Source organism: Devosia sp. (assembly GCF_017744655.1).
In the GTDB taxonomy this organism is placed as follows: domain Bacteria; phylum Pseudomonadota; class Alphaproteobacteria; order Rhizobiales; family Devosiaceae; genus Devosia.
On the sequence record NZ_JAGIAW010000001.1, the window covers coordinates 1,069,438 to 1,177,914 of the forward strand.

Sequence of the window (108,477 nt, forward strand, 5' to 3'; positions counted from 1 at the left end):
AGGACCATGTGCTCGATGCCGACCTGCCGTTGACGGTGCCGGTGCCGGCTCTGGCCGAAGTGCAGGTGGCGCTGGAGCAGGCGGTGGAGGAGATCACCCAGACCGAGGGGATCGAGACCAAGAAGATCATGCGCACGGGGACCGTGGCGACATTTGACAATCGCAACTGGGAATTGCGGGACCAGACGGAGATCGTGCGGCAGTTGAGCCAGTCGAGGGCGGTGGCGCTCGATATGGAGAGCGCGACGATTGCGGCGAACGGGTTCCGGTTCAGGGTGCCCTATGGGACGCTGCTGTGTGTTTCGGACAAGCCGCTGCATGGGGAATTGAAACTGCCTGGCATGGCTTCGGATTTTTATCGCACACAGGTCAATCGGCATTTGCAGATCGGACTGAGGGCGATGGAAATCTTGAGAGACCAGCCGGCGGAGCGGTTGCACTCGCGAAAACTGCGGAGCTTTGCGGAGACGGCGTTTCAGTAAACTTCAAGTGACGCATCGGCGCGCGGGAACGCGTGGCGGGGCGATGCCGTTCTTGCTGCTACAGGGCTTTCAAAGGAGCTGAAAATGCACAAGGATGAAGTCAAAGGCGCGGGCAAACAGGTCAAGGGCGCCATCAAGGATGCCGCCGGCGGCTTGACCGGCAATGAACGTCTGCAGGCTGAAGGCAAGGCCGACAAGGTCGCCGGCAAGGTTCAGCAGAAGGCCGGCGAACTGAAGGACAAGGCGCGGGATGCGCTGAAGCATTAAGATACGAGGCCAGCGGCCGCCACGATGCGGCCCCCTCGTTGGGGCGCGACGCCCCCAGAAGAAGGCCCGGTGTTTTCACCGGGCCTTTCCGTTTGCTCAGTGGCGCTCGAGCAGCGCTTTCCAGAGGATGGCGCCGAGGGCGGCGCCGACCAGCGGAGCGACGATGAAAAGCCAAACCTGACCAAGGGCGCCGTTTTGCGCGAAGATAGCGGCGGCGATCGAGCGAGCCGGGTTCACCGAGGTATTGCTGACCGGGATCGAGATCAGGTGGATCAGGGTCAGGCCAAGGCCGATGGCGATGGGCGCGAAGCCGACGGGTGCATTGCCGTGGGTCGAGCCCAGGATGATGATCAGGAAGAAGGCGGTGAGCACGACTTCGGCGATCAGCACGGAGACGAGGCCATAGCCATGGGGCGAAAGGGCATCGTAGCCGTTGGAGGCGAAGCCGCCTGCGGTGAAGCCGGCAGTGCCCGAGGCGATGACGAAAAGGACGGCGGCGCCCAGAATGCCGCCGACGAGTTGGGCGACCCAATAGGGCACGACGTCCTTGTATTCAATGCGGCCAGCGATGGCGAGGCCAAGGGACACGGCGGGATTGAAGTGACCGCCGGAAATGTGGCCCACGGCATAGGCCATGGTCAGCACGGTAAGGCCGAAGGCTAAAGCAACGCCGGCGTAACCGATGCCCAATTCAGGAATACCGGCAGCAAGAACGGCCGAGCCACAGCCGCCGAATACTAGCCAGAATGTACCAAATGCTTCGGCAGATAGACGCTTTATCATACCAAAAACTCCCCAAGCGCAGATGATTCTACACTTGCCATCTTATGCCTAGTTTTTGGGCAGTACAGGGGGAGTAAAGAGCTAGACGAGCGAGACGACAACTTTGCCTATCGCGAGACCGCTGCCGAGGCGGCGGATGGCTTTTGGGGCGTCTTCGAGGGGGAAGGCGCTGTCGATGATCGGGTGGAGTTTGCCGGCGCTGCAGAGTTCGGCGAGGGCCAGGTTGTCTGTGGGGGAGACCTTGTAGACGAGGGCGCCGAGGGATTTGTCGCGGCGGAAAAGGCCGGAGAGGGCAACGCGCAGCAGGCTGTTGAAGGTGCCGCCGACGAAGAAGAAGCGGCCGCCGGGTTTTAGACAGCGGGCATAGTGGGCGGCGGGGCGGTTGGCGACGACGTCGATGATGAGGTCGTAGCTTTCGGGTGCGGCGGTGTAGTCGTCGGAGCGGTAGTCGATGAAACCGTCGGCGCCGAGGGCGAGGACGGCTTCGCGCTTTTCGGCGCGGTCGACGGCGATGATTTTTGCGCCTTTAGCCTTGGCGAGCTGAATGCCCAATGTGCCGACGCCGCCACCGGCGCCGTTGAAAAGGACGGTATGGCCGGGGCCGAGATCTTCGAATTTGTGCAGGGCTTGCAGGGCGAGGCTGCCAGCTTGCGGGAGCGCGGCGGCGTCGGTGAATGAGACGCCGTCGGGAATTTTGGCGAGGGTTTTGGCGGGGGCGCAGACATAGTCGGCAAAGCCGCCCCATTTGCCTTCGCTGAGATCGCCGAAGACGGGATCGCCGGGTTGGAAGGCGGTGACGCCCTGCCCTATGGCTTCGACCGTGCCGGCGATATCGGCGCCGAGGATCTTGTGGGGTGGTTTGAGGGGGCCAGAGATGCGGCCCATGGGGGTGCCGATGATCAGGTCCCAGTCCCAGGAATTGACCGAAGCAGCTTTTACGCGGACGAGGACTTCGCCCGGTTGGGGCTGCGGCCGGGGCACTTGCTCTAGCCGCAGAACCTGTTCTGGCGGGCCATACCTGTCATAGACGAGGGCCCGCATGGTAGTCATGGCGCTTAGCGGCCCTTGACGACCGAGTAGCCGGCATACTTGGCCGAGGAGCCGAGCTGCTCTTCGATGCGGATCAGCTGGTTGTACTTGGCCAGACGATCGGAGCGGCTGAGCGAGCCGGTCTTGATCTGACCGCAGTTGAGCGCGACGGCGAGGTCGGCAATGGTCGAATCCTCGGTTTCGCCCGAACGGTGCGACATGACCGAGGTGTAGCCGGCGCGGTGGGCGGTATCGACGGCGTTCAGGGTTTCCGACAGCGAACCGATCTGGTTGACCTTGACGAGGATCGAGTTGGCAGTGCCCATCTTGATGCCCGAAACGAGGCGCGCGGTATTGGTGACGAAGAGATCGTCGCCGACGAGCTGCACCTTCTTGCCGATGGCGTCGGTGAGGGCCTTCCAGCCGTCCCAATCGTCTTCGGCCATGCCGTCTTCGATGGTGATGATCGGGTAACGGGCAGCGAGATCGGCGAGGAACTTTACGTTCTCTTCCGAAGTGAGCGACTTGCCCTCGCCCTTCATCTCGTACTTGCCGTTCTTGTAGTATTCGGTGGCGGCGCAATCGAGGCCGAGGAAGATGTCCTCGCCTGGCTTGTAACCGGCCTTTTCGATCGAACGCATGATGAAGCCGAGGGCTTCATCGGCCGAACCGAGGTTCGGGGCGAAACCGCCTTCGTCGCCCACATTGGTGTTGTGGCCTTCGGCGGAGAGACCCTTCTTCAGGGTGTGGAAGATTTCCGAACCGATGCGGACGGCATCGGCGAGGTTTTCGGCACCGGCGGGCAGGATCATGAATTCCTGCATGTCGATCGGGTTATCGGCATGCTCGCCGCCATTGATGATGTTCATCATCGGGACGGGCAGAACGTGGGCGTTGGGGCCGCCGATATAGCGGTAGAGCGGCAGTTCGCTCGATTCAGCGGCGGCCTTGGCGACGGCCAGCGAAACCCCGAGGATGGCGTTGGCGCCGAGACGACCCTTGTTGGCGGTGCCATCGAGATCGATCATGGCCTGATCGACGGCCAGCTGATCGAGGGCATCCATGCCCTGGATTTCTTCGAAAATGGCGGTGTTGACGTTTTCGACGGCCTGGGTGACGCCCTTGCCGTTGTACTTCTTGCCGCCATCGCGCAGTTCGACGGCTTCGTGGGCGCCGGTGGAGGCGCCCGAGGGAACAGCGGCGCGGCCAAAGCTGCCGTCATCCAGGACCACATCGACTTCGACGGTGGGATTGCCGCGGCTATCGTAAACCTGGCGACCCTGGACGTGGATAATTGAAGACATTTTCGGCCTTTCCCTGCGGTGTTTCGAGGCTATTCGGCTTCTCCTAGACTGCACTTGTGACAAGGGAAAGAGGGGGGCGCAAAAATACTGCGCTGGCGCCCACCCCTGCCCCGCTATTTGCCGATGCGGCCATTGGCGATCAGCCAGCCAACGGACTCTTCGACGGCGGCCAGCGAGGAATAGCGCGGGGCATAGCCGAGGAGGCGTCGACCCTTTTCGATCGAGCAATTGGGGCTGCGGGAAATGTGCTCCCAGGTCGCGGTGGCGTTGTCCTCGGTCTGGCGCGATTTCCACTCGTCCCAGGAGGCGAAGGCCAGGTTGGGCTCTTGGCCGAAGTAGCGGTAAATAGCGCGGGCGTAGTGACGGAGGGTGACAGCGCCGGGGGAGACGGCGTGGAAGGCTTCGCCGACGGAAGCCCTCCAATTGGTCATGGCGAGGATCAGCAGCGACGCTATGTCGTCGGCGTGGATGTGATGCACGGTCTCCATGCCGAAATTGGGCAGTTCGAGCGTGTCCCCTCGGGCGATGGTTTCGAAGGCCGCGAGGTCGAAATGGCCAGCGGGATTCAGCGGCGCCCAGCCTTGGCCGACGATGTGGCCGGGATGGATGACGGTGGCCGGGAAATTTTCGCGGCGGGCCAGATCGAGCAGATGGGATTCGATAGCGGCTTTCTGGATGCCGTATTCGCCGAAGGGACGCTTGGTGACATCCTCGGGCGTGGGGACGACTTCGGAAATGCCGTGGGTCCAGATGGTGCCGATATGGAGGAAATGCTGGACGTTACCCTTCAACGCCTCGATGAGCTGGCGGGCGCTATCGAGGGTGAAGCAGATATTGTCGATGACGACGTCGCCCTGCAGATTGGCAATGGTGGTGCCGAAGCTGCCCTGCTTTTCGAGGGCCGCCCTATCGAGCGTGATGTTTTCGACCTGCGACCAGGCGGGGTCAGGCAGATAGGGCTTTGAGGTTCCGCGGGTGACAGCGACGACTTCGTGGCCGAGCCGAACGAGGCGCGGCACAAGATAGGTTCCGATATGGCCCGTGGCCCCGATAACGACAACACGTGCCATGATTTTCGCTCCCGCCGCTGGTTCATGCCAGCGCCCTGTCCTAACATGTCAGGGAAGGCTGTCCAGCCTATCGATTCCGGAGGAACCATGACCAAACCCCTCGTCAAGCAGGTGGCGCATACCTGTGTTTTTGCTCGCGATCTCGACGCCGTGGAGGCGTTTTACCGCGATGTCATTGGCATCAAACCGAAATTCGACTTCAAACGGGGCGAGGATCGGATCGGGTTTTATCTCGATTTTGGCAATCGGACGTTTGTGGAGGTGTTTCTCAAGGGCGAGTCGCGGTTCGAAGAGAGCAACCAGATCAATCACATCTGTTTTGAGACGGATGATCTTGATGGGTTCATCGCCAATGCCAAGGCGCATGGGGTGGCGATTACCGAGAAGAAGCTGGGGGTGGATCACACCTGGCAGAGCTGGCTGGCGGATCCGAGCGGGGTGAAGCTGGAGATTTTCCAGTATACGCCGGACAGCATGCAGTTTGGGCCTGATGGGGTGGTTTGCCAGGTGGACTGGTAACAGATCGCTGACGTATTATTCCACCGCGAAAGCCAGGAGAATAACGCGCATTGCGATTTCTCAATTGTCGTCACCACCGGGCTTGTCCCGGTGGTCCATGCGGAGGCGAGATGGATTGCCGGGACAAGCCCGGCAATGACGATGGGAGAAGATAGGCGCGTTCAGGCCGCCACTTCCTCGATCACTTCCAATTCAAATCCTTCGTCGATCCAGCCGGTGATGCCGCCGGCCATGATCTTTACGGGACGGCCCAATTCAGCCAGGCGCAGGGCGCCGCGGGCGGCGCCGTTGCAGTGGGGGCCGGCGCAATAGGTCACGAAGAGGGTGTCGGCCGGGTAGTTTTCCATCCTGGAGCGGATGATCTTGCCGTGCGGCAGGTTGATGGCGCCGGGGACGTGGCCGCGGGCGAACATGGCGGGACTGCGGACGTCGAGGAGGACGAAGTCGGGCCCCTTCGAGAGGGCGTCGTGAACGTCCCAACAATCGGTTTCGAAAGCGAACTGGGCGGCAAAGTGTTCACGGGCGAGGACGCTGGGGGCGGCGGGGGTGGCGGCGACGGAAGTGGGCATGTGGTTCTCCTTCGTCGTCATGGATAGGTGCGCCCTGCCCGATTGAAAATTGGCGCGAATGACAATATGCGTAGATATCATGCCAAACTTGACCGGTCCCCTTGTTGTCGCCCTGCTCTACGATGGGCTTTGCACGTTTGAATTCGGCATCGTGGCCGAGATCTTTGGGCTGTCGCGGCCGGAAATGGGAACCGGGTGGTATCGGTTTGCCAGTTGTGCCGTGGACGAAGGGCCGATGCGGGCGCATGGCGGGCTGACAGTGGTCGCCGATCATGGGCCGGAGATTTTGGCTAAGGCGGATGTCATTGTGGTGCCGGGGTGGAAGGGTGCGGATGCGCCGGTTCCTGAGGCGCTTGCTGAGCAGTTGCGGGCGGCGCATGCGCGGGGGGCGCGGCTGGCTTCGATCTGTTCGGGGGCGTTTGTGCTGGCGGCGACGGGGCTGCTGTCAGGCGGGACGGCGACGACGCATTGGCGCTATGCCGAGAAGCTGCGGGAGCGGTATCCGGATATTTTGGTGGATGATGCTTCGCTCTATCGCATTCATGATCGCATCCATACCTCCGCGGGGAGCGCGGCGGGGATTGATCTGCTCATCGAAGTGGTGCGGCAGGACTTTGGGGCCGCTGCGGCCAATTCGGTGGCGCGGCGGCTGGTGATGCCGGCGCACCGGGCCGGTGGGCAGGCGCAGTTTCTGGAGCGACCGGTGGGCGTGCGGGAGGGCACGGAGATCGGGCCGCTCCTGGAGGAGGTTCGTGGGAGCCTTGAGGCCGACTGGACCGTCAAGCGGATGGCCGACGAGATGGGGATGAGCCTGCGTACTTTCCTGCGGCGGTTTGCCGAGGCGACGGGGCAATCGCCGGGGGATTGGCTGGCCGATGAGCGGGTTGGCGAGGCGAAGCGGCTTCTTACCCAGGGTAATCCGGGGATGGAGGATGTGGCGGCGGCAGTGGGCTTTGGAAGCGCGCACACGCTGCGGCATCATTTTCGGCAGAAGGTTGGGATCAGTCCGAGTGAGTATCGGGCGCGGTTTTTGGAGGATGTGGCGGGATAGCGCCACCCTCCACGATGTCACCCCGGCGCAGGCCGGGGCCCATCTTGAGATATCTCAGTTTATCCAACGAACGAGGCTCTCACACTGCGGGGGCTGGGCCCCGGCCTGCGCCGGGGTGACAGCCTGTGGGTGGGAGAGCCCCGAACTTACTCCGCAGTCTGGCGGATGAAGCCGAAGGCGATCAGGGTGATCACGGCAGCGATGATCATGTAGTAGCCGACGGTGTGGAGGCCGTAGGTCGAGGCCAGCCAGGTGGCGATGTAGGGCGCAAACGAAGCGCCGAAGATGCCGCCCAGATTAAAAGTCAGCGAGGCGCCGGTGTAGCGGACGGCGGTGGGGAATGGCGCGGCGAGTGCGGTGCCGAGGGGACCATAGGTCATACCCATGAGGGCGAAGCCGATGCAGAGGAAGCCGAGGACGCCGACGACATTGCCCGAGCCCAGGAGCGGGGCGAGGATGAGGCCGAAAAGGGCGATACCGATGGAGACGCCGATCATCACGCGGCGCATGCCAAAGCGGTCGGCGAGGACGGCGGCGACGGGGATGAAAAGGCCGAAGGCGAGGACGCCGACCATCTGCAGGATGAGGAATTCTTCGCGGCTATAGCCGAGGGTGCCCGTGCCGTAGCTCAGCGAAAAGACCGTCATGATGTAGAAGAGCACGAAGGTGGCGAGGGCAGCCATGGTGCCCAAAAGCAGGCTCAGCTTGTGGCTCTTGAAGACGTCGAAGAACGGGACTTCGACGCGTTCGGCCTTTTCGATGGCTTTGGCGAATTCCGGGGTTTCGGTGATTTTCAGGCGGATGAAGAGGCCGAAGATGACCAGCACGGCGCTGGCAAGGAACGGCACGCGCCAGCCCCAGGACATGAACGCTTCATCGCCAAGGAAATGGGCGAGGACCAGGAAAATGGTGGTGGCGAAGAAGAAGCCGACCGGGGCGCCGAGCTGGGGGAACATGCCGTACCAGGCGCGCTTGCCTTCAGGGGCGTTTTCGGTGGCGAGGAGGACAGCACCGCCCCATTCGCCGCCCAGACCAAGGCCCTGCCCCAGACGGCAGAGCGCGAGGAGAAGCGGCGCGAAAATGCCGATCTGCTCGTAGGTCGGGAGCGCACCGATGAGGACGGTAGAAATGCCCATGGTGAGGAGCGCAGCGACGAGGGTCGCCTTGCGGCCGACCTTGTCGCCGAAATGGCCGAAGAAGGCGGCACCGATTGGGCGCGCGAGGAAGGCGATGGCGAAGGTGGCGAGCGAGGAGAGCAGCGCCGAATTTTCGTCGGTCGAGGGGAAGAAGAGATGCGGGAAGACGATCACCGCGGCCGTGGCATAGATGTAGAAGTCGAAGAATTCGATCGTGGTGCCGATCATGCTCGCGGCGAGAACGCGGCGGGCGGAATTCCTCGGCGCGGTGGCCGGGGACGAGATGCTTGCGGTGGTCATGGTAGTCCGGGATGGTTCTTTTGCAATTTAGGCGCGGAGATAGCGCGCCTCCATCCCGATAGTCCGCGCCATAGCCAACGATTGGGTTGGGGAGTACCGTAGAGTACGGTTAAGGGCAAGGGGTACTTGCAGGGGATTTGGTGATTGCCGTCACCCCCTCCTAGCCTCCCCCATCAAGGGGGAGGTACCGGCCGGTGGTGGAGACAACATCGCGCCAAAAGAGTGGAGCGGCACCTCCCCCTTGATGGGGGAGGCTAGGAGGGGGTGACCAGGCGACACCCTTCAATCTTCGAGTTTGTGCCCGTCGAGGTGTTTTTCGGCGCTGGATTTCTCGGCGGCGTCCTTGAGCTTTTCGCCTTTGGTGCGGCCGAATTTCAGGCGGTTGGCTTCGGCCGCGGCTTCCTTTTCGGTGCGGGCCTTGGCCTTGCGGACTTTCGACAGGGAGATGATTTCTGCCATTTGACGCTCCTAGGCGGTCTCGTCGACTCCGGCATCATACTTCGCCTGGGCCGAGAGTACGCTATCGATATTGTCCTGCGCCCAGAGGGAAACGGCGGCCATTTTTTCGGCGAGGCTGTGGCCCAGGGGCGTGACGGAATATTCTACCGTAACCGGCACTGTGGCGAAGGCACGGCGGGAGACGAGGCCATCGCGCTCGAGTTGTTTCAGGGTCTGGGAGAGCATCTTTTGCGAGATGCCTTCGACGATGCGGCGGATCTGGTTGAAACGCAGCGGGCCGTCGACGAGTTTCCAGAGGATCAGGGCCGTCCACTTGTCGGCGATGTGGTCGAGGACAAGCCGCGTGGGGCAGTCTTTTTCGTAGACGTTTGGAATTCTCATGGCGGGGCCCGGTTTCTGCGGGGTGACCTTATCACCCGGTAGTGCCTTCTTACTAGCTTTCCAGAATTGGTTTAAGTGCAATTTCACTCGCTAGTTTCGTTTGGGTACTAGCTACAATGTGGAGAGCACAAATGAGCAAAGAGATTTTGGTGATCGGTGGGACCGGCAATGTCGGCGCGGCGCTGGTGCAGGAACTGGTGGCGAAGGGAGAGACGGTGCGTGTGGGGACGCGGCGGCCGGAGAAGGTTTCGGTTGCAGGGGCCAAGGCGGTGCTCGTCGATCTCGACAGGCCGGAGACGCTGGGACCGGCGCTGGAGGGCGTCAATCGGCTGTTCGTGCTGGCGCCCGCTGGTGAGGCGGATCATGTGCGGCTGCTGGCGCCGGTGGTGGATGCGGCGGCGGAGCGCGGCGTGAAGGTCGTGTTGCAGACGGCGATCGGCGTTGAAGCGGATGACAATATTCCGTTCCGGCAGGTGGAGCTGCGGCTCGAAAAGTCGGGGGTGCCCTATGTGATCCTGCGGCCGAACTGGTTCTCGGACAATTTCGAGAGCTATTGGGGGCACGATGTGCTGGCGGGCGAAATCCGCGTGCCGGCGGGGGAAGGTAAGTCGAGCTTTATCGATAGCCGGGATATTGCTGCGGCGGCCGCGGCGGCGTTGACGACGGACAAGTTCGATGGTCAGGCATTTGCGCTGACGGGACCAGAGGCGCTGAGCTATGGCGAGGCGGCGGAACTGATTTCAAAGGCGGCAGGGCGGACTGTCGGATACCGGTCGGTGTATGATGCGGTGTTCGTCCCTGCCCTCGTTTCGGCGGGGCTGACGCAGGACTATGCTCAGATGCTGGCGGCGATTTTCTATCCGGTGCGCGAGGGCTGGACGGCGCCGACCACTGACGCCGTGGAAAAGCTGACGGGGAAGAAGCCGCGGACGCTGGCGGCTTATATCAGTGAGAATGCTGCGAAGTTCATTCCGGCGTGATGAAGGGCTCCCGCGGGAGCCCTTTTGCTTTTCAGGGCTCGGCTTCGATCTTGGTGCGGTTTTCGGCGAGGAAGGGCGAGGAGGAGTCGATGATCATCTCGAACCAGATGGGCAGGTGGTCGGAGAGCTGGTTCTGCTGCCAGTAGCTATCGAAGTATTTTTTCATGGCAGTTGCGTCGTTGGCGAGGTCGGCGGCACCGCCGTAAACGCCGAGCATTTCGGGCAAGTAGGTCGCGGCATCGTCAAGACGCAGGACGTGGTCGAAAGGATTGAAGACGCCGCCGCTTTCCTGACCATTGGCAGAAAGGGCGAGGCGGAAGAACTTGTTCTTGCGGATGAAGAAGCGGTCGTAGACCTCAGTCAGCGCTGCATTGGTGTGCTTGTCGGCGAGACTGTTGACCTCGACGAAGCCGGCGGCGCCGAGGAGGTCGATCGATTGCTGGTCGACGGTGCGGAAGAAGTTGAAGTCGCCGGTGAGGATGAGGTTTTCGCCCCAGAGTTCGTCTGATTTTTCCTTGAGGGCTTTTACCAGCAGTTCGACCTCGGCCTTGCGGGCGGCGGCCTTGTTGCCGGTCTTGTCGGGCGAAAGGTGCAGGTTGATGAGAACGAAGCTTTTCCAGCCGGCGCGGAAGCCGGTCATATAGGGCGTGCGGGCGATCTGGGAGATCATGGCGCCATCGCTGACGGCGGGCCAGAGGACGAGTTCACCGACAAGGCCCGAGAGGTTCACCCGCTTGTTGTTGTAGAGGTAGCAGGAGCGCTCGCGATTGCCGCTGCTGCCATCGGTGATGTCATTGACCAGATAGGACCAATCGGAGCCCAGGATGCGCATCAGGATGCTGATGTCCTTCAGGGTTGATTTGACTTCCTGGATGGCGACGAGATCGAAGCGGGCGACGATCTCGGCGATGTAATAGTAGGATTCCGGCAGGCGCTGGGTGGTGTGGCCGAATTCCTTGATGTTCCAACTGGCGACGAGAAGGTTTTCCTCGGCGCGACGGGACGGGATGGCTTTGTCTAGGGCCTCGCGCAGGCGCAGGAGGCCGTCGATGGTCCGGATCTTCGCCGGCTTGGTCATATCGGGAAAGACGCGGATGAAGTCGCGCTTGGCGAAATCAGCTTCGGGACGAAGGTCGTTGTAGAACGGCATGTCCGGCCCCCATTTGGGATGGGGAAGCTTAGCGCAGGGGCGTGACAGGCGGAAGTACGCAGGATTGCTGGCCACCCTGCCCCTGCGGTGCCAGAAAAAGAAATCCCCGCTTTCGCGGGGATGGCGTTGTGCGTGCCTACACCTCGCCTTAGACGAGGCGGCTCTGATCCATGGCTGCTGCGATGAAGCTCGTGAACAGCGGGTGGGGTTCGAAGGGCTTGGATTTCAGTTCTGGGTGGAACTGGACGCCGATGAACCACGGGTGGTCGGTGCGTTCGACGATTTCAGGCAGCTTGCCGTCGGGCGAGACGCCGGAGAACAGAAGGCCGTTCTTTTCGAGGAGTTTTCGGTAGTCCATGTTCACTTCGTAGCGGTGACGATGGCGCTCGGAGATGCGGGTCGAGCCGTAGATGTCGGCGACGCGCGAGCCGCGGGTGAGCTGGGCGGGGTAAGCGCCGAGGCGCAGGGTGCCGCCGAGATTGCCCGACACGTCGCGGGTCTCGGTTTCGTTGCCCTTGACCCATTCGGTCATCATGCCAACGATCGGCTCCTTGGTCGGGCCGAACTCGGTCGAGGATGCTGCCTTGATGCCGGCGGTGTTGCGCGCGGCCTCGATGCAGGCCATCTGCATGCCGAAGCAAATGCCGAAATAGGGCACGTCTTTTACACGGGCAAAGCGGGCTGCCTCGATCTTGCCGGCAGAGCCGCGCTCACCGAAACCGCCGGGCACGAGGATGCCGTGGACGTGTTCCAGGTACGGGGCCGGATCGTCGCGTTCAAAGACTTCCGAGTCGATCCACTGCAGGTTGACCTTGACCTTGTTGGCGATGCCGCCATGGGTCAGGGCTTCCGAGAGCGACTTATAGGCGTCCTTGAGGCCGGTATACTTGCCGACGATGGCGATGTTCACTTCGCCTTCGGGGTTGTGATAGCGGCGGGAAACTTCATCCCAGGCCGACATATCCGGCTCGGGCGCGTCGGTGATGCCGAGGGCCGCGAGAATTTCGCGATCGAGGCCTTCATGGTGATAGGCGACGGGCACGTCGTAGATCGAAGCGACGTCGAGGCCCTGTATGACCGCGGATTCGCGGACGTTGCAGAAGAGCGAGAGTTTTTTCTTTTCGCCTTCAGGGATGGGCCTATCGCAGCGGACGAGCAGCACATCGGGGGCGATGCCGATGGAGCGCAGCTCTTTCACGGAGTGCTGGGTCGGCTTGGTCTTCAGCTCACCGGCCGAGGGAATGTAGGGCATCAGGGTGAGGTGGAGATAAGCGGCGTGGTTGCGCGGCAATTCGTTGCCAAGCTGGCGGATGGCTTCGAAGAACGGGAGGCCTTCGATGTCGCCGACGGTGCCGCCGATTTCGACGAGGACGAAATCGTAGTCCTCATTGCCTTCGAGGACGAAATTCTTGATCGAGTCGGTGACGTGCGGAATGACCTGCACCGTCGCGCCGAGGAATTCGCCCTTGCGCTCTTTGCTGAGCAGGTCGGAATAGATACGGCCCGAAGTGATGTTGTCGCGCTTGTTGGCCGCGCGGCCAGTGAAGCGCTCGTAGTGGCCGAGGTCGAGGTCGGTCTCAGCGCCGTCGTCGGTCACGAAGACCTCGCCGTGCTGGGTCGGCGACATCGTGCCGGGGTCCACATTGAGATAGGGGTCGAGCTTTCTCAGGCGGACCTTATAGCCGCGCGCCTGCAGCACAGCGCCAAGCGCCGCTGAAGCCAAACCTTTGCCAAGGGAGGAAACCACGCCTCCGGTGATAAAAACGTACCGAGCCATGGGCGATCACCATAAGCACATCATGAACGATTCGCAGAGCCACAAGATGCGGTCCACACAAAAAGAAGAAGGGGATGTTTCCATCCCCTTTTTCGGCGGTCGCCTTTCGGCGCTTTAGTTACCGGTTGTCGTAGCCGGCGTTTGGGTATCGGTCGCAGGAGCCGGAGTTTCCGGGGTCGCTTCGGGAGAAGCTTCCGGTGTCGCAGCGGGCGCAGCTTCCGGGGTTGCCGCGGGGACTGGCAGGTCGCTGGTCGGTGCGGGAGCCGCGGGAGTCGTTGCCGGAGCAGCCGGGGTCGTCGTGGCCGGCGCCTGAGCATCGGCCGGAACCGGAAGGTCCGACGTCGTATCGCCCTGCAGTGCGTTCAGCGCATCAAGAACGTTGGACGGCGCGGCGCCATCTTCAGTGGTCGTGGTGGCGCGATCGAGAATGCTCGAAGTGCCGCGGTCGAACTCATTGAGAATGGTGAGGCCAATGGCCGTGGCGAAGAACAGGGTTGCCAGGATCGCCGTGGTGCGTGTGAGCAGGTTTGCCGAGCCACGCGCCGTCATGAGGCCGCCGCCGCCACCACCACCGATGCCAAGCGCGCCGCCTTCGGAGCGCTGGATCAGGATGACGCCGATAAGGGCCACAACGATCAGCAGATAGACAACAATAAGGACGTTCGCCATGAGGTCTTGGTCTTCGCGTCAGTCAGAAAGGATGCGGCGTCATACACGCCTAAAACGGCAAAGACCAGACCGTTGCCATGTTTTTCATAGCAACGACCCATGCCGTTCGGTCATACCGCGGAGATAATGGTGTAAAAGTCTTTTGCCAAGAGGCTGGCGCCGCCGACGAGGCCGCCATTGACGTTTTCAACGGCCAGAATTTCGCGCGCATTCTGGGGCTTGAGCGAACCGCCGTAGAGAATACGGAGGGTATTGCCCTTTTCAGCACCGAAGCGATCGACGAGGCGGGCGCGGATGCTGGCATGCATCTGGGCGATGTCGTCATTGCTGGGGGTACGGCCGGTGCCGATGGCCCAGATGGGTTCATAGGCGATGATAACTTCGTGCTGACCAGCAGCGTCGGGAATCGATGCGGCGAGCTGTGCGGCGACAACGGATTCTGCCTCACCGGCATCGCGCTGGGCTTCGGTTTCGCCGACGCAGATGATGGGCTTGAGCCCTGCCCCGATGGCGGCTTCGGCCTTAGCGCGCACATGATCATCGGTTTCGCCGTGATCGGCGCGACGCTCGGAATGGCCGACGATGACGAACTGGGCGCCGGCATCAGCAAGCATATAGGCGGAAACATCGCCCGTATGGGCGCCGGAGGCGTTGGCGTGGCAATCCTGACCGCCGGCCATGATACCGCTGGAGGCGCCCTGCGCCGCGACTGCGGCAACCAGGGTCGCCGGCGGACAGATGACGACAACAGCGCGTGGAGCCTCGCCGGTCGTGAGCAAATGGGCCAGTTCCGTCAGCTCGTCGAGCGACTGGGACACCCCGTTCATCTTCCAATTCCCGGCGATCAGCGGTGAGATGGTGGTCAATCTAGATACTCCTGCCTCTTGCGCCAAAGTGGGCTTTGCCCTAACCCCGGCTGTCGGAAAGTCTTACTAGTCTCAGGCAACCCTTCGGGTAAAGCCTCAGACCCTAAACTGGAACGTTCGAAATGCTCGATGGTTTGCGTGGTTTTGCAAAATCCTGGCCAGGGAAGATCATGGGCGCGTTCCTGCTGGTGGGTGTAGCCGGCTTCGGTATCAACAATGTGATCACCGACCTCGGCAGCAATACCGTGGCCCGCGTGGGCGACCAGGAAATTACATCGCGCGAATTTTTGCGGGCTTACCAGAGCCAGGCGAATAATCTCGCCAACCAGATCGGCCGCGTGCCGACCGTGGCCGAGGCCGAAGCCATGGGCCTACCGACCTATGTGCTGATGAATATTTCGCAGGGCGAGGCGATGAACGTGCTCGCCAACCAGCTTGGTCTTGGGGTTTCCGACGACAAGCTGGGGCAGATGCTGCGCACGGATCCTTCGTTCCAGGGAACGCTGGGCAATTTCGATCCCTCTATCTTCAGCCAGGTGCTGCAGGCGAGCGGCTGGACGGAAGCTGAATATTTCGAGACGCGCGGCAACGAAGCCAAGCGCGAGCAGCTGATCTCGGCGCTCTTTGCCGACAAGACCCTGCCCGACGTGGCCCAGGGCCTGATCAACGACTATGCAGGCACCCAGCGCACGATCGACTATATCACGCTGACCGATGCCAATATCGAAACGCCGGCGGCGCCGACCGAGGACGAGCTGACCGCTTACCTCACCGAGCACCAGGCCGAATATCGCACGGTCGAGACGCGCCGGGTGCAGATGCTGGACCTGTCGCTGGCTTCGCTTGCTGCGACCAAGACGATCGAGGAAGACGCGATCGCTGCCGAATATGAGCGCGTGAAAGCGACGCTGACGACGCCTGAAAAGCGCACTATCGAGCAGGCTGTGCTCAATGCGGAACAGCAGGCCGCTTTCGAGGCGGGCCTGGCCGCGGGCAAGGATTTTGCGACGCTGCTTACCGAGAACGGTCTGACGGCGACGCCTGTTGGCACATTTACGCAGGCTCAGATTACCGATGGGGCGCTCTCCGCGGCGGCCTTTGGGCTGGAACAGGGCGCTTTTACGCTGATCGACGGCGTTGCCGGCAAGCGCGCGATCCATGTCACCACCATCGAGCCAGCGGGCCAGACGACATTGGACGAGGCACGCGACAGCATTGCCAGCGGACTGGCAACGGCCGCGGCGCGCAACGAAATCAACGACATTCTCGACCAGATCGAAGAACTGCGCGCGGCCTTCCGTCCCCTTACGGAAATCGCCGAGCGCTTCGGGCTCGACCTTTATGAGGCCGACGTGACCGTGGGCGGCAACCAGCTCGAAATCCTGCCCAACCTGCAGGCCGATGAACGCACCAAGGTGAGCCAGGCGATTTTCAAGGCAACCGAAGGCCAGTTGACGCCGTCGATCCCGCTGGCGGGCAATGCGCACCTGTTCTTCGACCTCGTCGAAATTCAGCCGGCACGCGACCAGACGCTGGACGAAGTGCGCGAGGACCTGACCGCAACGCTGATTGCCGAGCGCACCAACAATGCGCTCTTGGCCAAGAGCGAAGAAGTGGTCGCTCAGCTCAAGGGCGGTTCGACGCTGGCCGATGTGGCGCTGTCGCTGAACCTCTTCCCGCAGCTCTCCCCGCCCTTCTCGCGCTTCGGCTCGGACGATGGCAGCATCGACAATGTTATCGCGCAGGCCGCATTCAATGGCGGGCCTGAGCACAAGGGCTCGGTGGTGAGCAGCACGGGCGAGTTCATCGTCTTCGAGGTGGTTGATAACACCGTTCCGACGGAGCCGCTGGAAACCGCGGCGGCGGACAACCTGCAGAACGAAGCCAAGAACGGCGTCTATGGCGACTTCGTCAGTGCCGTTCGCGACGATGCAGGGCTGCGGATCAACCAGCAGGCGCTGCAGCAACTGCTTGCTCTCAACTTCGGCCAGTAAGAACCGGGCCGCTTTACCACCAACCGTAGAGACCACGATGGGCGACGATTTTTCCACGCGTTTTGCAGAGCAATATGAAGCCGGCAAATCGCAGATCGTCTGGCGTCGCATCGTGGCCGATCTCGAAACGCCCATCGGGACCTATCTCAAGCTGGCGCAGGAACGGACCCATTCGTTCCTGTTGGAAAGCGTGCAGGACGGGACGACCCGTGGGCGCTATTCGATCATTGGCCTGCTTCCGGACCTGATCGTTCGGGTCGAGGATGGCACGGCGAGCGTCAATCGGCAGGCGCAGCTTGATCCCGATGCTTTTGAGGTGATGGACGCGAAGCCGCTCGACGCGTTGCGGGGGCTGGTGGCGGAAAGCCAGATCGTGGTACCGGCGGGGCTGCCGCCGCAATCGGCCGGCATCTATGGCTATCTCGGCTACGAGATGGTCCGCTACATGGAAGTGCTGCCGAACGGCAATCCGGACGATCTGCATACCCCGGAAGCGGTGCTGATGCGGCCGTCGCTGCTGGCCATTTTCGACACGGTCAAGGACGAGCTGTATCTGACGGCGCCGGTCTATGTGAAAGCTGGCGTTTCGGCGCGGCAGGCGCTGGAAGCGGCGGAAGCGCGGATCGATGATGCGATTGCCCGGCTTGGGCGGGCGCTCCCGGCGACCCCTGCCCTGCCAAATCTCGAATCCATCGAGGTGACGAGCAATACGTCTCGCGAAGAATATTTCGAGATGGTGGCCCGGGCGAAGGAATACATCGCGGCCGGCGACATTTTTCAGGTGGTGTTGAGCCAGCGGTTTTCGGCCGAGTTCACGCTGCCGCCGACGGCGCTTTATCGGGCGCTGCGCCGGACCAATCCCTCGCCGTACATGTATTTCCTCGATTTCGGGGATTTTGCCGTGGCGGGGTCGAGCCCGGAAATTCTGGTGCGGGTGCAGAATGGCGAGGTCACAATCCGTCCCATTGCAGGAACGCGAAAACGTGGGGCGACGCCGACGCGGGATCAGGAACTGGCGGCGGAGCTGCTGAGCGATCCGAAGGAACTGGCGGAGCACCTGATGCTGCTGGACCTTGGACGTAATGACGTGGGCCGCGTGGCGGAGACGGGTTCGGTGAAGGTCACCGACAAGTTCTTCCTCGAATATTATTCCCACGTGATGCACATCGTCTCGAACGTGGTCGGCAAACTCGATCCGCAATACGATTTTGTAGATGCGCTGTCGGCTGGGTTCCCTGCCGGTACGGTTTCGGGTGCGCCGAAGGTGCGGGCGATGGAAATCATCGACGAACTCGAAAAGTCGCGGCGCGGGACCTATGGCGGTTGCGTGGGGTATTTTGGCGCCGATGGCACCATGGATACCTGCATCGTGCTGCGTACGGGGATCGTCAAAGACGGTAAGCTCTATGTGCAGTCGGGCGCGGGGATTGTGGCCGACAGCCAGCGCGAGCTGGAACAGCTTGAATGCGAGAACAAGGCGCGTGCCCTTTTCAGCGCGGCAGAAGAAGCGCTACGCTATGCCGGCGAAGCGGGAGTGGGACAGTGAGTTTTGTGTGTTTTGAAGCAAGGGATTCCCGCTTTCGCGGGAATGACACGGTGAGTGTGAAAGCACTCGGCGTCATCCCCGCGAAAGCGGGGATCTCCAATCGATGGCGGGGTCAGCTCTGAAACAGAGATTCCCGCTTTCGCGGGAATGACACCGTGGATTGGAGAAGGCCCCAAAATGACCAAGACCCTCGTCATCGATAACTACGACAGTTTTACCTACAATCTCGTCCATTTCCTGGGCGAACTCGGCGCCAAAATCACCGTGCGCCGCAATGACAAGATTACCCTTGAGGAAATCGCCGCCATGGCGCCGGAGGCGATCGTGCTGTCGCCCGGGCCGTGCACGCCGACCGAGGCGGGGATCTGCCTTGCCGTGATCGACCGGTTCAAGGGGCAGATTCCGATGCTGGGCGTGTGCCTGGGGCATCAGGCCATGGGCCAGGCGCTGGGCGGCGATGTCATTCGCGCACCGCATCTGGTGCATGGTAAGACCAGCAAGATCAACCACACCGGCAAGGGGATTTTCCGCGGGCTGAACGCCGGCTTTGAGGCGACGCGCTATCACTCGCTGATCGTGAAGGCGGAGACGCTGCCGGATGTGCTTGAGGTGACCGCGACGACGGATGATGGACTGATCATGGGCATGCAGCACAAGACGCTGCCGCTGCATGGGGTGCAGTTTCATCCTGAGAGCATCGCTAGCGAAAATGGCCATGCGCTGCTGCAGAATTTTCTGAACATTGCCCGTGACTTCAACGGGCAGAGGGCGGCGTGATGGATATCAAGCAGGCTCTGCACAAGATTTCCGAAGGACGCGATCTGACGGGCGAAGAGATGCGGTCGGTGATGCGCATCATCATGGCCGGGGAAGCGACACAGGCCCAGATCGGCGCATTCCTGATGGGCATGCGCGTCAAGGGCGAGAGCGTGGGCGAGATCGCCGCGGCGGTATCGATCCTGCGCGAACAGATGGTTCCTGTCGTGGCGCCCGAAGGGGCGATCGATATTGTCGGGACTGGTGGCGATGGCGTGGGGAGCCTCAATATCTCCACCACCACCTCGCTTGTCGTTGCTGCCGCCGGCGTGCCGGTGGCCAAGCATGGCAACAAGGCGCTGTCTTCGCGTTCGGGCGCCTCGCAGGTGCTTGAGGCGCTGGGGGTCAAGCTCGACCTTACGCCCGATGAAATCGGCAGCACGATTGCCAATGCCGGCATTGGCTTCATGTTTGCGCCCAGCCACCATCCGGCCATGCGCCATGTGGGGCCGGCGCGCGGCGAAATGGGGGTGCGGACGCTGTTCAACCTCCTGGGGCCGCAATCCAATCCCGCAGGCGTGCGGCGCTATTTGCTGGGGGTTTATTCCCCGCAATGGGTGGAGCCGGTGGCGGCGGCGCTGCTGGCCAATCGCGCCATCAAGGCGTGGGTCGTGCATTCGAGCGAGGGGCTTGATGAGCTGTCCACCTCGGGACCGAATTTTGTGGCCCAGATTGCCAATGGTGATCTGCGCAGTTTTGAGCTGCATCCTGAGCAGGTGGGCTTGAGCGTGACGGACCCGAAGGGCTTGCTTGGCGGCGAGCCGGCGGACAATGCTGCGGCGATGATTGCGCTCTTTGATGGGGCGCCGGGCGCCTATCGTGATACCGTACTGCTCAATGCCGGCGCCGCGCTGTTGGTGGCCGACAAGGTGACCACAATCGAAGATGGTATAGCCCTGGCGCGCGCGACGATCGACAGCGGCAAGGCAAAAGAAACACTCGCCCGCCTCGTGGCGGTTTCGAACGGACGAGCGCAATGACCGATATTCTCAAACAAATCGAAGCCTATAAGCGCGAGGAAATCGCGGCGGCAAAATCGATGCGCCCATGGGCGGAGGTTGTCGCCCAGGCGCATGACCAGCCGGCACCGCGCGGATTTTTGAAGGCGCTGAAGGACAAGCGGGCGAAGGGGCAATATGGCCTGATCGCCGAGGTGAAGAAGGCGAGCCCATCCAAGGGTCTCATTCGGGCCGATTTCAATCCAGCGCAGATTGCGCGGGATTATGAGGTCGCTGGGGCAGCGTGCCTTTCGGTGTTGACGGATCGACCGAGCTTTCAGGGTTCGCCGAGCTATCTGATCGAGGCGCGGGCGGCGACGAAGCTGCCGGTGCTGCGTAAGGATTTTCTGTTTGAAACCTATCAGGTGGCGGAAGCGCGCTCCTGGGGGGCGGACTGTATTCTGATCATTCTGGCGGCGGTTGGCGACGACGTGGCGCGGTATCTGCTCGATGCGGCGGAAGAATGGGGCATGGATGCGCTGGTGGAGGTGCATGACCAGCTCGAGCTGGATCGGGCGCTGGCGCTGGATAGCAAGTTCATCGGGATCAACAATCGAAACCTGCGGACTTTTGAGACGACGCTCGAGACTTCGGTGAAGCTCGCGGCGGGCGTGCCCAGCAATGTGCTGCTGGTGAGCGAGAGCGGGATCGTCACGCATGATCATGTCCGCATGCTCGACGAGAAGGCCAATATCGGCACCTTCCTCGTGGGCGAAAGCCTGATGCGGCAGGACGACGTGGTCGCGGCGACGCGGTCGCTGCTGATGGGCGCGCCGGAAACGGTGCGCTGATGAGCGAGCGGCGCCTGACCCATCTCGATGCCAAGGGCGAGGCGCATATCGTCGATATCGGCGAGAAGGCGATCACCCGGCGGCGCGCGGTGGCGCAGGCGCGGCTGAGCGGCGAGGCCGAGACTATTGCCACCATTTTGGGTGGCGGGCTCAAGAAGGGTGACGCGCTGGCTGTGGCGCGTGTTGCCGGGATCATGGGCGCCAAGAAGACTTCGGACATCATTCCGCTTTGCCATCCGATTCCGCTGACCAAGGTGAGCGTCGAAATCGAGGGCGAGAATGAGACGACCATTCTCATCCGGACTGTTGCCGAAACGACCGGGCAGACCGGCGTCGAGATGGAGGCGCTGACGGCGGCAACGACCGCGGCGCTGACGCTTTACGACATGGCGAAGGCGCTCGACCGAGCCATGGTGATTTCAGACGTTTGCCTCGTGGAAAAATCCGGCGGCAAATCGGGCGATTATCGAAGAGAATCATGAGTCTGCTGCCAGTTGATGAAGCGTTGAATCGCATTCTGGCTCGCGTGCCGGATGTGGTTGGCGAGAGTGTTGCGCTGGCTGGCGCCGCTGGGCGCGTGCTGGCGGAGCCGGTGGTTGCGAGCCATGACCAGCCGCCATTCGATGCCAGTGCCATGGATGGCTATGCCATGCGGGCGGCGGATGTGGCCGAGGGCGTTTGGCTCAAGGTGATCGGCATGTCGCAGGCTGGGGCGGGCTTTGCCGGTTCTGTCGGCGTTGGCGAGGCGGTGCGGATTTTTACCGGCGCGCCGCTGCCCGAGGGGACAGATACAGTCATCATGCAGGAAGAGGCGGAGCGGAACGGGGATCTCGTTCGGTTCACGGCCCCTGCCCGGCTGGGCCATAGCGTTCGGCCGCGGGGTTATGATTTTGCCGTGGGGCGGACGATCCTTGAGCGCGGCACGCGGCTTGGGGCGTTTCAGGTGGCGGTGGCCGCCGCGGCCAATGCCGGGACTGTCTCGGTCGCTCGGCGGCCGAAGATTGCGCTGCTGGCGACGGGTGATGAGCTGGTGCTGCCGGGGACAATGCTGGGGCCGGATCAGATCGTGGCGTCCAATAGTTTTGGGCTGGCGGCTTCGCTGGCGCCTTTTGCCGAGGCTGTGACGGATTTCGGGATTGCGCGGGATAGCCGCGAAGATCTCGATGCCGCGCTGAAGCAGATTTTTGCCAGTGAGCCCGATGTGGTGGTGACCACTGGCGGGGCTAGCGTTGGCGAGCATGATCTGGTGCAGGCGGCGCTGGTCGAGCATGGCGTAACGCTGGATTTCTGGCGCATTAATATGCGGCCGGGAAAGCCGCTGATGTTTGGCACGCGGGGCAAGACGCTGGTGTTCGGGCTGCCGGGCAATCCGGTTTCGGCCATGGTCACGGCGGAGATCTTTATCAAGCCGGCGCTGCGGCACTGGCTGGGATTGCCGGATGTGGAGGCATTGCGGCTGCCGCTGCTGGGGCCGACGCCGGCCAATACCGCGCGGCGGCATTTTATGCGGGCACGCGTTGTCGTTCAGGACGGCGTGACCGGGCTGCTGCCGATCAGCGAGACGGATAGCGGGCATACCTCGTCGCTGGCGGCGGCTGATGCGCTGATCGTGCAGCCTGAGTTTGATCCGGGCCAGCCGATTGGGATGGTGGTTTCGGCCCTGCCGATCGGGGCTATCTAGCTGGCCGACGCTGGTTGAGAAGGACCAAAACTCCCAGCGCCAGACCCGAGCAGACAAGCGCAGCGATCAGCACGGCTTGCGGGCCAATGCCGTCGAGGAGTGCGATGAGCGCTGGTGGCGCGGCGGCGGAGATCAGGTTGAGCGGCAGGGCGATGCGCGTTAGGGCGCGGGCGTATTCAGCCTTATCGTAGAAGACCAGCGGCATGGTGGCGCGGGCAACAGCCAGGGCACCAGCGCCGATGCCGTAGACCACGATGAAACTGACGACACCGGCCCAGGTGGCGCCAAAAACCAACAGCAGGATCAGTGACAGGACCAGGGCCGGCGCGGCGACTAGGGCTGTGGAGAGGCCGTCCCATCGGGCGCCACCGAGAAGGTCGAGAGCTCTCGCGGCGACCTGGATAATGCCGAGGGATGAGGCAAGACCGGCGGCGAGGTCGGGTTGGACGCTTAGGCTTTTCAGCAGTTCGATCAGAATAGCGGAGAAGCCGAAAGTGACGAAGGCGTTGAGGGCGATGGCTGCAGCGACAAGGTAGAAGGTCATTTGTGCTGGCGCTGCGGCGACTTCGATGGTTTTGGCCGGAGGAGCAGCGACTGGTTGGGGGCGCGGCAGACCGAGGGCGTAAAGGGCGGCGGCGAAAAGGAGGAGCGCCGCGAAGATCAGGCTGATCATGCGCCAGTCGGTGAGGCCGGCGAGATAAGCCGTGGTGGGCCAGAAGATAGTGCCGGAGAGGCCCGAGGCGAGCATGAGGAGACCGATGGCGTTCCTGGCGCGAGCGCCGAGAGCCTCGTTGAGGGCAATGTGAGAGGCGGTCGAGAGCGAGGCGGAGCCGGCGAGACCGAGGATGGCCCAGGCGAGGAAATAGGGAATGGCGCCCTGGCTGGCCGCGAGGACGATGAAGCCAAGCGCGGACAGGAAGGATCCCGCGGCAAGCAGCATGCGGGCGCCGAAGCGGACAAAGGCGGAGCCGAGCAGCGGAGCGCATAGGCCCATGGTGACATAGAAGACAGACGTGCCGGCAAAGATGACCGGTGGCGACAGGTCGAGGTCGGCAGCCATGGTGCTACCGAGGACGGCGAGGAGGCCGACAGTACCCCAGCCGATGTTCTGGCCGATAGCAAGGACGAGGAGATAACGGATGAGAACGGGCACTGGATGGATCGGCGGCGGGAGGGAAGTAAGCCGATATCGTGGCGCTATAGAGGTTTGATGACAATGTCTGCGCGCGAGACACAGGGCCCCTCACCTGTGGTCGGCCTCCGGTAGGTCTTGCGATGGCCTCTTGCCATTTTTGAATAGACAGGGTTTACTGGATTTGAGGTACGTACGTCAGGTTTCCGGACGTGGACGGGAGGGGTTGGACGTGCAGGATATTGCGGGACGGGACGAACATGTAATTCGGGATGAAGAAGCGCTGAGACGGCTTTATCCGGCGACGCATGATCTTGCCATTCAGAAGTTCCAGGGCGCGCTCGGCAGGCATGCCCAGGAGTTCATCCGGCGTTCGCCCTTCCTCTGCATCGGCACGCAGGACATGGACGGCAGAGCGGATGTCAGTCCGCGCGGGGACCCGCCGGGGTTTGTCAAAATACTCGATCCCACGACCCTCGCCATTCCCGATCGGCCGGGAAACAATCGGCTGGACAGCCTTTCCAACATTGTCGTCAACCCAATCGTGGGGCTGCTGTTCGTCATTCCCGGCTTTGACGATACGCTCAGGGTGAATGGTCGGGCGCGATTGACGACCGACCCCGAACTGCTGGCGACTATGGTGGTCAACGATCGTGTCCCAACTCTGGCTATCGTGGTGGAGGTGCAAGAAGTCTTCATGCACTGCGCCAAAGCGTTTCGGCGCTCGCGCCTTTGGGACCCGGCATATCAGCAGGACCGCAAGGAAATGCCATCGCTGATCAAGATTATCCTCGACGAGACCACCGGCGCACCAGACGACAAGGCGATGCAGGCGATCGATGCGGGACTGGAAGAGGACTACAAACGCACGCTCTATTGAGCGCTCCTGACGGGAGAGACGAAAAGGCCGGGATCGCTCCCGGCCTTTTTGCTTAGCTGTTCTTGTCGGCCGTGGCCTTGGGCTTTTTGGGCTTGGGTAAGGCCTTGGGCTTGGCCGGGCGCGGGGGCACCGCGACGAGTTCGAGCTTGGCTTCCGAACCTTCGCCGACCACGGCAACGGTGACATTGCCGCCGTTGACGAGTTCGCCGAAGAGAACCTGGTCGGCCAGCGGCTTCTTGACGTATTCCTGGATCACGCGACCAAGCGGGCGCGCGCCCATGCGTTCGTCATAGCCGTGTTCGGCCAGCCAATCGGCGGCTTCCGGAGTCAGGTTGATCGTGACACCGCGCTCGGCCAACTGGCCTTCGAGCTGCAGCACGAACTTTTCGACCACGCGGCGCACCACTTCGCGCGGGAGAGGCGCGAAGGAGATGATGGCATCGAGGCGGTTGCGGAACTCGGGCGTGAAGGTGCGGTTGATCGCCTCTTCATCGTCCCCCTGCTCGCGCTTGCGGCCGAAGCCGATGGGCGAGCGGGCGAGTTCGGATGCACCCACGTTCGACGTCATGATCAGGATCACGTTGCGGAAGTCGACCGACTTGCCGTTGTGGTCCGTGAGCTTGCCGTGGTCCATGACCTGCAACAGGATGTTGTAGAGGTCCGGATGGGCCTTTTCGATTTCGTCGAGCAGAACCACGCAATGCGGGTGCTGGTCGACGCCGTCGGTGAGCAGGCCGCCCTGATCGAAGCCGACATAGCCCGGAGGCGCACCGATGAGGCGCGAAACCGTGTGGCGTTCCATATATTCGGACATGTCGAAGCGGAGCAGTTCGACGCCGAGGGTATCGGCAAGCTGCTTGGCAACTTCGGTCTTACCCACGCCGGTCGGGCCGGTGAAGAGGTAGGAACCGATCGGCTTTTCCGGTTCGCGCAGGCCCGCACGGGCGAGCTTGATGGCCGAGGACAGCGCGGTGATCGCCTGATCCTGACCGAAGACGACAGTCTTGAGGCTCTGTTCGAGACCCGAGAGCAGTTCGGCATCGGACTTGGAGACCGACTTTGGCGGGATGCGGGCGATGGTCGCGATGGTGGCTTCGATGTCTTCGACGTCGATGATCTTCTTGCGCTGGTCTTCCGGCAAGAGCATCTGGCTGGCGCCGGTTTCGTCGATCACGTCGATGGCCTTGTCGGGCAGCTTGCGATCGTTGATGTAGCGCGCGCTCAATTCCACAGCGGCCTTGAGGGCATCGTCCGTGTACTTGATCTTGTGGAATTCCTCGAAGTAAGGGCGCAGGCCCTTCACGATCTCGATGGCATCGGGAACGGTCGGCTCGTTGACGTCGATCTTTTGGAAACGACGAACGAGAGCACGGTCCTTTTCGAAGAACTGGCGATATTCCTTATAGGTGGTCGAGCCGATGCAACGGATCGCGCCGGAAGCCAGAGCGGGCTTCAGGAGATTGCTGGCATCGAGCGCGCCGCCGGACGTGGCGCCAGCGCCGATCATGGTGTGGATCTCGTCGATGAAGAGCACCGCATTCGGCATCTTCTCGAGTTCCTTCATGACGGACTTGAGGCGTTCTTCGAAGTCACCGCGATAGCGGGTGCCGGCGAGGAGCGAGCCCATGTCGAGGGCATAGATGACCGCTTCCTTGAGCACTTCGGGCACGTCGCCTTCGATGATCTTGCGGGCCAGGCCTTCGGCGATGGCGGTCTTGCCGACGCCAGCGTCACCCACATAGAGCGGGTTGTTCTTGGAACGGCGGCAGAGCACCTGGATGGTGCGGCGGAGTTCGCTGTCGCGACCGATCAGGGGATCGATCTTGCCGGCGCGGGCCTTCTCGTTGAGGTTGACGCAGAAATCGGCCAAAGCCGACGTCTTCTTGCCTTCCGCGGCGCCGCCTTCCCCATTGCCTTCACCTTCTTCGGTGCCGCGGACCTTGCGATCTTCGGCAGGGCCGGACTTGGTGATGCCATGGGAGATGAAGTTGACGGCGTCGAGCCGGCTCATGTCCTGCTGTTCGAGGAAATAGGCGGCATGGCTCTCGCGCTCGGCGAAAATCGCGACGAGAACGTTGGCGCCGGTCACCTCCTCGCGGCCGGATGATTGGACGTGGATAACGGCGCGCTGGATGACGCGCTGGAATGCGGCTGTCGGACGCGCATCCTGGCCGTTCTGGACGACAAGGCTGTCCAGTTCCTCATTGATGAAGTCTTCAAGATCGCTCTTGAGCGCGTCGATATCGACATCGCAGCCATTGAGCACGGCGATCGTTTCGCGGTCGTCGGTCAGGGCCAGCAAGAGGTGCTCAAGCGTGGCGAACTCGTGGTTCCGCTCGCGCGCCAGGTTCATCGCCTGATGCAGAGCCTTTTCGAGTCCGCGAGAGAATGAGGGCATATGATGTTCCTATTGCTTTTCCATCACGCATTGCAGCGGATGCTGGTTCTTGCGTGCCGTATCCATGACGCGGGTCACCTTGGTTTCGGCAACCTCGTATGGATATACGCCGCACTCACCGACCCCCTTCTGGTGAACGTGCAGCATGATCTGCATGGCGTCTTCACGTGATTTGTTGAAGACGTCCTGCAAGACCAGAACGACGAATTCCATCGGCGTATAGTCGTCGTTGAGCAGCATAACCCGATAGAGGTTAGGCCGCTTGGTCTTGGGACGCGTCTTGGTGACGGTCCCGGTCTCGAAGCTGTTTCCGCCGTCTCCCTGGCGGCCGCCATCATCATCCTTCGGCCCGGCCACAAGCTTTCCGAGGGGCTTCTCGAAGCCTTTGGCGGGACGGGCAGACGGAGAATGAGCGGTGAATGGTGTCATATTCTTAGCGGCATTTCTGGGAGGAACCGAAGCAGCTCTTCGGAACCATTATGTAGGCAAAAAGGGGCCCGTGTTAAGGGGCACATGATCCCGAAAAGTTGAGCGCCTTTATCCGAGCTTGGTCAAGCGGTTGCCGCATGGCCCTGAAAGAACGCCCGCCGTGACCGGATTGCGACTCTAAGACAGAAATCGATGGCATTTTACGGAATGGTAACGGGGTGGGCCTATTCTGCATCAATGGCATGGATCGGGCGGGGGCCTCGATCTGCGGGCCAGTTTTCAGTTGCGTACGGGCAGTTTGGCCCGATGAGTAAAGTTGGAGTTCCGGGTTGACCTTCCAGGCCATGACCCCTTGGCGCGCTACGTTTGTCCGTGCCATCGCTGCGATTGCCCTCGTGCTGGGCCTTTCCCTGCATCTTGCGGCCCCGGCGCACGCCATCGAAAATCTCAGGAAATATGCCGGCATCGTGGTCGACGCGAAGTCTGGCGAAGTCCTCTACGAGGAAGCCGGCGACCAGAAGCGCTACCCCGCCTCCGTCGCCAAGGTGATGACCCTCTATGTCCTTTTCCAGGAATTGAAGGCGGGTAATCTCAGCCTTTCCACGAAAATGACCGTTTCCAAGCACGCAGCTTCCGCCGTGCCGACCAAGCTGGGCCTGCGTGCCGGTTCGACGATTTCGGTCGAAGATGCGATCAAGTCGCTGGTGACGCTGTCGGCCAATGACATGGCCCGCGTGATCGCCGAACATATTTCGGGAAGCGAAAGCAAATTTGCCGAGCGCATGACGGCCACGGCCCGCGCCATGGGGATGCGCAACACGACCTATCGCAATGCTTCGGGCCTGCCCGACGGTGGTCAATTGACCACGGTGCGCGACCAGGCGATCCTCGGCATCGCGATCTACCAGCACTTTCCGCAGTACTACGAATTCTTCCAGACCAAGTCGTTCAGCTACAACGGTAAGACCTATGGCAACCACAACCGCGTGCTTGGCTATATGGGCGCCGTCGATGGCATCAAGACCGGCTACATCAATGCCGCCGGTTCGAACCTGCTTACGGCCGCCCGGAAGGACAATCGCCACATCGTGATCGTCGCCTTCGGCTTCAACTCGGCCGGTGCGCGCGACGAGAAGGTGCGCCAGCTCGTGGCCAACTACCTGCCCAAGGGCCGCCGTGGCGATTACCTGCAGACCGCCATGGTTCCGCAGCCGGGCCGCCAGGGCAATTCCAATGTGCAGGTTGCCGTGGCCCAGCCGACGCAGCCGGTTTTCGTGATGCCGATGCCCCTGCCCGGCTTCCGCCTTGCAGAACTCGCGGCAGCGCAGACTGGCGCCCCGCAGGTCGTCGTGGCTTCGGCGGCGCCAGTTCCGGCCGCTGCCCCCGCCGATATCGGGCTGCAGCCGGCCGTGCAGGCCGCGGCAGTGCTCGCTGCGCCGACACAGGCGCCGACCCCAGCTTACCCCAGCCAGGACATTATCGGCGCCTGGCTGAGCGATACCTATAATCTCGGCGCTCCGCCGGCGGCGCTCGGCTCGACCCGCGCTTCCGCGCCGCTGGAACCCCCTGGCAATGTCGGTGGCGGCGCTGCCCCGGTTTCCGCTCCGTCGGCCGGGCAGCCCATCGACCTGATGACCAGCGGCACCGTCGATACGGCTGGCCTTGAGGCCGGAACGTGGATCGTACAGATCGGCGCCGGCCCCTCGGAAAACAGCGCCCGTTCGATGCTATCGGATGCTGCAGGCAAGGTCGGTGGCCTGGGAGACTTCCGCTCCTATGTCGAGCGTTTCGAAAAGAACGGCCAGGTTTTCTATCGCGCCCGCTTCGTCGGTTTTGGCGACCGCGATGGTGCGACGGCCATGTGCAACCGCCTCAAGGACGCCAATATGGCGTGTCTGGCGATGCAGGGCTGATGCCCTGGCGAAAAGCGAAGTGGCGGGCCGGTCGCCTGCCACCTCTTGTGTAAGCAGTTTGGTGCCTGTGTTTGGAGTAGCCCAATGAGCGAACGCAATTCCCTGGTGGAACTGGCCAATTTCATCGGCCGCTCCCCCCTCGCCTCGCCTGACATGACCGCGCGCAACAAGGCGCTGTCGGGCATGACGGAGCGCCTGATGCCCAAACAGCGGCGCTCGGTGGGCGACCTGATGAACGTGGTACTCACCCTCTCGGCGCGGACGCGGCGCATGGTGCAGGAGCCGGTCAGCATCGACATCGACGTGTTCGCCCCGGGCGGCAAACGCGCACTGGTGATGCGGCTAGGTGAGAAATAGAAAAAGGGCGCCAATGGCGCCCTTTCTTTTTTGACGCTCAGACCAGAGCGACGATTTTCTTTTTCTTCCAGACAAACTGATACCAGGCCGCTTGCAGCACCAGCATCATGGTGAAGCTGGCGGAATAGGCCACCCAGATGCCGGTGAGCCCGAGGCTGGTCTGGCTGAGCCAGATGGCGCCCGGCAGTTCGATGAGCAGAATGCAGGCGAGCGACAGGATCATCGGCGCGTAGACGGTGCCACTGGCGCGCATGATGCCCGAGAAGACCACGCTCCAGCCGAAGCAGAGCAGGCTCCACAGCACCACATGCAGCAGCGTTTCGGTCAGTTCGATCACCGCAGGATCGGTGATGAACAGGGCCACGACGTGCTGGCTGAAGAGATAGGCCAGGACGATCAGGCCGCCGGTGATGATCAGGTTGAGCATCAGGGCCGTGCGGGTGATGGCGCCGAGCTGTTCGGATTTTCGCGCGCCAATCGCCTGGGCGGCAAAGATCGAGGCCGCGATGCCGATCGACATAGCCGGAAACTGCACATAGCTCATTACCTGCCCCAGCGCGCCATAGGCCGCCGTTGCGTCGGACCCGAAGCGGTTGACGAGGCCAACCACCACGATGCCGGCGATGGACGAGATGACCATTTGCAGGCCGGCCGGAATGCCAAGTTTCAGGATAAGGCCGAGCAGCTTGAAATCCGGGCGGATCATGGCGCCGAGCAGCACCCCGTCCGGCGCCAGCGGCATATTGCGCAAGCGCATATAGACGAAGAGGAAGACTAGCACCGTGAGGAAGCCGGAGATCATGGCCACGGCGGCGGCGTTGACACCCAATTGCGGCAGGCCGAACCAGCCCTGAATGAGGGCGGGCGTGACGAGCAGGCTCACCACCATGGAGAGAATGAGCGACATCAGGGGCGTGACCGTATCGCCCACGCCGCGCAGGACCGAGGTGACGACCAGGAACAGGAAGAAGCCAGGCATGCCGACAAGCACGATGCGGGCATAGCCGACCGACATGCCGAGGATGTTTTCGGGCGCGCCCAGAACCGTGAGGATCTGTTCGGTCCAGATGCCGCCGACGATGGAGACGATGAGGCCGAGCACGATCGTGGTGGCCAGCGTGGTGCCGGCAACCTGCTTGACCTTGTCGATGTTTTTGGCGCCCCAGGCCTGGCCGATCAGGATGGTCGAGCCCGCGGAGAGACCGATGATAAAGCTCATCAGGAAGAACATGATCGGGAAGAAGGTGGCGGTCGCCGCCAATGCTTCGACGCCGATCATCTGGCCTACATAGATGGAATTTACCGTTCCCGACAGGGCCTGAAGAATATTCGAGGCCATGAGGGGAAGCAGAAAGAAGGCGAACCGCTGCCAGAGGGGGCGGGTGGAATGGGGGTCCATGAGAACGCTCCAGAGAAACGAGTCATAACGCTGTCGTCACGGCGGCAGGCCCCGGACCGGCAGAAGCTGAGAAAAGTTCACGACGCCGGGGGGACCAATTCACACCTCGAAAAAGAGGTGCCGGCTGGACGGGCGCTGGAGGCTTGGCAATGACAGGGAGGTTGTCTACGCCGCGGCGGGAGGAGCGTCAACGCCGCGATGAGGGCCTTGCGATCAAAGATGGCGATGGGAGCCATCAGGACTTGTCATCGCTCCCCTGCCCCCTGGCCGTGCTAGAGAATGGGCCATGACAGACATTGCAGCCAGCCTCGATTCCCGGATGGATCAGTTTCTTGCAGGCGCAAGAGCCTGCGTGCCCGTCGCCATTTCGGTCGCGGCCTATGGCCTGGTCTGGGGTGTGCTGGCGCGGGGCGCCGGGCTGAGCCTATTGGAAGTAATCATGATGAGCGCGCTGGTTTTTGCCGGCTCGGCGCAATTCGTGGCGCTCGACCTCTGGACCGCGACGCCTGCCGCGCTGCCGATTGGTGCGCTGGTGCTGGCGGCGCTGATCGTCAATCTGCGTTACCTGTTGCTGACGGCCACGCTGCGGCCGCTTTATCCGGCAAAGGGGCTCCTTGGCGGTGCGCTCAGCATGTATCTCGTGACCGATGAAAACTGGGCCATGACGGTGGCCGCCATGGCGCGCGGAAAGGGTTCGGTCGCCTTCCTGATGGGCGGTGGGGCGCTGGCCTGGATCGCCTGGATGTCTACCAATCTCGTCGGCTATGGGCTCGGCTCGGCCATAGACGATCCCTCGCGCTGGGGGCTGGATTTCGCCTTCACGGCCACGTTCCTGGCGCTGCTGCTGGGCATGTGGAAGGGGCGCGGCGATCTCGTGCCCTGGCTGGTGGCAGCACTGGCGGCGATTCTGACCTCGCGCCTCGTCGAAGGTAGCTGGCACATTCTGGTGGGTGGCGTGATCGGCAGCCTTGTCGGCGCCTATCTGGAGACGCGGAAAAATGCTGACAAGTCCTGAGGCCGTTGCCGCTATTCTCGGCATGGCCATCGTGACCATGGCCGTCAAGGCCAGCGGTTTTCTCCTGGCGGACCGCCTGCCCCGCGACGGCTTTGCGGCGGCCTGGCTGCGGCATATCCCCGGCGCGGTGCTGGCGGCGCTGGTGGCGCCGGCCGTCGTGACCGGGGGCGTCGCGGAGGCCATTGCCGCGGCAGCGACGGCGGCCGTGTTCATTCTCTCGAAAAATCTCTTTGCGGCCATGGCGATCGGTGTTGCCACCGTTTACGCCGTTCGCTTGCTGGTCGCTGGATAAACATGCCGAGGCAGTTGCCAGCCGCACCGCTCTAGGCTAGGAACCGTGCCCGTGCCCCTCTGGCGGAATGGTAGACGCAGAGGACTCAAAATCCTCCGCCGCGAGGCGTGCCGGTTCGAGTCCGGCGGGGGGCACCATTTTACCCGACATTGTTGCTGCCGCCGCGCTTTCTGGGCGGGCCGCTTGGCTATTGTAGTCCCAGGCTCACCCTCTCATGATCCTGGCGCGAGGCTGACGCGCCAGGATTTGCGAGCTAGGCCTAGTCCGCCTGCACCGTCATGAAGGTATCGATGATATAGTCCCAGCTCGCGTCGTAGCGGGCGAATTCCTGTGGGCAGCGCAGGGCGCGGGCCGAGGGGAGGATGTTCAGGGCGTCGGTCTTCTTGAGCCAGTCCATGACCTTGTCCTCATCGAAGGCGTCGGGGTTCTTGTTGATGGTATCGAAAACCATGACCATGCCCGGTGCGAGGATTGGGCCATAGGTGTCCGTATCGGAGCCAAGCACAAGGCACATGACGTCGTAGTAGCGCTGCTGGCCAAGGCTGTGTTCGTTGGCGAGGATCGAGCGCGAGATCTCCTCGGGCGCGAAGGATAGTTGCTTGAAGAAATAGGCACCAAGGAGAGCGATGCGGGAGGGGCGATCCTCGAAGGCATCGCCTTCCTCATCGGCGCCGATCAGGGTCAGGGCTGCGAACTGGTCGACGGCGTCTTCCTCGCGGCCGGTGATCGGCAGATCGTAGAGCGCCGTCAGGCCATGGCCGAGTTCGTGGAGGAGCACGAAAAGGGTGGTGCCGCTGAGGACGGTTTCCTGGTCGGCCCAGCGGAAGAACTCGCCGTCCTGGCCTTCGAGATATTCGTAGCTCTGGTTGTAGTCGGCGACCAGCTCGTAGCAGAAGGTGATGCTCTGCTCGCTGGGGCTCCAATAGGCGTTTGAATAGCCGCAATCGGTAAAGGTGACCGGGACATCGACCGGCAGAGCAATCTGGTCGGCCAATTCATCGAGGACGTCGGCAAAGAGGCCATCCTTCTCGAATTTGCTGCGGACCAGGCCAATCTCGCGGATATTGCTCGGCTCGAAGGTCAGGATGAAGCGGTGTTCGCCGAGGACTGGGCCGGCAGCGGCGCCTGGGGTTAGCGCCTCGACCTCAACGTCTTCGGGAAATCCGACGGTATCCTGGGCAAGCGCCGGAGTGGCAATCAGGCTGGCCAGCAGGCCGAAATGAATCAATGAACGCAAAATACGCCCCCTCTTTCTCAATCAACGGCCGCACCATAGGGGTGAAGCGGAGGATGAGAAGCGAAAGCAAAGCCTAGTGTGAAGGCTTCCTTTACGAGGCGCATCAGAGGTTTAGCAAGCGCGTGGCTTTGCCTAGAAAACGGGTGTGACAGGCTTGGGGAAGTTCAGCGAGTCGAAGCGGCGCTGGAGCTGGATGTCGTCGATCTTGCGCTCGATGGCGTTGATCTCGACCTTGTACTGATACTGCTCGCTCTTCCGCGAGAGCTCCTGCTGGAGGCAGACCAGCCTTTGCTGGTTGGCTTCGATGGCTGCCGCGGTATCGCCGGCCATCGGCGCGGGGCATGCTGCCATTGCCGGCACGATGGTGCAGGCAGCAAAGAGGATGGCGAAGGGCAAGCGTCTCTTGGTCATGGTCTCAAGATGGGCATTCGCTGCGGCGGGTGCAAATCACGACGAAGGGACTTAGTGACCTAGTCGCTCGAGAGGCTCTGCGGTGCGCTCAGGCTCGGATCGAGGAATTGGCCATTGCTGCTCGGCTGGGTGACCACGGCGCCCCCATATTGCTGTTGCATCTGCATCTGGCGCATGGCCGCGTCATAGCCCTGCACTTCGACGCCGATGACGGAGGTCATCAGGTTCGGGCCGGTGCCGGGCTTGAAGGCTTCCTGAATGCCGGATTCGCCTTCGTAGGCTTGAACACCGGTGCTTGGATTGATCCAGGCCGTGGTCATACCGGATGGCGTGTTGAACGGGGTCGCGGGCTTGCCCTGCATAGCCTTGGCCATGAAGTTGGTGAAGATCGGCACGGCGAGGCCGCCGCCGGTCGAGGCATTGCCCATAGAGCGCGGACGGTCGTAGCCGACATAGATGCCAACGGCGAGGTCGGGGGTGAAGCCGACGAACCAGGCGTCCTTGTAGTCATTGGTGGTGCCGGTTTTGCCGGCGACGGGACGATTGAGGGCCCGGGCGGCAGTACCGGTGCCACGCTGGACGACGCCTTCCATCATCGAAGTGATCTGGTAGGCGGTCATCGGATCGAGAACCTGAGGACGGTTGTCGAGAATGCGCGGTTCGCCCTGCCCGTGCCAGTCGGCAGCGGAGCAGCCTTCGCAGACACGCTCGTCGTGGCGGTAGACGGTGGTGCCGTAGCGGTCCTGGATGCGGTCGATGAGGGTCGGCACGATCTTCCGGCCACCATTGGCGATGGTCGCATAGGCCGAGGTCATGCGCATATTGGTGGTTTCGCCGGCACCGAGGGACATGGCGAGGACCGGCTGCATGTCGTCATAGATGCCGAACATGCGCGCGTATTCGGCGATGAGCGGCATGCCGATGTCGCGGGCGAGGCGAACGGTCATGACGTTTCGGCTGCGTTCGATGCCGCGGCGGAGCGTTTGCGGACCGTAGAATTCCTGAGCGTAGTTTTCCGGGCGCCAGATGGAGCCGTCGCCATTGCGGATTTCGACGGGGGCGTCGAGGACGACGGATGCAGGGGTGTAGCCATTGTCGAGCGCTGCCGCATAGACGATGGGCTTGAAGGAGGAGCCGGGCTGACGCAGGGCCTGCGTGGCGCGGTTGAACTCGGATTCGGCGAAGGAGAAACCGCCGACCATGGCGAGGACGCGGCCAGTACGCGGGTCCATGGCGACGAGCGAACCTTCGACTTCGGGCACCTGCTCCAGGGTGAAAATACCCTGCTTGCCGGCGACCGGGGAGACGTAGACGACGTCGCCGACCTTGACGATGTCTTCGACGCGCTTGGAAATCCAGCGGATTTCGGGGCCGGAGAGCGTACCTTCGACTCGCTCGGGACTTGAGGCACCGTCGACATCATTTTCCGGGCGGAGGCCGATGCGAGCTTCGTTGCCGCCGACGGAGAGCACGACGGCGAGCTGCCATTCGGGCACGTCGCTCAGCGGCTTTATCTTGGCGACGTCGAGGCCCCAATCATCGCCCAACTCGATGCTTGCGACCGGACCGCGGAAACCGCGGGTATGGTCGTATTCGATCAGGCCATCCATCAGGGCGCGACGGGCATATTCCTGGAGGCGCGGCTCAAGCGTGGTGCGGACCGAGAGGCCGCCGCCATAGAGCTGGTCTTCGCCGTAGAGTTTTGCCAGTTCGCGGCGCACGTCTTCGGTAAAGTATTCGGCGGCATAGACCTGGCTGCCGGAGGCACGCGGGATGACGTTAAGGGGCGCTTCCTTGGCGACAGCAGCTTCCTCGGGCGTAGCATAGCCATTCTCGACCATGCGGTCGATCACCCAATTGCGGCGCTCGATAGCGGCCTGCGGGCGGCGGAAGGGATGGTAATTGTTCGGACCCTTGGGGAGCGCGGCGATGTAAGCGGCCTCGGGCAGTGTGAGCTGGTAGAGCGCCTTGTCGAAATAGTTCAGGGCCGCGGCGGCAACACCGTAGGAATTGAGGCCGAGGAAGATTTCGTTGAGGTAGAGCTCGAGGATCTTGTCCTTGGAGAAGGTCGACTCGATGCGGATGGCGAGGATCGCCTCCTGAATCTTTCGATCCCAGGTCTGCTCGGAGGTGAGCAGGAAGTTCTTGGCAACCTGCTGGGTGATGCTGGAACCACCGCCCTGAATGGAGCTGTTGCCGTCCATGCGGGCGAGAAGGTTGTCGCGCAGGGCGCGGACGATGCCGTCGATGGCGATGCCGTTGTGGGAGTAGAAATCCTTGTCTTCGGCGGAAAGGAAAGCGTGGACGAGAAGCGGTGGAACCGTTTCGATCGGCTGAAAAAGGCGACGTTCCCTAGCGTATTCGGCCAACAGGGTGCCGTCGGCCGCGTGGACGCGGGTGGTCACGGGCGGCTGGTAGTCCTTGAGGACGGTGTAGTCAGGCAGCTGCGCGGAGACAGTGGCGAGATAGACGGCGGCTATGGCGACGCCACCAAGCGCCACGAACATGCCGAAACCGAACAGCCAGCCGAGTAGACGAAACATGCGATCAGATACTCCACGGACGCCGGTTATGTTCGGCGGCCACCGTCGTTGTAGTTTTCACCGTGTCATCCCCGCGAAAGCGGGGACCTCAGTTCCCAAACAGGGGTTCCCGCTTTCGCGGGAATGACACCGTGGGGGTGGATAGATCCACATGGTTGTGGCCGAGACTCTCCCGGCATTTTCAGAATAGCAGAGCGGGCGCGGGCGCTTAATCACTTTGCTTAGGGTTCGGCTTCGACGCTGTCGAAATAGGTAGAAATGCCACGCGCAATCGCCTCGGCAGTGCGGTTCTGCCAGTCGGACTGGGTCAGGTTGGTGATGTCGTCGAGATTGGAGAGGAAGCCCAGTTCGATGAGCACAGAAGGCACATCGGGGGCCTGCAGCACGAAGAAATCGGCCTGACGCACGGGGAAGCGACGCAGGGCGACGCTGGGTTCGAGTTGATGCACGATGGCTTGCGCGGCGACATAGGACTGCTTGCGCATTTCGCGGCGCATCAGGTCGAGTAGGATGTCCACGACCTCGGGAGCCATTTGCGGCATGGCGAAGCCGGCGATGACGTCGGACTTGTTTTCGGTGTCGGCCAGCACCTTGTCGAGCACGTCGGTAGCGTTTTCATCGCGCGTATAGACGCTCGCGCCGCGGATTTCGGGCTGCTGAAAACTGTCGGCGTGAATGGAAAGGAAGATGTCAGCCTTGTTGGTACGGGCAAGATCGACGCGTTCTTCGAGGCGGAGATAGGTATCGTCTTCACGCGTCAGGGCGACGTCGAAGCGGCCGGATTCGACGAGGAGTTCCTGCAATTTGAGGGAGAAGGCGAGGACGATGTCCTTTTCCCGGATGCCGTTATGGGCTTCTGCACCGCTATCGATGCCGCCGTGGCCGGGGTCGATGACGACGAGCGGGCGCGTAGCAATGGGGAGTTCGGAGCCGCCGGCGGGCGTGGATTCGGCTGTGGTTTCGGCGACAGTGGCCGAAGTGGTGCGGTCGCGCTCGACATTGGCGGCGAAGGTCTCGGCATCTGCGGGAATGATGTCGACGACGAGCCGGGCGGGCTGATCTTCGAAGGGATCGAGGACATAAGCCTGCTGCACCTGAGCAGGTGCAGCGAGCGTCAGGGTGGTGCGGACACGGTCGGAGGCCGCCTGCTCTACCAGATAGGACTCGATGAGCGTCGTCTCGGACGGAGCACCGCTGGGCTCGGGCACCGAGAAGGTGCCGGCGCGGACGTCGATGGCGAGGCGGTTGGGCTCCGCGAGGGAAACGAAGGAGAATTCGGTTTTCGAGGCGAGGTCGATGACGAGGCGCGCGCGATCCTCACCAACAGTGACGCGCACGTCGATGACATTGGGGAGGCCAACGGGAATGGCAGCGGGCGCGGCTTCCTGTGCGTGAAGCGACAGGGTCGGGGCAAAAGCCAGGAAGAGCCCAAGGACGAGCGAGCGGATGACGCGAAAATTCAAAACTGGTCGGGCCCCATGCGTATGGCGAAACCGTGTCACATGCCCTTCGGGCGATTCTGCGGCATTTTTGGCTTATGCGATGATTTGCAACAGGGCGCAAAGAATGGGCCACGGCAATAAGCCCGATATTCCTCACATTTAGACTTTCCTGTTGCCAATCTGGCGCAACCGCCATACACGCTTATATGAAGGCGCAGGAGTTTCGCGAGCGCCAGCGAAAGGGTTTCAAAGTCCCTTCGCGCCGCTGCGAACCCCCGGCTAGCCAGTGTGCCACACAAGCACCTGCCCGGCATGAAAGCGGCGATTTTCAACGCCTTCGCAAACGAATTTCGGTCCCTCACGGGGATCGGACGGTGGTTGGCCTTTGGGGCCGGCCATCCAATAGGAAGAGGTCATATGGCCCGCAGGCGGACAAAGCGCGACGCGATCGAACTGAACGATTGCCGTTTTGCTTCGCCCTTTCTCCCGGCCATGACCGAATTTGCTGGTGCGCAGAACGTGAGAGGTTCGCGCCCGATTGTTTTCAACACATTCGCCCCGCAACGCGCCGAGCCAGGTTCTCCGGTTCGCCGGCTGACGCCCTTTGGCGCGCGGGTGCGCGGAGTAAATTATGGCAACCAAGAGAATGCTGGTGGATGCCATCCACCCGGAAGAAACACGGATTGTCGTCACAGCCGGTAATCGGCTGGAAGAGTTCGACTTTGAATCGGCGTCCCGCCGCCAGTTGCGGGGAAATATCTTCCTCGCCAAGGTGACGCGCGTCGAGCCGTCGCTGCAGGCGGCCTTCGTCGAATATGGCGGCAATCGCCACGGGTTCCTCGCTTTCAGCGAAATCCACCCGGACTATTACCAGATCCCCGTCGCCGACCGCGAAGCCCTGCTGCGCGATGAAGAGCACGAGGAAGAGCATCACGAAGAGACGGAAGAAACCGTCTCGGTGCCCGAAGGCGTGGCTGAAACCGAGGCTGAAGCCGATCCTCAGGAACATGAGGAAGAGAGCCACATCGAGCAGGCTCCGGCCAATTCCGAACCTGTCGAGTCGATCGGCGGGGCGGATGCGCTCGAGGAAGTGCCGGAACGTCGCCAGCGCAGCCAGCAGCGTCGCCACCAGTACAAGATCCAGGAAGTGATCAAGCGCCGGCAGGTGATGCTCGTGCAGGTGGTCAAGGAAGAGCGCGGCAATAAGGGCGCAGCTCTCACCACCTATCTGTCGCTCGCCGGTCGCTATTCGGTGCTGATGCCCAACACCGCCCGTGGCGGTGGCATTTCGCGAAAAATCACGAATGCCGCGGACCGCAAGCGCCTGAAAGAAATCACCTCGGACCTCGAAGTGCCGCAGGGCATGGGCGTCATCCTGCGTACTGCAGGCGCGACCCGCACCAAGGCCGAAGTGAAGCGCGATTTCGAATATCTGATGCGCCTGTGGGAAAGCGTGCGCACGCTGACGCTGCAGAGCCAGGCGCCCTGCCTCGTTTACGAGGAAGGCTCGCTCATTAAGAGGACCATTCGCGACCTCTATAACAAGGACATCGACGAAGTGTTGGTGGCTGGCGACGCGGCTTATCGCGAAGCCAAGGACTTCATGAAGATGATCATGCCGTCCCACGCCAAGAACGTGAAGCCCTATGGCGAAGAGCAGCCGCTGTTCTCCAAGTATGGCATCGAGAACCAGCTCGACCAGATGTTCTCGCCGGTCGTCACCCTGCCCTCCGGCGGCTATATCGTCATCAATCCGACCGAAGCGCTGGTTTCGATCGACGTGAACTCGGGCCGCTCCACCAAGGAGCACAATATCGAAGACACGGCGCTTCAGACCAATCTGGAAGCCGCCGACGAAGTGGCGCGCCAGCTGCGCCTGCGTGATCTTGCCGGCCTGATCGTGATCGACTTCATCGACATGATGGAGAACCGTTCGAACCGTGCCGTCGAGCGCCGTCTCAAGGACGCGCTGAAGGACGATCGCGCGCGCATCCAGGTGGGCCGCATCTCGCATTTCGGCCTCATGGAAATGAGCCGCCAGCGTATCCGCTTCGGCGTTGTCGAAAGCTCGACCCACAAGTGCCCGATCTGCGATGGTACGGGTCTCGTGCGTTCGACCGAGAGCCTGGCGCTGATGATCATGCGCCACGTGGAAGACCACGTGCTGCGCAAGCAGGGCCAGTCGATCAACGTCCGCGTGCCGACCGACGTGGCGCTCTATGTGCTCAACTACAAGCGCGACACCCTGTCTGCCCTTGAAGCGCGCAATTCGCTTTCGATCACCATCACGGCCGACGGCAAGCTGACTGGTCACCAGTTCTCGATCGAGAAGGGTGAAACCCGTGTCTCCTCCTATGTCGATCAGCGTGCGGCGAGCCATGTGCGCGTCGATAGCGCCGTGATCGAAGAGATCGACGAGGAAGTGGTCGAGGAAGAAGAGATCGAAGAAGAAGCCACCGAGGCCCGCCAGGACAATGGCGGCGAAGGTGAAGGTGGCGGCCGTCGTCGTCGTCGCCGTCGTCGCCGTGGCGGCGCCAATGGCGAGCGTGGCGAGGACCGTGCACCGGTTCAGGTCCGCGAGAGCGATGCTGAAGCTGGTGACGAGGAAGGCGCCGACGAGGCCAGCGAGGCGGAGGGCGAGGACGCAACAACTGCCGACGCTGATAGCGAAACCCGCCGCCGTCGTCGTCGTGGCCGCCGTGGTGGCCGTCGCAACCGTCGCGAGCAGGAAGGCGAAGTCGCAGCCGAGGGCGGCGAGGCTACTGCATCCGAGGCGAGCGAGGCCGAACAGGCCGTCGTGGCCGAGGTGGTGCTGGCCCAGCCGGAAGTCGCCGCCGCGGAAGCTGCGCCGGCTGAGGCTGTCGAAGCGGTGGCTGAAGAAGCCGCTGCCGAAAAGCCGAAGCGCAAGCCGCGGGCCCGCAAGGCCAAGACGGCGGACGCCGAAGCACCCGTGGAAGTGAGCGCCGAGGCGCCGGTTGCTACGGAAGCTCCCGTTGTTGCCGAAGAGACCGCCGAGAAGCCCAAGCGCAAGCCGCGTACGCGGAAGAAGGCTGAGCCTGTGGCGGAAGAAGCTCCAGCGGTCGTCGAGACTCCGGTCGAAGCGGCACCGGAGGCCCCCGCCCCGGCCGCAGAGCCTGTTACCGAAGCTGCGGAGGCGCGGCCGAAGCGCCAGAAGAAGGAACTGCCACCGGAAGGCGTAGTGGTTTCTTCGAGCGCCAAGCCGGCTGAAGAGACTGCGCCCGCCGAAAGCGAAGGCGAAGCTGAGCCCGACAAGAAGAAGAAAGTCGGCTGGTGGCAGCGCCGGCTGGGTCTCGGCTAGGATTTTGGGGGCGGCCTTCGGGCCGCCCTTTTCGTCTCATGTCCCGCGCTGCCCGCCTGCTCGATCTGCTGCAATTGCTGCGAAACCGCCACCAGCCGGTGACCGGGCCGGATTTGGCGCGCGAGCTGGGGGTGTCCATTCGGACTCTCTATCGCGATATCGCGACGCTGCAGGCGCAGGGGGCGGATATTCAGGGCGAGCCGGGGCTGGGCTATGTGTTGAGGCCGGGATTTACGCTGCCGCCGCTGATGTTTTCGGCGGATGAGATCGAGGCAATTGTGCTGGGATCGCGCTGGGTGGCGGCGCGCGCAGATGACAATCGGCTAAGTGCTTCGGCAAAGCAGGCGATGAGCAAGATATTGGCGGTGTTGCCGGCGGAACTGCGGGACCGAGCAGAGGCGACAAACCTGCTGGTGGCGCGGATCGGGTTGGAGCCAGCGCAGGTAGATGCGGGGCAGATACGGCTGGCGATCCGAAACGAGCGCAAGCTGGTCATTCGGTATGATGATCTCAGCGGCGCGGCGACGGAGCGGGTGATCTGGCCGTTCATGATCGGCTTTTTCGAGAAGGTGCGGATTGTCGCTGCCTGGTGCGAGATGCGGCAGGATTTTCGCAGTTTCCGGGTGGATCGGATCAGCGCCATGGCGGTGTCCGAGGAGCGCTATCCGAAGCGGCGGGCGGTGATGTTGAAAGAGTGGTGGGAGCGCGAGGGCATTGCGCCGCCGTGAGCCACTGCCGGAAACTGGCAGTCCCTGCTGCTAGGTTTTCTCCATCGAAAGGAGAACGCCATGCGCACCCTTAATTACATTCTGCTGGCCGTTGCTAGCCCCGCCGCGAGCGAGAAATTCTACTCGGGCCTTCTGGGCGTCACGCCGGTGGAGAATTCGCCCACCTTCGTCCTCTATGTGCTGCCGAGCGGGATGAAGCTCGGGTTTTGGACCAAGGACGAGATTGAGCCGAAACCGCTGCCGGTGGGCGGCGTGGAAGTGACGTTCAGCGAGGACGACGAGGCCGCGGTTCAGGCGACCTATGCCGACTGGTCGGGCAAGGCGAAGGTCTTGCAGGAGCCGGTGGCCATGGATTTTGGCTTCACTTTCGTGGTGGAAGATCCCGACGGACACCGACTCCGGGTTTTCACGCCGCCAGCAAGCCGCCGGTAAGTTTCGGGCGCGGCTTTGGCCGCGCCTATTTTGTTGGGTAGTAGCGATAGACCACGTCGCCTTCGTCCTGCACGGGCGCGTTGTCGTCGCGGATGCCGCCGAGGCGGGCGGAGACGGCCATGGAACGGTGGTTCTCTGGATCGAAGTAGCTGACGAGGGTTGGCAGTTTCAGTTCTGCAAAGGCCCAATCCCGGAGCACCTCGGCGGCTTCGGTGGCGTAGCCGTGGCCTTCAAAGCCATCATAGAGGAGCCAGCCGAGTTCCTTTTCGGGAAAGAGCGGACCGTGATTGATGCCGATCTGGCCGACGCAGGCGCCGGTTTGCTTGACGTCGATCATCAAGGCGCCGTGGCCGTAGAGGGACCAAAGGGCGATGTCGTGGCAGAACATGCCCCAGGCGCCGCGCTGGTCGAATGGGCCGCCCATGTAGATCGCGCGTTGCGAACCCATCAGGGCGGCGTAGGCGGGGAAATCTTCCATGCGCGGGGCGCGGAGGGTGAGACGCGGCGTTTCGAGGGTTGGGATTGTCATGATCCGGCCGTGAGGAAGGTTTTGAGGCGGTCGAGGGCGAGGTCGACCGTGTTGCGTGTGCCGGCATAGCTGAAGCGGACGAAGCCGTGGCCGTTGACGCGGTCGAAGTCGACGCCGGGGGTGGCGGCGATGCCGGCCCGCTCCAGCATCGATTCACAAAAAGCCAGGGAGTCGTTGGAAAACCTCGATATTCCGGCATAGGCGTAGAAGGCGCCATCGGCCGCGGAAGCTAGGTCGAAGCCGAGATTTTGGAGGCCAGCTGTCAGGGCGGCGCGATTGGCGTCGTAGCTGGCCTTCTGCTCTTCGGAATAGTCGCGCTCGTTGAGCGCTGCAGTCGCGGCGATCTGGCTGAGGGTGGGCGCGGAAATGAAGAGGTTTTGCTGCAGGATTTCGGCGCGGCGGACGAGGGCTTCGGGAAGCACCATCCAGCCGATGCGCCAGCCGGTCATGCAGTAGTATTTGGAGAAACTGTTGATGACGATAGCGTCTGAGGTCAGCTCTAGCGCCGAGACCGAGGGACCGCGATAGTCGAGGCCGTGGTAGATTTCGTCGGAGATCAGGGTGACGCCGAGACGGCGGCAGGTGTCGATGATGTCGGCGAGGCCGGCGCGGTCGATGGCGGCGCCGGTGGGATTGGCAGGGCTGGCGAAGAGGAGACCTTCGAACGGCTTTTCGCGGTAGGCGGCTTCGATGTCGGCGCCCGTAAGATGCCAGTTGTTGGCCGCGGTGACGGGGATTTCCGCGTATTCGAAACCGAGGCCGATGAGGGTGTTGATATAGGCGGGGTAGCCCGGGCGCGTGATGGCGATGCGGGCGCCGGGGCGGAAGGCGGTGTGAAAGGCGAGGATGAAGCCGGCCGACGAACCCATTGTCGCTAGAATCATTTCCGGGTTCACAGAGACGCCGTGTTGCTCGGCGTAGTAGCGCGAAAGTGCCTCGCGCAGATCGAGGCGGCCCTTGGCGCTGGTATAGCCCTGCGGATCGGGCAAGGCGCGGGCGACGGCTTCTAGCACTTTTGGAGCGGGAGGATGACCGGGCTCGCCCAGCTCCAGATGGCAGATGGTGCGCCCCTGCCCTTCGAGCACCTTGGAACGGTTGAGAATGTCCATGGCGAGAAACGGCATGAGGCCGTCGGCTGCGGGGGTCATAGGCGGCTCCTGTTGGTCCATCGGGACTAACCGGAAGCGCGGGCTCACTCAACAACAATTGAAGCAAGGCTTTAGACTGCGGCAATTGTCCGGTGCCAGATTGGCCGGAGGTCTGCTAGAAGGCCCATGCGCAGAATCTCTGGGAGCACCCGTCTTATGAATCGTCTGTCTATCGTGCTGGCCGCCGTGGCGGGAATCCTCGCGGGGGCACTGGGCTATTCCCAGCTCAATAAGCCAGAACCGCAGACAGATACGGTTGCGGTGCGCGCCATCGTCGAGAGCGTGCTCACCGAGCGCGAAGCGACCGCCGGCGCGGAGCCGCAGGCGGTGGCGGCAATCGACCCGGCAGTGCTTAATCCGATGATCGAGAGCTTTCTGATGAGCGACCCCAAGCTGCTGCAGCGGCTGTCGGTGGCGCTCGACGAGACGCTGCGCACCGAAGAAAGCGCCAAGGCGCAGGTTGCCATCACGCAGATGCAGGACAAGATCTTCAATGATCCCGGTCAGGTCGTGCTGGGCAATCCGAACGGCGATGTGACGCTGGTCGAATTCTTCGACTACAATTGCGGCTATTGCCGTGCGGCGCTGCCCGATCTGGCGACGCTCCTGGCGGAAGACCCAAACCTGCGGGTCATCCTCAAGGAATTCCCCATTCTCTCCAATGAATCCATCGATGCGGCGCGCATCGGCGTGCTCGTGGGCGAGGCCGATGTCGACTACTGGGCTTTTCACGAGGCGCTGTTTTCGAGCCGTGGCAAGGTGGACAAGGCGGTAGCGCTGGACGCCGCCGGCTCATTGGGCCTGAGCAAGGTCGATCTGGAACTGAAGATGGGTGAGCCGAGCGTGGCCAAGACCATCCAGACCTCCTACGAGATTGCGCAGGCGCTGGGGATTACCGGGACGCCGACCTACATCATCGGCAATGAGATCATTCCGGGTGCGATCGGGGTAGATGATCTGCGGACGCGCATCGCCAATATGCGGGCCTGCGGCCAGTCGGTGTGCAGCTAAGGTCTTTACTCTGAAATTCTCCTACTTTCGTCACCACCGGGCTTGTCCCGGTGGTCCCCAGCGGAGGGGAGATGGATTGCCGGGACAAGCCCGGCAATGACGACGATCGAGAGTGGTGGCGTATCCCTCGCCGACCGGTTAGCCTGAATCTCGCCCGACTCTGCCGTTAGACGCGCGGAAAGCACCGAGGAGGCTCGCCTTTTCGGTGCAATTCGTGTAACCGCCCTTGCACCGCCGGAAAGAGCCGGTGCACAACGAAAAGACTATGGCAAAGCACGTTCTCGTCCTCAACGGCCCGAACCTCAACATGCTCGGCAAGCGCGAGCCCGGAATCTACGGCGCTCAAACTTTGGCCGATGTGGAGGTCATTTGCAGGGCCGCCGGCGACGAATTCGGCCTTTCCATTGATTTCCGCCAATCCAATCACGAGGGTGAACTGGTCACCTGGATCCAGGAAGCGCTCGGCACGGCCGACGGCATCCTGATCAATCCCGGCGCCTATTCTCACACTTCGGTGGCAATCTACGACGCCTTCAAGGCCGTCAATTTGCCTGTGGCGGAAGTTCACATCAGCAACATTCATCAACGCGAGGCCTTCCGACACCACTCTTATGTGTCGGCAGTCGCCTTCGGCGTCATTTGCGGCTTTGGTACGCTGGGGTATAGATTGGCCCTGGAAGCCATGGCTCAGAAACTCGCATAACGCTTCGACTGGAAGCCGGGAGACCGACAAGAATGACCAAGTCATCGCAGGTGGATCAGGACCTGATCCGCGCCATCGCTGAACTGCTCAACAAGGAAAATCTCGCCGAGATCGAGATCGAGCAGGAGGACCTCCGGGTTCGCGTCACCCGCTCCTATCCGGTTGAAGCTCCGGCCTATGCCCCTGCCCCGCAGTATTATGCGCCGCCCGCCGCGCCGGCCGCTCCTGCTGCCCTCGCTTCGGTCGTTCCGGCTGCCGCTCCCGCGACCAAGGAAGACCTCGCTGCCAATCCGGGTACGCTGACTTCGCCGATGGTGGGCACCGCCTATCGTTCGCCCGAGCCGGGCAAGCCGCAGTTTGTCGATGTCGGCACCAAGGTTTCCGAAGGCCAGACGGTTCTCATCATCGAAGCGATGAAGACCATGAACCAGATTCCGGCGCACCGTTCGGGCACCGTTACCCGCATTCTCGTGGATGACGCCCAGCCGGTCGAATATGGCGAGCCGCTCGTCGTCATCGAGTAAGGAGGGACTTTCACGTGTTCCAGAAAGTCCTGATCGCCAATCGCGGCGAAATCGCCCTGCGCATCCTGCGCGCCTGCAAGGAACTGGGTATCCAGACCGTTGCGGTGCACTCGACGGCTGACGCCAATGCCATGCATGTGCGCCTTGCCGATGAAAGCGTCTGCATTGGCCCCAATGCGGCCAAGGACAGCTATCTCAATATCCCGTCGATCCTCGCAGCCTGCGAGATCACCGGGGCGGATGCCGTGCATCCCGGCTATGGGTTCCTCTCGGAAAACGCCCGTTTCGCCAAGATCCTCGGCGAGCACAATGTGACCTTCATCGGTCCTTCGGCGCACCATATCGAAATCATGGGTGACAAGATCACCGCCAAGAAGACGGCGGTTGAGCTGGGCATTCCCGTGGTTCCGGGTTCGGCCGGGGCGGTCGAAACCGAAGCCGACGCGCTGAAAACCGCCAAGGAAATCGGCTATCCCGTGCTGATCAAGGCGACGGCCGGTGGTGGTGGTCGTGGCATGAAGGTGGCGCAGAGCGAGAAGGACGTGCTGGTTGCATGGTCGACCGCACGCTCGGAAGCCAAGGCGGCCTTTGGCAACGATTCCGTCTATATGGAAAAGTACCTCGGCAAGCCGCGCCATATCGAAGTGCAGGTGCTTGGCGATGGCCAGGGCAATGCCGTGCACCTCGGCGTGCGCGACTGCTCGCTGCAGCGTCGCCACCAGAAGGTGTGGGAAGAGGCCGGCGGCCCGACCATTACCGTCGAAGAACGCGACCGCATCGGCGAAATCTGCGCTGCGGCCATGCGCAAGCTGAGCTATTCGGGCGCGGGCACAATCGAGTTCCTCTACGAAAACGGCGAGTTCTATTTCATCGAAATGAACACCCGTCTGCAGGTTGAGCACCCGGTCACCGAGCGCATCACCGGCATCGACATCGTCTATGAGCAGATCCGCGTTGCTTCGGGCGAAAAGCTGTCGATGACGCAGGAGAAGGTGCAGTTCTATGGCCATGCCATCGAAGTGCGCATCAATGCTGAGGACCCGCAGACCTTTGCGCCCTCGCCTGGCACGATCACCTTCTACCACCCGGCCGGTGGGGTTGGTGTGCGCGTCGATTCCGCGGTCTATCAGGGCTACAAAATCCCGCCCTATTATGACTCGCTGATCGGCAAGCTGATCGTTTATGGCCGCACGCGTGAGGAATGCCTCAAGCGCTTGAGCCGGGCGATCGACGAGTTTGTTGTGGATGGTGTGAAGACGACCCTCCCCCTGTTCCAGCGGTTGATCAAGCAGCCCGACATCATTGCCGGGAACTACGATATTCACTGGCTGGAAAAGTTCCTGGCCGAGAACAAGGCCTGACAACTCAAAGGGGCGCTTTGCGCCCCTTTTCCATTTTTGCTGACTGAGCATGGCCCGCCCTACCGATCCCTTTGACATCGAGGTGACGCCCGAGCTGATCGTTCGGGCCTATCGCGCCGGCATCTTTCCCATGGCGGAAGATGCGGCGGATGAGGACCTGTTCTGGGTGAGCCCGGAAATGCGCGGGATCATGCCGCTCGACGGCTTTCACGCGTCGAAGAGCCTCAGGAAGGCCATGCGGAAATCGGGGTGGGATATTCGCGTCGATAGTGATTGGGACGGGATTATCGAAGGCTGCGCGACGGTGGGCGAGGATCGTTCGACGACCTGGATCAATGGGACGATCCGGGCGGTCTATGGCGAGCTGTTTCGGCGGGGCGTGGCGCATACGGTGGAAATCTGGGACGGCGGCGACCTTGTGGGCGGGCTTTATGGGCTGGCTATTGGCGGAGCGTTTTTTGGGGAATCCATGTTTCATCGGCGCACCGATGCCAGCAAGATGGCGATGGCGCATCTGGTGGAGCGGCTGAATGTCGGGGGATTTCAACTGCTCGATACTCAATTCGTGACGCCGCATCTGGCTTCGCTCGGCGGGATCGAGATTCCGCGGGCCGACTACGAAGACAAGCTGGCGCAGGCGCTGGCGGTTACGGGGAATTGGGGAGCGTTGGATGAATCCGCGTGAGCGACTGCCGCTGCAATTGAAAGCCTTGCAGGCGCGGGAATGGGAACCCATCACCATCGGGGAGTCGCAGGCCTCCGTATGGCGTATTCCTATGGGCGAGAGCGCGCTGTTTCTGAAGGCGGAGCCGGCTCATGACCTGGATGAAATGGGCGACGAATTGCTGCGGCTCGATTATCTCGCGGAGATGGGCTTTCCGGCGCCGCGCGTGGTCGATCATGTGATTGCCGATGACTTCAACTGGCTTCTCATGACTGCGGTAAAAGGCAGGGATTTGACTCACCTGGGGGATGAACCTCAGGTTTTGATTCAGGTGCTGGCGGATGGGTTGAGGCGGCTGCATGCGCTCGATCCCGCCAACTGCCCGTTCGACCACTCGCTCGATCGGCGGCTGCGGGACGCCGAGGCCAATGTGCTGGCGGGGCGGATCGACGAGACGGATTTTGACGATGAGCGCGATGGCTGGACGGCACGGCAGGTGTTTGACTGGCTGGCGAACAATCGACCGGACGAAACCAATCGCGTGGTGACGCATGGCGATGCGTGTCTGCCGAATTTCCTGGCGGATGGTGCGCGGTTTGGCGGCGTGGTCGATTGCGCGCGGCTGGGCGTGGCGGATCGCTGGCAGGATCTCGCGCTGGCGTGCCGGAGCCTGGAGTTCAATGGCGGCGAGAATTTCGTTGCCGATTTCCTCGCCGCCTATGGGGCGGAGTTCGATGCCGAGCGCTATGCGTATTATTGCGCCTTGGACGAGCTGTTTTGACCGGATCGTAGGCTTTGGTGCCACGCCCTCGTGGTTCGAGGGTCGGCTGCGCCTCCCGCCTCACCATGAGGGCTACTGGGGAGCCAAACGCGACGCCTAATCCTTGAGCTTGAAGGCCAGGGTCGTCACCCAGTCTTCCATGTTTGGCACCTCGGCCGGATCGGATTCGTAGATTTCGAGGCGGCAGGCGAAGTGGTCGCCGTCGGGCTTTTCTTCCATGTCGAAATCCTGGCCGGTGAGGCGGGCCCAGCCGATCAGCATGCCGGTGACGGTGATCAGCTTGTCGGGGTGGCCGGTCCAACTGAGGCCGATGAAATTGCCGGCGGGGAGCGTGCCGTTTTTCACTGCCCCCTCCTCCGGGCCGAGGGCTTCGACGGGGATACCGGCTTCGACATCGAGCGTGTCTTCCATGTTGATGCGGCGGTAATTGTAGAAGGCGGCGCCGACAGGCTTAAGGCCGTGCTTTCCGAGATGGGCGAAGAGTTGCGGAAAGCCTTCGCGGGCCGGCTTCTGCATCTGCCGCATGGTCACGGTGAAGGGCACGTAGATATAGGGCTGAGCCTTGCGTTTTTCGGTCTTGGGCAGGGTCAACATGGGTGGTTCTCCTTCCAAAAATCAATCGACCTGGGCGCCGCCGGTCGTGTTGGCGAGGGTGGCGGTCATGCTGGAGGCGAGATCGCTGGCGAGCAGCACCACGGCATCGGCCACCTGCCCCAGCGAGGAAATACGGCGCAACGGCGTGTCCTTGGCGACTTCGGCGTGCATTTCCTCGAACGTGATGCCCTTTTCGCGGGCGTGGATCAGCCAAGCTTCGCGCACGCCGGGAGCGTCGGGCGAACCGGGGGAGCGCACCCAGCAGCAGCGGACACCCTTGGGGCCATTTTCGGCGGCGAGATGGCGGAGGAAATGTTCCACCGCTGCGCAGGCGATGCCGAAGCCGCCCATTTCGGTATAGGCCTCGCGGGCCGCGTTGGCAGTGATGCCGAGAATGGCGCCGCCGCCATTTTCGCCCATGTGCCGGGCCATGACGCCGCCGACATTGAACCAGGATTTTAGCCCGCGCTCGACCGGCATGATGAAGCGATCATAGGTGAGATCGATGATCGGCGTACCCTGGGCATCGCCCCAGTCGATGGCGCTGAAGACGATTTTCACGGGGCCGCTGATTGCGACGACGTCGTGAAGGTGACCCTCGACCGAGGCGCGGTCCAGCGCGTCGGCTATGCCGACATGGATTTCAGCACCCGTGCGGCGCAATTCTTCTGCCATCTGTTCAAGGCGTTCGCGGCCCCTGGCGACGAGATGGACGATGGCGCCTTCGCGCGCAAAGGCTTTGGCAACTGCTCCGCCCACGGCGCCGCTGCCGCCATAGACGACGGCGACTTTTCCCTTCAGCAACATCTTTACCCTCCATCATCGAGCCATCATTGGCCATTCATGGCCACGACGGACGAGGATGGAGGATTTAGACACGGTCTTGGCGAATTATCGCTGGTCGGGCGGCGGGACGTTGGTGCTGGTTTTGCACTCGATCAGCCAGACGTCGTAGACGGGGTGATCGACCGCATTCAGCGCCGGGCTATCAGCGAACATCCAGCCGGTAAAAATGCGCTTGGCGGTGCCATCAAGCGAGCGCTGATCGACTTCGAGAAAGGCCGAGGTGCGCTGAAGGGTGTCGGTGGCGGGACGGTCGTAGCAGGCGCGCGGCGTTATCTCGAGGGCACCGAAGAGAACGGTTTCGTCGATATAGACGTCAAAGCGCGTGATGCGGCCGGTGATCTTGTCGAGACCGGCAAGGGTCGCGACCGGATGCGCCATGGGCTGCGCATTTGCGGGCACAACGGCAAGCGCCAGCCCAAGGAGGGTCAGCGCAGCAAAAAGGCGGGAGAGGAAGCGCAGAGGCATGGGCCCTTATTCGGGCGACCAGGCCTGATAGTCGCCAGTGACGCGCGGACGCTCGCCGCTCTTGAGAAGGCTGCCATCAGGGCGGTAGGCTTCTGCGGTGCCGGTGAGATTGGCCTGGTGCGGCTTTTCCCAGGCGCGCGGCTTGTAGTTGGCGTCGGTCGGAACGACGTCGGTACGGTGGTGCATCCAACCGTGCCAGCCGGGCGGGATGGCCGAAGCGTCGGCGTAACCGGCATAGGTCACGTAACGGCGGTTGGCCTTCTTGTCCTGATAGTAGCGGTTGCCGAATTCGTCGGAGCCGACATAGTTGCCGAAGCGCTTGATCCAGAGACGCGTTCCCCAGGTCTGGCCACGCCACCAGGCGAAGATTTCGGTGAGGAATTGCTTGGTATCAGACTTGGCCACGGTACGATTCCGCTCAACGTGTATGCTTTGTCTGGCGGTTTATCACGCTCGCCGCGAGGAGCCTAGACCAAAGCGACGCATTTTGGCTGCAACTTGGCGCGAGCGTCGGTGGGAGCGGGACGGGAGGAGAATGGGGTGAGGCTTTCTGCTTTTCTCAGAGTCTATTACGCCTATGTGTTCCTCTTTGACTTCATCTTTGCCTACGCCGTCTATACGGCGCTGTTTTCGCTCGAAGGGCTGAGCACGAGCCAGATTGGCGTACTGCTGGCATTCTGGTCGGCTTCGGCGATTGTGCTCGAAATGCCTTCTGGGGCGCTTTCGGACCACTTTGACCGCAGGGCGCTGCTGGTGCTGGCGCCGCTGGCGAAGGCTGGAACCTTTGTGCTCTGGGGCATCGCGGGCGGCAATTTCTGGCTCTATGGCGCAGGCTTTCTGCTCTGGAGCCTGGGCCAAGCGATGCAATCGGGTTCGCGCGAGGCGCTGCTCTACGAGCGCATGGCGGCCGAGGGGCGGACGGACGAATTCGACAAGGTGCTGGGGCGGGACAATGCCGCAGAAGGATTAGGCATTGGGCTCGGCACGCTGTTCGGTGGCTTTGTTGCCTATCAGGGTTTTGAATGGGCCATATGGCTGTCTATTCCGCCGTTGCTGGTTTCCTCCGCTCTCGCCTTCTGGCTTGAGGATGTGCGGCGCAAAGGCTTGACCGAAGACGAGGGCGATGCCGGCGGCGGCTATTTCGTCCATTTCAAGCATGCCTGGGACGAGTTCCGCGACCGGGCGGAGCTGCGCTTCGTGACCACCTATATCGCGACCGGCCTCTTGGTGTTCCAGGTGCTCGAGGAGTTCGACCAACTCTACTTTCTCGCTGTGTCGTTGCCGGTCTGGGCCTGGGGGATCGTGGTGGCTGGTGTCGAGGCGGTCTATGCGCTGATGAGCATTCACGCCTATCGACTAGCGAGGCGGCCGTGGCTTGCCTGGGTGCTGCCGGGTGCAGGCGGTGTCTTGCTGGTTGCGGCATCGCTGGGGCAGACGGCTCCTTACGTTTTGCTGCTTGCAGCCGCCTATATCGTGGTGGCGCCAGTGACGGTACTGGCGGAGGCGCGGTTTCAGAGGATCATGGAAGGCAAGAGCCGGGCGACGACGACCTCGGCGCTGGTCATGGCCGAGAATGTCGTGGGGATCGTGGCGACGCTGGGATTTGGCTTTCTGGCGGATTGGGTGGGCATTTTGCCGTCCTATGGTTGGGCAGGGCTGGTCATGGCGCCTTTCGTGCTCTGGGTAATCCTGCGGCAGAGGCGCGGGTTTCGGGCGACCGACTAGCCCCTATTTCCCGTCACAAGACAGGTCTAGGCTGGGTTATCGGCCAGCGAGAGGAGACAGCCATGACCGTACGTCTCAACCCCTATATCAACTTCCGTAACAATGCCCGCGAAGCGCTTGCCTTCTATCACTCGATCTTTGGCGGCGAGCTGAACCTGTCGACCTATGCCGAGGGCGGCATGCCGCATGATCCGGCCGAAGCGCAGAAGATCATGCATGGGCAGCTCGACGCAGCCAATGGCATGACGCTGATGGCCGCGGATGCGCCGGCGAGCATGCCCATTCCCAGTGAGAGCAATATTTCGGTTTCGCTGAGCGGGGATGACGAAGCCCTGTTGCGTGGATACTGGAACGGACTTGCCGCTGGTGGGCAACCGATCATGCCGCTCGAAAAGGCGCCCTGGGGTGACACTTTCGGCATGCTGGTCGACAAGTACGGCATCAGCTGGATGGTCAATATTGCCGGCCAGCAAGGCTGAGCTTGCAAAGCGGGCTCTCGGGCCCGCCCTGCCCCGGATCACATTTCATCGTGCCAGCGAACCCGCGCGCCGCGACGACGTTGTGCTGTCATCTCGCAAGGACAGGGAGATGAGAGATGGCACAGATGCACCATCGCGGCGGGCTGGTGCCCCAGGAAACCAATTTCGACAATGCGGACCAGGCGGGCATTGCCCAGCCCTATAGCCAGAGCGAAATCGAAGACCTACTCTATGGCGATGACCGGCCGGTCGATGAGCGTTTGGCCCGGCTGCGCGAGATGCGCGACGAAGCGGCCATCCGTGAAAGCGGCGACTGGGGCGATGAAGACCCGGCAGCCATGCTCGATGAACTCGACAGGGCCATTGAGGAACTGAGCGGGGATCGCGAGGCGACCGACAACAATTTCGGCATCGAGGATGTGGTGCTGGACGATCCGGCCAACCATTCCCATGCCCTATCGCCCGACGATGTCGATGCGCTGGAACGCCTCGCGGGAGAAAGCCTCGAGGACGACGAGGACAGCTTTTACGAGGAAGACGAAGACGGCCCAGCGGATGATGACCACTGGGCCGGAAGCGAAGAATTCCGGCACTAAGGCTTTTGGGCGCCGCTGACGGCCAGATAGATGGCGTAGACCGAGGTGGTGGCGGTGATGAAGAGCCGGTTGCCCCTCTGTCCGCCGAAGGTGAGGTTGGCGACGCCTTCGGGCACATTGATGCGGCCGAGTAGCGTGCCATCGGGCGCGTAGCAATGCACGGCCGGACCGCCGCTAGTCCAGAGATTGCCGTGAACGTCGACCCGCATACCGTCGGGAATGCCGCTGTCGAGGGTGCAGAAGGCACGGCCATTGGCGAGGGTCTTGCCGTCGACGACGTCGAAGACACGGATCATGCGCGGGTGGTCGAGCTTATGGCTGGAGCCGGAATCGGCGATGTAGAGGCGCTTTTCATCGGGTGAAAAGACGAGGCCATTGGGCTGGAGGAAATCCGTGGCGACGGCGGTCAGGCTGCCGCTGTCGGGATCGAGGCGATAGACATTGTGCGTTGCCTGTTCGGGCTCGGCCTGGAAACCTTCGTAATCCGTCAGAATGCCGTAGGTTGGGTCGGTGAACCAGACGCCGCCATTGGAGTGAACCACCACATCGTTTGGCGAATTGAGGCGCTTGCCTTCAAAACGGTCGGCGAGGACGGTGATCGTGCCGTCATATTCGGTGCGCGTGACGCGGCGCAGGCCGTGTTCGCAGGAGACGAGGCGCCCCTGGCGGTCGCGGGTATTGCCGTTGGAGAAGTTGGAATTGGCGCGATAGACGGAAACCGTGCCATCGGGCTGGTAGCGCATCATGCGATGGTTGGGGATGTCGCTCCAGAGCAGGTAGTCGCCATCCTTGAACCAGACTGGCCCCTCTGCCCAGCGGCAACCGGTATAGATCTGCTCAAGCTGAGCGCTGCCGATGATGAGATCGCGAAACCGCTCATCGATGACTTCGTGAATTGTGGCCGACATTTCTTCCCCTCCAGCGGCAGGAAAGCTGTGCCCTGCCAAGACCCTGCCGCAAATATGACCGACAAGGCCGAGGCGACCATAAATGGGGGTTTTACGCGCGGCAATGCCGAAGCAAGCGGGATTAACCTCACATCAGGCTCGCCGTGAGAGTTTGGCGGCAATCGGCCCCACGAGCCCAAAAGGATTCCAATGAAAACCTCGCTTCTTCGTATCGCCGCCCTCGGTGTTGCACTTTCCGCCACCATCGCCATTGCCGGATGTTCGATGATGGGCGGCGGCGGCGCGCCGGTGGCCCTCGCCTCGGGCTTGACCGCTCGCATGGACCAGCCGAATGCACGTCTCGACCGGGCGCAGGCGATCGACCTGATCAATGCCTATCGCTCGACGCGCGGCGTTCCGGCGCTCGTGGCTGATACGGGGCTTGATGGCACGGCGCAGGCGCTGGCCAACCAGTATGCACAGACGGGTACGGCTCCGGCGACCCCGGCGGGCATGACGGTGATGAAGCTCAGCGCGGGCTATGCCACCTTTGCCGACACGTTCTCGGGCTGGCGCAATAGCCCGGCCGACGCGGCGGGTCTCGTGGCGCAGGGCAGCAAGGCGGGCCTTGGCGTCGCCTATAATGCGGCCTCGAGCTATGGGGTCTATTGGGTACTCGTCGTTGCCAACTGAGCCTGAGGTGATCGACGCCAGGGGGCTGAAATGCCCCCTGCCCGTGCTGAAGCTGGAAAAGAAACTGGACGGCCTGGCGAAGGGCAGCGCGCTTACGGTGCTGGCCACTGATCCAATGGCGGCGATCGATATACCGCTCTATTGCCGGCAGCGCGGGCACGGGTGCGAGGCGAACACCCAAGGCGATGTGCTGCGGTTCGAGATCGTGGCTGGGTAGCCCGACTAAACACTCAATTATCTAGCGTCGTCATTGCCGGGCCTGTCCCGGCAACCCAGCTTGGCTGCGGCATGGACCACTGGGACAAGCCCGGCGGTGACGACGGTGAAAGGTCAGGTGCTTTTGGTAGAGACTACCTGAACACGGGCCGCGGGCGCGGATAGGGGATGCCGGGATTGGTGGCGAGGTCGAGGCCAGGACGGAGGCCGGCTTCGGTGGCCGCGTTTGCCGCGACGTCCTGAACAACCGGAAAAGCCGGGACGTGAGCCGGGCGTGGGCGCGGCAGGACGATGCCGGTGCGCACGCGCCCGAGGTCGGTGGCGACGTGTTCCAGCGCGGCGATGGTGTCCGTGAGATAGCTCGGCTGGCCCTTGAGGCCCATTGGGAAGGCAGCTTCCTGGGCCTTCACATATTCCGCAGCGCCTTTGCCGCAGATATTGGGACGCATGTCGACCGGCGCGGCGCCGACGGCATTGGGGAGCGCGAGGATATTCTGGCCGGTGCCGGTGGCAGAGCCGGAGAGACCCTTGAGGAGGAGTTCGGCGGCGCGTTCGTTGCGATCGCGGCCGGAGGAGCCTCCCAGCACGACGGCCATCAGGCGGCGGCCGTTACGGTCGACATCGGCCACGAGATTGAGGCCCGAGGCGCAGACATAGCCGGTCTTCATGCCGATGGCCCCGGCAAAGGTCTTCAGGATTTCGTTCTGGGATTCGAGCTTCTGGCCGTTGATGCGGACGACGCTGGTGCGAAACATCTGCATGTATTGGGGAAAGCTCTGCTCAATATAGAGCGAGAGGATGGCGAGGTCGCGGGCGGTGGTAACCTGGCGGGGATCGTGCAGGCCATTGGCATTGACAAAATGTGTGGCCGTCAGGCCCATGCGCTGCGCGACGTCGTTCATCTTGGCAACGAAGCTGGCTTCATTGCCGCCGATGGTCTCGGCGATGGCCACCGCCATGTCGTTGGCCGACTTGACGATGAGGATGTAGAGCGCGTCTTCCATGGAGACCGAGGTGTCGACCTTGAGGCCCGAGCGGCTGGGCGCCTGGCTCAGGGCGTATTTCGAGAGGGTCACCGGGGTTTCGAGCGTTATCGTGCCCTTGGCGATTTCCTCGAAGGCCACATAGGCGGTCATCAGCTTGGTGAGGGAAGCCGGGTGCCAGGGCTGGCCGGCATCCTCGGCGTAAAGCACCTGCAGGGTATCGCGATCGACGAGGAGGAGCGGGGTCGCGAATGCCGGCACCAGGCTTGCAAAGCTCAGGACAAGGGCAATGGCGAAACGGCGCAACAACAGCACGGGGAATCTCTTAAGCAGGTCTTACGGGGACGCGGCCACTCTTACCAGCGTCCTCCTGAAGCCTCAAGAAATGGGGCAAAGTTTGACGGGACCGTGAATGGGCTGCTGACGCAGATTGTCGCGGCAAAGCGAAATCCTGATGCTCGAACCAGTAAGGATTTCGCCATGACCACCTTTGTTACCATTCTCACGCCCGGCTATGCCGATTGGGAAACCGCGCTGCTCAACGCCGCGGCCCGCAGCTACTATGGGATTAACACGCTCTTTGCGACGCCCGATGGCGAGGAAGTGGTGTCTTCGGGCGGGCTGAAGGTGACGCCGCATATGGCGGTGGCGGATATCAATGTCGACGAGATCGATGCGCTGCTGGTGAATGGCGGGACGATCTGGAGCACGCCGTGTGCGCCGGATATTGCCGAGGTGTTGCGCAAGGCACACGCTGCCGGCAAGACCGTGGGCGGGATTTGCGACGGCACGCTGGCACTGGCGAGGGCGGGACTGCTCGACGAGGTGCCCCACACTTCCAATGGGCCAGAGAGCCTGCCGGATACAGGCTATAAGGGCGTTGAGCACTATCGCGATCAGCCGCAGGCGGTGCTTTCAGGCAAGATTGTTACGGCGCCGGGCACGGCGCCTGTCAGTTTCATGGGCGCGGTGTTTGAATCGCTCGGCATGCGCAATGGCGATATGGACTTTTATCTCGGGCTTTATGGCAGCGAGCACAAGGCGGCCTAGTGCCGACTGCCGCGGCGATGGTTTGCCGGGACAAACCCGGCAATGACGACGGAGGGGAGAGTAGGATGCCCCCCTTTCTAGACAGCCAGCATCAGAATCGTGTTGCGCTTGATCGTCGCTGTCAGCGACAGATCGGCGGAGGATTGGCCGATGCGGAGGATGAAGTCTCCTGACTCCACGAGCCAATGCTTTGCCTCGGTACGGAAGAAGGCGAAGGAGCGAGCGTCGAGGGTGAGGGTTACCTGGCGGCTCTCGCCGGGTGCGAGGGCGACCTTGGCAAAGGCTTTCAGTTCTTTGGCCGGACGGGGCGACGAGGATTCGGTGTCGGAGACGTAGAGCTGGATGACTGTGGAGCCAGCGCGGGCGCCGGTGTTCGTGACTGTCACGGTCGCGATGACGTTGCCGTCGGCTTCGAAGTTGCTGTCGTCGACGGAGAGATTGCTGACGGAGAAGGTTGTGTAGCCCAGCCCGAAGCCGAAGGGATAGAGCGGGGTCATGCCGAGGCGGTCGTAGTGGCGATAGCCGACGAAGATGCCTTCCTCGTAGCGAACCTTGCCTTCTAGGCCGGGATAGACTTCGCGGTCCTGGCTGTGGGCGGGGTTGTCGGACCAGCGGACCGGGAAGGTTTGCGGCAGGCGGCCGCCGGGTTCGGCTGTGCCGGTGAGCACGTCAGCAATGGCGTTGCCCGCTTCCTGGCCGGGGTACCAGGCTTCGAGGACGGCGCGGACCGAATTGATCCAGGGCATTTCAATGGGGCCGCCGGTCTGGAGGACTACGACGGTGTTCGGATTGGCCTGAGCGACAGCGGCAACCAGCTCGTTCTGGCGGCCGGGCAGTTCGATGCCGGGAAGATCGCTGCCTTCGATGTCCCATTCGCCGTTGCGGCCGATGAAAACCACGGCAACATCCGAGTTGCGGGCGGCGCGGACGGCCTCGGCGATGTCGGCGTCGCCGAGCGGCAGGCCGATGCCGCAGGCGAAGGCAGCGAGGCCGAGGGTGGCAAAATCCTTGGTGGCGAATTCGATCACCACGTCATAGGTGCGGCCGGCTTCGAGATCCACGGTGCCGACGACTTCGTCGCAGCCCTCTTCGAAGAAGGTGCGGCCCTTGGTCCAGTTGGTCCAGGCGTCGGCAACGAGTTTGCCATTGACGAATACCTTGGCGAAACCGGCGGAGTAGATGCCGACGCGGTGGGTGCCGGACTTTTCGGGCGTGTAGGTCGCGCGGACGCGGGCGGAGAAGTGCAAGGGATCGACCTTGCCGTCGGCGACGTGGCCGATCCAGAAGGCCTGGGCGTCTTCCTGGTTGCCGATATGGACAGGCTCGCCGGCGAGCTTCTCGTTGTCGAAGTATTCGACGGTCATTGTGCCGCGGAGGAGCGGTTCGAAGCGGTCATTGCCACAACCGACAGCGTAGGAGAGCTGGTCTTCGCCAAGCTCGGCGACGAGGCCTTCCCAGGGCGAGACGCGATAATGGGCGTTGAGTTGGGCGCTGCCGCCGCCCATGATCTGGGCTCGCTTGGCATTGGGGCCGATGACGGCAACGCGGCTTTCGGGCTTTAGTGGCAGAGCACCGTTGTTCTTAAGGAGCACGGCGGCTTCGGCACCAGCGCGGCGGATCAGGGCGCGGTGCTCGGGGCGGTCATTGGCCTGTTCCTGATGGGGGCGGTGATCGTCGAGCGAGCCGACGCGCTCCATCAGGCGCAACATGGCGGTTACGCGCTTGTTTAGGGTTTCGCTGGAGACCTCGCCGGAATTGACGGCGTCGATGAGCTTTTGGCCGCGGTCGCGGGCGGGGCCGGGCATTTCGAGGTCGAGGCCGGCATTGACGGTGTTGGCGGTGGAGTGGGAGCCGAACCAGTCGGACATGACGATGCCGTCAAAACCCCATTCGTTGCGAAGAACGGTGGTGAGGAGCCAGTCGTGCTCGGAGGTGAAGGTGCCGTTGAGACGGTTGTAGGAGCTCATGACGCCCCAGGTGCCTGATTTCTTCACCGCCCATTCGAAGGGGATGAGATAGATTTCACGGAGGGAACGCTCGTCGATTTCGCTGGACATGGTCGTGCGCTCGATCTCGCTTTCATTGCCGACGAAATGCTTGATGGTGGCGCCGATCCCCTGCCCTTGCAGACCCTTGATGTAGCCCACTGCCAATTCGGCGGAGAGGAAGGGGTCTTCGGAATAGCACTCGAAATTGCGGCCATTCGTGACGGAACGGTGAATATTGACCGTGGGCGCGAGCAGCATATGTGCGCCTTTGGATTTGACTTCGTCGGCGAGCGACGCGCCGATCTCTTCGGCCAGGGCGACATTCCAGGTGGCGCCGATGGCGATGCCGACGGGAAAACTGGCGGATTTGACGCCGCCGATGAGCGAGCCGCCACCGCGGGCGCCATTGGGGCCATCGGTAACGCGGAGCTTGCCGATGCCAAGGCGAGCGACGGCAGGAACGGACCAGAAATCCTCGCCGGAGAGGATGGAGACTTTCTCCTCAAGCGTCATTTCTGCAAGCAACTGCTCGATGCGATTGGTCACCGTATTCTCCTCCGGGCGCAATAGTTGCGAAAAAAGACAGGCCCAGGAGGAGCCTGTCAATCGTTCTATCAGCGATGATTGGGCTCAGCGCGGGCTGATCGGCGCCTTGCGCAGGCGGCCCCAGAGCACGAAGAGAGCGAGCGCCAGGAGGATGAAATTGACCGGCAGGACCTGGAATTCGCCGCGCATGGTGTGGAGGCCGATGGCGAGAACCTGGATGGTGGAGAAGCCGAGAGCGGCCAAGGGCGTCAGGAAGGGTGCGATGCGGGTGGCGGCGGGCAGGATGATGCCGATGGCGCCGAGCACTTCCATGGTGCCGATGAAGCGGGTGAGTAGTTCGGGATAGTCGCCGGCATAGGCCATGCCCGAGGCGACAAGCGCATCAATGGGCTGGGTGAGCTTCATGAAGCCCGCCATGACATAGACGGCTGCGAGGATGATCTGCGCAACCCAAAGGCCGATATTCCATTTGTTCATAGGTCATGTCCCCCTTATGACCATCTGTCACACTAGTCACAACTAGTAACTGTGTCTATATAAGTGCCCAAGTACCCACACTAGGAGGCACAGCCATGTCACTGACCGATACATCCAAGCACTCGAACTGCTCTGCGATGTCCGATGTGCTGAGCCGCATTGGCGACAAGTGGAGCGTGATGGTCGTCGGTATGTTGAGCCGCAATGGCACTCTGCGCTTTAACGAGCTCAAGCGCCTGATCAATGGCGTATCGCAGCGCATGCTGACGCTGACGCTACGCAATCTGGAGCGCGATGGGCTGGTGAGCCGGACGATCTATCCGGAAGTGCCGCCGCGGGTGGAATATAGTCTCACAGAGATGGGCAAGACGCTGCAGGAGCCGATCAACGCGCTCTGGGACTGGACGGCGGAAAACCATCACTCGATCATCGATGCCCGCGATATCTATGACCAGCGCCAGCATGCCGTGGAAGCGGCGGAGCCGCGCAAGATCGCCTATGCCCGCGGGCAGTAGGTAACGGATCGCTTTCTAGGCATCACCAACCTTCGTCATTGCCGGGCTTGTCCCGGCAATCCGTTTTTCTTGCGCGTGTGGTGGGATGGACCACCGGGACAGGCCCGGTGGTGACGACGGCTTTGGGCGTTGTGCCCTGCCCTAATCCAGAAATCAGCTTTCGGACGGCGCCATGTGGACGAAGCGATTGGCGTCGTTTGGGCGCGTGCCGGCTTCGAGCACTTCGCGGCGAGCTTCGGCGCGGCGGCTGAAGGGCAGATTGAGGGCGGCGACGAGCGCACGATATTCCTGACGGGCGCTGGAATGGGACATGGACGGGACGCCGCCGAGCAGTTCGTCGTCTAGCGGATCGAACACGGTCATGCCGGTGGGGAAGAGCGAGCGGAAGATGACGCGCTCGGCAATGCCATCGGACACGCGGCAGCCAAGGCGCATGGCGATGCGCTCGAGCATGGTCTGCACCTGCCGCATGTTTCGCGACGAGAGCATGGAGATACGGTTGCGGACGAGCACCCAGTCGATGGTGCGGCCGTCGATGGCGAGGCGCTCTGAGCGGGCGCGCTGCACGAGGCGAGCATAGTGGCTGAGTTCGCGCGGCTCGCCGGTCACCGGATCGACATGGGCCATGACGTTGAGGTCGATGAGGCTGTCATTGACCGGGGTCACCAGTGTATCGGCCAGCGAATGGGCGAGGCGCGTCAGGTTGGTATCGAAGCCGGGCGTATCGATGACGATGAATTCGCTCGACTGTTCCACCTCGGCGATGGCCTGGCGGAAGAGGTCGAATTCGACTCGGTTATTTTCCTTGAGGGAATCGCCGCGGGCCAGAGGCAGGTGGAAATGGGTGGTGTGCGGCAGGCTGAGGCCACGCTGGCGGGCCCAGTCACGGCGGTTGCGCACATAGTGCGTGAGGGTCTGCTGGCGGCTGTCGACGTCGATCGAGGCGACCTTGTAGCCCTGGTAGAGCAGATAGATGGCCAGATGGAAGGCCGTGGTCGATTTGCCCGACCCGCCCTTTTCATTGCCTACGACGATGACATGCGCCGCTTGCCGAACCATCATGCCCCCAAATCAGTCGCCGGATTCTCGACTCTCCACGCCTTATGCACAAGTGGGGCGAAGATTAACAATCGTTAAACGATTAATGCGACGCGATTACGGGGCTTCACAACAGGCCGAGGCGGGCCAGTTCGGCAGCGATCTCGACCGAGTTTTCCGCGTCATTGGCCGCAATATCGGGCGGAGCATCCTTGGGTTCGAGGTAACGCCAGCCCTGGAAGGGGCGCTTGGGATAGGGAATCGTACGGACGAGTTCGGGCGACATGATGATGTCGCAGTAGTCCTTGCCCTCGGCATCGGTATAGGGCGCGAGGCGTAGAATCGGCTGGCGGCAGACGATGGAGCCGGCGATGACCCAATAGATGGACCCTTTGCCTTCCATTTCGGCGGCGCGCTTGGGCATCATGCGGGTGCGATGGACGTGGACGTCCTCGCCGTAATCGGCGCCCCACCAATGGGCGCGTTCGTTGCGATAGCTTTCCAGCTCCTCGAAGCTGGAAATGCCGACGCAGAGTTTGACCATATGAATCATACGATAGTCCCGGGGGCGACGCGGCCCTGGATGACGTCGATCTCGTCGCGATCGATGACCCAGGGTTCGTGGAGCGCCAGTTTCAGCCAGTCCTGGAAGGCAGGCAGGCTGTAGATGGCTTCAACATAGCTGTTGGCTGTGTCGGAGATGGGCAGGGCATAGGTGCGGAGGCGCGTGGCGACAGGGGCGAACATGGCATCGACGGCCGAGAACTCGCCGAAGAAGAACGGCCCGCCAGAGTGGGACAGGAACTCGCCCCAAAGTTGCTCGATGCGGTGGAGATCCTGACGAACGAGGTCTGGATCGACCTTGCCGGGATGGGAGGCACGCAGGTTCATGGGAGCATTGCCGCGTAGAGCATTGAAGCCGGCGTGCATTTCCGAGGCAGCAGAACGTGCCAAAGCGCGGTCTCGCCTGTCGGCGGGCCAGATGTGCTTTTCAGGGTATTTGTCGGCCAAGTATTCCATGATCGCCAGGGTCTCGGGAATGACCAGATCCCCATCGATCAGGACCGGCACCTTGCCGGTGGGCGAGCGCGCAGCGAGAGCCTCGGTCCAGCCTTCGCCCGAGAGCATCAGCACTTCGTCTTCGAAGGGCAGGTCGAAGTGGCGCAGCACCAGCCAGGGGCGGAGCGACCAGGACGAGTAGTTGCGGTTTCCAATGAGCAGTTTCATGCGAAAAACCTTACTGCAAAAGGAAGGGCGCCCTGTGGCAAGGGCGCCCTTCCCTAAATCTTTTCGGTGTCTATTGCCAGCGAACTAGACGCCGGCGACCACCGAGATAACGAGCCCCATCGAGAGAAGAGCTACGAGGGCCCAGCTAATGGAATGCCAGGCCAGGGTCTTCGGTTGACTGCGCATTTTGCCGCTCCTTGTCAGCCGTCCATTCCGACCCGCTCTGGACGCTCCAAGGGGCCGGTCAGCAAGCGTTAACTGTGTCACGTAACCTTTGCAAGTGACCCAACTGCAACAGTGCACAACCGGTTTCGAGGCCTAGAAAAGTCCGAACCAGAGACCGGCAATGCCCAAAAAGGCGAAGAATCCAATGACATCGGTGATGGTCGTGACGAAAACAGCGGAGGCGATGGCGGGGTCTGCCTTGAAGCGATCGAGGGTCAGAGGAATTAATATTCCTGCCGTGCCGGCAACGACGAGATTGATGATCATCGCAATGGCGATGACGGCGCCGAGCTGCACATTGTTGTAGCGCAGCCAGGTGACGAGGCCGATGAGAATGGCGAAAATGACGCCATTGAAGAAGCCGACCACCATTTCGCGGCGGATGAGGCGGCGCAGGCGGCCGCCTTCGAGTTCGCGCATGGCGATGGCGCGCACCGTCACCGTCATGGTCTGGGCGCCGGCATTGCCGCCCATGGAGGCGACGATGGGCATGAGCACGGCCAGTTCCACCATATGTTCGATGGTGCCATTGAAAAGACCGATGACGAGGGAGACCAGAACCGCCGTGACGAGGTTTACGGCAAGCCAGGGAGCGCGACTGCGGACGGTGTCGAGGGTCGTGTCGGACACGTCTTCGTCGCCCACACCGGCGAGGAGCTTGATGTCCTCATCGGCCTCTTCGGTGATGACGTCCACCATGTCGTCGATGGTGAGGACGCCAACGAGCCGGCCGCTTTCATCGACCACGCCGACTTCGACAAGGTCGTAGCGCTCGAAGGCGCGGGCGGCCTCTTCCTGGTCCTCGGCCGCATCGACCAGCACCAGATTGGTGTTCATGATCGATTCGATCTTGGCGGCGCGCTGCGAGCGCAGCACGCGATCGAGCGGCAGCGTGCCGAGGACCTTGTAGCCGGCATCCACCACGTAGATCTGGTAGAATTCATCAGGCAAGTCGCGCTCGGCGCGCAGGTAGTCGATCATCTGTCCCACAGTCCAGAAGGGCGGGATGGCGATGAATTCGGTCTGCATCCGCCGGCCGGCGGAGTCTTCGGGAAAGTCGAGGCTCCGCTTGAGGCTCAGGCGCTCGAAGGTCGGCAGAGCCGAGAGAATCTCGTTCTGGTCTTCCTCTTCGAGGTCTTCCAGAATCGCCACAGCGTCGTCGCTGTCGAGGCCGGCCACGCCGCGGGCGATTTCCGCATTGGGCAGAGCTTCCATAAGTTCGAGGCGAATGCTCTCGTCGACCTCGGTCAGCGCGGAATAGTCGAATTCGTCCCCGAGAAGGCGCACAAGGGCGAGCCGCTCGTCGTGATCGAGGTGTTCGAGCACGTCGCCGACGTCGGCCGCGTGGAGCGGCTCCATGACGAGGGCAACGTCTTCGGCCCGGCCAGCGGCAAGAAAAGCCCGTAAGCGTTCGAGCCATAGCGAATTGATGCGGTCTTCCGCATCGCGGAACGCGCTGGTCTCCATCTCGGTCTCTGGGCCGAGTTCGGTCTCGAAATCGCTGCTCATAGGGAGCCCTTTGCGTGTCCGCGGGGTTTCAGGGGCAAGGCAAGCAGTAGCCAATCAGCAATAAAGACGCCAGACTGCGAACACGAAGTTTTCTTCCAATTTCGCCTCGGTTGAAGCGTTTGTGTCTAGTGTGATGCAAGGATGGAGATGGTCATGTCGGGCCAGAGCAGTTTCGACCTCGCCTTCGACCGAATCACGGCCCTGGCCAATGCGCGCGGGCTGACGGATGTGGTGCTTTCGACGAGCTACGGCACCCCTGCCCTCAAGGTGAAAGATCGCACCTTTGTCAGGCTCCTCGACGAGGAGACGATCGTGCTGCAATGTCCGCTCGAACAGAAGGTGCTGCTGATGGAGATTTCACCGGCCATCTATTTCGAGACCGACCACTATGTCGGCTATGACGCCGTGCTGGTTCGGCTTGCCGCAATCGACGACGAAGAACTCAGCCTTCGGCTGCAGGACGCCTGGCAATTCAAGGCACCAGAAGGCCGCAAGCCGGCCGCGACAAAGGATGACTAGGGTATGACGCAATCCACGCGCCTCAACTGCTCCTGCGGGCAGTTCGAAATGGTCGTTACCGGCGAGCCTTTCATCACCACCGAATGCCACTGCAATAGCTGCCGCGAGGCCGGCGGGCGCATGGAGACGCTGCCGCTGGCAAGACCGATGCTGGAAGAGAATGGCGGCACGCAATTCGTGCTCTATCGCAAGGACCGCGCGGAGATCACCAAGGGCAAGGAACTGCTGCGGGGCTATCGCCTGAGCGACACCGCGCCAACTCGCCGCGTGGTGGCGACCTGCTGCAACAGCCCGGTCTTTCTCGAATTCAAGGGCGGACACTGGCTCAGCCTCTATTCGAGCCTGTGGCCCGAGGGACAGGCACCAAAGCCCGAAATCCGGACCGTAACCGGCGATCGCGGCGAAGATGTCGTGCTCGACGACACGATTCCGGCCGGCACCTGGCAGACCCTGGGGTTTTACGGAAAGCTCCTCACGGCCTGGATTGCTATGGGTTTCAAGGTGCCCAATATCGAGATCAAGGACGAGGCCGTGATCTGAGGCCCAAAAACAAAAAAGCCGCCCGCAGGCAGCTTTTTGTTTCTCCCCCGGAGGGAGAATGGTGCGGTCGAGAAGACTCGAACTTCCACGCCTCGCGGCACAGCGACCTCAACGCTGCGCGTCTACCAATTCCGCCACGACCGCACATCTGTGGTAGAAGCTTCAAGTGCCGAAGCGCCCGAAGCGAGTGGGGATGTAGCAAAGGACTTGGCGAACCTCAAGCACCTAAATCGAGATTTCTTTCAAGCCTGTGGAGAGTCGCAAAAATTCAGCCGTGCTTGTAGACCTTTTCCGTGACGAGCACGCGAAGCTGGCCATCTTCGACATTCACTTCGCCGCGGGCGATAAGTGTATGGTTGGCATAGATGGAGAGCGGATCGTTCTCGCCCTGCTCCAATTCGATCACGGCACCGCGGCCCATGCGCAACAGGTGGTGGATCGGCATGGTGGTTGCGCCGAGTTCGACGGTGATATCGACTTCAATATTGTCGAGGGTGTTCATAAATAAGGGTCTCGCTCGCGGAATGCCGGGGGCTTGGTGAATTAAGGATTGCTCAGGCTTGGTTATGGAAGTCTTAACAACGGACGATGAGGCGTGCCAAATTCGTTCGAAATTGCATCGGTCGGATCGGCAGGCGGTCGACTGGGTGCAGTTCGACGGGCTCATGGACTACGAGAGCACCCTTGCGGCAATGGAGAATCGCGCGGCCCTCGTCGCGGCAGGTGAAGCGCCCGAAGCCGTGTGGTTGCTGGAGCATCCACCGCTTTATACGGGCGGCACATCGGCACAGCCGGAAGACCTTATCGATCCACGCTTCCCCGTCTATCCCGCCGGGCGCGGTGGACAATATACCTATCATGGGCCCGGGCAGCGGGTTGCCTATGTCATGCTCGACCTGACCCAACGCGGGCGCGATATCCGCTGCCTCGTCAAAGGGCTGGAGCAATGGGTGATCGATACGCTTGAGGCGCACAATATCAAGGGAGAGCGGCGCGAGGGGCGTGTCGGGGTATGGGTGCAGCGGCCGGACAAGGGTTTTGGGCGCGAGGACAAGATCGCCGCCATCGGTGTGCGCGTGCGCAAATGGGTGACGTTCCACGGCATTTCGCTCAATGTGGACCCCGACCTGCGACACTATGATGGGATCGTGCCCTGCGGGATTACCGATCAGGGGGTGACCAGCTTTGAGGATCTCGGACAGCTCGTTTCGATGGCGGAAGTTGATTCCGTGATGCGGAGCACGTTCGAGACCATATTTGGGCCGACGGCCCATGCGCCCGCCGCACTTGCCAGCGTGGCGTAAGGCCCTACTTTGAGCCAATCCGAATCGAGGAGCCCGGCATGACCACGGACGACCTGAAACGCCTTCTCACCCGCCAGACGCTGTTCCGGCTCGATGCCATCCTGTCGCCGCGCCTTGTGCCGATTCTCTATGCGCTGGGCCTGGCTTCCATTCTGCTCTGGGCGGTCAGCCATTTCTTCTTCCGCTTTGGCAGCAGTTTTGGCGATGGGCTCTGGGGCCTGCTGGAAATCGCCGTGTTCGGTCTGGCGGCACTCGTCGCACTGCGCATCGGCTGCGAAGCGCTGCTGGTCTGGTTCAAGGCGCACGAGGCGACGGGCGAAACCGTCAATCGCTCGCGCTATTCGGCATCGCTGCTCGACGAAGTGCGCGACGCCATTCGCGATCTCGCCGAACATGGCGAAGCCACCGACTATGCAGAGGCCGACGAGTATTACACCCCGGCGACCGAGCCCCCACCGCATGTGACGCCGGAAGGCGACATCCGACGAGAGCCCTCCACTACGGCGGGCGAGCCGTTCAAGCCGAAGCGGACTGCCAAGCGGACGCCTCCCACGAACCCCGTCACCTGACACAAAAAGGCCGCCCGGATTGCTCCGGGCGGCCTTTTTCATTGCTGACGTGCGATCAGCGCTTGTTGACGCTCCAGGCGCCCGGGCCGGCGAAGATCAGATAGAGGAAGACGAAGCAGAACAGGATTGCTGCGTCGCCACCATTGTTGGCCGGGAAGAAATTGACCGGGGCATGCGCCATCCAATAGGCGACAGCCATGGTGCCCGAAGCCAGGAAGGCGGCAGGCCGGGTGAAGAAGCCGATGGCGATCAAGACGCCCGTGACGATCTCGATCAGGCCAGAAATCCAGAAAATCGAAAAGGCGGGCGGCGCGAATTCGGCAGCGGGGAAGCCCAGCAGCTTTTGCGTGCCATGGGCAAGGAACAGCAGGGCCGTCATGATGCGCAGCACGGCGAGGGCCTGCGGCGCATAGGCGGAGAGACGATCGGACATTTTTTATAACTCCCGTGCGGCGCCGGTCCTGGCGCCAGGGGGAGACGCCTAACCCAGACTGTCGGTTCCAAAAACCGAACATTTGGGAACGCACTGTTCGCTGATCGAGATGTTCAAGAGTGCGTGTCCACCGCTCGGGGAAGGTCTGCCAAGCCCCGCGTGGGGGTCAGTCACATTGCGTAACCGTCCAACATTCTGTATGACGCGCCATCCAACGCAATTCCGGACTTTCGCACGCGCATGACTCAGGCGCCCAAAATCGGTTTAGTCAGCCTCGGCTGCCCCAAGGCGCTCGTCGACAGCGAACGCATCATGACGACCCTGCGCGCGCAGGGTTACTCGTTCAGTCGCGACTATGCCGGCGCCGATATTGTGCTGGTCAATACCTGTGGTTTCCTCGATAGCGCCAAGAAGGAAAGCCTTGAGGCGATTGGCGAAGCGCTGAACGAAAACGGTCGCGTGATCGTTACCGGTTGCCTCGGCGTCGAAGAGAGCATGATCCGCGAAACGCACCCGAATGTGCTCGCGATCACCGGTCCGCATCAATATGAAGACGTCGTCTCGGCCGTGCATGACCATCTGCCGCCGGTGCCGAACAAGTACATCGACCTCGTGCCGGAGAGCGGGCTGAAGCTGACGCCGCGGCACTATGCCTATCTGAAGATTTCCGAAGGCTGCAACAATCGCTGCTCGTTCTGCATCATTCCGCAGATCCGCGGCGACCTCGCATCGCGTCCTGCCGCCGGCATTCTGGGCGAAGCCGAAGGGCTGATCCGTTCGGGTGCCAAGGAACTGCTGGTGATCTCGCAGGACACCAGCGCCTATGGTCTCGATCTGAAGTACGCGACTTCGAAGTATCGTGGCCGCGACGTGAAGGCCAAGTTCTACGACCTCGCCAAGGAACTGGGCGAGCTGGGTGCCTGGGTGCGTCTGCACTATGTGTACCCCTACCCCCATGTCGATCCGGTGATGGAGCTGATGGCCGAGGGCCTCGTGCTCCCCTATCTCGACATTCCGTTCCAGCATGCGTCGCCGAATGTGCTCAAGGCCATGCGCCGCCCTGCACATCAGGAAAAGACGCTCAACCGCATTCTCGACTGGAAGCGCCAGGTTCCGGATTTGACCGTGCGTTCCAACTTCATCGTCGGCTTCCCGGGCGAAACCGAGGAAGATTTCGAAATGCTGCTCGATTTCATCGAGGAAGCCGAAATCGACCGCGCTGGCTGCTTCAAGTATGAGCCCGTCACCGGCGCCACCGCCAATGAACTCGAAGGCGTCGTGCCCGACGAGGTCAAGGAAGAGCGCTTTGCCCAGTTGATGGAAGTGGCCCAGAACGTCTCCTTCCACCAGTTGCAGAAGAAGGTCGGCCGGACCATCGACGTGATCGTCGACGACGTGCAGCCCGAGCAGAACCGCGCTATCGCCCGCTCCAAGTGGGACGCGCCGGAGATCGACGGCCAGGTGATCGTCGACAATGCCACCGGCATCAAGATCGGCGATATCGTCTCGGTCACCGTGACCGACAACGACGAATACGATCTCTTCGCCGAACCGGCGAAGGCCTGATCCACAGCGACCTCCATACAATCCCCGCGAAAGCGGGGATTCTTTTTTGCGTGACGTCATGGAATTGAGCTCAGCGACGAGCGACGGAACAAAGTCCAGCTGGGGAACAGCCGGCGGCGTGGCCGCGGTGTTCATCTGGTCGATGACGGCGCCAATCGTCGCATCGGCTGTTGGCGTCGATCCGTTCCTTTATGTCGGGCTTGGCGATGGCGTCGGCGCGCTGGTGTTCATCGCCATGTGGATTTTGCGGCGGCAGAATCCGCTGCCCGAGTTGAGAAAAGTTCCTATCTGGCTTTATGCGCTGGGTGTCATCGGCATTGGCGGCCATAACCTGACCTGGGTGGCCGCGCTGCAGCAGGCGCCACCGCTCGAAGCGACGCTGATCATCTATACCTGGCCGCTGCTGGTGGTCATTCTTACCACGATCTCGCTGGGGCAGCGGTTTCGCTGGTTCCATGCCGTCGCAGGCGCTTTGGGGCTGGCGGGGATTGTTGCGCTGCTCCTTGGCAAGGGGCTTTCCGTCGGTGGCTTCCGCCTGATGCCGGGGCATTTCTGGGCGGTTATTTCGGCGGTCACCTGGGCGGTGTTTTCGGCCGTGGCGGCGCGCTATCCGGCGAGCAGCAGCAATTTTCTTGGCGTCATTTTCGGTGCCAGTGCGCTCATCAATGGCTCGGTCTGGCTGTTTGTGCTCGGAGCGCCGCCGGCTCCGGTATCGAGTGTTCTCATTGTGGCGTCGGCTTCGATCTTCTTCGCGCTAGCCTATGCGATGTGGGATTTCGGCATGAAGCAGGGCAATGCGCAGTTGATCGGCGTGTTCAGTTTTCTCACCCCGGTACTGACAGCCGTCTATCTCGTGTTGTTGGGCATTGCCGAACTGACACCCTACCTCGTGCTGTCGCTGCTGTTGGTGGTTTCAGGCATTGGCGTCGCTAAATATGGCGAGAAGCTGCGCTCCGGCGCTTAAGGCGCGGAAACAAATTCGCGCCTTCGCGTCGGCAAGCGCAACGGCTTTCCCCTGCTTTTGCGGCGCGTAAATTAGTCATCCGAGCCAAACATTTAGCGCTTTACGGCCGAAAAGCGGCATCGCATCACCGTGCCCAATGCCTTCGCTTTCACGGAAATAGCGTCACAATGAACAAGCTTCTTCTATCTGCCGTTGCGGCGCTTGCTCTCGTCAGCAGCCCGGTCCTGGCTCAGCCCACCGACATTCTCAACGCCTCCTACGACATCGCCCGCGAGCTGTTCGAAGCCGAAAACGCTGCCTATGCTGCGACCGGCGCGACTGTGACCATCAACCAGTCGCACGCCGGTTCTTCGGCTCAGGCCCGCGCCGTGCTTGAGGGCCTGCAGGCTGACGTCGTTACCTTCAACCAGGTGACCGACATCCAGAAGCTGGTCGAAGGCGGTTATGTCTCGGAAGACTGGACCAGCGACTTCCCGCACAATGCTGCGCCGTTCTATTCCTTCCCCTCCTTCCTCGTGCGCTCGGGCAACCCGAAGAACATCAAGGATTGGGGTGATCTCGCCGCCGAAGGCGTGCAGGTGATCTTCCCGAACCCCAAGACCTCCGGTAACGGCCGCTATACCTATCTCGCCGCCCGCGCCTGGGCGACCGAGGAATATGCCGGCGACGAAGCCAAGATCGAGGAATTCCTCACCAAGCTTTTCGCCAATGTTCCGGTCTTCGAAACCGGCGGTCGTGCAGCCACCACCGCCTTTACTGAGCGCCAGCTTGGCGACGTCTTGGTGACCTTCGAGGCCGAAACCCTGGCCGTCGTGAAGCAGCTCGGCGCCGACAAATATGAAGCCGTGGTTCCCTCGGTGAGCTTCCTGTCCGAATTCCCGGTGGCGGTCGTCGACAAGGTCGTCGATGCCCGCGGCAGCCGTGATCTCGCCAAGGCCTATCTCGATTTCCTCTTCACGCCTGAAGGCCAGGAAGTGGCTGCTGCCAACTTCCACCGCCCGCAGGACGCAACTGTTGCCGCAGCCCATGCCGCGACTTTCCCGGCGATCCGTCTCGTGACTGTCGAGGACGCCTTTGGCGGCTGGGACAAGGTTGCTGCCGACCACTTCGCTGACGGTGGCCTGCTCGACAAGGTTTTCGTCAACCAGTAACGGCCTCGGCCATTCCTAGTCTGACGGCGCGACTTAGGTCGCGCCGTATCGTATTTCGGGGGACACATGGCACAGTATCGCAGCAAACATCTGCTGCCCGGTTTCGGGCTGTCCATGGGCATTTCGCTATTCTATCTGACGCTCATCATCCTGCTGCCGCTCGCCGCGATGCTGCTCAAGGTGGCCGGCATGGGGTTTCCGGAGTTCTGGCGGATAATCAGCTCCAACAGGGCACTGGCGGCCTATCGCGTGACGTTCAGCTCGGCGTTCATCGCCACCATCATCAATGGCGTGGTCGGGCTGCTGCTGGCCTGGGTTCTTACCCGCTACCGCTTTCTCGGGCGGCGGATTCTCGATGCGCTGGTGGACCTGCCCTTTGCACTGCCGACCGCGGTTGCCGGGCTCGTGCTGGTGACGCTTTTTGCCGATACCGGCTGGTATGGGCAGTTCCTCGAGCCCAATGGCATCAAGATCAATTACACCCAGCTCGGCATTATCGCCGCGATGACCTTCACCTCCATTCCTTTCGTGGTGCGGGCTGTGCAGCCGGTGCTGGAAGAGGTCGATGTCGACTTCGAGAATGTAGCGAAGACACTGGGCGCCACGCGTTGGCAGGTTTTTACGCGCATCATCTGGCCGACAATTTTGCCGGCCTTTATCGGCGGCTGCGTGCTCTCCTTTGCGCGGTCGCTGGGCGAATTTGGCGCCGTGGTGTTCATCGCCGGCAATCTGCCGGGGCTGACGGAAATCGTCTCGCTGCTGATCTTCATCCGGCTTGATGAATACAATTATGAGGGCGCGGCGGCGCTGGCCTTTGTGCTGCTGGTGGTTGCCTTCCTGACGCTGGTTGCCACCAACCTGCTGGCTGCCTGGCAGGTGCGCTATGTCGAGAGGCAAACCGCATGAGCCAGACAGAAAAGCGCAGCCTCGGGGCCAATGTTCTTATCGGGCTGTCATTTCTCTTTGTCGCCGCGGCGCTGGTCGTGCCTTTGGCACTGATCCTCAGCTTTGCGCTGCGCGAGGGGCTTGGCGCCTATTTTGACGCCATCCTCAAGCCCGATACGCTGCATGCGATCTTTCTTACCGTGATCACCGCCATCATCGTGGTGCCGATCAATATGGCGGTGGGTGTGGCGCTGGCCTGGCTCGTCACGCGCTTCAAGTTTCGTGGCCGGCAATTGCTTGTCGCCATCATCGAACTGCCGGCGGCCGTCAGCCCAATCGTCGCTGGCATTGTCTATCTCTTCCTCTATGGCAATCAGGGGCTGCTGGGCCCGGCAATGCAATCGATCGGGTTGCAGATCATGTTCACCCCGCTCGCCATCGTACTGGTGAGCCTCTTCGTTACGGCGCCTTATGTGGCGCGCGAACTGGTGCCGCTGATGCGCCAGCAGGGGACGGATGATGAGGAGGCGGCGCTTTCGCTGGGGGCCAATGGCTGGCAGATGTTCTGCCGTGTGACGCTGCCCAATATCCGCTGGGGGCTCGTCTATGGTGCGGTGCTGACCAATGCGCGGGTGATGGGCGAGTTCGGCGCCGTTTCCGTGGTTTCGGGGTCAATCCGCGGGCAGACCAATACCTTGCCGCTGCAGATCAATCTGCTGTTCAACGATTTCAACATTGCCGGCTCCTTTGCGGCCGCTTCGACATTGGCGCTGATCGCGGTGATCACGCTGGTGCTGAAATCGGCGCTGGAGAATTGGGAAAGCCGCTAAGCGGCTTTCGTCCCTCGCAAGACAAGAATATACGCTTGAGCCGAAGCCTTGGCGCCCCTGAGCGAGGGGCAGGAATTGCAATGCACACGACTCATATCGTCCCCCTGCCCCGCCGGCCTGCCCTCGAACTGGGCCCGCAGCCACTCATCATGGGCATCCTCAATGTCACGCCGGACAGTTTTTCGGATGGCGGGCTGCACAATTCGCTGGAACAGGCGGTGGCTCGCGCCCGCGTCATGGTGGCCGAGGGCGCCGACATCATCGACATTGGCGGGGAAAGCACCCGGCCGGGCTCGGAAACTGTGGCGGTGCAGGAGGAACTCGATCGGGTCATTCCGGTAATCGATGCCTTGCGCAGTGCGGGGATTACGGCGCCGATTTCCATCGATACATACAAGCCGCTGGTGGCCGACCAGGCGCTTCAGGCCGGGGCCGATATCATCAACGATGTTTATGGGTTGCAGGGGCCGCCCGAAATGGCCGAGGTGGCGGCGCTCTATGGCGCGCCTGTCATAGCCATGCACTGGGACAAGGCTTGGGACGCGCAGACCCTGCCGCTGCCGTCGATGATCGACTATTTTGGCAAGACGCTTGCCATTGCCGATGCGGCGGGACTGGCGCGGACGCAGGTGATCCTTGATCCCGGCTTTGGGTTTTCCAAGACGCTGGCGCAGAATTACCAGATCCTGCGGCTGTTGCCGGAATTGGTAGAGGCCTATCCAGAGCATGCCGTGCTCGTCGGTACCTCGCGAAAGTCGATGATCGGCAAGCTGTTGAACAATGAACCGGGCGAACGGCTGCCTGGGACTATCGCAACCACCGTGCAGGGCTATGAGCGTGGCGGACACATTTTCCGCGTGCACGACGTTGCCGCCAATCGCGATGCCTTGCGCGTGGCGCAGGCGACCCTATATGGCCCATAATTTCAGGACTATTTCGATGACCGCACCTTTTACCGGCGACCGCATCATCCTCCGCGATCTCGGCTTTTATGGTTTTCATGGCCTTTTTGCCGAGGAAGAGCGGCTGGGCCAGCGCTTCTTCATCGATCTCGAATGCGGGGTCGACCTGAGCGCGCCGGGCGAGACCGACGCTATCGGGCACACGGTTTCCTATGCCGATATCTATGATGTGGTGAAGGCGACGTTCGAGACCAAGCGCACCAAGCTGATCGAGGCGCTGGGGCAGAATATCATTTCGGCGCTGTTCGAACGCTTTGGCGATATCAACTGGATCATCATCCGCATTCGCAAGCCCGAGGCACCCATCGCCATGGTGCGCGGTGAAGCGGCGATTGAACTACACCGTGTGAGGCCGGCGTGATGGCAAAAGCCTGGCTTAGTCTTGGCGCCAATATCGGCGACCCGCCCGCGCAGCTTGCCGAGGCAATTCGGCTGCTCGATGCGCATCCGAATATCAAAGTGGTCAAGCAATCGTCGGTGATTGCGACAAAGCCCTGGGGCAAGACCGATCAACCGGATTTTGCCAATATGGCGGCGGAGGTCGAGACCGATCTTGAGCCGATCGATCTCTTACATGTGGCGCTTGATACCGAGCGCGAGATGGGGCGGGTTCGGCACGAGGTCTGGGGACCGCGGCTGATCGATGTCGATATCATCGCCTATGAGCGGATCGAGATGCGGACGGGGCGACTGACCCTGCCCCATCCGCATGCGCATGCGCGCGACTTCGTGCTGGTGCCGCTCCGCGAGATTTCGCCGGAAACGGCGGAGTGGATCGCGTCGCGGGCGTCAACTCCCCGCTAAATCTCATTCTCCCACTGTGTCATTCCCGCGAAAGCGGGAATCTAGTGTCGGCAAACAGAGATTCCCGCTTTCGCGGGAATGACACCGTCGAAAATCCGATTGCTAAGCAGCTGCTTAGCCCCGCAGCGCTTCCACGACAGCGACGGCGGTGTCGAACTCCACGCGGCGCTTGGCGCGGCGGGTCATGGCTTCGTCGTCTTCGCCCCAGAGGCGAATCTGGTGGTCTTCATCGACATGCGCCGCGGTCCAGACCTGATCGGCGCCGAGCAATTGGTGCAACAGGGCGATGGCGAGGAGGCCGGAGCCGGTGATGCCAGTGATGGAGACGAGAGCCGTCAGCGAGAGCAGGCCCTGCCCTTCCAATGCAGTGTCGAGCTTGGTGAGCGTTGAGGCCGGCTGTGGCTGGTGGATGATGCCGATGGTGGGCTGGAAGGCCACGTCGAAATGGCGGGCCAGCGTGACGAGAGCGCCATCCCAGTGCAGTTCCTGCTCATCGACCAGTTCCTGCGGGGTATCAGCACGGTAGAGCAGCAGATCGTTGCCGGCGAATTTGCCGATCTCGGCGCGGAATGCCGGGACGTTTTCTTCGCCGCTTTCGACAGCCGAATTGATCAGACGCACCATGGGCATGGTGGTGGGGTCGATGTATTTTTCCTGGGCTGCCCACTCGGTGGCCATCGCCTGGGCGATGGGCTGGGCGGGAACCACGACTGGAATCTTTCGTCCGGGGGTACGGGTTGGCTTGCCATCAAGAGTGACGACATAGCCATCGTCTGTGCGGGCGACGTCCACGTCTTTGTAGAAGCGCTTGGGCAGTTCGACCTGGTTGATATGCTGCGCTTGGCCGTAGCCAAATTGCTGATTGTTTAGAGCGTCTTCCAGCTGATCGCGCATATTATGATTCCAGTACTTTCTTGATCGCCAGCGGTAGGTCTGCGTAGCTATCGACCAGCAAGTCCGCACCAGCAGCAAGCAATTCGTGATTGTCGTGGTGCCCCCAGGTGACGCCGATGGCCTTCGTGCCGGCAGCCTTACCCATTTCGATGTCGAAGGTCGTATCACCTATGATGACGGTATCGCGGGCTTCGGCGCCGGTTTCGGCCATGCCGCGAAGCATCATGCCGGGATGGGGCTTCGACGGGTTGTGATCCGGCGTTTGCAGGGTGACGAAGTGTCCGGCAATGCCGTGGAGCTGGGTGAGTCGGTGCACGCCATTGAGGCCCTTGCCCGTGGCGATGCCGAGCAGCGTGTCGGGCCAGGTGGCGAGGAAATCGAGGGCCTCGCGCGCACCGGGAAAGAGGCCTTCGCGCCCTTCGGCCTGCACCAGCGAAGCGCGGTAGCGGCTGCGGTAGTCATCGGCCAGCTTCTCGGCCAGCGGCGTCACTTCGGTCCCCAGCAGGGTGGCGATGGCGACCGGCAGGGACAGACCGATGACACGGCGCGATTGCGTCGTGGTCGGAGGTGTGAGGCCGGCCGCCTCGAATGTTGACGTCATGTGTTCGACGATCAGGGCCTCTGTGTCGATCAGCGTCCCGTCCATGTCGAACATGATCAGCTTCATGCATTGTCCTCGGGATCGGTGTCCTGCACGTCGAAGCGTTCGGCATCAAAGCCAAGCGCGTCCCAGCTTTCGCGCATGTGCGGCGGCAAAGGCGCTGAAATATCAAGGCGTTTGCCATTGCGCAGCGGCAGGGCGATGCGGCGGGCATGGAGATGGAGGCCCTCGCCGAGGCCGGGGGCCGGCATCCAGTTTTCGATGTTGAAATAGCGCGGGTCGCCGATGATCGGCGTGCCGAGCTGGGCCATGTGGACGCGGAGCTGGTGGGTGCGGCCCGTGACGGGCTTGAGCGTAACCCAGGCGAAGCGGCGGCTGGCGGTGTCGGTGGTCGAATAGTAGCTCGACGAATGGACGGCGCCGGGCGCGCCGTTTTTGACCACAACCATCTGCTCGCCGTCTTCGGTGGCGCGCTTGGCGAGGAAGCAGGAGATTTCGCCCTGACGGGGGGTCGGATTGCCGGCAACGAGGGCCCAATAAATCTTGCGGGCCGAGCGCGACATGAAGACCTTGCCGAAATGCGTTGCCGCTGCAGCGGTCTTGGCCACGACGAGGCAGCCGGAGGTGTCGCGGTCGAGGCGGTGCACGAGACGCGGAGCTTCACCGAGCTTGTTGGGCAGGCTTTTCAGGAGGCCGTCCAAGTGGCGGACAGTGCCGCTACCACCCTGAACGGCGAGGCCGTGGGGCTTATTGAAGACATAGAGGTCATCATCCTCATAGAGGATTATGTCCTTAAGAAATCTCGCATCTTCTTGGTTGACCTTGACCGGACGAACGGTGCCAGGATCGTCAACGGGTGGAATGCGGATGGACTGGCCCGCTTCAAGGCGCGTGCTGGTCTCGACTTTCGCCTTGTCGACCTTCACTTCGCCATTGCGGATCAGTTTTTGCAAGCGGCCGAAACCGACCTGGGGGAAATGCCGGGCAAACCAGCGATCGAGACGCATGCCGTCTTCGTCTGCTGTGACTTCCCGATGTTGAACGCCACTCATACGGGGCTGCCTCTGGTTATCAAAAGGCCGAGATATAGGCCTATGAGACAAACTACAACTGACAAGGCGACATAGGTGATCGCCTGAATGAGTTCACCGCGCTCGATGAGGACGATCGTGTCGAGGGAGAAGGAGGAGAAAGTGGTGAAGCCGCCGAAAATTCCGACGGCGACAAAGAGCCTTAGCTCCTCCTGATTGGGGGGGAGAAATTTGGCCATGAGCCCGACGAAGAGGCCCATGGCGATGGAGCCGATGATGTTGATGAAGAGCGTCGCGAGGGGGAAGCTCATCGGCCAGAGGCGGCCGATGATGCTCGCGAAACCGTAGCGGGCCATGGCGCCCAAGGCGCCGCCGGCGCCGACGAGGAGAAAGCCGTTCATCGGTAAGCCTCAGTCTTTCCTGGCTTTTTCGGCGCGGAGGCGAGCGAAATAGTCCATGCGCTTTTTCAGATCGCGCTCGAAGCCGCGTTCGACGGGGTGATAAAACTGTTGTCTACCAAGCTTTTCCGGGAAGTATTCCTGGCCAGAGAATGCGTCGGGGACGTCGTGGTCGTATTGGTAACCATCGCCATACCCTTCGCCCTTCATCAGCTTGGTGGGGGCGTTGAGGATAACCATGGGCGGCATGGGCGAACCGGTTGATTTCGCTAGGGAAATCGCAGCCTTGAAGGCGGTGTAGACGGCGTTCGATTTGGGCGCGAGGGCGAGATAGACGACGACTTGCGCGAGGGAGAGTTCGCCCTCCGGGGAGCCGAGCATCTGGTAGGCGTCGCGGCCGGCGATGGCGAGGGGAAGCGCTTGCGGGTCAGCGTTGCCGATGTCCTCGGAAGCCATACGAATCAAGCGTCTAGCGAGGAATAGCGGATCTTCGCCGGCATCGATCATGCGGGCGAAATAGTAGAGCGCGGCGTCGGGATCGGAACCGCGGATGGTTTTGTGCAGGGCCGAAATCAGGTTGTAGTGGCCGTCCTGCGCCTTGTCGTAAATCGGGGCTCTGCGCTGCACTACGGTTAGCAGACTGTTAGCATCGAGCGTCTCATCGGAGCGGGCAGATGCTAAAATCTCTTCGACGAGGCCCAAAAGGGCGCGACCGTCGCCATCGGCGAGACCGAGGAGCGTCTGGCGGGCTTCATCGGTGAGGGGCAGCGCGGCGCCGAGAAGGGTTTCGGCGCGCTGTAGGAGCAATTCGAGATCGGGCTGGACGAGCGACTCGAAACGCAGGACCTGGCTGCGCGACAGAAGAGCGGCGTTGAGCTCGAAGGACGGGTTTTCGGTGGTGGCGCCGACGAGGACGACGGTGCCGTCTTCCATGACCGGCAGGAAACTATCCTGCTGAGCGCGGTTGAAGCGATGGATCTCGTCAACGAAGAGCAGCGTGCGGTGACCGGAGAGGCGTTCGAAGCGGGCTTTTTCGAAGACCTTCTTGAGATCAGCGACGCCGGAGAAGATTGCGGAAATCTGCTCGAAGCGGAAACCAATCTGGTCGGCGAGCAGGCGCGCGACGGTGGTCTTGCCGGTGCCGGGTGGGCCCCAGAGGATCAGCGAGCCGAGACGGCCGGAGGCGAGCATGCGGGTGAGCGTGCCATCGGGGCCAAGGAGATGGGTCTGGCCGATGACTTCATCAAGGGCGCGCGGGCGCAACTGGTCCGCGAGGGGGCGGGCCTTATCGGTTTCGTTAGGATCGGCGGCGAAGAGATCGGACATGGGGGCTCAATAGCAAATTGCGGCTGAGATGGCATCCGCTTCGTTCGTGTGTTGCCTTGGGTCGGGTTGCGCGTTCAACTGGGACCAATGGAAGAGGGATTGCACATGATTGGTCGTTTGATTGCCGCTGCGATGGTGGTTTGCCTGGCGGGTTCGGTGGTGGTGGCGCAGGAGGATGCCGTGGGGGCGCCGGGGCCGTTTGTGCTCGAGGGGGAGAGCTTTGAGCTCGCCTGGACGAGCCACCCGACGGACACGTTTTACAAGCAGGAATATGTGCCCGCGGGGCAGACCGTGGAAGCGTATGAGCAGATGTTCATGGTGGATGTGCTGACCAATGGGCTCTCGGTTAAGGAAGCCGCGGGGACGATGGTCGATGGGTTGAAGCAGCGGCAGGCCAGTGATCCGGTGGTGAACTTTGCGATGATCGAGAATGAGGCGACGGGGGAGATCATTCTCGATTTCGTGCTGAGCGATAACAGCAGTGGGACGGTGATCGTGGAGTGGAATGCCTATCGGTATGTGTCGCTTGAGGATGGGGTGGCGATGTTTGGGATCAGTCGGCGGGGGTATGACGAGGGGGCGACGGAGTTGTTGAAGGGGTTGAAGGGCTGGCGGATGGGGACGATTGAGGCGCTGGCGGTGATGGAATTGCCGGAAGTGGTGGTGGAGTAAGGGGTTATGCGGAGGGGTTAAGGGGGAGATTCAAGCGGCAGTTCTCGTGGCTCCACCCCCTCCCATCCTCCCCCATCTAGGGGGAGGTGTTGCATCGGGTGTGGGGCACAATCCTGCCCGAGCCACAGTCCCTTCACCTCCCCCTTGATGGGGGAGGTTGGGTGGGGGGTGGTGGCAGGCGCCACTTCAAACAGAGATTCCCGCTTTCGCGGGAATGACACGGTGGGGGCAGCGGCACCGGCCGTCATCCTCGGGCTTGACCCGAGGACGCTTCATTTTGGGTGGGCGCGGCAAGTGTAGAGCCCTCGGGTCGAGCCCGAGGGTGACGGTTTGCGAGGTGGGGAGGCACCGAGCATGCCCGCCATGCGAGCGTAGCTCTCATGGCCTAGTCATCTAAATTCGCTCCACCGGAGCGAATTTGCCTTTCGGCACGATGCCTAGCCACTCACAATCGCCCTGCTGACTCGCCCATCCCGCTGCAGAATGATCTGCCACGTCCTGACCCGCTGTGACGCCGTGGTGCTGAACGTCTGGGCGTCCTTGATGTCGGTGTCGTTGAGCTGAAGAATGACGTCATCGACCTGCAGACCCATGGCTTCGGCGGGGGAGCCGGCGGTTATGGCGGTGATGAGGACGCCGGTGGCGTCGTAGGGGAGGTTTTTGGACTCCGACAAGGCCGGATCGAGCTGGCGGACGGTGACGCCCGAGAAACGGGAGTCGGCGGAGATGGTGGCTGTGGCGTTGTCGGCCGGGGCTGGAGCGGCTTCGACGGGGAAATCGAGCGTGTCCGTTGATGTGCCGCGCAGGCGTTCTAGCTTGGTGGTCTGGCCGATGGGCTTTGTGGCTAGGCGGAAGTTGAAGGCGCTGGGGTCGTCTACGCGCTGGCCGTCGACCGCAAGGATAACGTCGCCGGACTGGAAGCCGGCGCGGGCGGCGGGGCCGTTGGGGGCAACGTCGGTGATGAGGGCGCCGTGGGGGGCGTCCATGCCGAGGCTATTGGCGATGTCGGAATCGACCGCCTGCATCTTGGCGCCGAACCAGGGACGGACGATTTCGCCGCCGTTGACGCCGGCTTCGGCGACGAGCTTGGCCATATTGGCGGGGATGGCAAAGCCGATGCCGACTGAACCGCCGGACTGGGAATAGATGGCGGTGTTGATGCCGACCAAGCGGCCCTGCATGTCGACCAGGGCGCCGCCGGAATTGCCGGGATTGATGGCGGCGTCGGTCTGGATGAAGAACTCGTAGTCGGAGCTTTCAACGCCCGTGCGGGCAAGAGCGGAGACGATGCCGGAGGTGACGGTCTGGCCGACGCCGAAGGGATTGCCGATGGCGAGAACGAGATCGCCAACGAGCAGCGCGTCGCTATCGGCGAAGGTGATGGCCGGGAAGGTGACGCCGCGGGTATCGCGGACGCGCAGGACGGCGAGATCGGTCTGCTTGTCTTCGACGACGACATCGACGGCGAATTCGCGGCCGTCGCTCAAAGCGATGCGCACGTCGGTGGCGCCATTGATGACGTGGGAATTGGTGAGGATCACCCCTGCCCCATCGACGACGACGCCGGAACCCAGCGAGCGGGATTCGCGCGGGCGGGTCTGGAAATATTGATCGCCGAAGAAGCGGGAGAAGAAGGGGTCATTGGCGAAGGGGGACGCCGCCTGGGACTCGATGCGGGTGGCATAGACATTGACCACCGACGGCGAGACGGCCTGGACGATGGGCGCAAAGCTCAATTGCACCTGCGGCTGGCTGGTGGGCACGGCTCGCGGCGCGGCGGCGGGCGGGGGCGCCTCGGCCTGTGCTGGAGCTGTTTGAACCTGAGCCTGTCCCGGTGCGTTCCAGGGGGAGAAGGCCAGTGTGCCGCCGATGGCGATGACCGCTACGGCGAGACCCGAAAAGACGAGCGTTCGCAGAGACATGGGTAAACTTTCCGCTACCTGTTCAGAGCCATTTGGCTCACAGAATGCGACGCGAGCAGAACGCCCGGAATCTGTCATGAAAATGACGTTCGAACATTGTTGTTTCCATGGGCAAATAAACGTTTGCGCGAGGGGGCACACGGCCCTATATGCAGCGCTCAATTTTCTCGCGTTTTCGAACTGGAAAACACGTAAACGCGGTGAATTTCCTTCTCTCTCCAGCCCCGAAAGGCCTGTTGTCCAATGACTGACGAGCCGAAGACCGTTTACGCCAATACTTCCGCGCTGATCGCGGCAGAGGCGCCGGACTTTCCCTCCTTCCTCTTCTCTGAGAAGGAGTTCCATAGGGCCGTGAAGGTTTTCAAGAAGGGCTTTGATGGCCTGCTCACCTATGCGGTGAAGTGCAATCCGTCGCCCCACATCATTGCGCAGCTGCACAAGGAAGGCCTCAAGGCGTTCGACGTGGCTTCCAATACCGAAATGGAACTGGTGCGCGACTACGCGCCCGGCGCCGTGATGCACTACAACAACCCGATCAAGAACAAGCGCGAAATCGAGCGGGCTTATGAAGAGTTCGGCGTTCGCTCCTTCACCATCGACCACCCGCAGCAGCTCGACCAGCTCGCCGCCGTGGTGTCGCCGTCGCGTGACGTCGAGGTTACCACTCGTTTCAAGGCCGGCAAGGCGTTGAAGTCCTACGACTTCGGCATCAAGTTTGGCGTGATGGAACAGGGCGCGGCCGAAATCGTGCAGGCCGTGGACAAGATGGGCTATACGCCCAGCCTTTGCTTCCATGTCGGCTCGCAGTGCGAAGACGCCTATGCATATGAGCGCCACATCGCTGCGGCGGCACGTATCGTCGAAGAGAGCGGCATCGAACTGAAGCGCCTCAATATCGGCGGTGGCTATCCGGCCCCCTACCCGACCAGCGAAGCGCCGCCGATGGACTATTACTTCGAGACCATCTCGCAGGCCGTCACCGACCATTTCGGCGACAAGAACAAGCCGGAACTGATTATCGAACCAGGCCGTGCGCTCGTGACCTCGTCGACCTCGCTGCTGCTGCGTGTGAAGCATCAGCGTGGCGGGCAGTCGGTCTATGTCAATGACGGCGCCTATGGTTCGCTGATGGAAGTGAAGTTCATGCACTTCACGCCGCCGGTGCGCGTGTGGCGCGGTCCGCGCCTCCACGACAACAATGGCGAATTCTCGGAATTCACCATCTGGGGTCCGACTTGTGACAGCTATGACGTGCTGCCGCAGGTGTTTACGTTGCCGGCCGATATCGATGAAGACGACTGGATCGAATTCGGCCTGATGGGTGCGTATACCCAGGCCTCGCTGACGCCGTTCAACGGGTTTGATCGCCGCGATCAGTATTGGGTTGATGAGGTTTACACCGGCAAGGATATGGCGCCGGCCGAGTGAGATTTTTGCCTCCCGAATGATTGGACCCGTCCTGGTGAGAGCTGGGGCGGGTCTTTTTTTACGCCCGTACCGGCCTCCCTTCTCCCCTTGAGGGAGAAGGTGCCCCGAAGGGGCGGATGAGGGGTCAGCGGTGTTGTCGCTCGCTCCTTTGCGGAGGAGAGATACCCCTCACCCTGGATTTTTGCTGAACGCAAAATCCTGTCCCTCTCCCTCAAGGGGCGAGGGATCACCGAATTCGCCATGGCGAATTCGGTTGGGGCCAGTGGGTGGGGCGATACTAAGTGTTGGCCGGTCACATCCATGTGTCCACTTGCATGGGCGACGGTATCACCTAAATAGTCGGTTACCATTTGTAACCATTGAGCCTGCCATGACCGATTATGGGCACGAGCTGAAGTTTGGCACTTTTATCACGCCGAGCGCGCAGCAAGCCGATGACGTGGTCGCCCTGGCGCAGCTGACCGAGGCTGCGGGGCTGGACCTCGCCACGTTTCAAGACCATCCCTATCAGAGCAATTTCCTCGATGCGTGGACATTGATGAGCTTCGTTGCGGCCAAGACCGAGCGGATCAGCCTTGCCGGCAATGTGCTGAACCTGCCGCTGCGGCAGCCTGCCGTGTTGGCGCGGTCGGTGGCAAGCCTCGACCTGCTCTCGCATGGGCGGGCGGAGCTGGGGCTCGGCGCGGGCGCCTTCTGGGACGGCATCAAGGGCATGGGTGGCGAGGAATTGACGCCGGGCCAGGCCGTGGATGCGCTGGAAGAGGCGATTGATGTCATTCGCGGCATCTGGGATGCCGGCAAATCGGGTGGCGTGCGGGTCGATGGCAAATATCACAAGGCGGCCGGCGCGCGGCGGGGGCCCCTGCCCGCGCATGGCGTGAGCATCTGGCTCGGGGCGTTGAAGCCGCGCATGCTGAAGCTGATCGGGCGCAAGGCGGACGGCTGGCTGCCATCGATGAGCTACATCAAGACCCCGACGATTGCCGAGAGCAATGCGATCATAGATGCGGCGGCAGTTGAGGCCGGGCGCGATCCGCGGGAAATCCGGCGGCTGATCAATGTCGGCGGGCGGTTGGCGACGCCAGAGGATGTCGAGGCGCTGGTCGAGCAATTGGTCGGGCTGGCGCTCGAACATGGATTTTCGACCTTTATCCTGCCGGCCGATGCGCCTGGGGCGATCGAGACTTTCGGCAAGGATGTGGCGCCGGCGGTGCGGGCGCGGGTCGAGACGGAGCGGAAGGTCTCGGGGACGCAGACCGGGCCGGTGCGCAGCGCAAGGGCGCTGGCGGCGCGGCGGGAGGGGATCGACTATGACGGGGTGCCGGCGGCGCTGGCCGGGCGCGTCGTCGAGCCGGGCGATCATGATTTTTCAAAACATCGCTCGACCTATATTCACAAGGGCAATCCGGGGCTGGTGCTGCGGCCCAGAACGGTCGAAGAGGTGCGGGAGGCTGTTGCTTATGCCGCGCGGCAGGACGTGCCGCTGGCGGTGCGCAGCGGCGGGCATGGCATATCGGGGCGATCGACCAATGATGGCGGGCTGGTGCTCGATGTGGGGCAGCTCAATTCGATCCGGCTGATGGATGAGAAGACCAGGCTATTCCGGGTTGGGCCCGGGGCGCGTTGGGGCGAAGTGGCCACGGCGCTGGCGCCGCATGGATTGGGCATGAGTTCGGGCGACTACGGCGATGTCGGCGTGGGCGGTCTCGCGACGGCCGGCGGCATCGGGTATTTTTCGCGAAAGCATGGGCTGACGCTGGATCATGTGCAGGCGGCGGAGGTGGTGCTGGCCGATGGCTCGTTCGTGCGGGCGGATCGGGAAAACCATGCCGATCTCTTCTGGGCGCTGCGTGGCGCGGGCGGCAATTTTGGCGTGGTGACGGCGCTGGAACTGGATGCCTATCCGGTCGGGAATGTCGTCTTTGCGCAGCTCACTTATGATCTTTCGGATGCGCAGAGCGTTTTGCCGCGCTGGGCGGAGACGGTGATTGCCGCGCCGCGGGAGCTGACGAGTTTTCTCACTATGGTGCCGGGGCGCTCGGGCAGCGGGCCGATTGCGCAGGCGAGCGTTGTCATCATGAGCGACGATCCCGCGGTGGCGGAGCCGATGCTGCAGCCGTTCCTCTCGGTCGGACCGATGCTGGGGAGCCAGGCCTATATCATTCCCTATACGGCGCTGGTGGAGAGCCATTTCTCGGGGCATGACGGGGCGGGCGGGCTGGTGTCGCGGGCGGGGCTGGTGACCGATCTGACGCCGGCTTTGGCGAAGGGGATGGCGGAGCTCCTGGCGGCGGGCGCGACCAATATGATGCAGTTGCGGGCTGTGGGCGGGGCGGTGAACGATGTGGGGGCCGACGAGACGGCCTATGCGCATCGGCACCAGAACTTCTCGCTCAATGCGGGTGCTTATGGGGACGCGATGGCGCGGCGGCTGGATGCGATCTGGCCGAGCATTTCGGCGCAGTTGGATGGGCTCTATCTCAATTTTGAGACGGGGACCGAGCCGCACTTGCTTGAAAAGGCATTTCCGGGCAAAACGCTCGCCCGCCTGCGCCGGCTCAAGGCCGAGTATGATCCCGGCGGGTTGTTCAATTCGAATTTCCCCATCCCGCCGGCTTCCGAGGAGGCCGCTGCCTAGGAGCGACGATCATGGACGATCTGCCGGAACTTTCTTCTTTGGGCCGGCGGATCATGATCATGGGGCCGAGCAATTCGGGCAAATCCACTCTCGCTGTTGCGCTGGGTCAAAAGCTCGGCGCGACCGTCATTCACATGGATCGCCTTCGTCATCTGCCCAACACCAATTGGAAAGTGCGTCCGGACGCAGACTTCGCCGCACTCCATGATGAAGCCATCCTGCAGCCGAGTTGGATCATTGAGGGCAACTACTCTGCCCTGACGCCGCAACGCTTTCATCGGGCGACCGGTGTGCTCGTCATTACGGATAGCCTGACGAAGCGCTATTGGCGCTACTTCATGCGCACAATTTTCCAGCGCCAACGGGCTGGGGGCCTGGAGGGCGGCCAAGACTACGTCAACTGGATGATGCTCAGCTGGCTTTGGAAGACGCGTAGCTCCGTCGGCAAATACCAGGACGCTGCGCAGGCCTCCGGCCTGCCCCATCTGTTCGTCAGCAACCAGCGCGAGTTGGATCGGCTCTATCGCGCCTGGGGGCTTACCTTGCCTTTGGCTTGATGAGGTTGAAGCGGAGCAGACTTTCGGCGGCGCTGAGGATGGCTTCTTCGGAGGTGTGATAGGCGCGGCCGAGGAGCTTTTCGCCCTTGCGTCCGTCAAAGTGCTTCTGGTTGCCGATGTCGTTGATGATCTGGCGGACGGGGCCGCCCATCAGGGCGAGGAGGCGCATCAGCCAGTCGGGGACGGTTTTGAGGGTCACAGGGTAGTCGGGGTAGGCTTTGCGGAGGATCGTCGCGACGTCCTCGAAACTTTGATAGGGGCCAGTGCAGAGGTAGCGCTGGCCGATACTTTCCGGGTTCTTCAGGGCGGCGAGGTGCATGGCGGCGACGTCGCGGACGTCGCTGATGGCAAAGCCGATGCGCGGCATGGCGGGGGTGGACCCATCGAGGAGGCCGCCGACGAGGCTGAGGGAAATGCTGGTTTCCGGGTCGCTGGCGGGACCGAGAATGGCGCCGGGGTGGATGGTGGTCAGTTGCATGCCTTGGCCGTTGGCGAAGGCCCAGGCGGCCTGTTCGGCGCGGGTTTTGCCGATGCAATAGGCCCAGGGGCGGCGCATCTTGTTCAGGTCGGTGAAATCGGCCTCGGTATAGGTGCGCGAGCCGGTCTCGTGGCCGTGGCCATAGCCGACGGTGGCGATGGACGAGGTCATGATAACGCGGCGGACGCCTTCGGCGCGGGCGAAGCGCAGAACGCGCTCGGTGCCTTCGACGGCGGGGCGGATAACGGCGGACGGGTCTTTGGGTTCTTCGGCCACGATGACGGTCGCGACGTGCATCACCGCCTGCACGTCTTCCATGGCATAGGCCCAGCCGGCGTCGTCGAGGAGGTCGGCTTCGACGATTTCGAGACGATCCTGAGTGCCGGGCGCAAGAAGGTCCATCGCGGCCTGGATGGAGGTCAGCTTGCGGCGATTGCGGACGGTGCCGCGCACGCGAAAACCGGCGCGCAGGAGTTCGCCAATGACGTGCTTGGCCACGAAGCCGGAGGCCCCGGTGACGAGGATGCGGTCCATGAATCTGCCCCCAATTCTCACCCCTGCCCTACACGCTCAAAGAGGCGCGCGGAAGCAGCTTTTGGTTTGTCCGGGGGACATTGGAAAAGGGGCGACAAGAAAATTGGATAAATTAGTCTGAGTTCGGTCGCACCGTTCGTCTAGGTGTGACGGCGGGAACGGCCTGCCGGTTTCGAGAGGAGACTAAAATGCAATTCCTGGTCGCTATCCACCTGCCCGACGACTACGACCCGTCCAAGGAAGACGCATCGACGATCAAGGACATTTCCGACCTCAACGAGGAGATGATCGCCAAAGGGGCGCGCGTATTCGTGGGCGGCCTGCAGACAGCAACGCGGGCCAAGACGATAAGGGCGCGGAACAATGGTGGCATGGTGGTGACCGATGGGCCGTTCGTCGAGGCGAAGGAGCATGTCGGCGGGTTTTGGGTACTCGAATGCGCGAGCGAAGAAGAGGCGGTCGAGTGGGGGAAGAAGGCTACGGTGGCCTGTCGGGCGCCGGTGGAGGTGCGGCAGTTCATGCAGGTGCCGCCGGAGAGGTTGAAGGCAAGAGCCGAGGCCGAGGCACGGGCGGCGCAATAGGGCGATGTCGAACCCCCGACCCAAGCATCGTGGAGCATAGATAATGAGAGTCGACGGTTCTTGCCATTGCGGGGCAATTCGCTTTGAGGCGGAAATTGATCCGGAAAAGGTTCGGCTTTGCCACTGCACGGATTGCCAGCAACTTTCTGGTACGGCGTTTAGGGTGGTGGCGCCCTGCCCCGAGCAGCGGTTTCATCTGCTGCAGGGGACGCCCAGGATTTACGTCAAGACGGCGGAGAGTGGGCGGCATCGGCAGCAGGCGTTTTGTGCGGATTGCGGGTCGGCGCTCTATGCAACGTCGGACGAGCCGGCTGGGGAGCGGAGTTTGGGGCTTCGGGTCGGGGTTTTGGGGCAAAGGCGGGAGTTGGTGCCAAAGCGGCAGTTTTGGGTGAGGTCGGCGTTGCCGTGGTTGCCCGCGCTTCCGGGGGATGAGGTTGGGGATAATGGGTAGGGCCAAGGGGCCCTGGGCCCCTGGTAGGTTCAAATTTGCTGAGACTTCTTATCAGTCGTCACCACAGGGCTTGTCCCGGTGCTCCATGCCTCCCAGACATGGATTGCCGGGACGAGCCCGGCAATGACGATGGAGGGGGAGATTTGAGCTTGTGTGGGTAGCCGCAGGCGGAGCCAAAACCGAGTGAGATTCCCGCTTTCGCGGGAATGACGCCGCGGGTGGACGGGAATGAGTGGGAATGACGGGGACGGCGCTGTGATCTCGCGCCGAAAAACAAAAAGGGCGGCCACTGGGGCCGCCCTTTGAATTTGGTGGAAGCGTCGCTTACGCGGCTTCGGATTCGTTTTCGTCGTACTGGACCGGACCGGAGTCCTGGCCCTTGGCGTTGACGTCGCGATCGACGAACTCGATCACAGCCAGCGGGGCGTTGTCGCCGTAGCGGAAGCCGGCCTTCAGGATGCGGATGTAGCCGCCCTGACGTTCTGCATAGCGCGGGCCGAGAACGGCAAAGAGCTTAGCAACCTGGCCTTCGTCGCGGATCTGCGCAATCGCCTGACGACGAGCGTGCAGGTCGCCGCGCTTGCCGAGGGTGATGAGCTTCTCGACGATCGGACGCAGGTCCTTGGCCTTGGGAAGGGTGGTGACGATCTGTTCGTGCTTGATCAGCGCAGCGGACATGTTGGCGAACATGGCCTTGCGGTGGGAAGCGGTACGGCTGAGTTTGCGGCCGCGATTACCGTGTCGCATGGGTATCTCCTAAAATCTTGGCAGCGCCGGATCAGTAATGATCTTCGTAGCGCTTGGCGAGGTCATCGATATTCTCGGGCGGCCAATTGGCCACGTCCATCCCGAGATGAAGCCCCATCTGTGCCAGGACTTCCTTGATTTCGTTGAGCGACTTGCGGCCAAAGTTCGGGGTCCGCAGCATCTCGGCTTCCGTCTTCTGGATGAGGTCGCCGATATAGACGATGTTGTCGTTCTTGAGGCAGTTGGCCGAACGGACAGACAGTTCGAGTTCGTCGACCTTCTTGAGCAGCGCCGGGTTGAAGGCGAGTTCCGGGACAGCGTCCTGGGCCTTTTCCTTGGTGGGCTCTTCGAAGTTGACGAAGACCGAAAGCTGGTCCTGAAGAATACGCGCAGCATAGGCCACGGCATCTTCCGGCGAAACGCCGCCATTGGTTTCGACGGACAGCGTCAGCTTGTCCTTGTCGAGGCTTTCGCCAGCACGGGTCGCATCAACCTTGTAGCTGACACGGCGCACAGGCGAGAACAGTGCGTCGACCGGAATATAGCCGATGGGGGCATCTTCCGGACGGTTCTTGTCGGCCGGGACATAGCCCTTGCCGGTATTGACGGTGAACTCGATATTGATCTCGGCACCATCGTCGAGATGGCAGATCACGAGTTCGGGGTTCAGAACTTCGATATCGCCGGAGACCTTGATGTCGCCAGCGGTCACGGCGCCCGGACCCTGCTTGGAGAGAGTAAGACGCTTCGGGCCTTCGCCACCCATCTTGATGGCGATTTCCTTGACGTTCAGCACGAGGTCAGTGATGTCCTCACGTACGCCCGGAAGCGACGAGAATTCGTGCAGAATGCCATCGATCTGGATAGCGGTTACCGCCGCGCCCTGAAGCGACGACAGCAAGACGCGACGCAAAGCGTTGCCAAGGGTCAAGCCATAGCCGCGTTCAAGCGGCTCGGCGATAACCGAAGCATGACGCGAGTCAGCGCCATCCGAAACAATCTCCAGCTTGGTCGGCTTGATAAGTTCCTGCCAGTTCCTCTGGATCGTCACGGTATTGTCCTTTCAAATTCGCGGCCTGACGAGGCCGCACCGCCGCAAACACAATAGAACCCCTGGCCCCGGGGCCAGGAGTTTACCAAGTGGTCTAGTCTTTAGACGCGGCGCCGCTTGCGCGGACGGCAACCGTTGTGCGGAATCGAGGTCACGTCGCGGATGGAGGTGACGTTGAAACCGGCAGCCTGAAGAGCGCGGAGCGCAGATTCACGGCCCGAACCGGGACCACGCACTTCGACCTCAAGGGTCTTCATGCCATGTTCCTGGGCCTTCTTAGCAGCATCTTCGGCAGCAACCTGGGCAGCATAGGGGGTCGACTTGCGCGAGCCCTTGAAGCCCATAACGCCCGACGAGGACCACGAAATCGTGTTGCCCTGCATGTCGGCGATGGTGATCATGGTGTTGTTGAAGGAGGCGTTCACGTGTGCAACGCCCGAAGTGATATTCTTGCGTTCTTTGCGGCGGATGCGCGTGGTATCAGTCTTAGCCATTCAGGTCCTCTTGGGTATCGGCGCTGCCGTAATGCCAGCAGCTCCACCACGGAAGAAGCGGATCAGGATTTTGGCATCCCCTAACCGGGTAGCCAAACCTCGATCCGCAGCTTCCAATAAAAATGCCAGCCCGCATAATCGCGGGCGTGGAATTACTTCTTCTTGCCGGCGATCGGCTTTGCCGGGCCCTTGCGGGTGCGGGCATTGGTGTGGGTCCGCTGACCGCGGACCGGCAGGCCACGACGGTGGCGCAGGCCACGATAGTTGCCGAGGTCCATCAAACGCTTGATGTTCATGGCAACGTTACGGCGAAGATCACCTTCCACGACGTAGTCGCGGTCGATGGTTTCACGGATCTGGATCACTTCGGCGTCGGTCAGTTCGTTGACGCGACGTTCAGCCGGAATACCGACCTTCTCGACGATGTCCTGGGCGAACTTGTCGCCGATACCGTGAATGTACTGCAGCGCGATCACCACGCGCTTGTTCGTCGGAATATTGACGCCAGCAATACGAGCCACGTCTGCTCTCCTTCATTCAACACGCGCCATCGCGGCGGGTGTCATTCAAACAACAAGGGACCGGATTTCGACCCCCACCTAATGTGAGAAACCGAACCCAGCCCAATAATCCATGAGACTGGTGCGGTTCTTTAAGGATTCGACAAGGCGAAGTCAACACTCGCCTTGTCGAAGATTACTTGCCGAGGGCCGTCTTGATGGCCGCCGTCACCGTTTCGACCGCTTCCATGCCGTCGACCGTCTTCACCAGGCCCTGCCGGCTATAGTAGTCGACGAGGGGAGCGGTGCTGGTCTGGTAGACATCGAGGCGCTTGCGGATGACTTCTGGATTGTCATCCGGGCGATTGCTGTCCTTGGAGCGCTGAATCACGCGGCGCACCAGTTCGTCGGCATCGGCAGTCAGCTCGATAACGGCATCGAGCTTGATTCCCTTGGCCTTGAGCATGTCATCGAGGGCCTGGGCCTGCGCAATGGTGCGCGGGAAGCCATCGAGGATAAAGCCGGGCTTGCAGTCTTCGGCATCGATGCGTTCAGACACGATGCCGTTGACGATAGCGTCCGAGACGAGATCGCCCCGATCCATGATCGCCTTAGCTTCGAGCCCGAGGGGCGTCTGAGCGGCGATAGCGGCCCGCAGGATGTCACCAGTGGACAATTGCGGGATGCCGTAGGCCTCAACCAAAATCTTTGCCTGCGTGCCCTTCCCCGCCCCTGGCGGTCCCAACAGGATCAGTCTCATCGGCGCTTGCCCCCTCCAAGGCGAGATTTCTTCAACAGCCCTTCATATTGCTGGGCCACGAGATGGCTCTGGATCTGGCTGACCGTATCAAGGGTCACCGTCACCATGATCAGCAGCGAGGTGCCGCCAATGAACTGGCTGACCGCCAGCTGGCTGAACATCACTTCGGGAATCAGAGCCACAACAGTGAGATAGAGTGCACCGATAACCGTGATACGCGTCAACACATAGTCGATGTGCTGGGCGGTGCGTTCACCCGGACGGATGCCAGGAATGAAACCGCCGGAGCGCTTCAGGTTGTCGGCCGTCTCCGTCGGATTGAACACGATGGCCGTGTAGAAGAAGGCGAAGAAGATAATGAAGAACGCGAACAGCGCCAGATAGAGTGGCTGGCCGCGGCCGAGGAGCGCCGTCACCGTGGTGAGCCAGGCCGGCGCATTGCCCTGGGCCGCGAACGACGCGATGGTCGCGGGCAGCAGCAGGAGCGAGGAGCCGAAGATCACCGGGATAACGCCCGAGGTGTTGAGCTTGAGTGGCAGGTGCGAGCTTTCGCCCTGGAACATCTTATTGCCCACCTGGCGCTTCGGATACTGGATCAGCAGCCGGCGCTGGGCGCGCTCGAAGAAGACGATGGCGGCAATCACCACCAGAGCCAGGACGATCATGCCGAGGGCAGCAAAGCCCGGGATTGCGCCGGTACGGCTCAGTTCCAGGGTCTGCGCGATGGTCGAGGGCAGGTTTGCCACGATACCGGCGAAGATGATCAGCGAGATACCGTTGCCGACGCCGCGCGAGGTGATCTGCTCACCCAGCCACATCAGGAACATGGTGCCGCCAACCAGCGTGATGACGGTCGAGAGGCGGAAGAACCAGCCGGGATTGAGGACGACGCCCTGGCTGCCTTCGAGGCCCACGGCGATGCCGTATGCCTGGACGGCGCAGAACACGACCGCCAGATAGCGGGTGTACTGGTTCATCTTGCGGCGGCCTGCTTCACCCTCTTTCTTGAGAGCTTCGAGGCGCGGCGAGGCCGTGGCGATCACCTGCACGACGATGGACGCCGTGATGTAGGGAATGAGGTTCAGGGCGAAGATGGCCATACGTTCCACGGCGCCGCCGGAGAACATGTTGAACATCCCGATGATGCCCTGCTGGCTCTGCTCGAACGTCGCGCGGAACGCGTCGGGATCGATGCCAGGAACCGGAATGAAGGTGCCCAAACGATAAACAAGCAGCGCGCCCAGTGTGAACCAGATGCGCTGCTGCAGGGCTTTCGCCTTGGAAAAGGTCGAGAATGAGAGATTGCGAGCTAGCTGCTCGGCTGCGGACGCCATACTTCGCTCCCTAGAGCCTGATATGAGCTCAACGCTTCAAATCGGCGGCTCCAAAATTTCGTTGCCGCAGGGTTCTGTGCGGAGTTACCGCCCCTGCTCCGTGGCTTTGAGGCCAGGCGCGCTCGGAGCGCCCAGGGAGCATATAGGACTGCGCCCCCAGCGCAACAAACCAAAAAAGCGCACCCGACCACAAGGCCGGGTGCGCAAAGCCAAATTACTTGGCAGCGTACGGAGTCTTCTTCCAGGTTTCCTTGACCGGAATCACGTCGACCTTGCCGCCGGCAGCTTCGATAGCTGCAGCTGCGCCCTTGGTGACGTGGTCAACCTTGAAGGTCACCTTCTTGGAGGTGAAGCCAGCCGAACCGATCAGACGAACGCCGTCCTTGGGACGACGGATCACGCCGGCAGCGACGAGAGCCGCTGCGTCGATCACGCCCTTGGCGTCCAGCTTGCCGCTGTCGATATAGGCCTGGATGCGGTCGATGCGGACCTGGTTCCAATCCTTGGGGTTCCAAGCATTGAAGCCACGCTTCGGCATACGCATGTGAAGGGGCATCTGGCCGCCTTCAAAGCCGTTGATCGCGACACCGGCACGGGCCGTCTGGCCCTTGCCGCCACGACCACCGGTCTTGCCAACGCCGGAGCCGATACCACGGCCGACGCGAACGCGGACCTTGGTGGAGCCGGGATTGTCGCGAAGTTCGTTCAAACGAGTCATTTGTCGAGCCTTCCCTATTACTCGCCGATTACGCGGACGAGGTGCGGGACCTTGTTGATCATGCCACGGACTTCGGGCGTATCAATCAGCTCGCGCTCTTTGTTCATCTTGTTCAGCCCGAGACCGATCAGGGTCGCGCGCTGGCTCTTTTCGCGGCGGATCGGCGAACCGATCTGCTTCACGGTGATAGTTTTCTTGTCAGCCATTGTGCTTCTCCGTTCCTACGGGGCTCAGGCTTCGACAGCAGTCTCGCCGCGGCGAGCTTGCAGTTCGGAGACCTTGAGGCCGCGGCGGGCAGCCACGGCGCGGGGGCTATCGACGTTCTTGAGAGCGTCGAAAGTCGCGCGGACCATGTTGTACGGGTTCGAAGTACCGGTGGACTTGGCGACGATGTCGTTGATGCCCAGGGTTTCGAAGACGGCGCGCATCGGACCACCGGCGATGATACCGGTACCCGGAACTGCTGCACGGAGAACGACCTTGCCGGCGCCGTGGCGGCCGGTGATGTCGTGGTGCAGCGTGCGGGCGTCGCGCAGCGGCACGCGGATCATCTGGCGCTTGGCCTGTTCCGTTGCCTTGCGGATCGCTTCTGGAACTTCACGGGCCTTACCGTGACCGAAACCAACGCGACCCTTCTGGTCACCCACAACGACGAGGGCTGCGAAGCCGAAGCGCTTACCACCCTTAACAACCTTGGCCACACGGTTGATGTGGACCAGGCGATCGACGAACTCGCTTTCGCGTTCTTGAACGTCTCTGCTCATAATGTTTTTCCTCGCCGCTGTTAGAACTGCAGACCGCCCTCACGGGCAGCATCTGCAAGGGCCTTAACGCGGCCGTGATAAATGTAAGCGCCGCGATCGAAGATCACTTCGGCAACGCCGGCCTTAACACCGCGCTCTGCGATCAGCTTGCCGACAACAGCGGCAGCCTCAGAGGTGCCGCCGCTCTTGAGCGAGCCGCGCACGTCCTTCTCGAGGGTGGAAGCTGCAGCCAGCGTACGACCGTTCGCGTCGTCGATGATCTGGGCGTAGATATTCTTGTCCGAGCGGAAAACGCTGAGACGGGCGCGACCGAAGGCACGAGCCTTGAGCGCCTTGCGGACACGAGCCTTGCGGCGGTCTGCACCTTTTGCACTGATAGCCATAGGTGGCGCTCCTTACTTCTTCTTGCCTTCTTTGCGGAAGACCTGCTCGTTGGCGTAACGCACGCCCTTGCCCTTGTAGGGCTCGGGGGGACGCCAACCGCGGATCTCCGCAGCGACCTGACCGACCTGCTGCTTATCAATGCCGGTGATGACGATTTCCGTCGGAGCCGGCACGGCCAGGGTGATACCCTTGGGAGCCGCATAGATCACTTCGTGGCTGAAACCGAGCGAGAGCTTGACGTCCTTGCCCTGCAGCGCGGCACGATAACCGACGCCCTGGATGGCCAGCTTCTTCTCGAAACCCGCGCTCACCCCGGTGACCATGTTCTGGATCAGCGCGCGGGTGGTGCCCCAGGCTGCACGAGCTTCACGGGTGTCGTTAGCAGGCGTAACGACAATGCCGTCCGAACCCTGCTCAATGTTGACGATATCCATGAGCGTGAGGCTCAGTTCGCCCTTCGGGCCCTTGGCGGAGACGACACGACCATTGATCGTGACCGTAACGCCATTAACCGGGGCCACCGGTTTCTTGCCAGTACGTGACATTCTATATCCTTGAGTAATCGTCTTACCGCGCATCCAATGCGCGTGAAGGTGCCCGAAAACGGAGCCGACCAGCGTTTCCGAGAAACGTTGATCGCGCTCCTATCAGTTTTTGCCGCACATTCAACAGGAAAGTGGAAACCACCTACCCCAGAAGTGCTTCAATGAGCTTCGGGCCCACACGCATTAGAAGACGCGGCAGAGTACCTCGCCACCAACGTTGGCAGCCTTGGCTTCGTGATCGGCCATCACACCCTTGGGGGTGGAGAGGATCGAAACACCGAGGCCGTTAGCCACCTGCGGAATATTCTTGACCGACGCGTACACGCGGCGGCCGGGACGGGAAACGCGCTCGATGGTGCGGATCACGCCTACATTGTCCGAATACTTCAGTTCGATTTCGTATTCGGCAGCGCCGTTCTCGAACTTGGTCTCCGAGTAGCCGCGGATGAAACCCTCGGACTGGAGAACGTCCAGCACGCGACCGCGAAGGGTCGAGGCCGGCGTCGAAACGGTATTCTTGCGACGCTCCTGAGCGTTGCGGATGCGGGTCAGCATATCGCCGATGGGATCGGAAAAGCTCATTTATGTCTCTCCTTACCAGCTCGACTTAACCAGACCCGGGATCTGACCCAGGTTGCCCAGCTGACGCAGGGCGATACGGCTCATCTTGAGCTTGCGATAGTAACCGCGCGGACGACCGGAAACTTCGCAACGGTTGCGAACGCGAACCTTTGCGGAGTTGCGCGGAAGCTCGGCCAGCTTAAGGGTGGCCTGGAAGCGCTCTTCGATCGACACGCCCTGGTCCTTGACGGTAGCCTTCAGAGCAGCGCGCTTTTCGGCATACTGCTTAGCGAGCTTGGCGCGCTTGTTGTTCTTTTCGATGGAACTGGTCTTTGCCATGTTCTGATCCTTTATCCCTTCCCTGCCCGCTTACTGGCGGAACGGGAAGTTGAAAGCGCGCAGCAGAGCACGAGCTTCATCATCCGTCTTGGCCGTCGTGGCGATCACGATATCCATGCCCCAGACCTGATCAATCTGATCATAGTTGATCTCGGGGAAAATGATGTGTTCCTTGATGCCCATGGCATAGTTGCCACGGCCGTCGAAGGAGTTCGGGTTCAGGCCACGGAAGTCGCGGACGCGCGGCAGTGCGATGTTCACCAGACGATCCAGGAACTCGTACATGCGGGTCTTGCGCAGCGTAACCTTCACGCCAAGCGGCATCTGCTCGCGGACCTTGAAGCCTGCGATGGACTTGCGCGCGTGGGTGACGACAGCCTTCTGACCGGCGATCTTCTCAAGCTCAGCCTGAGCCGACTTCACCTTCTTGGTGTCGTTGACGGCTTCGCCAACGCCCATGTTCAGAACGATCTTGTCGAGCTTGGGCAGCTCCATGACGTTCTTGTACTCGAACTGCTTGGTCAGTTCGGCCTTGATCGTTTCGTCATAATAGGTGCGCAGGCGCGGAATGTAGACGGTCTCAGCCATCGATCTGGTCTCCGGTCGACTTGGCGACGCGGGTCTTCACGCCGTCCTTGATCTGGAAACCGACGCGGGTCGGCTTGCCAGCCTTGTCAGCAACGGCCAGGTTCGACAGGTGGATCGGCGCTTCCTTGGTGAAGATACCGGCGTCCTGCGAGGCAGTCTGCTTCTGATGCTTGCGGACAAGGTTGATACCCTGGACAAGCGCCTTGGTTTCGGTCGGGATGACGGACAGGACCTGACCGGTCTTGCCCTTGTCCTTGCCGGCCAGGACGACGACTTTATCGCCCTTCTTGATCTTGGAGGCCATTATAGCACCTCTGGGGCGAGCGAGATGATCTTCATGTGGTTGCGAGCGCGGAGTTCGCGCGGAACCGGTCCGAAGATACGGGTGCCGATCGGCTCTTTCTGATTGTTGATCAGAACCGCGGCGTTCTTGTCAAAACGGATGACGGTGCCATCGGGGCGACGAATGTCAGTCGCGGTGCGAACCACCACGGCCTTCATTACCTGGCCCTTCTTAACGCGGCCACGCGGAATAGCGTCCTTGACCGAAACGACAATAATGTCGCCGACCGAGGCGTATTTGCGATGCGAACCGCCCAGCACCTTGATGCACATGACACGACGAGCGCCGGAGTTGTCCGCGACGTCGAGATTGGACTGCATCTGGATCATAACTGGATGCCTTCTAGTTGAACCGGCTGCACCGTCATCCGGCTCGCCGACCTAATTTCAATTTCTCTTACGCAGACGGAACAAGCGTCCAGCGCTTGTTCTTGCTGATCGGCGCGGTCTCTTCGATCCACACCACGTCACCGACTTTAGCCACATTAGCTTCATCGTGGGCGTGGTACTTCTTGGAACGACGCACTGTCTTCTTCAGAAGGGGGTGCGTGAAACGGCGCTCGACGCGGACGACGATCGTCTTTTCGTTAGCGTCGGAGACAACAGTCCCCTGCAAAACGCGCTTTGGCATGGGTTTTATTCCTTACTTAGCTGCGTTCTGTTGGCCGAGGATCGTCTTAATCCGCGCGATGTCGCGGCGGACTTCCTTGACCCGGGCCGGCTTTTCCAACTGCTGAGTAGCGCGCTGGAAACGCAGGTTAAACTGTTCTTTCTTCAGGTCGACGAGCTGATCTTTCAGTTCGTCTGCGGTTTTGCTCCGCACATCACTGGCTTTCATGCTCGTGTTCCTTAGTCGACAATGCGCGTAACGATGCGCGTGGTGATCGGCAACTTCATTGCTCCGAGGCGAAGCGCCTCCTTTGCAACGTCTTCGGGTACGCCGTCAATCTCAAAAACGATACGACCCGGCTTTACGCGCGCCGCCCAGTACTCGACGGAACCCTTACCCTTACCCATACGGACTTCGGTAGGCTTCTTGGAGACCGGAAGATCCGGGAAAATCCGGATCCAAACTCGGCCCTGACGCTTCATCTCGCGAGTGATCGCGCGACGAGCTGCTTCGATCTGACGGGCGGTAACGCGTTCCGGTTCGGTGGCCTTGAGTGCGTAGGAGCCGAATGCCAGATCAGTACCACCCTTGGCCAGGCCATGGATGCGGCCCTTGTGGGCCTTACGGAACTTAGTACGCTTCGGTTGCAGCATATTCGTTCAACCTTCTTATGCGCGTTCGCGATCGCGGTCGCCGCGTTCACGACGCGGTTCGCGCTCGGAACGCTGGCCACCTTCACCACCACCTTCGGTGGCGCGACGCTCATGGGCAGACGGATCGTGCTCAAGGACTTCGCCCTTGAAGACCCATACCTTGATGCCGATGATGCCATACGTGGTTTCGGCTTCAGCCGTACCGTAGTCGATATCAGCACGCAGGGTGTGCAGCGGCACGCGGCCTTCGCGGTACCATTCGGTACGAGCGATGTCGGCACCACCGAGACGGCCACCAACGTTGACGCGGATACCACCGGCGCCCATGCGGATTGCAGTCTGCACTGCGCGCTTCATGGCACGACGGAAGGCAACGCGGCGTTCGAGCTGCTGGGCAATGCCCTGGGCAACCAGGGTCGCGTCCGTTTCCGGCTTGCGCACTTCAACGATGTTGATGTGCACTTCAGAGTCGGTGAACTTCTTGACCTTGGCGCGGATCTTGTCGATGTCAGCGCCCTTCTTGCCGATCACGATGCCCGGACGGGCAGTGTGGATCGACACGCGGCACTTGCGGTGCGGACGCTCGATGACGATCTTGGAAACGGCAGCGGCCTTCAGATCTTTCATCAGAGTGGTGCGGATCTTCAGGTCTTCCTGGAGCAGCGTGCCGTATTCGCCCTTGTTGGCGAACCAGCGGCTATCCCAGGTGCGGTTGATGCCCAGGCGGAAGCCAATGGGATTGATCTTCTGGCCCATTATGCGGCCTCCTCAACTTGCCGGACGATGATCGTCAGATGCGAGAATGGCTTCTCGACACGAGCCGACTTACCGCGACCGCGGGCCATGAAACGCTTCATGACCAGCGAGTTGCCGACGAAGGCTTCAGCAACGACGAGAGCGTCGGTGTCGAGGCCATGGTTGTTCTCGGCATTGGCGATGGCGCTCTCGAGCACCTTCTTCACCTGGCCGGAGATGCGCTTGTGGCTGAATTCGAGATCGGCCAGGGCCTTCTCAACCTTCTTGCCACGGATCAACTGCGCGACGAGGTTCAGCTTCTGAGGGCTGATGCGCAGCATGCGCAGGACAGCCTTAGCCTCGTTGTCTTTGAGAGCGCGCTCAGTCTTTGGCTTGCTCATCTTACTTCCTCTTGGCCTTCTTGTCGGCCGCGTGACCGTAGTAGGTACGGGTCGGGGCGAACTCGCCAAACTTGTGACCGATCATGTCTTCGGTGACGGACACCGGGACATGCTTCTGGCCGTTGTGCACGCCGAACGTGATGCCGACAAACTGCGGCAGGATCGTCGAACGACGCGACCAGATCTTGATCACATCGTTGCGGCCCGAGCTCAGGGCCTTCTCGGCCTTCTTGAGCATGTAGCCGTCGACAAACGGCCCCTTCCAAACTGAACGGGTCATGACTTACCTGCCCTTCTTCACGTGACGGCTGCGAACGATAAACTGGTCCGTCGCCTTGTTGGAACGCGTACGCTTGCCCTTGGTCGGCTTGCCCCACGGAGAAACCGGGTGACGGCCACCAGAGGTACGGCCTTCACCACCACCATGCGGGTGGTCGACCGGGTTCATGGTCACGCCGCGGTTGACCGGCTTCTTGCCGAGCCAGCGGTTGCGACCGGCCTTGCCGAGCGAGGTGTTGGCGTGGTCCTGGTTGGACACGGCACCAACGGTGGCGAGGCACGAACCATGGACGCGGCGCTGTTCACCCGAGTTCAGGCGAAGGATCGCCCAACCCTGGTCACGGCCGACGTACTGGGCATAGGCACCGGCGGAACGAGCGACCTGGCCACCCTTGCGGGGCTTCAGTTCGACGTTGTGCACAATGGTGCCGACCGGCATGCGCTCGAGCGGCATTGCATTGCCCGGCTTCACGTCGACAGTGTTCATCGAGGAGATGACCTTGTCGCCGGCACCCAGACGCTGCGGAGCAACGATGTAGGCCTGTTCGCCGTCTTCGTAGTTCACCAGAGCGATCCAGGCGGTGCGGTTCGGATCGTATTCGAGACGTTCAATCGTCCCGACGACGTCGAACTTCACGCGCTTGAAGTCGATCATGCGGTAAGAGCGCTTGTGACCACCACCACGATGGTAGGCAGTGATACGGCCGGTGTTGTTACGGCCGCCGCTCTTGTTGAGGCCTTCGGTCAATGCCTTGACCGGCTTGCCCTTCCAGAGTTCCGAACGGTCGGTCGTGATGAGGGTACGACGGCCTTCGGAGGTGGGATTATAAGTCTTTAGAGCCATTTTGCTGTCTCTTGTCCCTTAGAGGCCGGTCGAAATATCGATCGACTGGCCGTCGACGAGGGTCACGATGGCCTTCTTAACGTCATTGCGGACGCCAACCTTGCCACGGAAGCGCTTCACCTTGCCCTTGCGGACCAGGGTGTTCACTGCCTTGACCTTGACCGAGAAGAGCTGCTCGACGGCAGCCTTGATATCGGTCTTGCTGGCATCAATCGCCACGTCGAAAACGACCTGGTTGTATTCCGAAGCCATCGTCGACTTTTCGGTCACGACGGGGTTACGGACGATGTCGTAAGCGGCAAGCTTGTTCATGCGAACCTCGCTTCGAGCGCTTCGAGCGCTGCCTTGGTGAGGACGAGCTTGTCGCGCTTCAGGATCGAAACAACGTTGATCCCCTGGATCGGCAGCACGTCGATGTTCGGGATGTTGCGGGCGGCCAGAGCGAAGTTCTGGTCGACGTTTGCGCCATCGATGATCAGCGCGCTTGCCCATTCCAGCTTACCGAACGTGGTACGCAGAGCGGCCGTCTTGGCTTCAGCCTGAGCAACGCTGTCGAGAACGATCAGCGAGCCAGCCTTGGCCTTGGACGAGAGAGCGTGCTTCAGAGCGAGAACGCGGACCTTCTTGGGAAGATCGATCGCGTGGCTACGCGGGGTCGGACCGAATGCACGGCCACCACCACGGAACTGGGGAGCCTTGCGATCGCCGTGACGAGCGCCGCCGCCCTTCTGCTTCTTGAACTTCTTGCCCGTGCGCACGCCTTCGGAACGGTTCTTCACGTCGTGCGTGCCGGCCATTGCCTTGAGCTGCTGGTAGCGAACCATACGGTGCAGGATGTCGGCGCGGACTTCGAGACCAAAGACATCGTCCTTGAGATCGACCGTACCGGCGGACTTACCGTCGAGAGTGGTTACCTTGAGTTCCATTTACTTCGCTTCTCCCGCAGCAGCGGCCTCGAACGAACCCGGCAGGGCAACGTTCGCGGGAGCCGGCTTCTTGACGGCGTCCTTGACCATGATCCAAGCGCCCTTGGCGCCCGGAACCGAACCCTGGATCAGCAGCAGACCACGTTCCACGTCGGTCTTGACGACCTTGACGTTCTGCGTGGTGATGCGACGATCGCCCATGTGGCCCGGCATCTTCTTGTTCTTGAAGGTCTTACCCGGGTCCTGACGGCCACCGGTCGAACCGATGGAACGGTGGGAAACGGACACACCGTGGGAGGCGCGCAGACCACCGAAGTTCCAGCGCTTCATACCACCGGCAAAACCCTTACCGATCGACGTACCCGTGACGTCGACAAGCTGGCCCTCGGCGAAGTGGTCCGCCTTGAGGGTAGCGCCAACCTCGATGAGGTTTTCAGCATCAACGCGGAATTCCGCGACGTGACGCTTCGGCTCGACCTTGGCAACGGCGTAGTGGCCGCGCTCAGCTTTCGAGACATTCTTGGCCTTGGCCTGGCCTGCGCCGAGCTGCAGAGCAACGTAGCCGTCCTTTTCGACGGTCCGCTGAGCTACCACCTGGCAGTTCTGCAGGGCCAGCACCGTGACCGGAACGTGCGAGCCGTCCTCGGCGAAGATGCGGGTCATCCCCAGCTTCTGTGCGATCAATCCAGAACGCATCGGTTATACCTTCTTGTTGGCGCTCTGCCGGGTCATGGTTTCAGAGGACCCCTTTTGCGGCAGGCGCGGAAACTTATTTTTTGTAGTCGTATTCTTAGAGCTTGATTTCGACGTCGACGCCGGCGGCGAGATCGAGCTTCATCAGTGCATCGACCGTCTGAGGGGTCGGGTCCACAATGTCAAGCAGACGCTTGTGGGTCCGGATCTCGAACTGCTCACGCGCCTTCTTGTCGATGTGCGGTGAGCGGTTGACGGTGAACTTGTCGATGCGGGTCGGCAGCGGAATCGGACCGCGAACCTGGGCACCCGTACGCTTTGCGGTGTTGACGATCTCGCGGGTCGACGTATCGAGCACGCGATGGTCAAACGCCTTGAGGCGGATGCGGATATTCTGACCGTTCATCTTCTCAAATCCTGACGGAAAAAGATCGCGGCGCGCTTAATCGCGCGCCGCGAATGTCTCAAACAGACTTACTTCAGGATCGTGGCGACGACGCCCGAACCAACAGTACGGCCACCTTCACGGATAGCGAAGCGGAGCTTCTCTTCCATGGCGATCGGAACGATCAGCTGAACGTTGATGTTCAGGTTGTCGCCCGGCATCACCATTTCGGTGCCTTCGGGAAGGGTCACGATACCGGTCACGTCCGTCGTACGGAAGTAGAACTGCGGGCGGTAGTTGCCGAAGAACGGAGTGTGACGGCCGCCTTCTTCCTTGGTGAGGATGTAGACCTCAGCCGTGAAGTCGGTGTGCGGGGTCACGGAACCGGGCTTGCAGAGAACCTGGCCGCGCTCGACCTGAGTGCGGTCGATACCACGGATCAGAGCGCCGATGTTGTCGCCAGCTTCACCCGAATCGAGCAGCTTGCGGAACATTTCGACACCGGTAACGGTGGTCTTCTGGGTTGCCTTGATGCCGACGATTTCTACTTCTTCGCCAACCTTGACGATGCCGCGTTCGACGCGACCGGTAACCACAGTACCACGACCCGAGATCGAGAACACGTCTTCGATCGGGAGGAGGAACGGCTGGTCAACCGGACGTTCCGGCTGCGGGATGTATTCGTCAACAGCAGCCATCAGCTCGAGAACGGCGTCGTGGCCGAGCTTCTGGTCCGAGTTTTCGAGAGCGGCCAGAGCCGAGCCCTTGATGATCGGAATGTCGTCGCCCGGGAATTCGTAGGACGAGAGCAGTTCGCGAACTTCGAGTTCGACGAGCTCGAGCAGTTCCGGATCGTCGACCATGTCGCACTTGTTCAGGAACACGACGAGAGCCGGCACACCGACCTGACGAGCGAGCAGGATGTGCTCACGGGTCTGCGGCATCGGGCCGTCAGCAGCCGACACGACCAGGATCGCGCCGTCCATCTGGGCAGCACCGGTGATCATGTTCTTCACATAGTCAGCGTGGCCGGGGCAGTCGACGTGAGCGTAGTGACGCTTCTGGGTCTCGTACTCGACGTGTGCGGTGTTGATGGTGATGCCGCGGGCCTTTTCTTCGGGGGCCGCGTCGATCTGATCGTACGCCTTGAAGGTCGCGCCGCCGGTCTCAGCCAGCACCTTGGTGATCGCTGCGGTCAGCGAGGTCTTGCCATGGTCAACGTGACCGATGGTGCCGATGTTGCAGTGCGGCTTGGAGCGGGAAAATTTTTCCTTACCCATAGCTTTTCTCCAAATTCGTCAGCGCAAATGGCCGACATACAGTTGAGTTTCTTGACTAGCTTGCGCTGGTTTTAGGCGTACTTGGCCTGGACTTCGTCAGCGACAGCCTGCGGGACCTGTTCGTAGTGATCGAACACCATGGAATACTGTGCACGACCCTGGCTCATGGAGCGCAGCGAGTTCACATACCCGAACATGTTTGCAAGCGGCACGAACGCATTCACGACCTGGACAACACCACGGCCTTCAGTGCCCTGGATCTGCCCACGACGGGAGTTGAGATCGCCGATGACGTCGCCCATGTAATCTTCCGGCGTGACAACTTCAACCTTCATGATCGGTTCGAGAATTTTCGGACCGGCTTCACGAAGAGCCTCACGGAAGCCTGCACGGCCGGCGATTTCGAACGCGAGCACCGAAGAGTCGACGTCGTGGTAAGCGCCGTCGGTCAGGGTGACCTTCACGTCAACGACGGGGAAGCCGATCAGCGGGCCTGCGCCCATGACCGATTCGACACCCTTGAGAACGCCCGGGACGTATTCCTTGGGAACAGCGCCGCCGACGATGGCGTTGACGAACTCGAGGCCCTTGCCGACTTCACCCGGCTCGACAGTGATCTTGATACGAGCGAACTGACCCGAACCACCCGACTGCTTCTTGTGGGTATAGTCCTTGTCGGTCTTGCGCGTGATCGTCTCACGGTACGCAACCTGCGGCTGGCCGATGTTTGCTTCAACCTTGAACTCGCGACGCATACGGTCGACGAGAATGTCGAGGTGAAGTTCGCCCATGCCGGAGATGATGGTCTGGCCGGATTCTTCGTCGGTCTTGACGCGGAACGACGGATCTTCGGCAGCCAGGCGGTTCAGAGCGAGGCCCATCTTTTCCTGGTCGGCCTTGGACTTCGGCTCGACGGAGATGTCGATAACCGGATCCGGGAAGACCATGCGCTCGAGGATAACCTGCGAGTTGGTCGGAGCCAACGTATCACCCGTGGTGGTGTCCTTGAGGCCGACGATGGCAACGATGTCACCAGCAAAGGCTTCAGTGATCTGCTCACGGCTGTTGGCATGCATCTGGAACATGCGGCCAACGCGTTCGCGCTTGCCCTTCACGGTGTTTTCCAGGCTGATGCCAGCTTCGAGGTGACCCGAATAGATGCGGCAGAAGGTCAGCGTACCCATGTGCGGGTCGTTGGCGATCTTGAATGCCAGCATCGAGAGCGGTTCGTTGTCGTCAGCGTGACGTTCGATCGGCTGCTCGGTCTTGGCGTCGATGCCCTGGATAGCAGGAACGTCGAGCGGGGACGGCAGGAAGTCGATAACGCCATCGAGCAGGGGCTGAACGCCCTTGTTCTTGAACGCCGAGCCAGCGAAGACGAGGAAGAACTTGGCACCGATCACGCCCTGACGGAGCAGGCGACGGATGGTGTCGTTGTTCGGCACTTCGCCATTCAGGTAAGCTTCCATCGCAGCGTCGTCCATTTCGACGGCAGCTTCGATCATAGCTTCGCGGTACTTGGCGGCCTTGTCCTTGAGGTCGGCCGGAATGTCGACGACATCCCACTGAGCGCCGAGCTCTTCGTTGCGCCACACCAGAGCATTCATCTCGATGAGGTCGACAACGCCCTTGAATTCGGTTTCAGCGCCGATCGGCAGCTGAACCGGAACGCCACGGGCACCGAGACGCGAACCGATCATTTCCACGCAGCGGTAGAAGTCGGCACCGGTCTTGTCCATCTTGTTGACGAAGATGAGACGGGGAACGTGGTACTTGTCGGCCTGACGCCACACGGTTTCGGTCTGCGGTTCAACGCCAGCATTGGCGTCGAGCAGAGCGACGGCACCGTCGAGCACACGGAGCGAACGTTCGACTTCAATGGTGAAGTCCACGTGGCCGGGGGTGTCGATGATGTTGAAGCGGTGCTGGGTACCGTTGCGGTCCTTCCAGAACGTGGTCGTAGCGGCCGACGTAATGGTGATACCGCGTTCCTGCTCCTGCTCCATCCAGTCCATGGTCGCAGCGCCGTCGTGGACTTCGCCGATCTTATGGGACTTGCCGGTGTAGTAGAGGATGCGTTCGGTCGTGGTCGTCTTGCCAGCATCGATGTGAGCCATGATGCCGAAGTTACGATAGAGATTAATAGGATATTCGCGTGCCATAGGGCGCTCCTACTACCAGCGGTAGTGCGAGAAGGCACGGTTGGCATCAGCCATACGGTGCGTATCTTCGCGCTTCTTGACAGCCTGACCACGGCCATTCATCGCATCCATGAGCTCGCCGGAAAGGCGCTCGCGCATGGTGTTCTCGCCGCGCTTGCGGGCGGACTCGATGAGCCAGCGGATGGCCAGGGCCTGCTGACGGTCGGTGCGGACTTCGACCGGAACCTGGTACGTAGCACCACCAACGCGGCGCGAACGGACTTCAACGGCCGGACGGATATTGTCCAGGGCGTTGTGGAACACAGTGATCGGGTCCTGCTTCGTCTTGGTTTCGACGATGTCGAAAGCGCCATAGACGATGGATTCTGCAGCCGACTTCTTGCCGTCCTTCATGAGCGAATTCATGAACTTGGAAACGACCAGATCGCCGAACTTGGGATCAGGAATAACTTCACGCTTCTCGGCGCGGTGACGACGGGACATCGCTCAATATCTCCTTACTTCGGACGCTTCGCGCCATACTTGGACCGGCGCTGCTTGCGGTCCTTCACGCTCTGCGTGTCGAGAACGCCGCGGAGCACGTGGTAGCGAACGCCCGGCAAATCGCGAACGCGACCGCCGCGGATGAGCACAACGGAGTGCTCCTGCAGATTGTGACCCTCACCCGGGATGTAGGAAATCACTTCGCGCTGGTTGGTCAGGCGAACCTTCGCAACCTTACGCAGAGCCGAGTTCGGCTTCTTCGGGGTCGTGGTATAAACACGAGAGCAAACGCCGCGCTTTTGCGGGTTCGCTTCCATTGCCGGAACCTTGTTCCGCTTTGGCTTGCTGGCGCGTGGCTTGCGGATCAGCTGATTAATGGTGGGCATTGCGCTCTTTCCATCGTCCAAAAATTCAAGTTCGGTCTACACACAAGCAAACCAAAGTGGCGCTCATCCGAACCCTTCCGGGAGTCGGCGGCGCCCCAATTTGCAGCGGACCAACCCTGAAAACAGGGACAGTCATGCGCACAAGGATTT

At 61.7% G+C, this 108,477-nt stretch carries 125 protein-coding genes and 2 tRNA genes (1 of these 127 only partly in view); 52 read left to right on the top strand and 75 right to left on the bottom strand.

What is annotated here, in order from left to right; translation table 11 throughout:
• Together J7557_RS05300 and J7557_RS05305 are read left to right on the top strand one after the other, a co-directional pair.
• Positions 1-482, top strand: the end of a protein-coding gene (locus J7557_RS05300) for an AMP nucleosidase (protein WP_291418020.1). It extends 994 nt beyond the left edge of the window; the window shows 482 of its 1,476 coding nt (coding positions 995-1,476); its start codon lies off the left edge, out of view; its stop codon occupies positions 480-482.
• 84 nt (positions 483-566) lie between these two features.
• A complete protein-coding gene (locus J7557_RS05305; protein ID WP_291418022.1) occupies positions 567-749 on the top strand; it encodes a CsbD family protein in 183 nt (60 codons plus the stop codon).
• Between the two features lie 96 nt (positions 750-845).
• On the opposite strand, the gene aqpZ is transcribed toward J7557_RS05305, so the two are convergent.
• The 4 genes from aqpZ to J7557_RS05325 all read right to left on the bottom strand — a co-directional run bounded on the left by aqpZ (position 846) and on the right by J7557_RS05325 (position 4,935).
• On the bottom strand, positions 846-1,532 hold the full coding sequence (gene aqpZ, locus J7557_RS05310) for an aquaporin Z (protein ID WP_291418023.1): 687 nt from the start codon (positions 1,530-1,532) through the stop codon (positions 846-848).
• 81 nt (positions 1,533-1,613) lie between these two features.
• Positions 1,614-2,582, bottom strand: a complete 969-nt coding sequence (locus J7557_RS05315; protein WP_291418025.1) for an NAD(P)-dependent alcohol dehydrogenase — start codon at positions 2,580-2,582, stop codon at positions 1,614-1,616.
• A gap of 5 nt (positions 2,583-2,587) precedes the next feature.
• Complete coding sequence (eno, locus tag J7557_RS05320; protein WP_291418027.1) at positions 2,588-3,865, bottom strand: phosphopyruvate hydratase; 1,278 nt, start codon at positions 3,863-3,865, stop codon at positions 2,588-2,590.
• A 113-nt stretch (positions 3,866-3,978) separates the two neighbouring features.
• Positions 3,979-4,935, bottom strand: a complete 957-nt coding sequence (locus J7557_RS05325; protein WP_291418029.1) for an NAD(P)-dependent oxidoreductase — start codon at positions 4,933-4,935, stop codon at positions 3,979-3,981.
• 87 nt (positions 4,936-5,022) lie between these two features.
• Between J7557_RS05325 and J7557_RS05330 the strand changes: the two genes are divergently transcribed.
• Positions 5,023-5,454: a VOC family protein gene (locus J7557_RS05330; RefSeq protein ID WP_291418031.1), complete on the top strand. Its 432-nt coding sequence runs from the start codon at positions 5,023-5,025 to the stop codon at positions 5,452-5,454.
• Positions 5,455-5,615: 161 nt separating this feature from the next.
• Here the strand turns inward: J7557_RS05330 and J7557_RS05335 are convergent, their stop codons facing one another.
• Positions 5,616-6,023, bottom strand: a complete 408-nt coding sequence (locus J7557_RS05335; protein WP_291418033.1) for a rhodanese-like domain-containing protein — start codon at positions 6,021-6,023, stop codon at positions 5,616-5,618.
• A gap of 79 nt (positions 6,024-6,102) precedes the next feature.
• On the opposite strand from J7557_RS05335, the gene ftrA reads away from it, so the two are divergent.
• Positions 6,103-7,074, top strand: a complete 972-nt coding sequence (ftrA, locus tag J7557_RS05340; RefSeq protein WP_291418035.1) for a transcriptional regulator FtrA — start codon at positions 6,103-6,105, stop codon at positions 7,072-7,074.
• A gap of 146 nt (positions 7,075-7,220) precedes the next feature.
• Here the strand turns inward: ftrA and J7557_RS05345 are convergent, their stop codons facing one another.
• From J7557_RS05345 to J7557_RS05355, 3 genes are all read right to left on the bottom strand, one after another.
• Positions 7,221-8,510, bottom strand: coding sequence for an MFS transporter (locus J7557_RS05345; RefSeq protein WP_291418037.1), 1,290 nt, complete (start codon positions 8,508-8,510; stop codon positions 7,221-7,223).
• Positions 8,511-8,792: 282 nt separating this feature from the next.
• The gene (locus J7557_RS05350; RefSeq protein ID WP_291418039.1) at positions 8,793-8,969 is read right to left on the bottom strand and encodes a DUF4169 family protein; all 177 of its coding nucleotides are present in this window, start codon (positions 8,967-8,969) and stop codon (positions 8,793-8,795) included.
• 9 nt (positions 8,970-8,978) lie between these two features.
• The gene (locus tag J7557_RS05355) at positions 8,979-9,350 is read right to left on the bottom strand and encodes a helix-turn-helix domain-containing protein (RefSeq protein WP_291418041.1); all 372 of its coding nucleotides are present in this window, start codon (positions 9,348-9,350) and stop codon (positions 8,979-8,981) included.
• A 131-nt stretch (positions 9,351-9,481) separates the two neighbouring features.
• Between J7557_RS05355 and J7557_RS05360 the strand changes: the two genes are divergently transcribed.
• On the top strand, positions 9,482-10,330 hold the full coding sequence (locus J7557_RS05360) for an SDR family oxidoreductase (RefSeq protein ID WP_291418043.1): 849 nt from the start codon (positions 9,482-9,484) through the stop codon (positions 10,328-10,330).
• A gap of 31 nt (positions 10,331-10,361) precedes the next feature.
• On the opposite strand, the gene J7557_RS05365 is transcribed toward J7557_RS05360, so the two are convergent.
• The 4 genes from J7557_RS05365 to tpiA all read right to left on the bottom strand — a co-directional run bounded on the left by J7557_RS05365 (position 10,362) and on the right by tpiA (position 14,792).
• Complete coding sequence (locus tag J7557_RS05365; RefSeq protein WP_291418045.1) at positions 10,362-11,480, bottom strand: endonuclease/exonuclease/phosphatase family protein; 1,119 nt, start codon at positions 11,478-11,480, stop codon at positions 10,362-10,364.
• Between the two features lie 148 nt (positions 11,481-11,628).
• A complete protein-coding gene (locus tag J7557_RS05370; RefSeq protein ID WP_291418047.1) occupies positions 11,629-13,257 on the bottom strand; it encodes a CTP synthase in 1,629 nt (542 codons plus the stop codon).
• Positions 13,258-13,371: 114 nt separating this feature from the next.
• Positions 13,372-13,926 carry a preprotein translocase subunit SecG gene (gene secG, locus J7557_RS05375; protein WP_291418049.1) on the bottom strand — a complete coding sequence of 185 codons (555 nt, stop codon included), beginning with the start codon at positions 13,924-13,926 and terminating at the stop codon, positions 13,372-13,374.
• 110 nt (positions 13,927-14,036) lie between these two features.
• Positions 14,037-14,792, bottom strand: a complete 756-nt coding sequence (tpiA, locus tag J7557_RS05380; protein WP_291418051.1) for a triose-phosphate isomerase — start codon at positions 14,790-14,792, stop codon at positions 14,037-14,039.
• A gap of 122 nt (positions 14,793-14,914) precedes the next feature.
• Between tpiA and J7557_RS05385 the strand changes: the two genes are divergently transcribed.
• The 7 genes from J7557_RS05385 to glp all read left to right on the top strand — a co-directional run bounded on the left by J7557_RS05385 (position 14,915) and on the right by glp (position 22,618).
• Positions 14,915-16,786, top strand: a complete 1,872-nt coding sequence (locus J7557_RS05385; protein ID WP_291418053.1) for a peptidylprolyl isomerase — start codon at positions 14,915-14,917, stop codon at positions 16,784-16,786.
• 37 nt (positions 16,787-16,823) lie between these two features.
• On the top strand, positions 16,824-18,332 hold the full coding sequence (trpE, locus tag J7557_RS05390; protein WP_291418055.1) for an anthranilate synthase component I: 1,509 nt from the start codon (positions 16,824-16,826) through the stop codon (positions 18,330-18,332).
• Between the two features lie 177 nt (positions 18,333-18,509).
• Positions 18,510-19,109 (top strand): aminodeoxychorismate/anthranilate synthase component II, encoded by a 600-nt coding sequence (locus J7557_RS05395; RefSeq protein ID WP_291418057.1) that lies wholly within the window; start codon positions 18,510-18,512, stop codon positions 19,107-19,109.
• Entirely contained in the window at positions 19,109-20,128 is a 1,020-nt protein-coding gene (gene trpD, locus J7557_RS05400; RefSeq protein WP_291418310.1) for an anthranilate phosphoribosyltransferase, read from the top strand. The genes J7557_RS05395 and trpD overlap by 1 nt, the downstream gene beginning before the upstream one ends.
• Entirely contained in the window at positions 20,125-20,937 is an 813-nt protein-coding gene (trpC, locus tag J7557_RS05405) for an indole-3-glycerol phosphate synthase TrpC (RefSeq protein ID WP_291418059.1), read from the top strand. The genes trpD and trpC overlap by 4 nt, the downstream gene beginning before the upstream one ends.
• Positions 20,937-21,419 carry a cyclic pyranopterin monophosphate synthase MoaC gene (moaC, locus tag J7557_RS05410; protein ID WP_291418061.1) on the top strand — a complete coding sequence of 161 codons (483 nt, stop codon included), beginning with the start codon at positions 20,937-20,939 and terminating at the stop codon, positions 21,417-21,419. Before trpC ends, moaC begins: the two co-directional genes overlap by 1 nt.
• A complete protein-coding gene (glp, locus tag J7557_RS05415; RefSeq protein ID WP_291418063.1) occupies positions 21,416-22,618 on the top strand; it encodes a gephyrin-like molybdotransferase Glp in 1,203 nt (400 codons plus the stop codon). The genes moaC and glp overlap by 4 nt, the downstream gene beginning before the upstream one ends.
• Here glp and J7557_RS05420 read toward each other — a convergent pair.
• Positions 22,611-23,771: an MFS transporter gene (locus J7557_RS05420; RefSeq protein WP_291418065.1), complete on the bottom strand. Its 1,161-nt coding sequence runs from the start codon at positions 23,769-23,771 to the stop codon at positions 22,611-22,613. The genes glp and J7557_RS05420 overlap by 8 nt on opposite strands.
• A gap of 211 nt (positions 23,772-23,982) precedes the next feature.
• Here J7557_RS05420 and J7557_RS05425 point away from each other — a divergent pair, with 211 nt between their 5' ends.
• The gene (locus J7557_RS05425; protein WP_291418067.1) at positions 23,983-24,630 is read left to right on the top strand and encodes a pyridoxamine 5'-phosphate oxidase family protein; all 648 of its coding nucleotides are present in this window, start codon (positions 23,983-23,985) and stop codon (positions 24,628-24,630) included.
• Between the two features lie 52 nt (positions 24,631-24,682).
• On the opposite strand, the gene clpA is transcribed toward J7557_RS05425, so the two are convergent.
• Together clpA and clpS are read right to left on the bottom strand one after the other, a co-directional pair.
• Positions 24,683-27,028, bottom strand: a complete 2,346-nt coding sequence (gene clpA / locus J7557_RS05430) for an ATP-dependent Clp protease ATP-binding subunit ClpA (RefSeq protein ID WP_291418069.1) — start codon at positions 27,026-27,028, stop codon at positions 24,683-24,685.
• 9 nt (positions 27,029-27,037) lie between these two features.
• Positions 27,038-27,457: an ATP-dependent Clp protease adapter ClpS gene (gene clpS, locus J7557_RS05435; protein WP_291418071.1), complete on the bottom strand. Its 420-nt coding sequence runs from the start codon at positions 27,455-27,457 to the stop codon at positions 27,038-27,040.
• Between the two features lie 329 nt (positions 27,458-27,786).
• Between clpS and J7557_RS05440 the strand changes: the two genes are divergently transcribed.
• On the top strand, positions 27,787-29,370 hold the full coding sequence (locus J7557_RS05440) for a serine hydrolase (protein WP_291418073.1): 1,584 nt from the start codon (positions 27,787-27,789) through the stop codon (positions 29,368-29,370).
• A gap of 84 nt (positions 29,371-29,454) precedes the next feature.
• A complete protein-coding gene (locus J7557_RS05445; protein ID WP_035087672.1) occupies positions 29,455-29,727 on the top strand; it encodes a hypothetical protein in 273 nt (90 codons plus the stop codon).
• A 37-nt stretch (positions 29,728-29,764) separates the two neighbouring features.
• On the opposite strand, the gene J7557_RS05450 is transcribed toward J7557_RS05445, so the two are convergent.
• A complete protein-coding gene (locus tag J7557_RS05450; protein WP_291418077.1) occupies positions 29,765-31,126 on the bottom strand; it encodes an MATE family efflux transporter in 1,362 nt (453 codons plus the stop codon).
• A gap of 286 nt (positions 31,127-31,412) precedes the next feature.
• Here J7557_RS05450 and J7557_RS05455 point away from each other — a divergent pair, with 286 nt between their 5' ends.
• The 3 genes from J7557_RS05455 to J7557_RS05465 all read left to right on the top strand — a co-directional run bounded on the left by J7557_RS05455 (position 31,413) and on the right by J7557_RS05465 (position 32,570).
• Positions 31,413-32,141, top strand: a complete 729-nt coding sequence (locus J7557_RS05455; RefSeq protein ID WP_291418078.1) for an AzlC family ABC transporter permease — start codon at positions 31,413-31,415, stop codon at positions 32,139-32,141.
• Positions 32,125-32,433, top strand: a complete 309-nt coding sequence (locus tag J7557_RS05460; RefSeq protein ID WP_291418079.1) for an AzlD domain-containing protein — start codon at positions 32,125-32,127, stop codon at positions 32,431-32,433. Before J7557_RS05455 ends, J7557_RS05460 begins: the two co-directional genes overlap by 17 nt.
• 53 nt (positions 32,434-32,486) lie before the next feature.
• A tRNA-Leu gene (locus J7557_RS05465) sits at positions 32,487-32,570 on the top strand.
• Between the two features lie 122 nt (positions 32,571-32,692).
• On the opposite strand, the gene J7557_RS05470 is transcribed toward J7557_RS05465, so the two are convergent.
• From J7557_RS05470 to J7557_RS05485, 4 genes are all read right to left on the bottom strand, one after another.
• The gene (locus tag J7557_RS05470; RefSeq protein ID WP_291418080.1) at positions 32,693-33,670 is read right to left on the bottom strand and encodes a DUF4344 domain-containing metallopeptidase; all 978 of its coding nucleotides are present in this window, start codon (positions 33,668-33,670) and stop codon (positions 32,693-32,695) included.
• Positions 33,671-33,802: 132 nt separating this feature from the next.
• The gene (locus J7557_RS05475) at positions 33,803-34,081 is read right to left on the bottom strand and encodes a hypothetical protein (RefSeq protein WP_291418081.1); all 279 of its coding nucleotides are present in this window, start codon (positions 34,079-34,081) and stop codon (positions 33,803-33,805) included.
• 59 nt (positions 34,082-34,140) lie between these two features.
• Entirely contained in the window at positions 34,141-36,624 is a 2,484-nt protein-coding gene (locus J7557_RS05480; protein WP_291418082.1) for a penicillin-binding protein 1A, read from the bottom strand.
• 221 nt (positions 36,625-36,845) lie between these two features.
• Positions 36,846-38,087: an N-acetylmuramoyl-L-alanine amidase gene (locus tag J7557_RS05485; RefSeq protein ID WP_291418083.1), complete on the bottom strand. Its 1,242-nt coding sequence runs from the start codon at positions 38,085-38,087 to the stop codon at positions 36,846-36,848.
• Positions 38,088-38,697: 610 nt separating this feature from the next.
• Here J7557_RS05485 and J7557_RS05490 point away from each other — a divergent pair.
• Genes J7557_RS05490 through J7557_RS05500 form a run of 3 tightly spaced genes read left to right on the top strand, consistent with a single transcriptional unit; the run spans position 38,698 to position 42,545 of the window.
• Positions 38,698-41,385, top strand: a complete 2,688-nt coding sequence (locus tag J7557_RS05490; protein ID WP_291418084.1) for an Rne/Rng family ribonuclease — start codon at positions 38,698-38,700, stop codon at positions 41,383-41,385.
• Between the two features lie 38 nt (positions 41,386-41,423).
• On the top strand, positions 41,424-42,113 hold the full coding sequence (locus J7557_RS05495; RefSeq protein WP_291418085.1) for a YafY family protein: 690 nt from the start codon (positions 41,424-41,426) through the stop codon (positions 42,111-42,113).
• A 60-nt stretch (positions 42,114-42,173) separates the two neighbouring features.
• Complete coding sequence (locus tag J7557_RS05500; protein WP_291418086.1) at positions 42,174-42,545, top strand: VOC family protein; 372 nt, start codon at positions 42,174-42,176, stop codon at positions 42,543-42,545.
• A gap of 25 nt (positions 42,546-42,570) precedes the next feature.
• Here the strand turns inward: J7557_RS05500 and J7557_RS05505 are convergent, their stop codons facing one another.
• Positions 42,571-43,074 (bottom strand): GNAT family N-acetyltransferase, encoded by a 504-nt coding sequence (locus tag J7557_RS05505; RefSeq protein WP_291418087.1) that lies wholly within the window; start codon positions 43,072-43,074, stop codon positions 42,571-42,573.
• Entirely contained in the window at positions 43,071-44,222 is a 1,152-nt protein-coding gene (locus J7557_RS05510; protein ID WP_291418088.1) for an aminotransferase class I/II-fold pyridoxal phosphate-dependent enzyme, read from the bottom strand. Before J7557_RS05510 ends, J7557_RS05505 begins: the two co-directional genes overlap by 4 nt.
• A 156-nt stretch (positions 44,223-44,378) precedes the next feature.
• Here J7557_RS05510 and J7557_RS05515 point away from each other — a divergent pair, with 156 nt between their 5' ends.
• From J7557_RS05515 to J7557_RS05540, 6 genes are all read left to right on the top strand, one after another.
• Complete coding sequence (locus J7557_RS05515; protein WP_291418089.1) at positions 44,379-45,233, top strand: DsbA family protein; 855 nt, start codon at positions 44,379-44,381, stop codon at positions 45,231-45,233.
• Between the two features lie 265 nt (positions 45,234-45,498).
• Positions 45,499-45,936, top strand: coding sequence for a type II 3-dehydroquinate dehydratase (gene aroQ / locus J7557_RS05520; protein ID WP_291418090.1), 438 nt, complete (start codon positions 45,499-45,501; stop codon positions 45,934-45,936).
• Positions 45,937-45,968: 32 nt separating this feature from the next.
• Positions 45,969-46,460 (top strand): acetyl-CoA carboxylase biotin carboxyl carrier protein, encoded by a 492-nt coding sequence (gene accB / locus J7557_RS05525; RefSeq protein WP_291418091.1) that lies wholly within the window; start codon positions 45,969-45,971, stop codon positions 46,458-46,460.
• A gap of 14 nt (positions 46,461-46,474) precedes the next feature.
• The gene (gene accC, locus J7557_RS05530) at positions 46,475-47,821 is read left to right on the top strand and encodes an acetyl-CoA carboxylase biotin carboxylase subunit (RefSeq protein ID WP_291418092.1); all 1,347 of its coding nucleotides are present in this window, start codon (positions 46,475-46,477) and stop codon (positions 47,819-47,821) included.
• A gap of 49 nt (positions 47,822-47,870) precedes the next feature.
• The gene (aat, locus tag J7557_RS05535; protein WP_291418093.1) at positions 47,871-48,506 is read left to right on the top strand and encodes a leucyl/phenylalanyl-tRNA--protein transferase; all 636 of its coding nucleotides are present in this window, start codon (positions 47,871-47,873) and stop codon (positions 48,504-48,506) included.
• Entirely contained in the window at positions 48,493-49,266 is a 774-nt protein-coding gene (locus J7557_RS05540) for an APH(3') family aminoglycoside O-phosphotransferase (RefSeq protein WP_291418094.1), read from the top strand. The genes aat and J7557_RS05540 overlap by 14 nt, the downstream gene beginning before the upstream one ends.
• A 96-nt stretch (positions 49,267-49,362) precedes the next feature.
• On the opposite strand, the gene J7557_RS05545 is transcribed toward J7557_RS05540, so the two are convergent.
• The 4 genes from J7557_RS05545 to J7557_RS05560 form a co-directional block, all read right to left on the bottom strand.
• Positions 49,363-49,860: a GyrI-like domain-containing protein gene (locus J7557_RS05545; RefSeq protein ID WP_291418095.1), complete on the bottom strand. Its 498-nt coding sequence runs from the start codon at positions 49,858-49,860 to the stop codon at positions 49,363-49,365.
• Between the two features lie 21 nt (positions 49,861-49,881).
• Positions 49,882-50,667, bottom strand: coding sequence for an SDR family oxidoreductase (locus tag J7557_RS05550; RefSeq protein WP_291418096.1), 786 nt, complete (start codon positions 50,665-50,667; stop codon positions 49,882-49,884).
• 84 nt (positions 50,668-50,751) lie between these two features.
• The gene (locus J7557_RS05555; RefSeq protein ID WP_291418097.1) at positions 50,752-51,171 is read right to left on the bottom strand and encodes a DUF2155 domain-containing protein; all 420 of its coding nucleotides are present in this window, start codon (positions 51,169-51,171) and stop codon (positions 50,752-50,754) included.
• 6 nt (positions 51,172-51,177) lie between these two features.
• Positions 51,178-51,576: an NADH:ubiquinone oxidoreductase subunit NDUFA12 gene (locus J7557_RS05560; RefSeq protein WP_056308148.1), complete on the bottom strand. Its 399-nt coding sequence runs from the start codon at positions 51,574-51,576 to the stop codon at positions 51,178-51,180.
• A 135-nt stretch (positions 51,577-51,711) separates the two neighbouring features.
• Here J7557_RS05560 and J7557_RS05565 point away from each other — a divergent pair, with 135 nt between their 5' ends.
• The 3 genes from J7557_RS05565 (at position 51,712) to J7557_RS05575 (ending at position 53,971) form a co-directional block, all read left to right on the top strand.
• Positions 51,712-52,896 (top strand): MFS transporter, encoded by a 1,185-nt coding sequence (locus J7557_RS05565; RefSeq protein ID WP_291418098.1) that lies wholly within the window; start codon positions 51,712-51,714, stop codon positions 52,894-52,896.
• Positions 52,897-52,958: 62 nt separating this feature from the next.
• Positions 52,959-53,375, top strand: a complete 417-nt coding sequence (locus tag J7557_RS05570) for a VOC family protein (protein WP_291418100.1) — start codon at positions 52,959-52,961, stop codon at positions 53,373-53,375.
• A gap of 116 nt (positions 53,376-53,491) precedes the next feature.
• Positions 53,492-53,971 (top strand): hypothetical protein, encoded by a 480-nt coding sequence (locus J7557_RS05575; RefSeq protein WP_291418102.1) that lies wholly within the window; start codon positions 53,492-53,494, stop codon positions 53,969-53,971.
• Here the strand turns inward: J7557_RS05575 and J7557_RS05580 are convergent.
• Entirely contained in the window at positions 53,968-54,879 is a 912-nt protein-coding gene (locus J7557_RS05580; RefSeq protein WP_291418104.1) for an SMP-30/gluconolactonase/LRE family protein, read from the bottom strand. The two genes, J7557_RS05575 and J7557_RS05580, sit on opposite strands and share 4 nt — an antisense overlap.
• Positions 54,880-55,068: 189 nt before the next feature.
• Between J7557_RS05580 and J7557_RS05585 the strand changes: the two genes are divergently transcribed.
• Positions 55,069-55,551 (top strand): CAP domain-containing protein, encoded by a 483-nt coding sequence (locus J7557_RS05585; protein ID WP_291418106.1) that lies wholly within the window; start codon positions 55,069-55,071, stop codon positions 55,549-55,551.
• A gap of 7 nt (positions 55,552-55,558) precedes the next feature.
• Complete coding sequence (locus tag J7557_RS05590; protein WP_367272876.1) at positions 55,559-55,768, top strand: sulfurtransferase TusA family protein; 210 nt, start codon at positions 55,559-55,561, stop codon at positions 55,766-55,768.
• 133 nt (positions 55,769-55,901) lie between these two features.
• On the opposite strand, the gene J7557_RS05595 is transcribed toward J7557_RS05590, so the two are convergent.
• Positions 55,902-57,065: a D-alanyl-D-alanine carboxypeptidase family protein gene (locus tag J7557_RS05595; RefSeq protein WP_291418110.1), complete on the bottom strand. Its 1,164-nt coding sequence runs from the start codon at positions 57,063-57,065 to the stop codon at positions 55,902-55,904.
• A gap of 165 nt (positions 57,066-57,230) precedes the next feature.
• On the opposite strand from J7557_RS05595, the gene J7557_RS05600 reads away from it, so the two are divergent.
• Positions 57,231-57,800 (top strand): type 1 glutamine amidotransferase family protein, encoded by a 570-nt coding sequence (locus J7557_RS05600; protein ID WP_291418112.1) that lies wholly within the window; start codon positions 57,231-57,233, stop codon positions 57,798-57,800.
• Between the two features lie 77 nt (positions 57,801-57,877).
• On the opposite strand, the gene J7557_RS05605 is transcribed toward J7557_RS05600, so the two are convergent.
• The gene (locus J7557_RS05605; protein WP_291418312.1) at positions 57,878-60,301 is read right to left on the bottom strand and encodes a glycoside hydrolase family 3 protein; all 2,424 of its coding nucleotides are present in this window, start codon (positions 60,299-60,301) and stop codon (positions 57,878-57,880) included.
• Between the two features lie 117 nt (positions 60,302-60,418).
• On the bottom strand, positions 60,419-60,811 hold the full coding sequence (locus J7557_RS05610) for a DoxX family protein (RefSeq protein WP_291418114.1): 393 nt from the start codon (positions 60,809-60,811) through the stop codon (positions 60,419-60,421).
• A gap of 95 nt (positions 60,812-60,906) precedes the next feature.
• Between J7557_RS05610 and J7557_RS05615 the strand changes: the two genes are divergently transcribed.
• Positions 60,907-61,326, top strand: a complete 420-nt coding sequence (locus J7557_RS05615) for a helix-turn-helix domain-containing protein (protein ID WP_291418116.1) — start codon at positions 60,907-60,909, stop codon at positions 61,324-61,326.
• A 153-nt stretch (positions 61,327-61,479) separates the two neighbouring features.
• On the opposite strand, the gene J7557_RS05620 is transcribed toward J7557_RS05615, so the two are convergent.
• From J7557_RS05620 to mgtE, 4 genes are all read right to left on the bottom strand, one after another.
• Positions 61,480-62,388, bottom strand: coding sequence for a division plane positioning ATPase MipZ (locus J7557_RS05620; protein ID WP_291418118.1), 909 nt, complete (start codon positions 62,386-62,388; stop codon positions 61,480-61,482).
• 103 nt (positions 62,389-62,491) lie between these two features.
• Entirely contained in the window at positions 62,492-62,917 is a 426-nt protein-coding gene (locus J7557_RS05625) for a DUF1489 domain-containing protein (protein WP_291418119.1), read from the bottom strand.
• Entirely contained in the window at positions 62,914-63,591 is a 678-nt protein-coding gene (locus J7557_RS05630; protein WP_291418121.1) for a glutathione S-transferase family protein, read from the bottom strand. The genes J7557_RS05625 and J7557_RS05630 overlap by 4 nt, the downstream gene beginning before the upstream one ends.
• Before the next feature lie 318 nt (positions 63,592-63,909).
• Positions 63,910-65,325 (bottom strand): magnesium transporter, encoded by a 1,416-nt coding sequence (gene mgtE / locus J7557_RS05635; protein WP_291418123.1) that lies wholly within the window; start codon positions 65,323-65,325, stop codon positions 63,910-63,912.
• Between the two features lie 153 nt (positions 65,326-65,478).
• Here mgtE and J7557_RS05640 point away from each other — a divergent pair, with 153 nt between their 5' ends.
• The gene (locus J7557_RS05640; protein ID WP_291418125.1) at positions 65,479-65,844 is read left to right on the top strand and encodes a hypothetical protein; all 366 of its coding nucleotides are present in this window, start codon (positions 65,479-65,481) and stop codon (positions 65,842-65,844) included.
• A 3-nt stretch (positions 65,845-65,847) separates the two neighbouring features.
• On the top strand, positions 65,848-66,384 hold the full coding sequence (locus tag J7557_RS05645; RefSeq protein ID WP_291418127.1) for a hypothetical protein: 537 nt from the start codon (positions 65,848-65,850) through the stop codon (positions 66,382-66,384).
• A 59-nt stretch (positions 66,385-66,443) separates the two neighbouring features.
• Here J7557_RS05645 and J7557_RS05650 read toward each other — a convergent pair.
• Both J7557_RS05650 and J7557_RS05655 read right to left on the bottom strand, forming a co-directional pair.
• A tRNA-Leu gene (locus J7557_RS05650) sits at positions 66,444-66,528 on the bottom strand.
• A 124-nt stretch (positions 66,529-66,652) separates the two neighbouring features.
• Complete coding sequence (locus J7557_RS05655) at positions 66,653-66,886, bottom strand: FliM/FliN family flagellar motor switch protein (RefSeq protein WP_056308177.1); 234 nt, start codon at positions 66,884-66,886, stop codon at positions 66,653-66,655.
• Positions 66,887-66,950: 64 nt separating this feature from the next.
• Here J7557_RS05655 and lipB point away from each other — a divergent pair, with 64 nt between their 5' ends.
• Both lipB and J7557_RS05665 read left to right on the top strand, forming a co-directional pair.
• Entirely contained in the window at positions 66,951-67,688 is a 738-nt protein-coding gene (gene lipB, locus J7557_RS05660) for a lipoyl(octanoyl) transferase LipB (RefSeq protein ID WP_291418131.1), read from the top strand.
• Between the two features lie 38 nt (positions 67,689-67,726).
• On the top strand, positions 67,727-68,257 hold the full coding sequence (locus J7557_RS05665; protein WP_291418133.1) for a DUF4282 domain-containing protein: 531 nt from the start codon (positions 67,727-67,729) through the stop codon (positions 68,255-68,257).
• A 55-nt stretch (positions 68,258-68,312) separates the two neighbouring features.
• Here J7557_RS05665 and J7557_RS05670 read toward each other — a convergent pair whose 3' ends face one another.
• The gene (locus tag J7557_RS05670) at positions 68,313-68,690 is read right to left on the bottom strand and encodes a DoxX family protein (RefSeq protein WP_291418135.1); all 378 of its coding nucleotides are present in this window, start codon (positions 68,688-68,690) and stop codon (positions 68,313-68,315) included.
• Positions 68,691-68,930: 240 nt separating this feature from the next.
• Between J7557_RS05670 and rimO the strand changes: the two genes are divergently transcribed.
• From rimO to folK, 8 genes are all read left to right on the top strand, one after another.
• On the top strand, positions 68,931-70,256 hold the full coding sequence (gene rimO / locus J7557_RS05675) for a 30S ribosomal protein S12 methylthiotransferase RimO (RefSeq protein ID WP_291418137.1): 1,326 nt from the start codon (positions 68,931-68,933) through the stop codon (positions 70,254-70,256).
• A gap of 46 nt (positions 70,257-70,302) precedes the next feature.
• A complete protein-coding gene (locus tag J7557_RS05680) occupies positions 70,303-71,220 on the top strand; it encodes a DMT family transporter (RefSeq protein WP_291418140.1) in 918 nt (305 codons plus the stop codon).
• Positions 71,221-71,387: 167 nt separating this feature from the next.
• Positions 71,388-72,371, top strand: a complete 984-nt coding sequence (locus tag J7557_RS05685; protein ID WP_291418142.1) for a sulfate ABC transporter substrate-binding protein — start codon at positions 71,388-71,390, stop codon at positions 72,369-72,371.
• Positions 72,372-72,437: 66 nt separating this feature from the next.
• Positions 72,438-73,277, top strand: a complete 840-nt coding sequence (gene cysT / locus J7557_RS05690) for a sulfate ABC transporter permease subunit CysT (protein WP_291418144.1) — start codon at positions 72,438-72,440, stop codon at positions 73,275-73,277.
• Complete coding sequence (gene cysW, locus J7557_RS05695) at positions 73,274-74,086, top strand: sulfate ABC transporter permease subunit CysW (RefSeq protein ID WP_291418146.1); 813 nt, start codon at positions 73,274-73,276, stop codon at positions 74,084-74,086. Before cysT ends, cysW begins: the two co-directional genes overlap by 4 nt.
• Positions 74,087-74,166: 80 nt before the next feature.
• Entirely contained in the window at positions 74,167-75,009 is an 843-nt protein-coding gene (gene folP, locus J7557_RS05700; protein ID WP_291418148.1) for a dihydropteroate synthase, read from the top strand.
• Between the two features lie 16 nt (positions 75,010-75,025).
• A complete protein-coding gene (folB, locus tag J7557_RS05705; protein ID WP_291418150.1) occupies positions 75,026-75,409 on the top strand; it encodes a dihydroneopterin aldolase in 384 nt (127 codons plus the stop codon).
• Positions 75,409-75,852, top strand: a complete 444-nt coding sequence (folK, locus tag J7557_RS05710) for a 2-amino-4-hydroxy-6-hydroxymethyldihydropteridine diphosphokinase (RefSeq protein WP_291418152.1) — start codon at positions 75,409-75,411, stop codon at positions 75,850-75,852. The genes folB and folK overlap by 1 nt, the downstream gene beginning before the upstream one ends.
• A gap of 114 nt (positions 75,853-75,966) precedes the next feature.
• Here the strand turns inward: folK and J7557_RS05715 are convergent, their stop codons facing one another.
• From J7557_RS05715 to J7557_RS05735, 5 genes are read right to left on the bottom strand one after another with little or no spacing between them, the layout of a single operon-like run.
• Complete coding sequence (locus tag J7557_RS05715) at positions 75,967-76,746, bottom strand: ATP12 family chaperone protein (protein WP_291418154.1); 780 nt, start codon at positions 76,744-76,746, stop codon at positions 75,967-75,969.
• A 1-nt stretch (position 76,747) separates the two neighbouring features.
• Positions 76,748-77,413, bottom strand: a complete 666-nt coding sequence (locus tag J7557_RS05720; protein ID WP_291418156.1) for an HAD-IA family hydrolase — start codon at positions 77,411-77,413, stop codon at positions 76,748-76,750.
• Positions 77,410-78,399, bottom strand: a complete 990-nt coding sequence (locus tag J7557_RS05725; protein WP_291418158.1) for an RluA family pseudouridine synthase — start codon at positions 78,397-78,399, stop codon at positions 77,410-77,412. The genes J7557_RS05720 and J7557_RS05725 overlap by 4 nt, the downstream gene beginning before the upstream one ends.
• Positions 78,396-78,779, bottom strand: a complete 384-nt coding sequence (gene crcB, locus J7557_RS05730) for a fluoride efflux transporter CrcB (RefSeq protein ID WP_291418160.1) — start codon at positions 78,777-78,779, stop codon at positions 78,396-78,398. The genes J7557_RS05725 and crcB overlap by 4 nt, the downstream gene beginning before the upstream one ends.
• 9 nt (positions 78,780-78,788) lie before the next feature.
• The gene (locus J7557_RS05735; RefSeq protein WP_291418162.1) at positions 78,789-80,102 is read right to left on the bottom strand and encodes a replication-associated recombination protein A; all 1,314 of its coding nucleotides are present in this window, start codon (positions 80,100-80,102) and stop codon (positions 78,789-78,791) included.
• Between the two features lie 105 nt (positions 80,103-80,207).
• Here J7557_RS05735 and J7557_RS05740 point away from each other — a divergent pair, with 105 nt between their 5' ends.
• Entirely contained in the window at positions 80,208-80,774 is a 567-nt protein-coding gene (locus J7557_RS05740) for a hypothetical protein (protein WP_291418164.1), read from the top strand.
• A 437-nt stretch (positions 80,775-81,211) separates the two neighbouring features.
• Here the strand turns inward: J7557_RS05740 and J7557_RS05745 are convergent, their stop codons facing one another.
• Positions 81,212-82,696, bottom strand: coding sequence for a Do family serine endopeptidase (locus tag J7557_RS05745; RefSeq protein WP_291418166.1), 1,485 nt, complete (start codon positions 82,694-82,696; stop codon positions 81,212-81,214).
• Between the two features lie 243 nt (positions 82,697-82,939).
• On the opposite strand from J7557_RS05745, the gene J7557_RS05750 reads away from it, so the two are divergent.
• The 3 genes from J7557_RS05750 (at position 82,940) to J7557_RS05760 (ending at position 87,319) form a co-directional block, all read left to right on the top strand.
• Positions 82,940-84,124, top strand: coding sequence for a hypothetical protein (locus tag J7557_RS05750; protein WP_291418168.1), 1,185 nt, complete (start codon positions 82,940-82,942; stop codon positions 84,122-84,124).
• Positions 84,125-84,494: 370 nt separating this feature from the next.
• Positions 84,495-86,762, top strand: a complete 2,268-nt coding sequence (locus J7557_RS05755; RefSeq protein WP_291418170.1) for an LLM class flavin-dependent oxidoreductase — start codon at positions 84,495-84,497, stop codon at positions 86,760-86,762.
• An 11-nt stretch (positions 86,763-86,773) separates the two neighbouring features.
• Positions 86,774-87,319: an AAA family ATPase gene (locus tag J7557_RS05760; RefSeq protein WP_291418172.1), complete on the top strand. Its 546-nt coding sequence runs from the start codon at positions 86,774-86,776 to the stop codon at positions 87,317-87,319.
• On the opposite strand, the gene J7557_RS05765 is transcribed toward J7557_RS05760, so the two are convergent.
• Complete coding sequence (locus J7557_RS05765) at positions 87,300-88,331, bottom strand: NAD-dependent epimerase/dehydratase family protein (RefSeq protein WP_291418174.1); 1,032 nt, start codon at positions 88,329-88,331, stop codon at positions 87,300-87,302. The two genes, J7557_RS05760 and J7557_RS05765, sit on opposite strands and share 20 nt — an antisense overlap.
• A 188-nt stretch (positions 88,332-88,519) precedes the next feature.
• Here J7557_RS05765 and J7557_RS05770 point away from each other — a divergent pair, with 188 nt between their 5' ends.
• A complete protein-coding gene (locus J7557_RS05770; protein WP_291418176.1) occupies positions 88,520-88,912 on the top strand; it encodes a YciI family protein in 393 nt (130 codons plus the stop codon).
• A gap of 43 nt (positions 88,913-88,955) precedes the next feature.
• Positions 88,956-89,363, top strand: a complete 408-nt coding sequence (locus J7557_RS05775) for a GFA family protein (RefSeq protein WP_291418178.1) — start codon at positions 88,956-88,958, stop codon at positions 89,361-89,363.
• Positions 89,364-89,687: 324 nt separating this feature from the next.
• Here the strand turns inward: J7557_RS05775 and rplQ are convergent, their stop codons facing one another.
• The 31 genes from rplQ to rpsL all read right to left on the bottom strand — a co-directional run bounded on the left by rplQ (position 89,688) and on the right by rpsL (position 108,327).
• Positions 89,688-90,110 (bottom strand): 50S ribosomal protein L17, encoded by a 423-nt coding sequence (gene rplQ / locus J7557_RS05780; protein ID WP_291418180.1) that lies wholly within the window; start codon positions 90,108-90,110, stop codon positions 89,688-89,690.
• 31 nt (positions 90,111-90,141) lie between these two features.
• Positions 90,142-91,161 carry a DNA-directed RNA polymerase subunit alpha gene (locus tag J7557_RS05785; RefSeq protein ID WP_035080869.1) on the bottom strand — a complete coding sequence of 340 codons (1,020 nt, stop codon included), beginning with the start codon at positions 91,159-91,161 and terminating at the stop codon, positions 90,142-90,144.
• A 101-nt stretch (positions 91,162-91,262) separates the two neighbouring features.
• Positions 91,263-91,655 carry a 30S ribosomal protein S11 gene (gene rpsK / locus J7557_RS05790; RefSeq protein ID WP_035080867.1) on the bottom strand — a complete coding sequence of 131 codons (393 nt, stop codon included), beginning with the start codon at positions 91,653-91,655 and terminating at the stop codon, positions 91,263-91,265.
• A 152-nt stretch (positions 91,656-91,807) separates the two neighbouring features.
• Positions 91,808-92,176 (bottom strand): 30S ribosomal protein S13, encoded by a 369-nt coding sequence (rpsM, locus tag J7557_RS05795; RefSeq protein WP_035080865.1) that lies wholly within the window; start codon positions 92,174-92,176, stop codon positions 91,808-91,810.
• A 175-nt stretch (positions 92,177-92,351) separates the two neighbouring features.
• Entirely contained in the window at positions 92,352-92,915 is a 564-nt protein-coding gene (locus tag J7557_RS05800) for an adenylate kinase (protein ID WP_291418185.1), read from the bottom strand.
• Entirely contained in the window at positions 92,912-94,249 is a 1,338-nt protein-coding gene (gene secY, locus J7557_RS05805) for a preprotein translocase subunit SecY (protein WP_035080861.1), read from the bottom strand. Before secY ends, J7557_RS05800 begins: the two co-directional genes overlap by 4 nt.
• Positions 94,250-94,463: 214 nt before the next feature.
• Positions 94,464-94,967, bottom strand: a complete 504-nt coding sequence (gene rplO / locus J7557_RS05810; protein ID WP_291418187.1) for a 50S ribosomal protein L15 — start codon at positions 94,965-94,967, stop codon at positions 94,464-94,466.
• Between the two features lie 17 nt (positions 94,968-94,984).
• Complete coding sequence (rpmD, locus tag J7557_RS05815; RefSeq protein WP_291418189.1) at positions 94,985-95,173, bottom strand: 50S ribosomal protein L30; 189 nt, start codon at positions 95,171-95,173, stop codon at positions 94,985-94,987.
• Between the two features lie 24 nt (positions 95,174-95,197).
• Positions 95,198-95,731, bottom strand: coding sequence for a 30S ribosomal protein S5 (rpsE, locus tag J7557_RS05820; RefSeq protein WP_291418191.1), 534 nt, complete (start codon positions 95,729-95,731; stop codon positions 95,198-95,200).
• A gap of 20 nt (positions 95,732-95,751) precedes the next feature.
• Positions 95,752-96,114: a 50S ribosomal protein L18 gene (gene rplR, locus J7557_RS05825; RefSeq protein WP_291418193.1), complete on the bottom strand. Its 363-nt coding sequence runs from the start codon at positions 96,112-96,114 to the stop codon at positions 95,752-95,754.
• Positions 96,115-96,126: 12 nt separating this feature from the next.
• A complete protein-coding gene (rplF, locus tag J7557_RS05830; RefSeq protein ID WP_291418195.1) occupies positions 96,127-96,660 on the bottom strand; it encodes a 50S ribosomal protein L6 in 534 nt (177 codons plus the stop codon).
• A gap of 183 nt (positions 96,661-96,843) precedes the next feature.
• On the bottom strand, positions 96,844-97,242 hold the full coding sequence (gene rpsH / locus J7557_RS05835; RefSeq protein ID WP_291418197.1) for a 30S ribosomal protein S8: 399 nt from the start codon (positions 97,240-97,242) through the stop codon (positions 96,844-96,846).
• 12 nt (positions 97,243-97,254) lie between these two features.
• On the bottom strand, positions 97,255-97,560 hold the full coding sequence (gene rpsN, locus J7557_RS05840; protein WP_291418199.1) for a 30S ribosomal protein S14: 306 nt from the start codon (positions 97,558-97,560) through the stop codon (positions 97,255-97,257).
• Between the two features lie 30 nt (positions 97,561-97,590).
• Complete coding sequence (rplE, locus tag J7557_RS05845) at positions 97,591-98,148, bottom strand: 50S ribosomal protein L5 (RefSeq protein WP_291418202.1); 558 nt, start codon at positions 98,146-98,148, stop codon at positions 97,591-97,593.
• Positions 98,141-98,452 carry a 50S ribosomal protein L24 gene (rplX, locus tag J7557_RS05850; protein WP_291418204.1) on the bottom strand — a complete coding sequence of 104 codons (312 nt, stop codon included), beginning with the start codon at positions 98,450-98,452 and terminating at the stop codon, positions 98,141-98,143. The genes rplE and rplX overlap by 8 nt, the downstream gene beginning before the upstream one ends.
• The gene (gene rplN / locus J7557_RS05855; protein ID WP_035080843.1) at positions 98,452-98,820 is read right to left on the bottom strand and encodes a 50S ribosomal protein L14; all 369 of its coding nucleotides are present in this window, start codon (positions 98,818-98,820) and stop codon (positions 98,452-98,454) included. Before rplN ends, rplX begins: the two co-directional genes overlap by 1 nt.
• A 67-nt stretch (positions 98,821-98,887) precedes the next feature.
• Positions 98,888-99,121, bottom strand: coding sequence for a 30S ribosomal protein S17 (rpsQ, locus tag J7557_RS05860; RefSeq protein WP_035080842.1), 234 nt, complete (start codon positions 99,119-99,121; stop codon positions 98,888-98,890).
• Between the two features lie 12 nt (positions 99,122-99,133).
• The gene (gene rpmC / locus J7557_RS05865) at positions 99,134-99,328 is read right to left on the bottom strand and encodes a 50S ribosomal protein L29 (RefSeq protein ID WP_056308254.1); all 195 of its coding nucleotides are present in this window, start codon (positions 99,326-99,328) and stop codon (positions 99,134-99,136) included.
• An 11-nt stretch (positions 99,329-99,339) separates the two neighbouring features.
• On the bottom strand, positions 99,340-99,753 hold the full coding sequence (gene rplP / locus J7557_RS05870; protein WP_035080838.1) for a 50S ribosomal protein L16: 414 nt from the start codon (positions 99,751-99,753) through the stop codon (positions 99,340-99,342).
• Positions 99,754-99,768: 15 nt separating this feature from the next.
• The gene (gene rpsC, locus J7557_RS05875) at positions 99,769-100,509 is read right to left on the bottom strand and encodes a 30S ribosomal protein S3 (protein ID WP_291406734.1); all 741 of its coding nucleotides are present in this window, start codon (positions 100,507-100,509) and stop codon (positions 99,769-99,771) included.
• Entirely contained in the window at positions 100,509-100,889 is a 381-nt protein-coding gene (rplV, locus tag J7557_RS05880; RefSeq protein ID WP_035080834.1) for a 50S ribosomal protein L22, read from the bottom strand. The genes rpsC and rplV overlap by 1 nt, the downstream gene beginning before the upstream one ends.
• Before the next feature lies 1 nt (position 100,890).
• Positions 100,891-101,169: a 30S ribosomal protein S19 gene (gene rpsS, locus J7557_RS05885; protein ID WP_291418209.1), complete on the bottom strand. Its 279-nt coding sequence runs from the start codon at positions 101,167-101,169 to the stop codon at positions 100,891-100,893.
• Between the two features lie 3 nt (positions 101,170-101,172).
• Complete coding sequence (rplB, locus tag J7557_RS05890; RefSeq protein WP_291418212.1) at positions 101,173-102,012, bottom strand: 50S ribosomal protein L2; 840 nt, start codon at positions 102,010-102,012, stop codon at positions 101,173-101,175.
• 18 nt (positions 102,013-102,030) lie between these two features.
• On the bottom strand, positions 102,031-102,324 hold the full coding sequence (locus J7557_RS05895; protein ID WP_035080826.1) for a 50S ribosomal protein L23: 294 nt from the start codon (positions 102,322-102,324) through the stop codon (positions 102,031-102,033).
• Positions 102,321-102,938, bottom strand: a complete 618-nt coding sequence (gene rplD / locus J7557_RS05900; RefSeq protein ID WP_035080824.1) for a 50S ribosomal protein L4 — start codon at positions 102,936-102,938, stop codon at positions 102,321-102,323. The genes J7557_RS05895 and rplD overlap by 4 nt, the downstream gene beginning before the upstream one ends.
• Complete coding sequence (gene rplC / locus J7557_RS05905; RefSeq protein ID WP_291418216.1) at positions 102,939-103,634, bottom strand: 50S ribosomal protein L3; 696 nt, start codon at positions 103,632-103,634, stop codon at positions 102,939-102,941.
• Between the two features lie 94 nt (positions 103,635-103,728).
• Positions 103,729-104,037 (bottom strand): 30S ribosomal protein S10, encoded by a 309-nt coding sequence (gene rpsJ / locus J7557_RS05910; RefSeq protein WP_035080820.1) that lies wholly within the window; start codon positions 104,035-104,037, stop codon positions 103,729-103,731.
• Positions 104,038-104,105: 68 nt separating this feature from the next.
• Positions 104,106-105,296, bottom strand: coding sequence for an elongation factor Tu (tuf, locus tag J7557_RS05915; protein ID WP_291418218.1), 1,191 nt, complete (start codon positions 105,294-105,296; stop codon positions 104,106-104,108).
• A gap of 71 nt (positions 105,297-105,367) precedes the next feature.
• Positions 105,368-107,458, bottom strand: a complete 2,091-nt coding sequence (fusA, locus tag J7557_RS05920) for an elongation factor G (protein WP_291418220.1) — start codon at positions 107,456-107,458, stop codon at positions 105,368-105,370.
• Positions 107,459-107,470: 12 nt separating this feature from the next.
• A complete protein-coding gene (gene rpsG / locus J7557_RS05925; protein WP_035080814.1) occupies positions 107,471-107,941 on the bottom strand; it encodes a 30S ribosomal protein S7 in 471 nt (156 codons plus the stop codon).
• A gap of 14 nt (positions 107,942-107,955) precedes the next feature.
• Complete coding sequence (gene rpsL / locus J7557_RS05930; RefSeq protein ID WP_035080811.1) at positions 107,956-108,327, bottom strand: 30S ribosomal protein S12; 372 nt, start codon at positions 108,325-108,327, stop codon at positions 107,956-107,958.
• Positions 108,328-108,477 lie beyond the last annotated feature (150 nt).

Bases quoted from the DNA above. Each gene is read 5' to 3' on its own strand.
- J7557_RS05305 (WP_291418022.1), top strand. From the start codon at position 567: ATGCACAAGGATGAAGTCAAAGGCGCGGGCAAACAGGTCAAGGGCGCC.
- aqpZ (WP_291418023.1), bottom strand. From the start codon at position 1,532: ATGATAAAGCGTCTATCTGCCGAAGCATTTGGTACATTCTGGCTAGTA.
- J7557_RS05315 (WP_291418025.1), bottom strand. From the start codon at position 2,582: ATGACTACCATGCGGGCCCTCGTCTATGACAGGTATGGCCCGCCAGAA.
- eno (WP_291418027.1), bottom strand. From the start codon at position 3,865: ATGTCTTCAATTATCCACGTCCAGGGTCGCCAGGTTTACGATAGCCGC.
- J7557_RS05325 (WP_291418029.1), bottom strand. From the start codon at position 4,935: ATGGCACGTGTTGTCGTTATCGGGGCCACGGGCCATATCGGAACCTAT.
- J7557_RS05330 (WP_291418031.1), top strand. From the start codon at position 5,023: ATGACCAAACCCCTCGTCAAGCAGGTGGCGCATACCTGTGTTTTTGCT.
- J7557_RS05335 (WP_291418033.1), bottom strand. From the start codon at position 6,023: ATGCCCACTTCCGTCGCCGCCACCCCCGCCGCCCCCAGCGTCCTCGCC.
- ftrA (WP_291418035.1), top strand. From the start codon at position 6,103: ATGCCAAACTTGACCGGTCCCCTTGTTGTCGCCCTGCTCTACGATGGG.
- J7557_RS05345 (WP_291418037.1), bottom strand. From the start codon at position 8,510: ATGACCACCGCAAGCATCTCGTCCCCGGCCACCGCGCCGAGGAATTCC.
- J7557_RS05350 (WP_291418039.1), bottom strand. From the start codon at position 8,969: ATGGCAGAAATCATCTCCCTGTCGAAAGTCCGCAAGGCCAAGGCCCGC.
- J7557_RS05355 (WP_291418041.1), bottom strand. From the start codon at position 9,350: ATGAGAATTCCAAACGTCTACGAAAAAGACTGCCCCACGCGGCTTGTC.
- J7557_RS05360 (WP_291418043.1), top strand. From the start codon at position 9,482: ATGAGCAAAGAGATTTTGGTGATCGGTGGGACCGGCAATGTCGGCGCG.
- J7557_RS05365 (WP_291418045.1), bottom strand. From the start codon at position 11,480: ATGCCGTTCTACAACGACCTTCGTCCCGAAGCTGATTTCGCCAAGCGC.
- J7557_RS05370 (WP_291418047.1), bottom strand. From the start codon at position 13,257: ATGGCTCGGTACGTTTTTATCACCGGAGGCGTGGTTTCCTCCCTTGGC.
- secG (WP_291418049.1), bottom strand. From the start codon at position 13,926: ATGGCGAACGTCCTTATTGTTGTCTATCTGCTGATCGTTGTGGCCCTT.
- J7557_RS05385 (WP_291418053.1), top strand. From the start codon at position 14,915: ATGCTCGATGGTTTGCGTGGTTTTGCAAAATCCTGGCCAGGGAAGATC.
- trpE (WP_291418055.1), top strand. From the start codon at position 16,824: ATGGGCGACGATTTTTCCACGCGTTTTGCAGAGCAATATGAAGCCGGC.
- J7557_RS05395 (WP_291418057.1), top strand. From the start codon at position 18,510: ATGACCAAGACCCTCGTCATCGATAACTACGACAGTTTTACCTACAAT.
- trpD (WP_291418310.1), top strand. From the start codon at position 19,109: ATGGATATCAAGCAGGCTCTGCACAAGATTTCCGAAGGACGCGATCTG.
- trpC (WP_291418059.1), top strand. From the start codon at position 20,125: ATGACCGATATTCTCAAACAAATCGAAGCCTATAAGCGCGAGGAAATC.
- moaC (WP_291418061.1), top strand. From the start codon at position 20,937: ATGAGCGAGCGGCGCCTGACCCATCTCGATGCCAAGGGCGAGGCGCAT.
- glp (WP_291418063.1), top strand. From the start codon at position 21,416: ATGAGTCTGCTGCCAGTTGATGAAGCGTTGAATCGCATTCTGGCTCGC.
- clpA (WP_291418069.1), bottom strand. From the start codon at position 27,028: ATGCCCTCATTCTCTCGCGGACTCGAAAAGGCTCTGCATCAGGCGATG.
- clpS (WP_291418071.1), bottom strand. From the start codon at position 27,457: ATGACACCATTCACCGCTCATTCTCCGTCTGCCCGTCCCGCCAAAGGC.
- J7557_RS05445 (WP_035087672.1), top strand. From the start codon at position 29,455: ATGAGCGAACGCAATTCCCTGGTGGAACTGGCCAATTTCATCGGCCGC.
- J7557_RS05450 (WP_291418077.1), bottom strand. From the start codon at position 31,126: ATGGACCCCCATTCCACCCGCCCCCTCTGGCAGCGGTTCGCCTTCTTT.
- J7557_RS05455 (WP_291418078.1), top strand. From the start codon at position 31,413: ATGACAGACATTGCAGCCAGCCTCGATTCCCGGATGGATCAGTTTCTT.
- J7557_RS05460 (WP_291418079.1), top strand. From the start codon at position 32,125: ATGCTGACAAGTCCTGAGGCCGTTGCCGCTATTCTCGGCATGGCCATC.
- J7557_RS05475 (WP_291418081.1), bottom strand. From the start codon at position 34,081: ATGACCAAGAGACGCTTGCCCTTCGCCATCCTCTTTGCTGCCTGCACC.
- J7557_RS05480 (WP_291418082.1), bottom strand. From the start codon at position 36,624: ATGTTTCGTCTACTCGGCTGGCTGTTCGGTTTCGGCATGTTCGTGGCG.
- J7557_RS05490 (WP_291418084.1), top strand. From the start codon at position 38,698: ATGGCAACCAAGAGAATGCTGGTGGATGCCATCCACCCGGAAGAAACA.
- J7557_RS05495 (WP_291418085.1), top strand. From the start codon at position 41,424: ATGTCCCGCGCTGCCCGCCTGCTCGATCTGCTGCAATTGCTGCGAAAC.
- J7557_RS05500 (WP_291418086.1), top strand. From the start codon at position 42,174: ATGCGCACCCTTAATTACATTCTGCTGGCCGTTGCTAGCCCCGCCGCG.
- J7557_RS05505 (WP_291418087.1), bottom strand. From the start codon at position 43,074: ATGACAATCCCAACCCTCGAAACGCCGCGTCTCACCCTCCGCGCCCCG.
- J7557_RS05510 (WP_291418088.1), bottom strand. From the start codon at position 44,222: ATGACCCCCGCAGCCGACGGCCTCATGCCGTTTCTCGCCATGGACATT.
- J7557_RS05515 (WP_291418089.1), top strand. From the start codon at position 44,379: ATGAATCGTCTGTCTATCGTGCTGGCCGCCGTGGCGGGAATCCTCGCG.
- aroQ (WP_291418090.1), top strand. From the start codon at position 45,499: ATGGCAAAGCACGTTCTCGTCCTCAACGGCCCGAACCTCAACATGCTC.
- accB (WP_291418091.1), top strand. From the start codon at position 45,969: ATGACCAAGTCATCGCAGGTGGATCAGGACCTGATCCGCGCCATCGCT.
- aat (WP_291418093.1), top strand. From the start codon at position 47,871: ATGGCCCGCCCTACCGATCCCTTTGACATCGAGGTGACGCCCGAGCTG.
- J7557_RS05540 (WP_291418094.1), top strand. From the start codon at position 48,493: ATGAATCCGCGTGAGCGACTGCCGCTGCAATTGAAAGCCTTGCAGGCG.
- J7557_RS05545 (WP_291418095.1), bottom strand. From the start codon at position 49,860: ATGTTGACCCTGCCCAAGACCGAAAAACGCAAGGCTCAGCCCTATATC.
- J7557_RS05550 (WP_291418096.1), bottom strand. From the start codon at position 50,667: ATGTTGCTGAAGGGAAAAGTCGCCGTCGTCTATGGCGGCAGCGGCGCC.
- J7557_RS05555 (WP_291418097.1), bottom strand. From the start codon at position 51,171: ATGCCTCTGCGCTTCCTCTCCCGCCTTTTTGCTGCGCTGACCCTCCTT.
- J7557_RS05570 (WP_291418100.1), top strand. From the start codon at position 52,959: ATGACCGTACGTCTCAACCCCTATATCAACTTCCGTAACAATGCCCGC.
- J7557_RS05575 (WP_291418102.1), top strand. From the start codon at position 53,492: ATGGCACAGATGCACCATCGCGGCGGGCTGGTGCCCCAGGAAACCAAT.
- J7557_RS05580 (WP_291418104.1), bottom strand. From the start codon at position 54,879: ATGTCGGCCACAATTCACGAAGTCATCGATGAGCGGTTTCGCGATCTC.
- J7557_RS05585 (WP_291418106.1), top strand. From the start codon at position 55,069: ATGAAAACCTCGCTTCTTCGTATCGCCGCCCTCGGTGTTGCACTTTCC.
- J7557_RS05600 (WP_291418112.1), top strand. From the start codon at position 57,231: ATGACCACCTTTGTTACCATTCTCACGCCCGGCTATGCCGATTGGGAA.
- J7557_RS05605 (WP_291418312.1), bottom strand. From the start codon at position 60,301: ATGACGCTTGAGGAGAAAGTCTCCATCCTCTCCGGCGAGGATTTCTGG.
- J7557_RS05610 (WP_291418114.1), bottom strand. From the start codon at position 60,811: ATGAACAAATGGAATATCGGCCTTTGGGTTGCGCAGATCATCCTCGCA.
- J7557_RS05615 (WP_291418116.1), top strand. From the start codon at position 60,907: ATGTCACTGACCGATACATCCAAGCACTCGAACTGCTCTGCGATGTCC.
- J7557_RS05620 (WP_291418118.1), bottom strand. From the start codon at position 62,388: ATGATGGTTCGGCAAGCGGCGCATGTCATCGTCGTAGGCAATGAAAAG.
- J7557_RS05625 (WP_291418119.1), bottom strand. From the start codon at position 62,917: ATGATTCATATGGTCAAACTCTGCGTCGGCATTTCCAGCTTCGAGGAG.
- J7557_RS05630 (WP_291418121.1), bottom strand. From the start codon at position 63,591: ATGAAACTGCTCATTGGAAACCGCAACTACTCGTCCTGGTCGCTCCGC.
- mgtE (WP_291418123.1), bottom strand. From the start codon at position 65,325: ATGAGCAGCGATTTCGAGACCGAACTCGGCCCAGAGACCGAGATGGAG.
- J7557_RS05640 (WP_291418125.1), top strand. From the start codon at position 65,479: ATGTCGGGCCAGAGCAGTTTCGACCTCGCCTTCGACCGAATCACGGCC.
- J7557_RS05645 (WP_291418127.1), top strand. From the start codon at position 65,848: ATGACGCAATCCACGCGCCTCAACTGCTCCTGCGGGCAGTTCGAAATG.
- J7557_RS05655 (WP_056308177.1), bottom strand. From the start codon at position 66,886: ATGAACACCCTCGACAATATTGAAGTCGATATCACCGTCGAACTCGGC.
- lipB (WP_291418131.1), top strand. From the start codon at position 66,951: ATGGAAGTCTTAACAACGGACGATGAGGCGTGCCAAATTCGTTCGAAA.
- J7557_RS05665 (WP_291418133.1), top strand. From the start codon at position 67,727: ATGACCACGGACGACCTGAAACGCCTTCTCACCCGCCAGACGCTGTTC.
- J7557_RS05670 (WP_291418135.1), bottom strand. From the start codon at position 68,690: ATGTCCGATCGTCTCTCCGCCTATGCGCCGCAGGCCCTCGCCGTGCTG.
- rimO (WP_291418137.1), top strand. From the start codon at position 68,931: ATGACTCAGGCGCCCAAAATCGGTTTAGTCAGCCTCGGCTGCCCCAAG.
- J7557_RS05685 (WP_291418142.1), top strand. From the start codon at position 71,388: ATGAACAAGCTTCTTCTATCTGCCGTTGCGGCGCTTGCTCTCGTCAGC.
- cysT (WP_291418144.1), top strand. From the start codon at position 72,438: ATGGCACAGTATCGCAGCAAACATCTGCTGCCCGGTTTCGGGCTGTCC.
- cysW (WP_291418146.1), top strand. From the start codon at position 73,274: ATGAGCCAGACAGAAAAGCGCAGCCTCGGGGCCAATGTTCTTATCGGG.
- folP (WP_291418148.1), top strand. From the start codon at position 74,167: ATGCACACGACTCATATCGTCCCCCTGCCCCGCCGGCCTGCCCTCGAA.
- folB (WP_291418150.1), top strand. From the start codon at position 75,026: ATGACCGCACCTTTTACCGGCGACCGCATCATCCTCCGCGATCTCGGC.
- folK (WP_291418152.1), top strand. From the start codon at position 75,409: ATGGCAAAAGCCTGGCTTAGTCTTGGCGCCAATATCGGCGACCCGCCC.
- J7557_RS05715 (WP_291418154.1), bottom strand. From the start codon at position 76,746: ATGCGCGATCAGCTGGAAGACGCTCTAAACAATCAGCAATTTGGCTAC.
- J7557_RS05720 (WP_291418156.1), bottom strand. From the start codon at position 77,413: ATGAAGCTGATCATGTTCGACATGGACGGGACGCTGATCGACACAGAG.
- J7557_RS05725 (WP_291418158.1), bottom strand. From the start codon at position 78,399: ATGAGTGGCGTTCAACATCGGGAAGTCACAGCAGACGAAGACGGCATG.
- crcB (WP_291418160.1), bottom strand. From the start codon at position 78,779: ATGAACGGCTTTCTCCTCGTCGGCGCCGGCGGCGCCTTGGGCGCCATG.
- J7557_RS05735 (WP_291418162.1), bottom strand. From the start codon at position 80,102: ATGTCCGATCTCTTCGCCGCCGATCCTAACGAAACCGATAAGGCCCGC.
- J7557_RS05740 (WP_291418164.1), top strand. From the start codon at position 80,208: ATGATTGGTCGTTTGATTGCCGCTGCGATGGTGGTTTGCCTGGCGGGT.
- J7557_RS05745 (WP_291418166.1), bottom strand. From the start codon at position 82,696: ATGTCTCTGCGAACGCTCGTCTTTTCGGGTCTCGCCGTAGCGGTCATC.
- J7557_RS05750 (WP_291418168.1), top strand. From the start codon at position 82,940: ATGACTGACGAGCCGAAGACCGTTTACGCCAATACTTCCGCGCTGATC.
- J7557_RS05755 (WP_291418170.1), top strand. From the start codon at position 84,495: ATGACCGATTATGGGCACGAGCTGAAGTTTGGCACTTTTATCACGCCG.
- J7557_RS05760 (WP_291418172.1), top strand. From the start codon at position 86,774: ATGGACGATCTGCCGGAACTTTCTTCTTTGGGCCGGCGGATCATGATC.
- J7557_RS05765 (WP_291418174.1), bottom strand. From the start codon at position 88,331: ATGGACCGCATCCTCGTCACCGGGGCCTCCGGCTTCGTGGCCAAGCAC.
- J7557_RS05770 (WP_291418176.1), top strand. From the start codon at position 88,520: ATGCAATTCCTGGTCGCTATCCACCTGCCCGACGACTACGACCCGTCC.
- J7557_RS05775 (WP_291418178.1), top strand. From the start codon at position 88,956: ATGAGAGTCGACGGTTCTTGCCATTGCGGGGCAATTCGCTTTGAGGCG.
- rplQ (WP_291418180.1), bottom strand. From the start codon at position 90,110: ATGCGACACGGTAATCGCGGCCGCAAACTCAGCCGTACCGCTTCCCAC.
- rpsK (WP_035080867.1), bottom strand. From the start codon at position 91,655: ATGGCTAAGACTGATACCACGCGCATCCGCCGCAAAGAACGCAAGAAT.
- J7557_RS05800 (WP_291418185.1), bottom strand. From the start codon at position 92,915: ATGAGACTGATCCTGTTGGGACCGCCAGGGGCGGGGAAGGGCACGCAG.
- secY (WP_035080861.1), bottom strand. From the start codon at position 94,249: ATGGCGTCCGCAGCCGAGCAGCTAGCTCGCAATCTCTCATTCTCGACC.
- rplO (WP_291418187.1), bottom strand. From the start codon at position 94,967: ATGACTCGTTTGAACGAACTTCGCGACAATCCCGGCTCCACCAAGGTC.
- rpmD (WP_291418189.1), bottom strand. From the start codon at position 95,173: ATGGCTGACAAGAAAACTATCACCGTGAAGCAGATCGGTTCGCCGATC.
- rpsE (WP_291418191.1), bottom strand. From the start codon at position 95,731: ATGAGCAGAGACGTTCAAGAACGCGAAAGCGAGTTCGTCGATCGCCTG.
- rplR (WP_291418193.1), bottom strand. From the start codon at position 96,114: ATGGCTATCAGTGCAAAAGGTGCAGACCGCCGCAAGGCTCGTGTCCGC.
- rplF (WP_291418195.1), bottom strand. From the start codon at position 96,660: ATGTCACGTACTGGCAAGAAACCGGTGGCCCCGGTTAATGGCGTTACG.
- rpsH (WP_291418197.1), bottom strand. From the start codon at position 97,242: ATGAGCTTTTCCGATCCCATCGGCGATATGCTGACCCGCATCCGCAAC.
- rpsN (WP_291418199.1), bottom strand. From the start codon at position 97,560: ATGGCAAAGACCAGTTCCATCGAAAAGAACAACAAGCGCGCCAAGCTC.
- rplE (WP_291418202.1), bottom strand. From the start codon at position 98,148: ATGGCTGAGACCGTCTACATTCCGCGCCTGCGCACCTATTATGACGAA.
- rplX (WP_291418204.1), bottom strand. From the start codon at position 98,452: ATGGCCTCCAAGATCAAGAAGGGCGATAAAGTCGTCGTCCTGGCCGGC.
- rplN (WP_035080843.1), bottom strand. From the start codon at position 98,820: ATGATCCAGATGCAGTCCAATCTCGACGTCGCGGACAACTCCGGCGCT.
- rpsQ (WP_035080842.1), bottom strand. From the start codon at position 99,121: ATGCCAAAGCGCGTTTTGCAGGGGACTGTTGTCTCCGACGCTAACGAA.
- rpmC (WP_056308254.1), bottom strand. From the start codon at position 99,328: ATGAAAGCCAGTGATGTGCGGAGCAAAACCGCAGACGAACTGAAAGAT.
- rplP (WP_035080838.1), bottom strand. From the start codon at position 99,753: ATGCTGCAACCGAAGCGTACTAAGTTCCGTAAGGCCCACAAGGGCCGC.
- rpsC (WP_291406734.1), bottom strand. From the start codon at position 100,509: ATGGGCCAGAAGATCAATCCCATTGGCTTCCGCCTGGGCATCAACCGC.
- rplV (WP_035080834.1), bottom strand. From the start codon at position 100,889: ATGAGCAAGCCAAAGACTGAGCGCGCTCTCAAAGACAACGAGGCTAAG.
- rpsS (WP_291418209.1), bottom strand. From the start codon at position 101,169: ATGACCCGTTCAGTTTGGAAGGGGCCGTTTGTCGACGGCTACATGCTC.
- rplB (WP_291418212.1), bottom strand. From the start codon at position 102,012: ATGGCTCTAAAGACTTATAATCCCACCTCCGAAGGCCGTCGTACCCTC.
- J7557_RS05895 (WP_035080826.1), bottom strand. From the start codon at position 102,324: ATGAACAAGCTTGCCGCTTACGACATCGTCCGTAACCCCGTCGTGACC.
- rplD (WP_035080824.1), bottom strand. From the start codon at position 102,938: ATGGAACTCAAGGTAACCACTCTCGACGGTAAGTCCGCCGGTACGGTC.
- rplC (WP_291418216.1), bottom strand. From the start codon at position 103,634: ATGCGTTCTGGATTGATCGCACAGAAGCTGGGGATGACCCGCATCTTC.
- rpsJ (WP_035080820.1), bottom strand. From the start codon at position 104,037: ATGAACGGTCAGAATATCCGCATCCGCCTCAAGGCGTTTGACCATCGC.
- tuf (WP_291418218.1), bottom strand. From the start codon at position 105,296: ATGGGTAAGGAAAAATTTTCCCGCTCCAAGCCGCACTGCAACATCGGC.
- fusA (WP_291418220.1), bottom strand. From the start codon at position 107,458: ATGGCACGCGAATATCCTATTAATCTCTATCGTAACTTCGGCATCATG.
- rpsG (WP_035080814.1), bottom strand. From the start codon at position 107,941: ATGTCCCGTCGTCACCGCGCCGAGAAGCGTGAAGTTATTCCTGATCCC.
- rpsL (WP_035080811.1), bottom strand. From the start codon at position 108,327: ATGCCCACCATTAATCAGCTGATCCGCAAGCCACGCGCCAGCAAGCCA.